General features: G+C 71.1%; 84 protein-coding genes and 4 pseudogenes (1 of these 88 only partly in view). 29 read left to right on the top strand and 59 right to left on the bottom strand.

Annotation, left to right across the window (positions count from 1 at the left end):
- Positions 1–41: 41 nt before the first annotated feature.
- The 4 genes from ACZ4U1_RS25395 to yczE all read right to left on the bottom strand — a co-directional run bounded on the left by ACZ4U1_RS25395 (position 42) and on the right by yczE (position 4326).
- Positions 42–1337 (bottom strand): hypothetical protein, encoded by a 1296-nt coding sequence (locus ACZ4U1_RS25395; protein WP_467906204.1) that lies wholly within the window; start codon positions 1335–1337, stop codon positions 42–44.
- 164 nt (positions 1338–1501) lie between these two features.
- Entirely contained in the window at positions 1502–2539 is a 1038-nt protein-coding gene (locus ACZ4U1_RS25390; protein ID WP_467906203.1) for an Inducer of phenazine A, read from the bottom strand.
- A 79-nt stretch (positions 2540–2618) separates the two neighbouring features.
- Positions 2619–3398, bottom strand: coding sequence for an SDR family oxidoreductase (locus tag ACZ4U1_RS25385; protein ID WP_467906201.1), 780 nt, complete (start codon positions 3396–3398; stop codon positions 2619–2621).
- 223 nt (positions 3399–3621) lie between these two features.
- Positions 3622–4326: a membrane protein YczE gene (yczE, locus tag ACZ4U1_RS25380; protein ID WP_467906199.1), complete on the bottom strand. Its 705-nt coding sequence runs from the start codon at positions 4324–4326 to the stop codon at positions 3622–3624.
- A gap of 128 nt (positions 4327–4454) precedes the next feature.
- On the opposite strand from yczE, the gene yczR reads away from it, so the two are divergent.
- Positions 4455–5906 (top strand): MocR-like transcription factor YczR, encoded by a 1452-nt coding sequence (gene yczR / locus ACZ4U1_RS25375; protein ID WP_467906197.1) that lies wholly within the window; start codon positions 4455–4457, stop codon positions 5904–5906.
- Positions 5907–5996: 90 nt separating this feature from the next.
- Here yczR and ACZ4U1_RS25370 read toward each other — a convergent pair whose 3' ends face one another.
- The 19 genes from ACZ4U1_RS25370 to ACZ4U1_RS25280 form a co-directional block, all read right to left on the bottom strand.
- Positions 5997–6968, bottom strand: coding sequence for a GNAT family N-acetyltransferase (locus tag ACZ4U1_RS25370; RefSeq protein WP_467906195.1), 972 nt, complete (start codon positions 6966–6968; stop codon positions 5997–5999).
- A 15-nt stretch (positions 6969–6983) separates the two neighbouring features.
- The gene (locus tag ACZ4U1_RS25365) at positions 6984–8240 is read right to left on the bottom strand and encodes an MFS transporter (RefSeq protein ID WP_467906193.1); all 1257 of its coding nucleotides are present in this window, start codon (positions 8238–8240) and stop codon (positions 6984–6986) included.
- Positions 8237–9478: an ATP-grasp domain-containing protein gene (locus ACZ4U1_RS25360; RefSeq protein WP_467906191.1), complete on the bottom strand. Its 1242-nt coding sequence runs from the start codon at positions 9476–9478 to the stop codon at positions 8237–8239. Before ACZ4U1_RS25360 ends, ACZ4U1_RS25365 begins: the two co-directional genes overlap by 4 nt.
- A complete protein-coding gene (locus ACZ4U1_RS25355) occupies positions 9475–10824 on the bottom strand; it encodes a SidA/IucD/PvdA family monooxygenase (protein ID WP_467906189.1) in 1350 nt (449 codons plus the stop codon). The genes ACZ4U1_RS25360 and ACZ4U1_RS25355 overlap by 4 nt, the downstream gene beginning before the upstream one ends.
- Entirely contained in the window at positions 10821–11267 is a 447-nt protein-coding gene (locus ACZ4U1_RS25350; RefSeq protein ID WP_467906187.1) for a GNAT family N-acetyltransferase, read from the bottom strand. Before ACZ4U1_RS25350 ends, ACZ4U1_RS25355 begins: the two co-directional genes overlap by 4 nt.
- Before the next feature lie 44 nt (positions 11268–11311).
- On the bottom strand, positions 11312–12049 hold the full coding sequence (locus ACZ4U1_RS25345; RefSeq protein WP_467906186.1) for a class I SAM-dependent methyltransferase: 738 nt from the start codon (positions 12047–12049) through the stop codon (positions 11312–11314).
- Positions 12046–13503: an NAD(P)/FAD-dependent oxidoreductase gene (locus ACZ4U1_RS25340; protein WP_467906184.1), complete on the bottom strand. Its 1458-nt coding sequence runs from the start codon at positions 13501–13503 to the stop codon at positions 12046–12048. The genes ACZ4U1_RS25345 and ACZ4U1_RS25340 overlap by 4 nt, the downstream gene beginning before the upstream one ends.
- Positions 13500–13784, bottom strand: a complete 285-nt coding sequence (locus ACZ4U1_RS25335; RefSeq protein WP_467906183.1) for a cupin domain-containing protein — start codon at positions 13782–13784, stop codon at positions 13500–13502. The genes ACZ4U1_RS25340 and ACZ4U1_RS25335 overlap by 4 nt, the downstream gene beginning before the upstream one ends.
- Positions 13785–13798: 14 nt before the next feature.
- A complete protein-coding gene (locus tag ACZ4U1_RS25330) occupies positions 13799–15454 on the bottom strand; it encodes a class I tRNA ligase family protein (protein ID WP_467906181.1) in 1656 nt (551 codons plus the stop codon).
- Positions 15455–15485: 31 nt separating this feature from the next.
- Positions 15486–16163, bottom strand: a complete 678-nt coding sequence (locus tag ACZ4U1_RS25325; RefSeq protein ID WP_467906179.1) for a VOC family protein — start codon at positions 16161–16163, stop codon at positions 15486–15488.
- A gap of 60 nt (positions 16164–16223) precedes the next feature.
- On the bottom strand, positions 16224–17546 hold the full coding sequence (locus tag ACZ4U1_RS25320) for a cation:proton antiporter (RefSeq protein ID WP_467906177.1): 1323 nt from the start codon (positions 17544–17546) through the stop codon (positions 16224–16226).
- A gap of 23 nt (positions 17547–17569) precedes the next feature.
- Positions 17570–18805, bottom strand: a complete 1236-nt coding sequence (locus ACZ4U1_RS25315) for a hypothetical protein (protein ID WP_467906175.1) — start codon at positions 18803–18805, stop codon at positions 17570–17572.
- 26 nt (positions 18806–18831) lie between these two features.
- A complete protein-coding gene (locus tag ACZ4U1_RS25310) occupies positions 18832–20247 on the bottom strand; it encodes a hypothetical protein (protein WP_467906173.1) in 1416 nt (471 codons plus the stop codon).
- Between the two features lie 109 nt (positions 20248–20356).
- Positions 20357–21619: an MFS transporter gene (locus tag ACZ4U1_RS25305; RefSeq protein WP_467906171.1), complete on the bottom strand. Its 1263-nt coding sequence runs from the start codon at positions 21617–21619 to the stop codon at positions 20357–20359.
- A gap of 92 nt (positions 21620–21711) precedes the next feature.
- Complete coding sequence (gene argE / locus ACZ4U1_RS25300; protein ID WP_467906169.1) at positions 21712–22908, bottom strand: acetylornithine deacetylase; 1197 nt, start codon at positions 22906–22908, stop codon at positions 21712–21714.
- 127 nt (positions 22909–23035) lie between these two features.
- Positions 23036–23962 carry a TauD/TfdA dioxygenase family protein gene (locus ACZ4U1_RS25295; protein WP_467906168.1) on the bottom strand — a complete coding sequence of 309 codons (927 nt, stop codon included), beginning with the start codon at positions 23960–23962 and terminating at the stop codon, positions 23036–23038.
- A 59-nt stretch (positions 23963–24021) separates the two neighbouring features.
- Positions 24022–24495, bottom strand: coding sequence for a GNAT family N-acetyltransferase (locus ACZ4U1_RS25290; protein ID WP_467906166.1), 474 nt, complete (start codon positions 24493–24495; stop codon positions 24022–24024).
- A gap of 46 nt (positions 24496–24541) precedes the next feature.
- Positions 24542–25474, bottom strand: a complete 933-nt coding sequence (locus tag ACZ4U1_RS25285) for a phytanoyl-CoA dioxygenase family protein (RefSeq protein WP_467906165.1) — start codon at positions 25472–25474, stop codon at positions 24542–24544.
- 92 nt (positions 25475–25566) lie between these two features.
- Entirely contained in the window at positions 25567–26538 is a 972-nt protein-coding gene (locus ACZ4U1_RS25280) for a ParB/RepB/Spo0J family partition protein (protein ID WP_467906163.1), read from the bottom strand.
- A 708-nt stretch (positions 26539–27246) separates the two neighbouring features.
- Here ACZ4U1_RS25280 and ACZ4U1_RS25275 point away from each other — a divergent pair.
- On the top strand, positions 27247–27693 hold the full coding sequence (locus ACZ4U1_RS25275) for an SPW repeat protein (RefSeq protein WP_467906161.1): 447 nt from the start codon (positions 27247–27249) through the stop codon (positions 27691–27693).
- 278 nt (positions 27694–27971) lie between these two features.
- On the opposite strand, the gene ACZ4U1_RS25270 is transcribed toward ACZ4U1_RS25275, so the two are convergent.
- The 5 genes from ACZ4U1_RS25270 to ACZ4U1_RS25250 all read right to left on the bottom strand — a co-directional run bounded on the left by ACZ4U1_RS25270 (position 27972) and on the right by ACZ4U1_RS25250 (position 32486).
- Positions 27972–28586 (bottom strand): hemerythrin domain-containing protein, encoded by a 615-nt coding sequence (locus ACZ4U1_RS25270; RefSeq protein WP_467906159.1) that lies wholly within the window; start codon positions 28584–28586, stop codon positions 27972–27974.
- A gap of 182 nt (positions 28587–28768) precedes the next feature.
- A complete protein-coding gene (locus ACZ4U1_RS25265; RefSeq protein ID WP_467906157.1) occupies positions 28769–29341 on the bottom strand; it encodes a DUF488 domain-containing protein in 573 nt (190 codons plus the stop codon).
- A complete protein-coding gene (locus ACZ4U1_RS25260; protein ID WP_467906155.1) occupies positions 29284–30300 on the bottom strand; it encodes a GNAT family N-acetyltransferase in 1017 nt (338 codons plus the stop codon). The genes ACZ4U1_RS25265 and ACZ4U1_RS25260 overlap by 58 nt, the downstream gene beginning before the upstream one ends.
- Positions 30301–30859: 559 nt before the next feature.
- A complete protein-coding gene (locus ACZ4U1_RS25255) occupies positions 30860–31489 on the bottom strand; it encodes a hypothetical protein (protein ID WP_467906153.1) in 630 nt (209 codons plus the stop codon).
- Between the two features lie 40 nt (positions 31490–31529).
- On the bottom strand, positions 31530–32486 hold the full coding sequence (locus ACZ4U1_RS25250; protein ID WP_467906151.1) for a WD40 repeat domain-containing protein: 957 nt from the start codon (positions 32484–32486) through the stop codon (positions 31530–31532).
- A 339-nt stretch (positions 32487–32825) separates the two neighbouring features.
- Here ACZ4U1_RS25250 and ACZ4U1_RS25245 point away from each other — a divergent pair.
- A pseudogene (locus ACZ4U1_RS25245) lies at positions 32826–33057 on the top strand (hypothetical protein); the annotation flags it as partial.
- A 60-nt stretch (positions 33058–33117) separates the two neighbouring features.
- Here the strand turns inward: ACZ4U1_RS25245 and ACZ4U1_RS25240 are convergent.
- From ACZ4U1_RS25240 to ACZ4U1_RS25230, 3 genes are all read right to left on the bottom strand, one after another.
- Positions 33118–33627 carry a hypothetical protein gene (locus ACZ4U1_RS25240; RefSeq protein WP_467906149.1) on the bottom strand — a complete coding sequence of 170 codons (510 nt, stop codon included), beginning with the start codon at positions 33625–33627 and terminating at the stop codon, positions 33118–33120.
- A gap of 531 nt (positions 33628–34158) precedes the next feature.
- Positions 34159–34569, bottom strand: a complete 411-nt coding sequence (locus tag ACZ4U1_RS25235; protein ID WP_467906148.1) for a preprotein translocase subunit TatB — start codon at positions 34567–34569, stop codon at positions 34159–34161.
- A gap of 547 nt (positions 34570–35116) precedes the next feature.
- The gene (locus ACZ4U1_RS25230) at positions 35117–36106 is read right to left on the bottom strand and encodes a magnesium and cobalt transport protein CorA (protein WP_467906146.1); all 990 of its coding nucleotides are present in this window, start codon (positions 36104–36106) and stop codon (positions 35117–35119) included.
- Between the two features lie 436 nt (positions 36107–36542).
- On the opposite strand from ACZ4U1_RS25230, the gene ACZ4U1_RS25225 reads away from it, so the two are divergent.
- From ACZ4U1_RS25225 to ACZ4U1_RS25210, 4 genes are all read left to right on the top strand, one after another.
- Positions 36543–37604 carry a YihY/virulence factor BrkB family protein gene (locus ACZ4U1_RS25225; RefSeq protein WP_467906145.1) on the top strand — a complete coding sequence of 354 codons (1062 nt, stop codon included), beginning with the start codon at positions 36543–36545 and terminating at the stop codon, positions 37602–37604.
- A 56-nt stretch (positions 37605–37660) separates the two neighbouring features.
- Positions 37661–38206 carry a phosphatase PAP2 family protein gene (locus tag ACZ4U1_RS25220; protein WP_467906144.1) on the top strand — a complete coding sequence of 182 codons (546 nt, stop codon included), beginning with the start codon at positions 37661–37663 and terminating at the stop codon, positions 38204–38206.
- Between the two features lie 245 nt (positions 38207–38451).
- Positions 38452–38709: a hypothetical protein gene (locus ACZ4U1_RS25215; RefSeq protein ID WP_467906143.1), complete on the top strand. Its 258-nt coding sequence runs from the start codon at positions 38452–38454 to the stop codon at positions 38707–38709.
- A gap of 418 nt (positions 38710–39127) precedes the next feature.
- A complete protein-coding gene (locus tag ACZ4U1_RS25210) occupies positions 39128–39769 on the top strand; it encodes a hypothetical protein (protein WP_467906141.1) in 642 nt (213 codons plus the stop codon).
- Positions 39770–39801: 32 nt separating this feature from the next.
- On the opposite strand, the gene ACZ4U1_RS25205 is transcribed toward ACZ4U1_RS25210, so the two are convergent.
- Entirely contained in the window at positions 39802–40233 is a 432-nt protein-coding gene (locus tag ACZ4U1_RS25205; RefSeq protein ID WP_467906139.1) for a protein kinase domain-containing protein, read from the bottom strand.
- 127 nt (positions 40234–40360) lie between these two features.
- Here ACZ4U1_RS25205 and ACZ4U1_RS25200 point away from each other — a divergent pair, with 127 nt between their 5' ends.
- Complete coding sequence (locus ACZ4U1_RS25200) at positions 40361–41335, top strand: RNA polymerase sigma factor (RefSeq protein ID WP_467906138.1); 975 nt, start codon at positions 40361–40363, stop codon at positions 41333–41335.
- Positions 41336–41356: 21 nt separating this feature from the next.
- Here ACZ4U1_RS25200 and ACZ4U1_RS25195 read toward each other — a convergent pair whose 3' ends face one another.
- From ACZ4U1_RS25195 to ACZ4U1_RS25155, 9 genes are all read right to left on the bottom strand, one after another.
- Positions 41357–42136: a PucR family transcriptional regulator gene (locus ACZ4U1_RS25195; protein WP_467906136.1), complete on the bottom strand. Its 780-nt coding sequence runs from the start codon at positions 42134–42136 to the stop codon at positions 41357–41359.
- Positions 42137–42375: 239 nt separating this feature from the next.
- Positions 42376–42933 (bottom strand): hypothetical protein, encoded by a 558-nt coding sequence (locus ACZ4U1_RS25190; RefSeq protein ID WP_467906134.1) that lies wholly within the window; start codon positions 42931–42933, stop codon positions 42376–42378.
- Entirely contained in the window at positions 42930–44075 is a 1146-nt protein-coding gene (locus ACZ4U1_RS25185; RefSeq protein ID WP_467906133.1) for an RNA polymerase sigma factor, read from the bottom strand. The genes ACZ4U1_RS25190 and ACZ4U1_RS25185 overlap by 4 nt, the downstream gene beginning before the upstream one ends.
- Before the next feature lie 380 nt (positions 44076–44455).
- A protein-coding gene (locus ACZ4U1_RS25180) for an IS5 family transposase (protein ID WP_467906233.1) occupies positions 44456–45225 on the bottom strand; the annotation gives its coding sequence in 2 pieces (ribosomal slippage) (positions 44456–44917 and positions 44920–45225; 768 coding nt in all).
- 1269 nt (positions 45226–46494) lie between these two features.
- On the bottom strand, positions 46495–46989 hold the full coding sequence (locus ACZ4U1_RS25175; RefSeq protein ID WP_467906131.1) for an SPW repeat protein: 495 nt from the start codon (positions 46987–46989) through the stop codon (positions 46495–46497).
- Between the two features lie 172 nt (positions 46990–47161).
- On the bottom strand, positions 47162–47530 hold the full coding sequence (locus ACZ4U1_RS25170) for a hypothetical protein (RefSeq protein ID WP_467906129.1): 369 nt from the start codon (positions 47528–47530) through the stop codon (positions 47162–47164).
- On the bottom strand, positions 47527–48246 hold the full coding sequence (locus tag ACZ4U1_RS25165; RefSeq protein WP_467906127.1) for a YqjF family protein: 720 nt from the start codon (positions 48244–48246) through the stop codon (positions 47527–47529). The genes ACZ4U1_RS25170 and ACZ4U1_RS25165 overlap by 4 nt, the downstream gene beginning before the upstream one ends.
- Positions 48247–48299: 53 nt before the next feature.
- Positions 48300–48911, bottom strand: a complete 612-nt coding sequence (locus ACZ4U1_RS25160) for a hemerythrin domain-containing protein (protein WP_467906126.1) — start codon at positions 48909–48911, stop codon at positions 48300–48302.
- 22 nt (positions 48912–48933) lie between these two features.
- Positions 48934–49530, bottom strand: a complete 597-nt coding sequence (locus ACZ4U1_RS25155) for a hemerythrin domain-containing protein (RefSeq protein WP_467906124.1) — start codon at positions 49528–49530, stop codon at positions 48934–48936.
- A gap of 257 nt (positions 49531–49787) precedes the next feature.
- Between ACZ4U1_RS25155 and ACZ4U1_RS25150 the strand changes: the two genes are divergently transcribed.
- Together ACZ4U1_RS25150 and ACZ4U1_RS25145 are read left to right on the top strand one after the other, a co-directional pair.
- Entirely contained in the window at positions 49788–50432 is a 645-nt protein-coding gene (locus ACZ4U1_RS25150) for a HemK2/MTQ2 family protein methyltransferase (protein WP_467906231.1), read from the top strand.
- A 290-nt stretch (positions 50433–50722) separates the two neighbouring features.
- Entirely contained in the window at positions 50723–51451 is a 729-nt protein-coding gene (locus ACZ4U1_RS25145) for a phosphodiesterase (protein WP_467906123.1), read from the top strand.
- 151 nt (positions 51452–51602) lie between these two features.
- On the opposite strand, the pseudogene ACZ4U1_RS25140 reads toward ACZ4U1_RS25145, so the two are convergent.
- Positions 51603–51941, bottom strand: a pseudogene (locus ACZ4U1_RS25140) (STAS domain-containing protein); the annotation flags it as partial.
- Between the two features lie 110 nt (positions 51942–52051).
- On the opposite strand from ACZ4U1_RS25140, the gene ACZ4U1_RS25135 reads away from it, so the two are divergent.
- Complete coding sequence (locus ACZ4U1_RS25135; RefSeq protein ID WP_467906121.1) at positions 52052–52531, top strand: ATP-binding protein; 480 nt, start codon at positions 52052–52054, stop codon at positions 52529–52531.
- Positions 52532–52797: 266 nt separating this feature from the next.
- On the opposite strand, the gene ACZ4U1_RS25130 is transcribed toward ACZ4U1_RS25135, so the two are convergent.
- The 3 genes from ACZ4U1_RS25130 to ACZ4U1_RS25120 all read right to left on the bottom strand — a co-directional run bounded on the left by ACZ4U1_RS25130 (position 52798) and on the right by ACZ4U1_RS25120 (position 55199).
- The gene (locus ACZ4U1_RS25130) at positions 52798–53640 is read right to left on the bottom strand and encodes a hypothetical protein (protein ID WP_467906229.1); all 843 of its coding nucleotides are present in this window, start codon (positions 53638–53640) and stop codon (positions 52798–52800) included.
- A 247-nt stretch (positions 53641–53887) separates the two neighbouring features.
- Positions 53888–54397 (bottom strand): DUF6069 family protein, encoded by a 510-nt coding sequence (locus tag ACZ4U1_RS25125; protein WP_467906119.1) that lies wholly within the window; start codon positions 54395–54397, stop codon positions 53888–53890.
- Positions 54398–54641: 244 nt separating this feature from the next.
- Entirely contained in the window at positions 54642–55199 is a 558-nt protein-coding gene (locus ACZ4U1_RS25120) for an HdeD family acid-resistance protein (RefSeq protein ID WP_467906118.1), read from the bottom strand.
- Between the two features lie 476 nt (positions 55200–55675).
- On the opposite strand from ACZ4U1_RS25120, the pseudogene ACZ4U1_RS25115 reads away from it, so the two are divergent.
- Positions 55676–56023: pseudogene (locus ACZ4U1_RS25115) on the top strand (YihY/virulence factor BrkB family protein); the annotation flags it as partial.
- A gap of 9 nt (positions 56024–56032) precedes the next feature.
- Here ACZ4U1_RS25115 and ACZ4U1_RS25110 read toward each other — a convergent pair.
- Positions 56033–56578 (bottom strand): hypothetical protein, encoded by a 546-nt coding sequence (locus tag ACZ4U1_RS25110; RefSeq protein WP_467906116.1) that lies wholly within the window; start codon positions 56576–56578, stop codon positions 56033–56035.
- Between the two features lie 75 nt (positions 56579–56653).
- On the bottom strand, positions 56654–56923 hold the full coding sequence (locus ACZ4U1_RS25105; protein ID WP_467906115.1) for a hypothetical protein: 270 nt from the start codon (positions 56921–56923) through the stop codon (positions 56654–56656).
- Between the two features lie 360 nt (positions 56924–57283).
- On the opposite strand from ACZ4U1_RS25105, the gene ACZ4U1_RS25100 reads away from it, so the two are divergent.
- The gene (locus ACZ4U1_RS25100; RefSeq protein WP_467906113.1) at positions 57284–57532 is read left to right on the top strand and encodes a hypothetical protein; all 249 of its coding nucleotides are present in this window, start codon (positions 57284–57286) and stop codon (positions 57530–57532) included.
- Here the strand turns inward: ACZ4U1_RS25100 and ACZ4U1_RS25095 are convergent.
- The 5 genes and pseudogenes from ACZ4U1_RS25095 to ACZ4U1_RS25075 form a co-directional block, all read right to left on the bottom strand.
- On the bottom strand, positions 57526–58065 hold the full coding sequence (locus ACZ4U1_RS25095; RefSeq protein WP_467906111.1) for a phosphatase PAP2 family protein: 540 nt from the start codon (positions 58063–58065) through the stop codon (positions 57526–57528). The genes ACZ4U1_RS25100 and ACZ4U1_RS25095 overlap by 7 nt on opposite strands.
- 50 nt (positions 58066–58115) lie before the next feature.
- Positions 58116–58829 (bottom strand): annotated as a pseudogene (locus tag ACZ4U1_RS25090) (YihY/virulence factor BrkB family protein); the annotation flags it as partial.
- Between the two features lie 29 nt (positions 58830–58858).
- Positions 58859–59890: a cytochrome d ubiquinol oxidase subunit II gene (locus ACZ4U1_RS25085; RefSeq protein WP_467906110.1), complete on the bottom strand. Its 1032-nt coding sequence runs from the start codon at positions 59888–59890 to the stop codon at positions 58859–58861.
- Positions 59891–59990: 100 nt separating this feature from the next.
- A complete protein-coding gene (locus ACZ4U1_RS25080; protein ID WP_467906108.1) occupies positions 59991–61409 on the bottom strand; it encodes a cytochrome ubiquinol oxidase subunit I in 1419 nt (472 codons plus the stop codon).
- Between the two features lie 334 nt (positions 61410–61743).
- Complete coding sequence (locus ACZ4U1_RS25075) at positions 61744–61914, bottom strand: hypothetical protein (RefSeq protein ID WP_467906107.1); 171 nt, start codon at positions 61912–61914, stop codon at positions 61744–61746.
- Positions 61915–62229: 315 nt separating this feature from the next.
- Between ACZ4U1_RS25075 and ACZ4U1_RS25070 the strand changes: the two genes are divergently transcribed.
- The 6 genes from ACZ4U1_RS25070 to ACZ4U1_RS25045 all read left to right on the top strand — a co-directional run bounded on the left by ACZ4U1_RS25070 (position 62230) and on the right by ACZ4U1_RS25045 (position 67007).
- Positions 62230–62829, top strand: coding sequence for a hypothetical protein (locus tag ACZ4U1_RS25070; RefSeq protein ID WP_467906106.1), 600 nt, complete (start codon positions 62230–62232; stop codon positions 62827–62829).
- A gap of 185 nt (positions 62830–63014) precedes the next feature.
- The gene (locus ACZ4U1_RS25065; RefSeq protein WP_467906104.1) at positions 63015–63488 is read left to right on the top strand and encodes a hypothetical protein; all 474 of its coding nucleotides are present in this window, start codon (positions 63015–63017) and stop codon (positions 63486–63488) included.
- Positions 63485–64660 (top strand): zinc-dependent alcohol dehydrogenase, encoded by a 1176-nt coding sequence (locus tag ACZ4U1_RS25060; RefSeq protein WP_467906103.1) that lies wholly within the window; start codon positions 63485–63487, stop codon positions 64658–64660. Before ACZ4U1_RS25065 ends, ACZ4U1_RS25060 begins: the two co-directional genes overlap by 4 nt.
- A gap of 42 nt (positions 64661–64702) precedes the next feature.
- Complete coding sequence (locus ACZ4U1_RS25055; protein ID WP_467906101.1) at positions 64703–65671, top strand: Rieske (2Fe-2S) protein; 969 nt, start codon at positions 64703–64705, stop codon at positions 65669–65671.
- Positions 65655–66197 (top strand): DUF1360 domain-containing protein, encoded by a 543-nt coding sequence (locus ACZ4U1_RS25050; RefSeq protein WP_467906099.1) that lies wholly within the window; start codon positions 65655–65657, stop codon positions 66195–66197. The genes ACZ4U1_RS25055 and ACZ4U1_RS25050 overlap by 17 nt, the downstream gene beginning before the upstream one ends.
- Before the next feature lie 264 nt (positions 66198–66461).
- Positions 66462–67007: a hypothetical protein gene (locus ACZ4U1_RS25045; RefSeq protein ID WP_467906098.1), complete on the top strand. Its 546-nt coding sequence runs from the start codon at positions 66462–66464 to the stop codon at positions 67005–67007.
- 64 nt (positions 67008–67071) lie between these two features.
- Here the strand turns inward: ACZ4U1_RS25045 and ACZ4U1_RS25040 are convergent, their stop codons facing one another.
- The 3 genes from ACZ4U1_RS25040 to ACZ4U1_RS25030 all read right to left on the bottom strand — a co-directional run bounded on the left by ACZ4U1_RS25040 (position 67072) and on the right by ACZ4U1_RS25030 (position 70313).
- Entirely contained in the window at positions 67072–68163 is a 1092-nt protein-coding gene (locus ACZ4U1_RS25040) for a carboxylate-amine ligase (RefSeq protein ID WP_467906096.1), read from the bottom strand.
- Between the two features lie 348 nt (positions 68164–68511).
- Entirely contained in the window at positions 68512–69102 is a 591-nt protein-coding gene (locus ACZ4U1_RS25035) for a hemerythrin domain-containing protein (protein WP_467906094.1), read from the bottom strand.
- 11 nt (positions 69103–69113) lie between these two features.
- Positions 69114–70313 carry a hypothetical protein gene (locus ACZ4U1_RS25030; protein ID WP_467906092.1) on the bottom strand — a complete coding sequence of 400 codons (1200 nt, stop codon included), beginning with the start codon at positions 70311–70313 and terminating at the stop codon, positions 69114–69116.
- A gap of 721 nt (positions 70314–71034) precedes the next feature.
- Here ACZ4U1_RS25030 and ACZ4U1_RS25025 point away from each other — a divergent pair.
- The 9 genes from ACZ4U1_RS25025 (at position 71035) to ACZ4U1_RS24985 (ending at position 78751) form a co-directional block, all read left to right on the top strand.
- Positions 71035–72135 (top strand): IS110 family RNA-guided transposase, encoded by a 1101-nt coding sequence (locus ACZ4U1_RS25025; protein WP_467906091.1) that lies wholly within the window; start codon positions 71035–71037, stop codon positions 72133–72135.
- 32 nt (positions 72136–72167) lie between these two features.
- Positions 72168–73457: a bifunctional 3-oxoadipate enol-lactonase/4-carboxymuconolactone decarboxylase PcaDC gene (gene pcaDC / locus ACZ4U1_RS25020; RefSeq protein WP_467906089.1), complete on the top strand. Its 1290-nt coding sequence runs from the start codon at positions 72168–72170 to the stop codon at positions 73455–73457.
- 38 nt (positions 73458–73495) lie between these two features.
- Positions 73496–74131 (top strand): MBL fold metallo-hydrolase, encoded by a 636-nt coding sequence (locus ACZ4U1_RS25015; protein WP_467906087.1) that lies wholly within the window; start codon positions 73496–73498, stop codon positions 74129–74131.
- Between the two features lie 35 nt (positions 74132–74166).
- A complete protein-coding gene (locus ACZ4U1_RS25010) occupies positions 74167–74946 on the top strand; it encodes an exodeoxyribonuclease III (protein ID WP_467906085.1) in 780 nt (259 codons plus the stop codon).
- 15 nt (positions 74947–74961) lie between these two features.
- On the top strand, positions 74962–75402 hold the full coding sequence (locus ACZ4U1_RS25005) for a DUF6278 family protein (RefSeq protein WP_467906083.1): 441 nt from the start codon (positions 74962–74964) through the stop codon (positions 75400–75402).
- Between the two features lie 146 nt (positions 75403–75548).
- Positions 75549–76292 carry an amino acid ABC transporter ATP-binding protein gene (locus tag ACZ4U1_RS25000; RefSeq protein WP_467906082.1) on the top strand — a complete coding sequence of 248 codons (744 nt, stop codon included), beginning with the start codon at positions 75549–75551 and terminating at the stop codon, positions 76290–76292.
- Positions 76293–76354: 62 nt separating this feature from the next.
- Positions 76355–77221, top strand: coding sequence for a glutamate ABC transporter substrate-binding protein (locus ACZ4U1_RS24995; protein ID WP_467906227.1), 867 nt, complete (start codon positions 76355–76357; stop codon positions 77219–77221).
- A gap of 10 nt (positions 77222–77231) precedes the next feature.
- Entirely contained in the window at positions 77232–77876 is a 645-nt protein-coding gene (locus tag ACZ4U1_RS24990) for an amino acid ABC transporter permease (protein ID WP_467906080.1), read from the top strand.
- Positions 77873–78751, top strand: coding sequence for an amino acid ABC transporter permease (locus ACZ4U1_RS24985; RefSeq protein WP_467906078.1), 879 nt, complete (start codon positions 77873–77875; stop codon positions 78749–78751). The genes ACZ4U1_RS24990 and ACZ4U1_RS24985 overlap by 4 nt, the downstream gene beginning before the upstream one ends.
- A gap of 49 nt (positions 78752–78800) precedes the next feature.
- Here ACZ4U1_RS24985 and ACZ4U1_RS24980 read toward each other — a convergent pair whose 3' ends face one another.
- Together ACZ4U1_RS24980 and ACZ4U1_RS24975 are read right to left on the bottom strand one after the other, a co-directional pair.
- Positions 78801–80366 (bottom strand): CocE/NonD family hydrolase, encoded by a 1566-nt coding sequence (locus tag ACZ4U1_RS24980; protein WP_467906077.1) that lies wholly within the window; start codon positions 80364–80366, stop codon positions 78801–78803.
- Positions 80367–80474: 108 nt separating this feature from the next.
- Positions 80475–81218: a hypothetical protein gene (locus tag ACZ4U1_RS24975; protein WP_467906076.1), complete on the bottom strand. Its 744-nt coding sequence runs from the start codon at positions 81216–81218 to the stop codon at positions 80475–80477.
- 108 nt (positions 81219–81326) lie between these two features.
- Between ACZ4U1_RS24975 and ggt the strand changes: the two genes are divergently transcribed.
- Positions 81327–83129, top strand: a complete 1803-nt coding sequence (ggt, locus tag ACZ4U1_RS24970) for a gamma-glutamyltransferase (protein ID WP_467906074.1) — start codon at positions 81327–81329, stop codon at positions 83127–83129.
- Between the two features lie 3 nt (positions 83130–83132).
- Here ggt and ACZ4U1_RS24965 read toward each other — a convergent pair whose 3' ends face one another.
- Both ACZ4U1_RS24965 and map read right to left on the bottom strand, forming a co-directional pair.
- A complete protein-coding gene (locus ACZ4U1_RS24965) occupies positions 83133–85670 on the bottom strand; it encodes an ATP-dependent Clp protease ATP-binding subunit (RefSeq protein ID WP_467906072.1) in 2538 nt (845 codons plus the stop codon).
- A gap of 111 nt (positions 85671–85781) precedes the next feature.
- A protein-coding gene (gene map, locus ACZ4U1_RS24960) for a type I methionyl aminopeptidase (protein WP_467906070.1) crosses the window boundary here: on the bottom strand, positions 85782–85808 show its 3' end. 750 nt of this gene lie beyond the right edge of the window; only the last 27 of its 777 coding nucleotides appear in the window; its start codon lies off the right edge, out of view; the stop codon is at positions 85782–85784.

Genomic DNA, 85808 nt, shown 5'->3' with positions numbered 1-85808 from the left:
ACCCTTGTACCTGAACCCGCACGGTGCGGGGGGTGGTACAGCTACCTACGGATGTGGTGTTTCGCCACGGGAGGGAGTGGTGGTTCTTGGGTGCCCCGCCGGACCGGACCGGCCGCCCCGCCCCCCGCGGCCGGGGCGGCCGGCCTGACCGGCGTACCGGTCCGGCCCTCGGCGGGCTTCTCCGCCGGGGGTGTCGCCGGCAGGGAGTCGATCCACCGGCGGATGACGTTCAGGTCCTCCGGTGAGAACACCCGGAACATCGGCCCGCGTTCGCCGACCAGCCCCCTCACCAGCGCGCTGGCGGAGGACCGCCCGGGCTTGACGAGCTTGCTGCGGGCCAGGGCGTCCAGCAGCGGACCCGCGTCGGTACGGCACTCGGCGAGCCAGCGGGCGAGGGGCTTGCCCTCCAGCTGGAACTGGTGGTGGTAGACGGCGCCCTCGCGGGAGCGCTGCCGCATCAGCTCCGCCATGTCGAAGGCCGGGTCACCGGCCGCGACCAGCTCCGCGTACAGCGCCTCGGACCACTCGCCGAGCGCGCCCAGCGTCCCGGCGAAGCCCCGCCGCACCGCCTCGGCGGCCCGGTCGCCCTCCTCCGCGACCAGCTCGTCGACCAGGGCCCGGCACTGCCGGTCCGGCCGCTCCGCCCCGGCCTGCCGAGGCGCCGACGGATCCACCGCGTCCCAGTCGCACTCGGCCGGCCGGGCCCGCCTGACCATCGTCAGCGCGGGCAGCAGGCCGACCGTGCGCAGACACAGGTCGGCGCCGAGCAGCTCGCCGCGGAACTCGTCCGGCCGCCTGCTCATCGCCAGCAGCAGGCCGGGCAGGACGAACGCGGACTCGGGCACCCGCTGGTCGCCGGTGAGCCGGACCGCCGGGACCGCGTGCTCGGCGAGCCGCAGCCGGCGCAGCAGCTCCAGGAAGGCGCTGCCCCGGGAGGCATGCGGATGACCGGCGCCCACGTCGTCGGCGTACAGCGCGAGGATCCGCAGCACCACCGGGACCTCGAAGTCGCCCGGGGCGCTCAGCCACTGCAGCCAGGCACCGGAGACGAGGGCGAGCGGGGCGCAGCCGAGCACCGCCCGGCGCACCAGCACCTCCTCGTGCCCGGCGGGCCGGCCCTCCCGGTGCCCGGCGTCGAGCAGGCCCGTGAACCGCTTGCCCTCGGCCGCCGCCCAGTCGGCGGCCCGCACCACGAGGTCGTCGAGCGGGCCGTCCGCGACGGCCGGCCGGCGCAGCGCGGCGCGGGCCTCCTCGACGAATCCGCCGTCCGGCACCGAGGCCTCGGGGTCGGCGGCGTACGCGTACACGGCCCGGGCGGGGCCGATATCGTCGTACATCCTTCTCCTTTCGAAAGACCTGTCTGCCGGGGAATTCGCTCAGAACATCGGGTAGATGGACGCGTCGTTCTTGCGGTTGGCGCGCTTCTTGCGCCGGAACAAAAGATCTGCGAGCTTGCGCAGCAAAGACATGTTCAATCGCCTTCTTTCACGGGAAAAGGGGGTCAGGAAAGGCCGAGGGTTTCGGCGAGAATGCGGGCCACCAGGTCATAGCCGTGGTCGGTGTAGTGCGCCCGGTCCACGTAGACCCAGTCCCGCTCGGTGACCGCCTCGGCGACGACCGGGTTGAGGTCGACGTAGCGGATGCCGAGCTTCTCGCAGCCGGCCTGGAGCTTGTCGGAGAAGGCGCGGGCGACCTCCCTGCGGGAGATGTCGCCGTACAGGGCCTCCCAGGTGCCCAGCCTGGAGATGCGGTCGATCTCGTCGAAGAGCAGCTGCTCCTGCGGCGCGTGCCGGTCCCGCATCCACAGCGCCATCGGCTGCAGCACGTACGTCAGCCGTGCCGACGGTCCGGCGAGCCGGCGCCAGCTGTCCAGGTGGCGCAGGGTCAGCTCGGCGGCGGAGTCGATGACGGCGGGGATGTCGCGGCGGACGTCGTCGTGGGTGGAGATGGTGCGGCGGCGCTCCGCGCGGCGGCCCAGGAGCTTGCCACCGGAGGCCTTGCGGTTGTTCTCGCGCAGTTCCTCCATCGCGTCGAAGTACTCACCGCAGAACCAGAACGCGCCGTGGTCGCCCTGCTGCCACTCGGGCAGCCTGCCGACGGTGAGGTCGTTGAGCCCGGAGAAGACGACGATCTCCTCGATCTCGGGCAGCAGATGGCGGTAGAGGGTGAACAGCAGCAGTTCCTGCGTGGAGTTGTAGCAGCGGCCGCCGAAGTTGAGCCACGGCGCGGACGGCGCGTGCTTGCGCCACAGCTGCGAGGCGAGCGTGGTGGCGTCGCTGGTGGCGCCGATACCGAGCACGGTGGAGCTGCCGGAGATCAGCCGCACCGGTCCGGCGGGCACGTGTCCGGCCGCGGAGGCCGTCTCCCCGTTCGGGCCGTGCGAGATCCGGAAGCCCGCCCGGTCGGTGTTGATGACGGGGGACCGGTAGCCGGCGCGGTGGAAGTACATCAGGTAGGGCAGGTAGCGGGCCTCGCCGCGGTCGTCGAACCGCGCGTACTCCTGCATCTGCGGGGTCAGTTCGTCACGGTGGAGCTTCACGTTCGGGGCACTCCTCGGCTTTCGCGGATGCTTTCGCGGATGAGGGAGGGTGAGGGAGGTGAGGGAGACGGCAGAGGGCTCAGGGGCGCAGCAGGGGGCCCCGGTGCAGCTTGTGCTGGGCCGCCTGGGCCAGCGGGCGGACCACGAGGCGGTCCACGTTGACGTGCTGGGGCAGCCCGACGGCCAGCGCGACGCACTCGGCGACGTCGTCCGCGGTGAGCGGGTGGTCGACGTTCTCGTAGACCGCCGCGGCCCGTTCCGCGTCGCCGCGCATCCGGTTGAGGGCGAACTCCTCGGTCCTGACCATCCCGGGTGCCACCTCGATCACCCGGACGGGCTCGCCGCACAGCTCCAGCCGGAGCGTCTCGCTGAGCGCGCGCTCGGCGTACTTGGCCGCGCAGTAGCCGCCGCCCCCCTCGTACGCGGCGAAGGCCGCGGTGGAGGTCACGGTGACGACGGTGCCGCCCCGGCCGGCCCGCAGCAACGGCAGCAGGGCCTGGGTCACGCGCAGGGTGCCCAGCACGTTCACGGAGTACATCCGCTCCCAGTCCGCCGGGTCCGCCTCGGCCACGGACTCGGCGCCCAGGGCGCCGCCCGCGTTGTTCACCAGGACGTCGCAGGAGTCGAGTCCGGCGGCGAAGCGGCGTACGGCCTCGTCGTCGGTCACGTCGAGCGCGTACGGTCGGGCACCGGTCTCCTCGGCGAGTCGCCGCAGCCGCTCGGCGCGCCGGGCGACGGCCACGACCTCGAAACCGTCCTTCGCCAGCCGCCGCGCGGTCGCCGCGCCTATTCCGCTGCTCGCTCCGGTCACCACGGCCTTTCCGGCCACCGGCGCCACCGCCTTTCTCTCGTCCCGCATTCGATGCGGCCGAGGATTCCCCGGCTTTTCCGGAGATCGCCCTCGGTCGTTTTCCTCGTGCGGTCAAAGCTTTGCCGCTCGGCGACGCCTGTTGAACCCCGCTCATTGTTCGGGAATCTGCAATGCGGGAACCTGCAGGGCGGACAAAAGAACGGCCCGGGTGCGGGACCCGGGCCGTCGAAGGGGCGGAGCGCGGCGGCTCCTGGGAGGGGCGGCGCGCTCCTCAGTCCTGCCGCACCGGCGCGGGTTCCCCCGCGCCCCGGTAGGCGAACCAGGGCAGGAAGAACTGGGTGACCGGTCCGACCAGCAGGGCGTACAGCAGGGTGCCGGCACCGACGGTGCCGCCGAGGAACCAGCCCGCGGCGAGCACGGCGGCCTCCAGCAGGGTGCGGACCATCCGGATGGAGCCCCCGGTCAGCGAGGAGGTACCGGTCATCAGCCCGTCCCGCGGACCCGGACCGAGACGCGCACCGACATAGACGGCGACGGCGAACCCGTTGAGCAGGATGCCCGCGGCCAGCAGGCAGATCCGCCCCGGCAGGCCCAGGTCCGCCGGAATGAGGAAGAGGCCGAGGTCCGAGGCACAGGCGAGCACGAGCACGTTGGCGAACGTGCCCAGGGTCGGCTTCTGCCGCAGCGGGATCCAGGTCAGCAGGACCAGGACGCCCACCAGGGCGCTGAGGGTGCCGAAGCTCAGCGACGTACGGCGTTGCAGGCCCTCGTACAGCACGCTCCACGGGTTGACGCCCAGCGCCGCCCGGACCAGCACGGACATGCTCAGCCCGTACAGCGCCAGCCCGGCCAGGAGCTGGGCCAGCCGACGGGCCGGACGCTCGGTCAGCGGCAGATAGGTGAGGGGCGGCACGGTGCGCGCCGTCCCCGCCCCGGCGCGCTCCCGGGAGATGAGTGCTGTGCTCGCGTGTCCCATGTCCGCCCCTCCGGCATCACGGCGTTCCTTGCCACCGGGGCGATTCTGTGAGGTCATTGCCCGGAACTCGATGACCAATTCCAGGAGAGTGGTATGCCTGCAGCCCTGCGGTCCTGGCCGGTGGCCCGGTGAGCCATGTGGAACGGAGCGTCAGCGGCCGGCAACTGGCCGGCCTGCTCCCGGACCTGACGGGGCTGCGCCCCGCGTACCGCCATCTGTCCGAGGCCATCAGCGCCCTGATCCTCGACGGCCGGGTGGCCCTGCACGCCCGGCTGCCCGCCGAGCGGGAACTGGCCACCGCGCTCGGTGTCAGCAGACCCACCGTCACCTCGGCGTACGACCTGCTGCGCGTCCACGGCTTCGCGCACAGCCGGCAGGGCTCCGGCACCTGGACGGCCCTGCCCAAGGAGACCGTGCCCAGCAGGGTCACCCGGGCCCTGCCCGCCCCCGACACGGCCATCGACCTCGCCCGGGCGGCCCCCGGCCTGCCACCCCACGTCCTGGACGACGCCCTCGCCCGAGTGGCACCCTCGCTGGCCCGGCACAGCCGGAGCCCGGGATACGATCCGTTCGGGCTGCCGGAGCTGCGGGCGACGATCGCCGAGCGGTACACCCGGCGGGGACTGCCGACCCTCCCCGAGCAGATCCTGGTCACCTCGGGCGCCCAGCACGCGCTCACCCTGGTCCTGGGCCTCCTGGCCGCCCCCGGCGACCGGGTGATGGTGGAGAACCCGTCCTATCCGAACGCCCTGGACGCCATCCGCCGGACCCGCCTGCGCACCGTGGCCGTCCCGGTCTCGGACGACGGCTGGGACGTGGAGATCATCGAGTCCGCGCTGCGCCAGGCGGTGCCCCACCTGGCCTTCCTCATCCCGGACTTCCACAACCCGACCGGCCTGCTCATGCCCGACGAGGCACGCGGCCGGGTGCTGACCGCCGCGCACCGCGCGGGCACCTGGCTCGTCGTCGACGAGACGCTCACCGACCTCGCCCTCGACGTCCCCGTACCCGCGCCGTTCGCCCGCCGGGCCACGCCCGACGCGGCGAGCAAGGTGATCACCGTAGGCTCGATGAGCAAGAGCCACTGGGGCGGCCTGCGCATCGGCTGGCTGCGCGCCACCTCACAGCTCGTGACGGAACTCGCCGCGCAACGCATCGCCACCGACCTCGGCGGTTCCGTGCTGGACCAACTGCTCGCCCAGGTGCTGCTCGAACGCGCCGCGGAGCTGCTCCCCACGCAGCTGGAGCAGCTGCGGGCACAGCGCACGGCACTGGCCGAGGCGCTGACGGAGCACTTCCCCCGCTGGACCTGGCGGCTGCCGCCCGGCGGTCTCTCCCTCTGGGTCGATTTGGGGGAGCCCGTGGCGGCCGAACTGGCCGAGCGCACCCTCGCCTACGGCGTGCGCATCGAGGGCGGCGGACTCTTCGCCGCCGACCCCGGCGTCTTCGCCAACCGGCTCCGCATCCCGTACACCCTGACGGCCGAGGTCCTGCGCGAGGCGGTGCAGCGGATGGCCTCCGCGGTGGCCGACGGGCTGACCCCGGCCCCGGCCCGCCGCCGCACGCGATGGATCGCCTGAGGCCCCGCCGACGCTCCGCGGAGGCCGCCGGAACGGGCTCGCCCCGCATCGCGGTCGCTCGCAGGGCGTGTGCCCGGATGTCCGTTCGCGCTACGCGGAGGCCGCTGGAAGGGGTTCGTCCCGCACCGCGTCCGGCCGGAGGACGTGCACCCGGATGCCACCGCCGTACGACCCGGTGTACCGGCTCGCCTCCGGGTCGTCCGTCGCGGAGAACAGCTCCAGCCGGAGCGGGGCCGCCGGGCCGTTCGCGTCGGCGGTCTCCGGATACGACAGCAGGAGGGCCGGATCGGCCAGGAGCGGTCCGCCGAGGACGAGATCGGCGCTGTCGTCGCCCCGGTGCGGGTGGACCGTCTGGGACGGCACCGGCCGGAAGCCCAGCCGGGTCTTGAAGGCGAACAGCCCGGTTTCCACCACATGCCCGTACAGATTGGGGTCGTTGCCGAGGCTGACCCGCCCGAAGCCCAGTTCGCGGGCGTGCCCGATCGCCGCCGTGTAGAGGACCCGGGCCAGGCTGTGCGACCGGGACTGCTCGTCCACCGCCGAGAACCGCAGCCGTACCAGGTCCGCCTCGGGCAGCCGCTGGCTCAGACAGGCACCGACCAGTGTGCCCGCCTGCCGCGCGCAGACGGCGAAGAGGCCGGCGGAGGCCTCCCTCAGCTGGTCGCGCTGCTGCACGGCGACGGGCATCGCCTGGCGCATGCGCGCCATCTGCCGCTCGTACAGGCCGAGGAACTCCTCCAGCAGCGGCTCCGTCAGCGGCAGCACCTCGACCCGCAGGTCCGACGCGGCGGCGTGGCGGCGGGCCGCCTGGATGCTCTGCCGCTCCTTGCGGTGCAGGCCGCGCAGGAACTCCTCCTCGGTGTCCCCGGTGTCGGCGATCCAGGTCAGCCAGCTGGGCTTGGGCAGGAACCCGGCCTCGCGCAGAGCCGGCCGGTCCGCCACGGGCGGGTTGCCGACGCGGACGACCGCGACCCGCCCCCGCCAGGTCTCCCAGTCGGTCCGCAGTGCCTCCTGGACGCTGACGACGGCCACGGGGAGACCGTGGGTGTCTTCGATCTGCATGGTGGGGCCTCCGGATCAGTCGGCGGAGCCGTCGGGCGCGGCCGCGAGCGTGCGGTGGCCGAGCAGGCGCCCGCGCGAGAGGACGAGGAGCACGGTCAGGTAGAAGGCCTCCACCCCCGCGCAGAAGGCCAGGGCCGTACCCACCCCGTCCTTCAGCAGGTAGGACGCGCCGGCCAGCGTCGGCGCGGCGAGCCCCGAGGCCACGAAGAGCCGCAGCGAGGCCACCCGGCCCAGGACATGGGCGGGGGAGCGGAGTTGCAGAGCCGTCATGAGCAGGGTCTGGGACGAACCCGCCGCGAAACCCACCGCCACCACGCAGCCCACGGTCGCGACCACGCCGACGTCCCGGGTCAGCAGCAGGAACGCGGCCAGCAGCACACCCATGGACAGCACCACCAGGCGCAGCGTCCGTTCCGTGGACTGGGAGCGCCAGGGCAGCAGGCCGGAGAGCATGACACCGGCCGGCAGCGCCGAGTTGACCACGGCGAGGGTGAGTGTGCTGCCGCCGAAGCGGTCGTCGACCAGCGGGACGATGATCAGGGTGAACAGGTACACGGCGACGTAGTCACCGGAGCACAGCAGGATGTGCGTGATGAGCCCGCGCTGCGCCCGCAGTTCGCGCAGCACCCCCGTCCGGCCCCGGGCCGCCGCGCCGCCCCCGGCGCCCCGCGCCGACAGATCCGGCAGGGTGCCCAGGATGAGCGCCGCCGCCCCGAAGGACACCGCGAGCACGCAGAAGCCCCAGACCGGCTCCAGGTACAGCAGCAGGGTGCCGGCCGGCGTGCCGAGCAGCGTGCCGGCCTGGAACGCCGCGTTGATCCTGGCGTTCAGCGCGGCGAGCCGTTCCTTCCCGGCCAGCTGCGGTGCCAGGGTGAACATGGCCGCCCGGTAGAAGGCCTGTACGACGCTGACCAGCGCCGCCCCGCAGATCAGCGGGACCACGGGGGAGTCCAGCCGGGACACGGCCGCCTCCAGGCCGATGGCGGCGCAGGCCGCGGCCTCGCTGAGCACGGCGAGCCTGCGCGCGCCGAGCCGGTCCACCACGTACCCCGCCACCAGCTGCACGACGGCGGCGATGGCGAAGTTCGAGACGAGGACCAGGGCGAAGTTCGACGCGCTGCCCGTGAGCCGGTACAGCACCGCGGCGACCAGGGCGTTGTTGCCGGCCAGGGCGATGTTGACGCAGAGCACCGCCGTCGGCACCTTCACCATGACGGTGCGCGGTCCCGGCAGGGCGCGGTCCGCGTCGGCCCGGACGCTCGTGCCGCTCATCCGGTCACCTCCACGACCACGCCACGGGCGGCCGCGAGAGCCGCGTTGAGGGCGAGGTTCGCGGACCCGGCACGGGTGCGGATCTGGCCGACGGCACCGCGGTAGTCCCCGGCGGCGCGGACCTCGTCCCCCGGGGCCGCGCTGCGGACCACCTGGACGACGTACGGGCCATCGCCGGCCTCCGCGAGCCCGTGGACCCGGCGCAGCCGGCCGGCCGTGGGGGCGTACACGGTGACCGTGCTGGAGCAGGTCCCGTTGTGGGCGGGGTCGGCGACGGGCCGTCCGAGGGCGGCCGAGCACAGCAGCTCCGGGACCGGCACCGTCAGGCAGTCGTTCATCATCAGGGAGAGCAGCCCCCCGCCCGTGCGGGCGTTGACCTCCACGACGACGGCCTCGTCACCGTCGGTGAGGATGAACTCGGTGTGCAGCATGCCCTGGGCGATCCCGGTGGTGGCCACCAGCGTCTCGACCGCCGCCCGCATCCGGGCCTCCGCCCGCTCGGGAACCCGTACCGGGAAGGTGTACGACACCTCGCAGAAGGCCGGACGCGGGCCCAACTGCCGGTCGGTGACGCCCAGATGACGACACCGCCCGTCCGTGACCAGCGTCTCCAGGCTGTAGAGCGGCCCGCTGACGTATTCCTCGGCCATCAGCTCGCCCCCCAGGTAGAGGTCCCCGGCCGTCAGGGTGTCGTACGCCGCCACGGCCTCCTCCGGCGTCCGGCACAGCAGCACGTCGAGGCTGCCGGTGCCGCGCGAGTTCTTGAGGACGACCGGACCGCCGATGTCCTCGGTGAACGCCCGGAGTTCGTCCGCCGTGCACGCCTCGGCCCAGCGCGGTGAGGGGATGCCCAGCTTGTCGTACAGCTCGCGGGCGCGCCGCTTGTCCCGGAAGGTGCGGACCGCCTCGACCGGGGCGAAGGGCGCGCCGACCGCCTCGGCCAGCGCGGCGGCGAAGAGCAGATGACGGTCGGTCGCGCAGACCACGCCGGGCCGGCCGGACCCGGCGTGCTCCCGGGCCGCGTCGAGGAGTTCGGCGGGGACCGCCTCGCCCTCGGTCGTCGGTACGACGTACAGCCGGCCACGCACGGCGAGCCCGGGCAGTACGTCCGCGCCCACCGCCCCCTGGTACTTGGCCGGGTCGGTGGTGACCAGGGCGGCGTCGATGCCCTGGGCCACCGCCCAGGCGAGGGCGCTCAGCCCGCTGCCGGTGAGCGGCGCTTCCACAAAGAAGATCATTCGGCGGTTCCTCGGCCTGACGCGGTGACGGTCCCGGTGGACCGTGCGGGAAGGGGGGTCGAGTGCTCGTAGGCGCCCAGCACCCGGTCGCTCAGCAGCCCGAGCGAGCTGAGATTGGCGAAGCCCGGGCCCTGGGCCAGGCCCGCGAGGCCCGGTACGTGCAGCCGGGGCCGCAGTCCGCGCAGGGCCAGGGACGCGTCCACCTCCCGGGCCAGGGCCGCCTCGTCCCGGAGCGAGATACCGAGGCAGGACTCCACCTCGCCGGCGGAGGCGTCGTCCAGCAGGGAGGTCAGCCGGTACAGGGGAGAGCCGCCGGTGCAGTTGACCACGAGATCGTAGTCGCGGCGCAGCACCTCACCCGGCTGGTCGACGGTCACCCGGATCCGGCCCGACGCCCCCGGACCCACGTACCGGATCCGGCCCAGCACGAAGGAGACCCCCCGGGCCCGGGACAGCTCCTCCAGCGCCCGCGGGGAGATCACCCCGCGGTCGGTGCGGGAGATGAAGTCCCGCCGGTCCTGCTCCGGAAGCTGCGGCCAGGCGGCCGTCTGCGGATCGGAGTAGACCCGGTCCTCCACGTACGACTCGGCCCGGGAGCGCGGCAGGTACGGGGAGACGATGGACACCGAGACGTCCTCGCCGAAGGTGTCCGCGACGTACAGCGCGTACGACGCCGCGCTCTCCCCGGCGCCGACCACGCAGATCCGGCTGCCGGGGCGCAGCGAGAAGGCGTGCAGGAGGTCGCGGGGGCCGGCCGGGGTCAGCAGCCGGTCGGTCACCTGCGGGTGGTGCGGCAGGGTGCCGGGTACGGCGTGACCGGTGAGGACGAGCCCGTCGAACGGCGTCTCGCGGCGCGTCTCGCCCTGGGCCCGGTGTTCCAGCACCCAGCCGTCCGGCCGGTACCCGAGGCCGGTCACCTCCGCGCGCCGGATGCGTACCCCGGTCACCGCCCTGGTCAGCACCCACTTGAGGTAGTCGGCGAACTGCCGGTGGGTGGGGGACGGCAGACCGGCGTCGATCCACTGCTGGTAGGACCCGGTGTCGATCAGATGGCTCTGCCAGGAGAACGCCTGCATCCGGGCGTCGACCTCCTTGCCGTCCGCCCCGAACCGGGCCGTACTGCGGTAGGGGAAGCCGACGTCCTTCTCGGCGCGGGTGCCCAGCCGCTCGGTGCCGCTGGTCCAGCCGGCCCGTCCGGTCCAGTGGGCGGCGATCTCGTTCCGCTCGAAGATCCGCAACTCCACGGAGGCCAGGCCGAGTTCATTCAGGACATGGGCCTTGGCGGCGAGGGCGGCGGCCTTCGGGCCGGCTCCCACGACCGCGACGCGTGCGCGGGGCGCGGTCACGCCGGGTCCTCCGCGCCGAGCGACAGGGCGAGGTGGTGGCAGTCGAAGTGGAAGCCGTTGCGCAGATACGCCTTGTGCGCGGCGTGCCGCTGGTGGCCGGTGTCGAGGTGGAACTCCTCGCAGCCCTCCTCGCGCGCGATGTCCTTCAGGGCACCGAGCAGAAGGCTGCCGACGCCGGTGCCCCGGGCCCCCTCGTCCACGATCAGGTCGTCCAGGTAGAGGATCCGGCCCCAGGCCATCGTGTGCAGCACACGGAACCCGGCGGCGCCGAGCACCGTGCCGGCGTGCTCCGCGTACACGATCCGGTAACCCTCCGGGCGCTGCCTCGCCCACCGCGCGAGGAACTCCTCCTCACCGGTGAGGTGCGGGCGCAACTGGACGAAGAGGGGCCAGCACCGGCGGACGGACTCCTCGTCGGTCGCGAAGCGGACATCGGCGGGCATGGACACACTCCTGATCGGCAGAGAAGAATCGGTTGGGGCGACGGTCAGTTCAGGCAGACCGTCAGGCAGAGGCCGATGCTGTTCATGGCCTCGCCGAGCACGGTGATGCCGCACTCGGCGCAGAGGCCGGCCAGCGCCTGCCGGGTGAAGGACTGGGACTGGAAGGCGTCCCCCGAGCGGAAGACGACACCCCCGTAGCGGCCGGGGCGTTCCTCCAACGGGCTGATACCGCACGCGGTGTAGTAGTCCCGGCGCAGCTCCGTGGCCGCGTCGAAGGCGTGGAACACGGACAGCACCGCGATCCCGCCGGCCTGTCGCAGACCCGTGAGCAGCGCCTCGGGGGACGGGAAGTTGCCCAGGAGGTTGAACGGGAGCAGCAGCAGCGGCCGGCCGCCGTCCAGCTCGCCGAGCCAGTCGGCGCACCGCATGGCGTCCCCCACCACGGCCCGGGCCCGGTCGTGCAGCCCCTCCTCCGCGATCCGGCGGCGCACCCGCTCCACCGCGGCCGCGTTGACGTCGATGCCCAGGTAGTCGATGCCCGCCGCCCGGGCCACTTCGAGGGACCGGCCGTCGTAGCAGCCGAGTTCCACGAGGGTCGCGCAGCCGTACCGCGAGGCCGCCTGGTGCACCGTCAGGCTCTCCATCTGCAGGAACGCCAGGAGCCCGTCGGGGAAGTGCGCGGCCCGCATGATGGCGGACGCCCCGTGCTGCTGGTAGAACACCACGTTGCCCGGCCCGGTTCCGGCTTCGTCGCCCAGCGCCTCGAGGCTCGCAGAGGTCACGCCACGCCTCCCTGTCGGCAGGTGAGGAGCGCCTGGGCCGCGTGCGTGGCCATTCCCGCCGCGAGGCGTACGCCGGATCCGTGCAGCCCGGTCACCGCGAACACGCCGTCCGCGGGGGAGAGCCGCAGCAGACGCGGGGTGGCGTCCGGGGTGTAGGTGTCGGCGAAGACCCTGGCGCGGGTCACCTCCCAGACGCCCGGTCCGACGACCGCGTCGAGGAAGGCGGCGGCCCGGCCGAGGACGTCCGCGGGCAGCGGCTGCTCCTCGGGCGGCACGTCCCACACGTCGTGCTTCACACTCATCGCGTACTCGCCGCCGGACACCGGGAAGAGGAAGATGCCGTCCTCGGCCGAGCCGACGCCGCACCGGACGGCGGCCGCCCCCGAGAGAGCGACCCGCAGCCCGTACACCCGCTTGGTACGCACCTCGGCACCGGCCCCGACCGCTTCACCCACGGCCCCGAGCACGGACCCAGGGACGGACCCCAGCGGGGACTCGGGGGCGGAGCCAAGCGGGGACTCGGGCGGGGTCCCGGGGGCCGACCGGGGCGTGAAGCCCGGCTGGGATCCGGGGGTGGACATGGGTGTGGCGCCCGGCAGGGATCCGGGGGTGGACTCCAGCGGGGAGCCGGAGGTGGACCCGGGCGTGGTCCCCAGCAGGGATCCGGGGGTGGACTCCAGCGGGGAGCCGGAGGTGGACCCGGGCGCGGTCCCCAGCAGGGACCCGGGGGTGGACTCCAGCGGGGACCCAGGGGTGGACCGCAGCGGGGAACCGGGGGCGGGCCCGGGTGTGGCGCCCGGCAGGGACCTGGGGGCGGAGCCCAGTGGGGTGACGGGTGTGGATCGCAGAGGGGATCCCGGTAGCCAGGGGCCGAGGGTCAGCACGCACTGGCGCGCACGCCACTTCGCACCGTCCGCGGTGACCGCCCGTACGCCGCCGTCGGCGGCCGGCGTCAGGTCCGTCACGCGCCGGCCCTCGGCCAGGCGCACGGACGGCCGCGCGGCCAGCCGCTCCACCAGCGCGGCGGTCAGCAGCCCCGGGTCGATGACATGGGCCTCCCCGGCGAACGCGGTCGTCCCGGCCGGCAGCCGCCACGCCCCGCCGGCCGGCCCGTCCACCGGGCGGGCCGGGGTGACCAGCGTCTCGGCCAGATGGGCGGCGGCCTCCGGGCTGCGCACCAGCCAGGCGAAGGGCAGCGGGGTGCGCGGGCGGTGGGCCGGCGCACCGCCCTCGAACTCCTTCCACCACTGCCGGCCGGCCTCGACCAGCTCCCGGTGGAACGGCGTGTGGGCGTACGGAATGTCGATGGCGCCCGCGTATCCGGTCGCGCCGCTTCCCCAGCCGTGCTGTTCCAGCACGGTGACGCGCAGCCCCGGGTCGTGCCGGGTCAGCACCTCCGCCAGGGTCAGGCCGACCACGCCCCCGCCGACCACCAGGACGTCCTCGTCGTTCACAGTTTCTTCCACCACATGCTGAGCACCACGAGGTCCTCGGAACCCTCGTTGGTGAGGGTGTGCTCCGAGTGCGGCGGCGCGACCACACGGGAGCCCGGGATCAGCCCGATGCGCTCGCCGTCGACCACGCAGTACCCCGCGCCCGACTGCACCGCCCAGGTCTCCTCGCTGGCGTGCCGGTGCGGCACGGTGGTGGTCCCGGGCGCCACCTTGAACACCATGGCCCCGTAGGCCAGGCCGTCCTGTTCGGTCTCGATCTCTCCGGAAATCACGACGTCCACGGGTCGCTGTCCTTTCACTTGTGCAGGGAGGCCGGCAGACACGCGTTGAGCTGGCTGCGCGTCAGGGTGCGCAGCCGGGGCATCCCGCCCCGCGGTGTCACGCGCGGCGGACCGTCCGTCAGCGCCGCCACATTGGGGCTGCCGGACTGCCCGGCCGCTTCCCACACCCGCTGTGCCGTCGCGGGCATCGCCGGTGCCGCGAGCAGGGCGAAGCCGAGCAGCCAGGCGGCCGCCGCCTCGGGGGTGGCGGTGAGGGCCGGCGCGCAGTCGAGCCACTGCTCCACGCAGGACCAGGCGGCCAACAGGTGGAAGGTGTCCGGGTCGAGCATCCCGGTCTGGTGACGGAGGGTGCGGGTCAGCGCCTCCAGGACCTCCGGGGAGGGCGCGGTGGCGCCGTCCGCCGGGAGGCGTTCGGCCGCCGCGGCGAGCGCGTCGCCCATCCGGGCCCCGACCTCGTTGTGGAAGGACAGGAACTCGTCGGCCTGGAACGCGGACCGGGTGAACTCCGGGTTGCGGAAGCACAGGTAGGCGCGGGTGAGGTCGGACTCCGCCTGCCCGAGGGAGACGATGTCGCCGCCCCAGATGACATGCCCGCGGCTGGTGGAGAACTTGCTGCCCTCCAGATCGTAGAAGTAGTTCACCAGCAGCGAGTCGACCGGCTTGTACGTCTTCTGGCCCAGGCCGCAGCCGACCGCGCCGACCATGAACGGGATCGCGTTGTCGATGCCGAAGGAGATGACCGTACGCACCTGCGAGTCCCGCTGGAACGGGTTCAGTCCGGAGCCGGTGATCTCCTTGTACCGTTCGCCGGCCACCAGGTGGCAGCCGATCAGCAGCGCCGAGTAGGAGAAGATCACCTGCCCGGGGGAGACGCCGTCCTCCTCCCACGGGATGCCCCACCGGCTGGGCACGGTGAGCCGGATGGAGGCGCCGTTCGCCGCCATGTACCGGTCGGCGATCGCCAGGAAGTCCGGCCGCTTGCAGACGGCGGCGAGCGCCTCCCGCAGCCGCTCCGGGCCGCCGGGCAGGTCGAGGTAGAGGGAGGCGATGTCGTCGAAGCGCAGCTCCCCGTCGAAGTGCGCGGTCGCCGGGTCGATCATCTGGGACGGCGAGAAGTGGCCGCCGCAGGACTCGCAGAAGAAACCGACCAGCGGCTGCGCGCAGTGCGGGCACCTGCCCTTCAGCCAGCCGCTCACCACGGCCTCGTCCACCCGGGGCCGCAGCGAGGTGGCGTGCGCGCCGGCCGCCTCCGAGTCGAGCACCGGCATGGGCTCGGTGCGCACCGCCGTGCTGCCCGACTCCACGATCTCGGTGAGGAAGTCCCGGTTCACCTCGGCGTACCGCTGCGCCCAGGTCTCGTCCAGCGGGTTGAGCAGGTCGTCGTAGGCGATGTCGAGGGCTGCCAGGTCGGCCCGGATGAGGCGGTGGTTGCGGTTCGCGACCTCGTCCGGGGTGACGCCGTCCTGGTGCGCGCGGACCAGGACGTGCGACTCGTGCGCGTCACTGACGGAGATCATGGTCGCCCGGCCGCCGCCGCGCAGGATGTGCCGGCGCAGCACGTCCATTTTCAGCAGCGGCCCCGCGATGTGTCCGAGGTGTGCCCGCCCGTTGGGCACGAGGCACACCGGTGTCAGGAAGAATTCTTGGCCTTCGAGAGAGAGGGGACCCATAGTCGGCTGCCTCGATGTCATGTCGGAGGTTTCAGAGGATGGACGTCGTACACAGGGACCGGTCGGACTCGGCGCGGTCGCGTGGCGGCCTGGCCCGCAGCACGAAGGCCGCGCGGCCCGACGCGCTGTACAGGACCGGTCCGTCGTCCGCCCGGTCCGCGGGGGCGACGCCCCCGGGAGCCCGGCGGGTGAGCCCGAACACGCCCTCGCAGAAGGCCGCGTAGGGACCGAGGAGTTCCGCCGGCATGCCGAGCGCGACCTGGTGGAGTCGCTCCGGGTGCGCGGCGGAGGATCCCGTCGCCGGGTGCGGGATCCAGGTACGGCCGGCGGGCAGCGCGTGGGCCCCGGGGGCGGGTTCGGGCAGCAGCGTGTGGACGAGGTCGCCGGGCCCGGAGACCACGGGCGCCCCCTGCGGTCCGTGCGTGACCGTCGCGCCGTACGCCCGCGCCGCCTCCACGGTCGCGGCGACGTCACCGCAGGTGACGGCGACGTCGGCGACACCCTCGCCGTTGCGGGCCAGGAATCCGCGCGTCGCCCAGCCGGAGGTGATCACCAACTGGGCGTCGCCGCGGCGCAGCAGCGCCGAACTCCGGTCGACCTCCACGCAGTCCGCGACCTGGTCGAAGCCACGCGTGGCGACGTAGTGCCGGACCGCGGAGATCTTGTCCCGGGTGTACAGCTCGACGTGCGCTATGTCTCGCACCGTCATGGGGTGTTGACTCCTTGTGAGGGTGAACCGTGGGGAGGGGCGCCGCGCTGCGGCCGTCGGCTACGACGCGACGGGCTGGGCGGCGTACTCCCGTTCGCGTTTCAGCTCGCCGGAGGTCTGGGCCATGCGGCCCACGGTCCGGCGCAGGATCGGCGGTGCCATGACCGAGGTGACCACGGCCACCAGCACCACGATGGTGTAGGAGGCGGAGTTGAGGACCTTGATGTTCAGGCCGACCGACGCCAGGACGATCTCCACGACGCCCCGGGCGTTGAGCCCGGCCCCGATGGCCAGGGCCTCGTCGTGGGCGAGCCGGCCCATCCGGGCCCCCAGGTATCCGCCGGCCAGCTTCGCCCCGACGGCGACCAGCAGCGTGATCAGCGCGGCGCCGAGGACCGCGGGGCGCCTCAGCGCGGTCAGGTCGACCTGGAGCCCCGCCGTCGCCAGGAACAGCGGTGCCAGGACGCCCATCACGAAGGGCCGCGCCGGCTCCAGGAAGCGCCGGCTCTCCGCGCCGAGGGACCCGACGATGGTGCCGCACAGGAAGGCACCGAGCATCGGCTCCATCTTCAGGGCGTGGGTCCCGGCCGCGGCCAGTACGAGCAGCACCACGACCACCGAGATGCCGAGGTCGGAGCCGTTCGCGGACCGCTCGGCCATGCGCATCACCCGGACCACCAGCGGCCGGGCCAGGAACACGGTCGCCGCCAGCACGAGCAGCAGGCAGCCCACCGACTCGGCCACCACCCCGGCCCGGAAGCCCACCGTCGCCGTGGCCGACACGATCGACAGCAGCAGCCAGCCCAGGATGTCGCTGACGGCCGCCGCGCCGATGATGACCTGGCCGACGTTCCGGTGCATCAGCTTCATGTCCAGCAGGGTCTTCGCGATCACGGGGAGCGCGCTGACCGCGACGGCCACACCGATGAAGAGCGCGAACACCGGACGGTGCCCGTTCTCGCCCATCACCGACGCGGGCAGCAGGAAGCCCAGGCCGATGCCGAGCGCCAGGGGCAGCAGCACGCTGCCCACGCTGACCCACCCGATGGCCACGCGCCGGCGGCGCAGCAGGCCGAGGTCGATGTGGGCCCCGGTGATGCCCACCAGCAGCAGCACGCCCAGCTGGGCCACCGCGCCGAGCAGGTGCATCTGCTCGGCGTCGTGGGGGAGCAGCCGGTCCGACACCGCGGGGGCGACGGTCCCGAGCACGGAGGGGCCCACGAGGATGCCGGCGGCGAGTTCGCCGACCACCGCCGGCAGGTTCAGCCGGGCCGCCAGCCGCCCGAGGGCGGTGGCGACGGTCAGCAGGACACCGATCTGCATCAGGAAGACGAGCATCGCGTCGTGGCTGATCCCGGGTACGGGTCCGACGGCGAAAGCCATCTCGGTTCCTTTCGGTCCAGCGGTCAGCTGGTGTAGAGGCCTTCTTCTTCCATCGCCCGCAGGGCCCGGTAGTCCCGCTCGATGTCCCGCGGGTCCTCCGCGGCCAGGTAGACGTAACCCGGCGAGCTGATCAGGTCGACCGTCTCCCCGAGGTACTCGCCCGCGGTGACGCCGTGCGTGAGGAACACCAGGGTCGGCAGCGCCTCCAGGCGGGCCGTCCAGTCCAGCGAACGCACCAGCCCGGCCGAGGAGTTGATCAGCGCCACGTTGCGTACGGCACCACGCCAGGTGACCGCCGTGTCCTCGAAGTCCCGCAGCCGGCCGGGGGCCACCAGCAGGTCGGCCAGCAGACCGGTCTGGGAGGTGCCCGAGTACCGTTCGACCACGTCCGGTGCCGTCCCGCCGCCGAGCCGGGCACCCGACTCGATGAGCACGGGGCCGCGCTCGGTCAGCATCACCTCGGTGTGCGCCGCGCCCCACCGCACGCCCAGCGCGTCCAGGGTCGCGCCGACGAAGCGGCACAGCGGTCCGGCCTCCGCCGAGCCGACCGGCACCGGTTCCTCGAAGTCGTAGACCGGGTAGCCGGCGCTGCCGGTCCGCTTGGTGTACCGCCACAGCTCGGCCACCCGGTGCTCCCCGTCGCAGGAGACGGTGTTGGCGTAGTACTCGACCCCGTGCAGCCGCTCCTGGACCAGGACCACCGGGTTGGGCTGGCCGAAGAAGTTGTCGACGGCGAGCACCGTCTTGCACGCGGCGTGCACCTCGTCGGCGGTCCGGCAGAACCGCACGTTGTCGGTTCCGGCGCTGCTCGGCGGCTTGACCACGGCCTCGCTCAGGCCGCCCGAGACGAACCAGTCCACGGCCTCGTCCGCGTCGGCGAACGCCCCGCCGTGCGGCACGGCCACGCCGGCCGCGGCGGCGGTCTCGCCCATGAGCTGCTTGTCGCGCCGTGCCGCGAGCGTCTCGTACCGGTTGCCCGGCAGCCCCATGAGGTGGGTGAGGGTGTCGGCGAGGATCACCCCCGACTCGGTGCCGGCCACGACCCGGTCCACGCCCAGTGCGGCGAGCCGCCCGGCCAGGTGCGCCGGTTCGGCCGTCCCGTCGAGCAGCGCCTCGAAGTCCTCGGGGCGGAAGCTGCGGGTGTAGTAGGCGGGCGGCGTGGGGGAACTCTGCACATGGACCAGGGCGGTGCCGCGCTCGCGGAGGGCGCGGACGAGGGCGCGTCCGGTCGAGAAGCCGTCGACCACTGCGATCTTCATGATGTCTCTTCCGGGGCTCTCGTGGGTCAGGCCGGCGCGTCGGTCGCGTCGCCGTCGGTCTCGTAGAAGGAGCAGGCGACCCGGGCCCCGCCCGACATGCTCACCACGCCGACCTCGGGGTCGGTGCTGCCGCGGACCAGGCAGCCGTTGTAGCCGTCACCCCCGGTGATCCGCGGATCGGTGAGGAACACGCCCCAGTTGAGGAAGAGTTCCTGGGTGCCCTGGCCCTCGTCCGCCGGGAAGACCTCGGGGACCGGCCGGATGCGTTCCTGCACCACGTACGGCCCGTCGAGCGCCTCCGTGAGCCGGTCCCGCCACTCCTCCGGACCGACCGTCCAGCCGGGCACGATGCCGCTGCCGCCGTGCAGCAGGGTGGGCTTGAGGATCAGGTCCGCCTGGTGGGCCCGGGCGTGGGCGAGGAGGTCGATCCGCTCGCCCGCGGCGTCCGTCGCCGTCCGGCGCACATGCCGGGTCCACGGCAGGAACCGGTCGATGCAGGCGCGTTCGGCCGCCGAGAACGCCGAGCGGTTGCGGTCGTCGGAGAGCATGGCGAGGGCGCCCTTGTTGCCGTACAGCTCGGCGTCCAGGCGGCTGAACATGCCCACCCGGCCCTCTTCGAAGGCGCGCAGCAGCGGCTCGACCAGCGCGAGGTCGGCGGGGGTGGCGATCTCCTCCACGAGGAAGAAGCGGTACACCACGTCGATGACCCGCCCGTGCGCCTCCAGCCGGCCGCCGCGCTCGGTGACCTGGCCCACGTGGCAGGGCACCGCGTCGATGCCGACGGAGTCGAAGAGCGCCGCCATGACCTTCAGCCGGGGCTCGTACGTCTTGAAGCTCTCCGGCCAGTCCACGAGGGCCACCACCGGACGGCGGCCGGAGTCCATGTGCGCGGCGCACTCCGCGTACAGCGTGTCGACGATGCCCTGGAAGGTGTCGACGTAGCCGAGGCCGTGCTCGGCCACGAAGGAGGCCAGCACCGGGTGCCGGAGCATGGCCCGGTTGATGCCGGTGTTCTCGAAGCCGCCGAGGGCGCTGGTGATGTTCAGCTCCAGCAGCTTGAAGCCGTCGGCGCCCCGGTAGAGGTCCGAACGGGCCAGCGCCATCAGGGGCGGCCCCGCCTTCGCGGCCCGCTGCACCACGTCGGCCTGGGTGTCGGTCATGCCGACCTCCCGGGCCAGGGCACCGGTGTCGCCGCCGAAGAGCCGGTCCGGGAGCTGGGTGAGCAGCTGGTGGGTCTGGTACAGGTCGGCGGCGACGGAGCGGCGCTCGGCGGCGGACAGGAAGACCGGCGAGGCGAGGAAACGGCCCTGGTAGGCGACCGTGACGAGGTCGTCGGCCACCACCTGGCGGGTCAGCTCGACCGGGTCGACGCCCTGCCGGGCCAGCAGCTCCAGGTACTGCGTGCCGAGACCCGACCGGGGGGCGTGCGGGAGCTGGGTCATGGGTGGTTCTCTTTCGGTCGGTGCGGATGTGTTCGGGGCCGGTCCGGTACGGCGCTGCCGCCGGGAGCGGCTGGAGCGCCCTTTCGAAGGGCCTGGAGGGTGCCGGGGCCTAGACGGCTTCGAGCCGCTTGCGGACGCCGAAGGCCAGGAGGAGCGCGACGAGAGCCATGACGCCGACGCCGAGCGCGTACACCGCCGGCGTCCCGTGACTCTTGGAGACCACTCCGGCCAGCGCCGCCCCGAGGGGCAGGGCGCCCCAGGCGAAGAGCCGGTAGATGCTGTTGACCCGGCCCTGGAGGTCCTTCGGGACCAGCGTCTGGCGCAGGACCACGGTCACGACGTTCCAGGTGACGGTGGCACAGGCGCCGAGGGCCAGCGCCAGCCCGACGGCCCATGCCGAGGGCACCAGCCAGATGACCAGGTTGCTGCAGCCGATCGCGGAGACGACGCAGACCAGCGCCCATCCCTTGCCGATCCGCTCCACCAGCGGGGACGACAGCCGGGCGGCGGTGATCGCGCCGACGGCCTGGCAGGCCACCAGCACGCCGTACCCGAAGTCGGAGAGGCCGAGCTTTTCGTGGGCGTGGACGACGAGCACCGCCAGCGCGCCGGTGTACACGATGTTGATGGCGCCGGCGGTCAGGGACAGGCTGCGCAGCAGCCGGTGCCGGAACAGCCAGCGCAGCCCGGTGGCCATGTCGGTGAGCAGCCGCGGGCGTTCCTTCGCCGCCGGGGTGCCCTCCGCCTCGCCCGGGAGCGTCCGCAGCCGGCTCAGCAGGGTCGCGGAGGTGAAGAAGGTGGCCGCGTTCACCGCGAACGGGACCGCGGGGGCGAGCACGAACAGCGACGACCCGATGAGCGGCCCGACGAACTGGCTGCCCACCGTCTCCGAGCTCATGATGCGCCCGTTCGCCACGACGAGGTGCTCCTCGGGGACGACGGACGGCACCAGGATCTGGGCGGCGTTGCGGAAGAAGGTCTCGCAGGTGCCGATCAGGAAGAAGCACAGGTACAGCGCCCACAGGTTGCCCAGTCCGAGGGCGACCGACAGGACGAACAGGGTGACCAGGGAACCCCGGAACAGGTCGATGTACGTCATCGTCCGGCGCCGGTCGGCCCGGTCGACCAGGACCCCCGCCGGGATCCCGAACAGGGCGTACGGCAGGGTCAGCGCCACGCTCACGCCCGCGATGAGCCGGGGGTCGTCCGTCAGGGTGCTCGCCAGCAGGGGCGCGGCGGCCAGGGACACCCCCTCGCCGATGGCCGAGGCGGCCGAGGCGCCCCACAGTCGGGTGAACTGCCAGCCCAGCCCGGGGCGCGGGGGAGCGGCGCTGACCCCGGGCTCCGTGCTCAGCGATGCGTCGCTCGTCACGTGCTCTCCTTCTGAACCGGGCTGTCCCGCGTTCGTTCGTGCTGGTCGAAGCGATGGCCGGCGCCCGCGAACCGTGTCCCGGCGCCGGTCCCTCAGGCGAGGGGCAGCGACTTCAGGCGGTCCAGGCAGGTGCGCAGCTGGTCCAGGGAGACGAACTCGTCCGCCGTGTGCGCCTCGGTGATGAAGCCGGGACCGCAGACGACGGTGGGGATGCCCGCGTGCTCCCAGATGAGGCCGGCCTCCGTGCCGAACGGGACGTACCGGGGCTCCTCGGCCGTGCCGAAGGCCTTGCGGACGAAGGTGACGAACTCGTGGTCCGGCTCGATGGCGAAGGACGGGGTGTCGGACAGCTGCTCGACGGTGACCTCCGCGACGTCCGACAGGGCCCGCATGCCGCCGAGCAGTGCGCCGGTCGCGTGGCCGTGCAGGTCCGCGGCGATGCCGTCGCAGCCGTGCTCGGGGATGTTGCGGATCTCCAGCTCGACCACACAGCTCTCGGGGACGATGTTGGGCTTCACCCCGCCGTCGATCCGGCCGATGTTGATCCACGAGTGACCGATGTCGAACCGCTCGTCGTGGGGGCCCTCGGTGCGGAACTCCTCGTTGCGGGACTGGGCGTGGCCGGCCAGCGCGGCGGCGGCCACGATCGGGTTCGGCAGCTGCGGGGCGAGCGCGGCGTGCTTGGGCTCGCCGGTGAAGGTGACGCGGTGGTTCTGCTTGCCCTTGTGGCCCACCACGACGTCCAGCCCGGTCGGCTCGCCGACGATGCAGCCGGTCACACGCCCGCGCCAGGTGCGCATCTCCTCGACCAGCCGACGGGCGCCGACACAGCCGATCTCCTCCTCATAGGTGAGCATGAGGGTGACGGGCGTGGTGAGGCGCGCGTGGTCCGCCTGGGAGAGGATGGCGAGGCAGCAGGCGATGAAGCCCTTCATGTCCGCGGTGCCGCGGCCGATCGCCGCGTCCTCGGTCAGCCGCAGCGTGAAGGGGTCCGCCGACCACGACTGGCCGTCCACCGGGACCACGTCCGTGTGTCCCGACCAGACGACACCGCGCTCGCCGCCCCCGCCGGGGCCCGCGGTCGCCACCAGGTTGGCCTTGGTCCGCGCCTCGTTCCGGTGCAGTTCGCTGTCGATGCCGTTACCGGCCAGCAACTCCCGGACGTACTCGATCAGTTCGAGGTTGGACTTGTGGCTGGTGGTGTCGAAGCCCACCAGGCGCTCGAGGATGTCGAGCATGTGGGCGTACAGCTCGCTGTCGGAGCAGCGTACGGGGATACCAGAGGACATGATGGCTCGCTGACGGTTCGGGGTGGGCGGTCGGCCGAGGGGACGCGAGCGCCCGGCCGGGGGTGGTTTCCGGGCGCTCGCGAGTGAGGAGACCGGCCGCTTGTGTCTCCGGCGGCCGGGCGTGGGCTCAGGGAGCCGAGGTGGCGGACAGCCTGCTGTGCCCGACCTCCGGGAGCGACGGCGTCACCGGCTGACCGGCCGTGGTCAGGCGGAGGAGCCGGCGCACGTACCGCTCGTCCAGGTCCTTCGTCGTCGCGGAGTGCAGGACGCAGCGGTTGTCCCAGACCACGACGTCGAGCGGGCTCCACTTGTGGCGGTAGACGAAGCGGTCGCTGGTGATGTGCGCGATCAGCTCCTCGATCAGCGCCGTGCTCTCGTCCTCGGGCATGCCCTCGATGCCGATGACGCTGCCGATGACGCGTGGCTGGACGAACAGCGTCTCGCGGCCGGTGTCCGGGTGCCGGCGCACGAGCGGGTGGGTGATCTCCGGGGTCTGCTTGCGCTCCTCGGGGCCGATGTACTTCCAGCGGGCCCACGGGTCCTCACGGTCCGGCGACCAGCGGTACTGGTGGCGCACGCGCAGGGTGCGCAGGTAGGCCTTGCGCTCCTCGGGCAGCGCGGCGAAGGCGGCCTCGGCGTCGGCGAACAGGGTGTCGCCGCCGGAGTCCGGGATCTCGATGCCGTGCAGCATCGTCGCGCTGCCGGGGACGAGCTTGTAGGAGTAGTCGGAGTGCCAGCCCTGGCCGGAGGTCTTCATCTCCTTGTTGCGGCCCGGCTCGTTCTGGTTCGAGAGGTACGTCAGGGTCGGCTCGTCGGGGTGCCGCAGCTTGAGGACGTGGTGCTCCTCGGGGCGGCCGAAGATGGTGCCGAATTTGGCGAACGTACCGGCGGATATGTCCTGGGCACGGAAGACAAGAACCTTGTGGTCCAGGTAGGTCTCGAAGATCGCGCGACCCTGTTCGGCAATCACCTCAGGGGTGAGCGCGAGGTCTTTCACCTCGGCGGCGAAGGTCTCGGCGAGGCGGTCCGCGACGACCGCAGAATCAGCAGCCACTCTATTTCCTTTTCAGTCCAGCATTCATCGATCAGAGGCTGTGTGTGCCTGCTGCGCGCTCAGCGGAAATCCCGGCAGAAGAAGACACGGTGCGATCGCTCGTTCTTCTCGGAATGAGTCAGTTCGTACTGGAGAGCCTGGTAGAAGGCGATGTTGTCGGTCATTTCTGCCCGGGTCCACAGCCGTACGCCCTTCAGGCCGGCCGACCGCGCCATTGTTTCCACCAGTGCGACCAGCGTCTTCCCTGTTCCCTGGCCCTGGCAGGAAGGCCTGACCGCCAGATTGCGCAGGATCAGATAGGGGCCGTCCGGTTCCACCGTCACCATGCCGAGGATCCGGCCGTCGGCGACGGCGACGTGGGTGCGACCGGAGGCGGCCACCTGGTCGTAGTCGAGCAGCAGGGGCGCCGGCGGTTCGTCCACCAGGTCGAGGTACTTCCCGTAGGCCTCGCGGGCGATCTCCGCCAGCTCCGAGCTGTCGGCCGCCACGGCCGGGCGCGTCCGTGGCCGGGCGCCCTTCGCGTTACTCGCCATGTGTGTCCCGTTCTGGTTCCCCGCGGGGAGCCGTCCGGCCTTCGGGTCAGGCGTCCTGCGCGGTGCGGCCGAGGCCCAGCGTCCGGGCTTCGCGGCTGCCCTCGAAGTAGGAGCTGGCGTAGACCTGCTCGCCGTCCTCGGACGCGACCTTCTCGTTGAAGTCGCTGCCGACGTTGTAGTCGAACGTGACCCGGGGGAAGGCCAGCGCCTCGACGCGCTCCTTGTCGTACTGGGCGTCGACCGAGGAGAAGCGCAGCGCGTAGGCGAGCCGGGAGGGGAGCGGGCCCTCGCCGAGCTGGACGCTGCGGTGCAGGACGTACTTGTCGAAGATGAGCGCGTCGCCCGGCTCGAAGGAGTCCTCCACGGCGAAGTGGTCCAGCAGGCCCTTCATCTCCGGCGAGTTCAGCAGGCTGTTCTTCAGGACGCTGAAGTCGTCGTAGGTCAGCTCCTGGCCGGCGGCGATCCGGTCCTTCATGTAGCCCGGCAGCAGGTTGATGTGCTGGTACACGAACTCGCCGGACAGCAGCTTCTTGGAGACGTACTTCATGCCGCCGCGCTGGCCGCCGGCGTCGACGGGGGTCAGCGGCGTCCAGATGGTGTAGCCCGAGTCCGCACGGCGCTGGAAGCCGAAGCTCTGGGTGCCGACGTGCCACGGGAAGCCGGTGCTCTTGTTCTTCTCCAGCTCGAATCCCAGGCCCTGGGTGAAGAACAGCCGCTCCCCGGTGAGCTTCGCCATGGCGGCCCCGAATTCCGGGTCGCCCATGGCGGAGAGGATCGTCGCGTCGTCGTTGCCGATGTCGTACTTCAGCTTGCTGAAGCCGGAGCCGTAGTTGTCGGCGGGCGGGGCGATCTGCGCGGTGCTGAGCTTCTTCATGTGCTCGACGAGATCGTCGGAGAAGATTTTGTTGAGCTTCAGGAAGCCGTGCTCCCGGAAGTTCGCTACGTCCTCGTCGGTGAGAGAGAATTCAGGGTTGATCATTGCTTCTTCCAGGATCCGATCTACACGCCGAAAATTCGCCATGACGGTAGCAATGATCTTGCTGTGGGGGAAGCGTTCAAGGGCGCGGGGCATCAACCGGTCCTGCGCGGCGCGGACGTGATGCCGCGCTTCTCCAAATCCTGGGCGAATTCCAGCCACTGCGCCGCATACTGCCGCGCGAGCCGGCCCACCAGCGGTTCGCAATGCCGGGGCACCACGGCACTCAAATCCGACCATTCGGCGAGCGCGTTGTATTGCAGAAGGCGCAGCAGACCGCGCCCCTCCTCGCGCAGCCGCAGAGCGGGGTCCTTGCTCAGCTTCCCCAGCAGCGACTCCGGGCGGGTGTGCTCCGCGAAGTCACGGACGGGGCCGGTCTGTCCCGGTGCCGTCTCCTGGGCGCCGGGCGGGTTCTCGACGGCGGCCAGCCGGGCCGCCTCCGGTGCGGCGGCACGGGGCGCGGCCGTCCGCGCCGGCATGGCCACGGGCGGTTCACCCGCGAGGATGCGTTTTCGTACGTCGCTGGCCGTGGCGGGGGAGATGCCCGCGAGACGCGCGATCTCGCGCAGGGACGCGTTCGGGTTCTCGGCCATCACCCTGGCCGCCCGCCAGCGGCCCTCCATCACGTTCACCGGCCGCGCCCGGCCGTCCTGGCCGACGCGCTTGTCCAACTGCTGCTCGGCATCGGTTGAACAGCGGCGGACGGCCGCCACGGCCTTCGCGCTCAGCCCCGAGGCGCGGGCGATGGCCCGGGTGGACAGATGCGGGTGCGAGGCGATGATGCGGGCGGCGGCGGCGCGCCGGTCGGCGAGCGACAGGGGCCGGCCGTGCGTCACGTTGACCTCGACCGCCCGGAGGAAGGCGTCGGCGTCGTTGCCCTCGAAGAACTCGACCTCGATGCACTCGTCGCCGCGCAGCAGTGCGGCCAGGAGGCGGTGCCGGCCGTCGATCACGGTCATGTCGCAGCGGCGGACCAGGATCGGGGGCAGCGGGGTCTCCAGGGCGGCCAGCCGGGCGGCGTACTCCTCGTCCACGCCGTCGAGCCGCGGGGACTCACCGGGCAACAACGCGCGGACCGGAACAGACGCTCCGTCCGCTCCGACAGCTGTGCGTGTGTCTGCCTCCGCGCTGGCGGAGGCGGCAGACGTGCTCCCGGGCCTCTTGGCGTCCGCTTGCTGCATGATTCCCCATTTTTCCCATACTCGTCCGGCCATGGGAGTGACAGCCTTTTCGTTCGTTGGGTGCCGTTCTGGGCCATCACTCCGGCGCGGGACTTCATGGGACCCGCACGCCGCGAAATCGCCTCGGCTGCAGCCGAGATGACGTCATGATCAAGGTTCGATAGCGATCCTGTCGAGGGAACCGGTGATGAACACCAGGGATACGCGTCACCTGTGCCAAAGCTGTGACCAGGACAAATTGACCGCGCACGGAACTCGGCGTAGTCGACCGTCGGCCGATTATGGAAACTCTGAGTGAACTGGCCTGCTCAGCTGCTTAGTTGGCTGGTCTTATCCGAAACGGAGAGTGACGAAAACGGCTGACCGTGGTCACTTGCCATTGTCGGCCGGGGCGCCTGCCAGTGCCTGCCCGCTTCATGGTCACGGCCGTGGAGGGGTGCGCCGCCACCGTGGCCGTGCGTCGCCGGCGCGGCATCCAGGCGTGGGCGCGGCAGGTCGGTTCGGTGACCGGGGCACGGGGGTACTCGTGGGCCGGCACGTATCCCGACGGAATTGTGGGAGGTGAGGGGAGTGACAACCTCTCCCAGGTCGCCGATGGAAACCCATCCCGACATCATCGCCATGCGCAACCGCCACGAGATGGCGGAACGGGCCACCAGTACGCCCAGGGCGCAAGCCATCGAGACGCTGGCTCTGCTCACCGGGGTGTATCTGGCCGCCTCCCCGTGGATAGCGGGATTCAGCAACCTGTCGACGTTGGCGGTCACGAACCTGATCGTCGGCATCACCTATGCCCTGCTGATGAGCGGTGGATTCGGCCGCGCGTACGAACGTACGCACAGCATGGCCTGGGCGGCCTGCGCGCTGGGCCTGTGGACCGTCATCGCGCCCTGGGTCGTCGCCGGGGACGTCAGCACGACCAGGACCGTGGTGAACAACGTCATCGTCGGAGTCCTCGGCCTGCTGCTGGGCCTGGCCGCGAGCTCCGTCGCCGGTGAACGGCGGCCGTCGCGGGCCGAAGGCCGTATGACCGCCTCATAGGAGGAGGCGTCGTCCATGGACCGCCGCGGACGCCGGCACGGCGCAGGCGCCGACCCGTCGGACCCGTCGGACCCGTCGGCGGGGACATCCCGGTGATCGCCGCCGACGGGGACATCCCGGTGATCGCCGTCGGCGGGACATCCCGGTGATGGTGATCGCCGTCGGCGGGTGATCTACGGTGGCCCGGCGCCGGGGGCCGGCCGGAAGCCCGCCACCGGCCGGGAGCGCGCCATGGCCGCTGACCCCTCGCGTGCCATGGCCGCTGACCCCTCGTGCGCTCAGCCGCCGGTGCCGCCCTCGGCGCGGTGGACCTCCTCGGCCAGCTCTTCCTTCTTCATCGAGGAACGCCCCTCGACACCCAGTTCCCGGGCCTTCTCGTACAGTTCCTCCCGGGTCTCCCCACCGGCCCCCCGCTGCCCGCCGGAGCCGGCCTCGGCGCCGCCGGCCCCGACACGCCGGCCCGCCAGTGCCTGGGACCGGCGCTGCGCGAAGGCCAGCCCGAGTTCCTGCAGCCGCGCGGGCTCCAGAGCCTCCCTCAGCGCGGGCAGGATGCTGTTCTCCTCTTCCTCGACATGGTGCAGGACGGCGCTCGTCCACTGCTCCAGGGCCCGGTCGAACTCCTCGCTCTCCACATCCATGCCGAGCAGCCGCTTACCGAGGCTCTCGGCCTCGTGGTGCTCCTCGGCGGCGTGCTCGGCCTCCTGCTTCTGGCCGGCCTCACGGGCCAGAACCGGGTAGACCTGCTCCTCCTCCGCCTCGCTGTGGGCCTCCAGCATGGCAACCGCAAGGGGCAGCGCCAGCGGACGGGAGCTTCTGTCCTTGGTCATCATGTCGAACAGGCGCTGCAGCTCGCGGTGGTCGGTGGTCAGCATGCTGATGACGTCGTCAGCCATGTCGGGCCCTTTCGCCTCTGGGTGCGGGTCTCTTTCGATCACGGGTTTCCCGCGCGGATATGCCCGAATCCTCCGGCATTCCTGATGCGTCCAGAAGGGCGCCGCGCTGCGTGGCACGGCTACTGGCGCGGGCCGTCGTACCGACGGGGGTGCCTCCCGGGCGGGTGACCTCACCGGGCTGCTCAGGGGCCGGCGTCGTAGACCAGGAGGCCGTCACCGCGAAGGCGCACACCTGGCGTGGGGGCGTGCGCCGTGAGGCGTCCGTCGTGCATCAGGTGCAGAACGAGCGCGCCGTGGGCCAGGACGGCGAAGTCGGCGATCAAGCGCCGGTGGCATCGCCACCACACCGCCTCACTGCACATCACCGCAGTACGCCCCTCACCTGCCTGCCGCATCAGGACACCCATCGCGGTGACGAACTCCGAGCTGCGTGTGTGGGCGGCGTAGCCACGGAAGGAGTCGTTGCGCCACACGGTGTCGGGTGAGTCCGGCGACGGCTTGCGCCACCCGCCCAGCCGCCGCTCCCACCGGTAGGCGATGTCCTCCTCGGGCATCCACTGGGCCAGCCGCTGACGTGACAGGTCCGGATCACGGCGACTGCCCGGCGCGGTCCTGACGTCCACGACGGCCGTGACGCCGGCTTCCCGCAGCAGCTCGGCCAGCGTGGTCCGGCCGGCCGTGCCGTGACCGAACGTGATCAGCTCCAGGCGCGGCGGGGACGTGCCGCCCGCGGGCCCGTTCCGGACATGGCCCATACACCGAGTGCACCACGCGCCGGCCGACGCGCCATTCGGCTGGTCCCTCCGCCGCCTCGTCCATGCGCCGGCCTCCCCCGGGCCGGTGCCTGCGGCCTTCGAAGGCCGGGATGCTCGACGTCGCCGAGGTCCTGCCCGCGGCTTGGAGAGGGATGACGGATCGGGCTGTGGATCTCGTCGTACGGATCAGGTGGCCGGCATGTCGAGCTGGAGTTCGCGGGTGCGGCGGAGGAGCGGAAGCCCAGGGCGCGGTTGACCGCGAGCATGTGGACGTTGTCCTCGGCGTTGTCCGTCTCGATCTCGACGACACCGGGATGCTCGGCGCGCAGCCGGCCCACCATGGCGGCCTTGACCCACAGGCCGAGCCCGTGGCCGCGGTGCGCGGGCACGACCGCGGTGTCGTACTGCTGGGCACGCGGCCCGGAGCCCCGGGGGAGCAGGATCTCGGTGTAGTCGGCCATGGTGCCGTCGACGTGGACGGCGGCGATGGTCAGCAGTGTGTCTCCGCGGCCGGCGATCACCTCGGCCATGGCGCGGACGCGGTCGGCGTCCCACGCGACGCTGCCGTAGTCCAGGTCGCCGACGGGCATGTCGTTCATCGCGTTCTTGGCCTCGGCGAAGGCGTCGGCGAGGTCGTCGGGGACCGTTCCCGTCCAGTCGGTCAGACGGTAGCCGGGGTGCTCGGCATCGGCGATCCGCGGCAGGTCGGCCGCGGTCGGCCCGTCGAGGCGCAGGATGAGGTGGTCCAGGGTGAGTGCCCGGCGGAAGCCGTGGCGTTCGCTGAACGCCTCGCCCGGGCCGTCGGCCGCGACCGCGGCGATCAGGCTGCGCCGGTTCTCGGTCCGGCAGGCCGCCACGACCGCCGACAGCAGGCGGGAGCCGGTTCCCAGGCGGCGGTGTGCGGGGTCGACGTGGAGTTCCAGTTCGGCCAGGTGCTCCTGGCCCGGGGAGGTGAACACCCGCAGGCGGACAGCCCGGCGAGCTGCCGAGGAACTGCTCCGGGGCGGCCACGAAGTCGCCAAAGACAGGCCGTGCAGACAGAGCACTCCACCGCGCCCCGGGCAGCCTCAACGCCAGCCTCGACACCTACAGCGTGCAGCGCCTGCACACCCGCGAGCCGCTCGCCGCCCTCATCCTCACCGGCGGCGGCCACACCTGCTGGATCCGCACCCAGGACGGCACCCTCTGGCTCGCGCCCTAGAGGGAAGGCTGTCGGCTACTCGGGCAACGGCTGCCACGCCCTCGCCCGCCTCGTTGACGTCCTCCTCGACGACATCTCCGCCCCCGCCGCCCGCCCGAATGACCCGGCAGCACCGCGCGGCCTGGTCGAACTGCTATGGGACACCCCCGACGACCGTACGACCACCTACACCCGGGCTCAGTTGCTCGCCGTCCGGGCCGGCTGACTGCGCGCTGGTGGCAGCACAGGCAGCACGGTCGGCCTTCCTCTGAGCGCGGGTCGAACCGGAGGACCAGCGGAGCCCTCGGGCACGCCGTCCCGATGAGCCCGCCTGGCGATCAGAGCAGGGCGTGCGTGAGACACCCCGCGTGCGGGAACGGCTTGCGGTTGCCGGTCATCGGGAGGATCTCGGCTCGCCGGCGGCGGCCACCTGTGGAGGCACGGGTCAGCACGACCATGGCGTTGACGCCGTGGGAGCGCTCGCCGCGGTACCGCTCGACAGCGCGCTCCGCATCCTCACCGACGGCGGTGAGGATCTCCTCGACGAAACAGAAGGGGCAGCCGCGCTCCAGCCGCGCGGCCATGACGGGAAGGCGTTCCCCTCGCGTCCGGACAGCGACGAATCCGGTGCTCGAGACCCCCACCGTGGTCGACTCGGGGCCGTCCGGTCCGCACACCGCGAGCACGCGCTGCCGCAGCTGCTGCTCCTCGACCACCGGGATGGAGGGGACCACGGTCTGCAGGACGGTGGCCACGACCGCACCCAGCACGCAGAACCCGGCAATCACCCAGGCGACGACCGCCATCCAGCCCGGGGTCCAGCGCTCGGCGGCGAACGTGCCGACCCCGGCCCACACCCCCAGGCTCAGCCGGTCCCGCCAGCGGGGCGGGTCGTGTCGCAAGATGCGCAGCAGGTCCCACAGCGCCAACGCCAGGGACACCAGCACGGCGCCGTAAGCGGCGTTCACTGCCACCTGACCCGGCTCTGCCCCAGGGGCCCCGGTGCCGTCATGAGAGCTCCTTCGCCACGTCCCAGACCCGCGGGGCGTCGTCGTAGCCCGCGGTGACGACCAGTGGCGGCCCGTCGAAGGGCCGTACCTGGCAGGCCGCCCGGGCCCAGCCGTGTCCGCTGAGCAGCCCGGCGAGGTCCGTGCCCAGGGCGCCGAGGTGCTCGCCCGTGGAAGGGTCCCGCACGGCGGTCCCGGGGCCGTCGCCGCCGACCACGAGCAGCCGGCGCTCACCGACGTCCGCCTGGCAGAGGGCGTACACCGATCCGCTGCCTCCCGTCAGCGCCCGCGCTTCCTGGCGTTCCTCCAGGTCCCACAGCCGCACGATCCCGTCCCGGCCGCCCGAGGCCAGCAGGGTGCGGTCGCCGTCGGAGACCTCGCAGAGCGTCCACACGAATCCGCGGTGCCCGGTCAGCTCCGCATGGCGCTGCCCCGACTCGGGGTGCCAGACGGTCACGGAGCCGAGGCCGTGCCCGGCCGCGATCAGCGTCCGGCCGCCCGTCCGTACCGTGGACAGGGCGAAGATCCACCCTCTTCCGGAACCGGTGTCGATCGCGCGCACCAGGCTGCCGTCACTGGGATCCCACAGGCGTACGACGCGGTCGGCGCCCGCCGACGCCAGCAGCTCCTGCCCGGAAACGCACACGGTGCACAGAGCGTTCACCCAGCCGCGATGACCCTTCAGCCGGACCGGGGGTTCGCTCGGCGCGCCGGGGTTCCACAGACAGAGGACGCCGCGCCGGCCGCCGGACGCCAGCCGCGTCCCGCCGTCCACGGGGACCTCGCACAGTGCACGGATCCATGCGCGCGAGCTGGAGATCACCGCGATGTCCTCGCGGGCCGACGGGTCGGCGAGCCGGATCACTTTGCGGTGCCCTGAGTAAGCCACCAGGCGGCGGTCGCCGACCGTCACCTCGCACACCGCCTCGTAACTGGGCCGGAACCGGAATCTGCCCAACCTGCCCTCCCACGCACCGACGCCCTGTGTTGTTGTGCTGCCCTGATCCTTCGGGGCGTGCGCAGTCATGACAACCGCCTTGCTGCGTAGATCGGTTACGCATTTTGCGGACCGCATGTGCGTGCCGGACCGCTACCGGTTCGGCCGTCGCGCTGATGTACCGGTGGCCGGGCTGTCGAGGTGGGCGGCCGACCACAGCGTCGGATTGGAGATCCTCGACGGAGGAGCTGCCGTACGGTGACGCCTTCTTCCTCGCGAGCCCTGAACTCTGGACACGGCGTGCGCCCGTGCGGTCTGGCGGTGCCGCGCACGGCTGATGGGGTGGCGGACCTTGGAGTCCTGGAACTAGTGCGCCTTGCGGCCCCGCGTGCTGGCGTTCACCACGACGTCGCGATCATCGACAACAGCGGCAAGCTGCTGGCCAAGTGCCGTATCGAGACGACCGGGACGGTTACCAGTTCCTGCTGACCTCCTGGCCGACCACGGTGACAGTGCCGAGTCGCCGATCCCGGTGGCCATCGAAACCGCGTGCTCGGCCAGCTCCACCACTGCCTCGAGAACCGTGTTGTCTTCGACGAGTCGATCGCCTTCCCCGCAGGGCAGGAAGCCGCTGCAGGGTGATCAGGGGGCGCTACTCCTCTGACAGAGCCATGGCGAGACCGGAGCTGACGGGACGCTCGTCGTTGACAAGAATGAGCCGGTTTCCGGCCCAGGTATCGAGCCGGTCGCAGGCCCAAGCGGGGTCATACGCTGCCGTGGGCAGCTGGGGTACGCGCTTTCGACCGGTGTCGTCGAGCCGGTAGGGAACCTCGAAGGCCGTGTTCCAGCCGTCCAGGTCCGAGGCAAAGCGCTCTTCCGCTTCCGCTGGACCGATGCCCAGGTACTGGGCGATCTCCGTCCAGGAGCTGCCTCGCTCGCGTTCGTAGATCACGGCCGAGACCAGGGCGCGCTCCGCGAGTTCGAGGAGCTGGAACGCCTGGCTGACCCGGCCCCCGGGACCGGTGTCACGGTCGTTCTCGGTGGCGACCAGGCCAGCGGCGCCATCGGCGACGTCCACGGCGTGATCGCAGAGGACCAGGCGTGCCAGCGCCTGGCGGGTGAATCGGGCACGGTCGGCGTCATGAGGGGTCGTCTCAGTCATCCGCACAGCCTCCCAGGCTGTGTCCGCATCGAGTACGCGATTTCCGTCGTGGACAGCGCTCCGCTTGACGGCTTGACCGGATGAGGTGTCTTCCCACGCGACAGCTGGGGAGGCCGCCGCGGAATGCCGACTGTGGCCAGGTCGAGGGTGGTCACAGCCATTCCCCAGTCGACGCTCCCCGCCACCCACGGTGGATGCCACGCTGACCTCCCGCATGCCCGGTAGGCATCCCGTGAAGCACTCGCGCCATCTGCAACCTCAACAGGCCCGAATCCGGACGGACGGCGCAATGGTCTGCCCCGGCCGGATCCGTGCGGGGCAGACCATTCGAACGGTGAAACGAGCTCTTCCTGAACACACCTCGGCGGGCGCTGGCCTCTTCCTGTGAGGTCAGGATCCGGAACGGTCCGGTTTTACGCGCGGAACCGGCAACGAGGTGCCGCGGGGCCGACCAATCCCCGTGAGAGGACGTTCGGCTGCTGCGGAGCAGGGCGTGTTCTCACAGGCGCGACTCCTGGCCGCTCGCGTGGATCAGACGCAGATGCTCAGGGCGCAGACGCCGACGTTGACCGGCAGAACCGTGATGCCGAATTTCGTCAGGTAGGTGTTGACGACGGCCGTCTCCAGCGCGGTGAGCTGGACGGTGACAGGGGCGTTGACGTTGTTGTCGGCGACGTTGGCCAGGGCGACCTGGAGGTCGTTGAGCTGGGTGCCGTTGAGGACGTTGATGTCGCCGATGTTCACCGTCGTGTTGTTCAGCACGTTGTTGACGGTGATCAGGCCGGAGCAGTTCACCGTGTGGTCGGGGCCGCCGCCCTGGTTCGAGCAGGTGTACGGGTGGTTGCTGGTGGAGCTGTGCTGCTGCGCCGCGGCGGGTGCGACTGCCGCTCCCGTCAGGGCTGCGGCGGTGGCGACGGCGGCGGCGAAACGAGCAAGCTTCACGATCGTCTCCTTCATCCAGGCCACCGGCCTGTGCCGGTGGCATGTGTGGTGCGGGACGAGGGAAGTCTCTGCCCGAGACCACGCCGGTCCAAGAGAGATTTCGGTACGCCGCAGCCGTCGCGCAAAGACGACGCGCGGGAGCAGAAGGCTGCTGGTGGGGGACCTGAACGCCACCGCGGGCCGCTCTGATAGCTGTACGCTGCTTCTCGGTCGGGCGTAGGCACCCGCGTGCAAAGTCACAGCTTGCGCGGAGACCCCCCGACGGCTCTGCGCCACGCTTGCACGGTCAATCACGACTGGAAACAGCGAAGCCGGCGGTTCGTTCGCACGAGTGCGGTCGGAGAAGGCAACGTGTCCGACTCGGACCATCTTGCTTCTGAGGCTGGGCGCAACCTGAGCAGTCTCCGTCCCCGCTGTCCAGCAGATCAGGATGGCGAGGCCCTCCGGATCAACCGGTCCGGCGGCCTGGGCCGTGCCGGCACTGCGGGGGTCAGCCGCTCAGGGTGCGACCGCGGGCAGACACCCGGCTCGGTGCAGTTCTTCACGGTTACAGCCAGCCGTTGCGGCGGAAGGCCCGGTACAGCAGTCCTGCGCCGAGTGCCATCACGGCGAGTGCGCATGGGTAGCCGTAGCGCCAGTCGAGTGCGGGCATGTGGGCGAAGTTCATGCCGTAGATTCCAGCGACCATGGTCGGGATGGCGAAGATGGCGGCCCAGGCGCTGATGCGGCGCATGTCGTCGTTCTGCCATGTCCCGACCTTCGCCATATGGGCGTCGAGGACGGAGGAGAGCAGGTCGTCCAGGGCGCGGACTTCGGTGTCGGTGCGTGTGAGGTGGTCGGTGACGTCACGGAAGTACGGCAGGACCTGGCGCGGCCAGCCGTCCCGCGTGGTGGTGAAGGGCTGCATGACGGGGACGAGCGGCCCGATGGCGTCGCGGAACTCCACGACCCCGCGTTTGAGCGAGTAGATCTCCTCGGTCAGATCGTCACGGGCAGGTGAGAAGACGCACCGCTCCAGCTCGGTCAGGTCCGTGCGGATCTGCGCCGCGGCCTCGGTGTAGGCGTCGACGATCACATCGCTCACCGCGTGCAGGACGGCGATGGGCCCGAGCCGGGCCATGTCCGGCTGCTGTGCGAGCCGGCGCGCGGCCTCGGCCGCGGGGTCGTGCGCCCCGTGCCGTACGGTGAGGGCGAAGGACGGGCCGAGGAAGATCATCACTTCGCCGGTCTCCACGTCCGCGGTCTGCTCGACGAACCACAGGGTCTTCACCGCGACCGCCAGCACGTCGCCGTAGCGTTCCTGCTTGGGCCGCTGATGGGCCTGGACCGCGTCCTCGACGGCCAGGGGGTGCAGCTTGAGGTAGTCGCCGAGCCGCTGCAGTTCCTCCGGGCGGGGCTCGTCCACGCGGATCCAGGCGAACTCGTCCGGTTTCAGGGCAGCCAGACGGTCCAGAGTGACCTGGCATCCGGCGTCCGCCTGCCGGCAGTCGATCTGCTCGCACTGACCCGTCCGCTCCTGATAGATCACGCACTCCATGTGCTTTCGGATGCTTCCGCCACCGCATTCCATGCCTGACAGCACGGTTCCGCCGCCCCAAGCCGCCCCCGCGGCGATGGTCACCAGACCTTCACAGGTGTCGGCCGCCGGCCGGGGAGCTGGTGGAAACACAGGGAGTGTTGCCGGCTGGAGGGATCTGCCACCGTGATCGCCGTCGCTGTGTTGCTGCTACCTGTGATGGGCCTGCTGTTGTACGGAACGGACCGCATCGAGGACCGGCTGCCGGGCCGGCCGAGGACGGCCCGGCACGCCCGAGGGCGTCACCTGCGTCTGGTCCACAGCACGAGCCGACCGCCGAGCACCGATCGGTCACCGCAGTACCGCGACGCGGCCTGATCACGTCCGGTCGGAGCTTGTGATACGAGCGGATGCCCTTCGTGGCGTAGGACGGGCCCGGCGGGGTTATCCGACGTGCATGGCGAAGCTGCATCTTTCCGGACGTGAGCCGCACCCGAGTGAGGAGGCGCAGGCGCACCAGGGACCGACATCTGACGAGGTCGGTCCGGGCACCGAGGTGGAGCAGCGGGCCCCGGACACGCCGGGGAAGCTGCCCACGGGCGCCTGGCGCGGCGTACTCAAAGGCGCGGTGCGGGAGTTCAAGGACGACGAGCTGACCGACCGCGCGGCGGCGCTGACGTACTACGGGGTGCTGTCGCTGTTTCCGGCACTGCTGGTGCTGGTGTCGCTGCTGGGCATCACCGGCAAGTCGGCGACCGACGCGGTGCTGGGCAACATCAGGAAACTGGCGCCCGGGGCGGCCAGGGACATCATCACCCGGGCCGTGGAGCAACTGCAGGACAACGCCGGCATCGGCTCGATCATGGCGGTCGTCGGCATCGTGCTGGCGGTGTGGTCGGCCTCCGGTTATGTAGCCGCGTTCATCCGTGCGGCGAACGCCGTCTACGACATGCCGGAGGGCCGGCCGCTGTGGAAGATCCTTCCCATCCGGTTGGGCGTGACCGTCGCGTTGATGGTGCTGGCAGTGGCCAGTGCGCTGATCGTGGTGTTCACCGGGGGCCTGGCCCGCCGGGCCGGTACCGTACTGGGGATCGGTGACACCGTGTTGACGGCATGGTCGATCGCGAAGTGGCCAGTGCTGGTGGTCCTGGTCACCATCATGATTGCGATCCTGTATTGGGCGAGCCCGAACGCGAAGGTGAAGGGGTTCCGGTGGATCACGCCGGGCAGCTTCCTCGCCCTGATGCTGTGGATGATCGCCTCGGCCGGGTTCGCCTTCTACGTCGCCAATTTCGCCTCCTACAACAAGACGTACGGCACGATGGCCGGTGTCATCGTCTTCCTCATCTGGCTGTGGATCTCGAACCTGGCGATCCTGCTGGGCCTGGAGTTCGACGCGGAGACCGTGCGCCAGCGGGCCATCGCCGGGGGTCTGCCGCCGGATGCCGAGCCGTACACCCAGCCCCGCGACACACGGCAGTGGGACGAGGAGGACCGGCGCCGCCTGGGCGAGACGTGATCAGCTGCGGGCTGATCTTGGAGTGTGGGCGGGTGCGCGGCGGATATCCGCTTGGCATGAGGTTTCTGGCAGGACTGCGCGACGCTGATCGGTCGCTGAGCAAGGCGGCTTCCCGTATCCCGCCGGGCGTGGGCAAGGTGCTCTCTGCGGTCGAGGAGACGGCGGAGAGCACGAAGCTGTGGTGCGGCGCCGCTGCCGCGATGGCCTGGCGGGGCGGATGGCGGGGCCGCAAGGCGGCAGTGCATGGTCTGGCCGCCCTCACCGTTGCCCAGCTGATCTCGAACGGGTTGTGCAAGCAGCTGGCAGACCGGCCACGGCCGCCGAAGGAGTGGTTTCCGCACGACGAGGTCGAGGACCGTCCCGACTCCTCCTCCTTCCCCTCCGGGCACACCGCCGCCGCGGTCGCCTTCACCGCCGCGGTGGCCCCGGCGTGGCCGCTGGCCGGCGTGCTGTGCACGGTGCCGGCAGCCATGGTGGCCGCGGAACGCGTGCAAAGCGGCGCCCACTACACCAGCGATGTCGCCGCCGGTGCTGTCATCGGCCTGGCCGGCGCCTGGCTCACCCACCGCGCCCCGCGCCTGATCCTGCGCCACTGGCTCTAGCCGATCGACGCCAGGAGCGTGAGCAGGGACCGGCGCGGCCGGTTGCGGGTCCGGCCGCTCCTGCACGCGCCTGACGCGTGTGCGAACCCGTGGCCCGGGGCGGTGTCCTGATCTGCTCCGTTCGGGGTACTCCCTGACCGGAACCTGGCCCGGCTGACACAGACGGAGGAGGCCGGAGGGGCGCCATGACGCGGATACTGGCCCCTCCCACCGATGACGACCCGCAACGAAGGACGCTGACAGCCATGACCGACCAGCACGCGGCTGCCGCGCTGACCGCCGCAGCAGTCGTCGCCACGATCCTGGTCGCCCGGGCCGCGGTCATCCACCAAGGCGGCCGAGTACAGCGCGCCCGCGCCGTTCACCCGCCGCGTCGCCGCAGCGACCAGACCACACCGTCTCCGACCGCACATGCAGACGACGGCTTTACTGTGCGGGAGGCTGAGCAGCACGTCCACCGCTGCTGGCAGCAAATCCGAACGCGGGCGGACCCGCAGGAGTGACCTGGGCGGGCGAGGCGAGATCGACGACCGCGTGTCGTGGCAGCCGCGCGGGCGTGCGGCGTTTTCCAGGATGGACAGGCCGTGAACGAACTTGTCAGCAGGGTGGGGTGGGCAGGCGTACGGCCAGGAGGGCGACGTTGTCGGCGTGGTCGGAGGCCAGTCCGGTCAAGAGCTCGTCGCGGACGGTGTCCGGGGCTGGCGGGCGAGGACGGCGGTGCGCTGTGGCAGGCGGGTCGTACCCCTTGTCGAAGCCTTCGCTGCGGCGTCGATGAGACCGTCGGTGCGCAGGAGCACGGTGGAGCGGGCGGGCAGGGTCTCGATGACGTGGTTGCGGGCCGCGTGTCGGTGAACGGTTCTGCGACGGTGATGTGCCACCACGGCCGACGGCGTGTCGGTGGGACAGTCGACAATGCCGGTCATGGCAGATCGCAGTCCGGTGCTCCGGATCATTACCTCGGCGGCTCGGGAGTCCCTGAAGCCGCTTGGCCTGGCCCAGCGCGGGCGGTCGCGGCTATGGATTGACGATCACGGCTGGTGGCTCGGGGTTGTGGAGTTCACCCCGTCGCGGATTGCCGGCAGCGGTCTGTACGTCGGTGCGATGTGGTTGTGGCACGACGTGGACCACTTGGCCTTCCACGCGGATGCAGTCCGGGTCGGCTCCGAGCTGTTTCGCACCGAGGACCAGTTCAAGCGGCTGGCACTCGAACTCAGTCGGCAGGCGGCCGCGAACGTGACCGCCCTGAGGGAGAAGTTTCCGGCTCTGCCGGACGTCGCCCGATACCTGACGTCCAGACCGGTGCGGCGGGGATTCTTCTGGGACAGCTTTGACTCTGGGATCGCAGCCGCCCTGGTCGGGGACCCGGACGCGGCCCGCGATCACTTCGAACGAGTCCTTCGGGAGGATGCGCTGGCCCCATGGATGGTCGAAGCGCAGGAGAAGGCGCGTGAGCTTCATGCGATCGCGGCAGATCGTGACGCCATGACCGCCTGGGTCACGCGGGCCGTCGGCTCATGCCGGAGAAAGCTGGGCCTGGATCCCGTGCCGCTCGCGATCAGCTGAACGGACCCGCTCGTTGAGCGACAGAGCTGCGGTCAGGCAAGGAGCACTCGCTTCCGCAGCAGGTTGAAACCGGGCCCGGCCGTACGCAGGGTGCCGGTGAGGCCGGTGAGGCCGGTGAGGCCGGTGAGGCCGGTGAGGCCGGCGAGCCCAGGGGGCTCGGTCAGCACCCGATGGTGGATCCCGAAGACGTCCTCGCCCGGGAACGGCGGCGTGCCGGAGGCCGCGTACGCCATCACGCACCCCCACGCGAAGAGGTCCGCGGCCGCGGTGACCGGCCCGCCGCGCAGGACCTCCGGGGCGATGCAGCCGGGCGTCCCGGACAGCTGTGTCGGCTGCACCGAGGCGCCCGGCCCGTCCAGGGCGCGGGTGATCCCGAAGTCGATCACCCTTGGGCCCACCGCCGACAGCAGCACGTTGGACGGTTTCAGGTCTCGGTGGACTCGCCGCGTCGTGAACTCGGACACCGCACCCATGCCGCGCGGCCGATCTTTGTCTGTTTGTGACTAACCGGTCGCCGCCCGTGGCGGCCGCTGCCCATGATGGCCGAGGTTCGGGTCGGTGACCCGCCCAGACTCTCGGGAAGGTGGTTGCGTGTTCCTGGCCTCAGGCCTACGTCGCTGCGAACTGTCGGATGTGGAGCTGCTGCTCGCCGCTGGTGAGGGAGCCACGCAGGCCATGCGTGTGCTGGAGGAACGGCACGGGGCGGCGGTCCGGGCCTACGCCCGCACGTGTGTGGTCCGCGCCGACGACGCCGCGGAGCTGACGGCGTACGCGTTCACCGGTCTGCGTCTGCGGGCCGCCCGGACGTCTTCCGACGCGGTGGGGTGTGTGCGCGTCGCCCTGTTCGACAGCGTCCGCAGCACCGCCGTGCGGTGGGCCAGGCCGGAGCAGTCGGTGCTCACGCGGCCGTTCGGGACGTGGGTCGCCTCGGGAGCGGTGTGGTCCCTGGACGAGGACGGTGAACTCCTCGCCGCCTTCCGCGGTCTCACACCGCAGCAGCAGAGCGTGCTGTGGCACGCGTCGGTCGAGCGCGACCCGTCGGACCTGATCGCCCGCGTGGCGGGGCTGCCGGAGAGTGAGGTGTGGCGAGCAGTCGTGGACACCGGGCGGGTGTTCCGCCGCCGCTGCTCCGAGTTGTACGCGCAGCGGGTGGAGCAGACCGCGTGCCTGCGCTTCGTGAACAGTGTGCTGCTGGGCTCCGGGGAATCGTGGAGTGGCCCGTACGACACCGGCCATCTGCGGCTGTGCGCCGACTGCCGTGAGCTCTTCCGTGAGATGCGCGCTCTGCAGGCCCGGCTGCCCGTGCACCTGCCGCGCAGGCTCCTCGGCTGGTGGCCGACCGGTGCCTATCACACGGCCAAGGACGCGGCCTTGCGTTCCCGCGCGGAGGCGTCGTGGCCGGCCCCGGCAAGCGGGGGCCGGCAGCGGGTCCCGGGCCCGGGTGTCGCACACAGCAGGCGCACGCGGCGGGGACGGCGGCCCCACGGGCGCGCTGTCCCCGTCTGGCTCCTGGCGGCGGCCGTGGGGGTCCTGCTGGTGTCGCTGGCCTCGGGCCTGTGGTCGTGAACTGCCGCCTCCGGTCGGCTGTCAGGGGCCGGCCGGGGCAGGTGCGTCACGCGCTGCGCGGTGGCCGCGGCTGCGGCGCAGGGCCGCTGCCGCGCGGCTCCGGCGGGCCTGCGCCGTCAGCCGCAGCCCGTTGAGCGCCAGGACGAACTCCAGCCGGTGGCGGGGTGCCTTGAGTTCGGGTCCGAGGATCCGCTCGGCCTGGCGTATGCGGTACCGGACGGTCTGGGGATGCACGTGCAGCACACGTGCCGTCTGTGCCGCACTGCCGGACTCGAACCACGCCAGCAGGGTCTCGGCCAGCCGTTCCGCCTGCGCGGGCGGGAGGGCGGACAGGGGGCCGAGGCGCTTTCTGACCAGCTGGAGCAGCAGTGTCTCGTCCTGCGCCAGCAGCAGAGCGGGCAGGTGGTCCTCCACGTACACCGTCCGGCGCCGCTGGGCGGGGTCGGACGCGAGGGCGAGCAGGGTGCGGGCCCACCGCAGGGAGGTCCCGGCCTGCTCCCTGGCAAGAGCCGGCCCGATGACCACGGGACGGTCTGCGAGCAGCCGGGTCAACAGTCCGGCCGGTTCGGGCCCGGGCTGAGCGATGAGGACGTACGGCTGTTCGGCGCTCCAGTCGGCCAGCCAGCCCGGCCCCCAGTGGGGAAGCCCGGTGGGGGCGGGCGGCGCGGTGGCCACGGCGCGCAGCCGCGGCGGCAGGCGCCACCCGGCCCGGAGTGCCAGTTCCTGCAGGGCCGCCTCGCTCTGGGCCGGTTCGCACGTGAGGGCGGCGGCGAGCAGTGGCTGCCAACGGCCCCGCGTCAAAGTCCCTTGGTGCTCCCCGGGCGCATGGCCAAACGTTTCTTCCTCTTCGGCCGGTACCCTGCCGTGCCCGAGTGTCCTGTCCCCCGCAGACCAGTCGGTCAACGTCTGCCCCTTTCCTCTGCTGCTGTCCGGAGAGCCGTGCGCTGCCGTCGTCCGCGGCGGCCCCGCGAGCGACCCCGACACAGAGAGGAGCCTCCACGCCTCCCGTCCCGCTGCTTTGCCGAACCATTACCGAATGCTCAGGAGAGGCGTACGTCGTCCAGGGCCCAGTACCAGTCGTTGCGGGCGTCCCTCAGGCGGAACTTCACGGTGACCGTCCGGGCTCCCCGGGGCACGGTGACGGCCAGGCTCTCCCGGCTGTCGAACCGGTCGGCGGCGTAGGTCTTGAGCAGGCGGTCCGGGCCGGAGTCGAAGGACACCAGGACCTCTCCGCGCTGGGCTCCCAGCTGCCAGTAGTGGGTCACGTAGCTGAGCGTGAACCGGCCGTCGGGCGGGGTGGAGCAGGCCGGCGAGACGAGGGTCGAATCGAACGTGCTGGTCTGAGAAGGATTGCCGAGGTCGTTCCACTCGTCCGGGTCCGCGACGGCGATCACCCCCTGCCCGAGCGAGAAATCCTCACGGTGCTGGTCCGTGGCGGCTCGCTCCCAGAAGGCCCGGGTGGTCAGGGTCCAGCCGCGCCATTCCGTGACATCGTTGTCGGGCATGCGGGAGTTGTCCACGCGCCAGCCGCCGGGGAAGCTGTGCGTCCAGCCCAGCACGGACCGGGGAATGTCGTACTCGTCGGCGGCGGGCTTCAAGTCGCCGTCGTCCGCCGCGAAGCCCGCACAGGCGGCCAGGGGGGGGCGCCGGCCGGCGCGGCGGAGGGCCGCGCCGTGGTGGGCACCGGGCTCGGCGGAGCGGAGGCCGACGGTGTGGGAGTCGGCGCGGTGGGGGCCGGCGCAAAGGTGTGCGGCGCGGTGGACGAGGGCCAGGCACGCACGGGCCGGTTCTCCTCGGCGTCCGGGCCCCCGGGCAGCACGGACACGACGGCCAGGACGCCGACCGCCAAGGCCGCCGCGCCCGCCGTGAGGGTCGCGGGGCGGGTGAGCCGTCCGCCCTTCGCACCGCCCGCGGCGGGGTCCGCTTCGGCCGACGCGGCGAGCGAAGCGGACGCAGACCGGGTGGCCAGGTAGGCGGGCCCGGCCCACAGAAGGACGCCGGTGGCGAGGTAGGCGCCGAAGCGGTCGTTCAGGTAGGTGAGTTCGTCCACCGCTCCCCGGCAGCGGGCGCAGCTTGCCAGGTGACGCTGCAACGCTGGGCCCGCCTTGTGCTCTCCGCGCCGCACGTACGCGCCGAGCAGCGCGCTGAAATGCCGGCACTCCTCGCTGGCGAGGGTGTCCTGGGCGTGGGCGGCCAGATAGGCCTCGCGCAGTCCCTCCCGGGCCCGGGACGCCAACGACGCCACCCCGCTCGGCGTCAGACCCAGAAGCCGCGCGGCCACCCCGGCCGGCTCCTGCTCGACGGCCGTGTACCACAGGACCGACTGCCAGCGCTCGTTCAGCGACAGGAAGGCGCGGCGCACGAGACTGCGCTCCTCCTGGCGCATGACCCACGCCTCGACGTCGTCCACGGCCGGGTCACGCCCGTCGAGCCACTGCTCGAAGTCCAGCGCCAGTCGGTGGCGCCGCTCGGTGGCGAACCAGCGAGCGGCGGTTCGTCGCACCGCGGTCAGCAGGTACGGGCGCCATGCGCCGTGCGGGCCGTGACCCGAGCGCACCGCTTCCAGAGCGCCGGTGAACGCCTCGGACGCCAGGTCCTCGGCGGTGTGCTCGTCCCGGGAGCACAACCGGGCGTAGCGCACAAGCGCCTGGTGATGACGCCGGTGCAGCTCCTCGGCCGCCTCCGGGGAGCCCGACCCACGCAGTAGTGCCGTGAGTTCACTGTCAGTCAGTTCCTGCATCTGTCTCATTTCGCGGCCAAAGCACTCGCCCGTCGGTGGAGGGAGACGTCCTGTACGTCCCTGGGACTCGGCTCCGTTGCCCGCCCACTGCGATGCTGCCGTAATCAGCCAAGTGGCGCGGAGTCACCCTGGGCGATTGTGACCGCTCGGTGATCAACTCCCCTGAACCAGGCCTTATTGACACATATTCGATCATGATCGGATGCGATTGAACAGGTGGGGTCGGGGAAACGCACATGACCCTCTACCGCTGGCCGGCGAGGTGCTCCCCGGCCCAGGCGGTGCGTCTCATGCGGCTGCTCGTCGGAGAGGCGCTCCAAGTGGGCGCCCACGGGCTTCCTCCCCGCCGCATGCCGGACTCAGCGGGCGTAGAAGCCGTCTCATGTGGTAAGTCTGCGGTAGCAGATGAGGGCGCAGGCGATGCTCGCGAAGGCTAGGAAGTGCTCGGCTTTGCGCTCGTAGCGGCGGTGCAGTCGGCGGCATCCGGCAAGCCAGGACATCGTGCGTTCTATGGTCCGGCGGTGGCGGCCCAGGCGGGTCGAGGACTCGATGCCCTTGCGGGCTATGCGGCGTCGGATGCCGCGCCCGCGTGACCATCGGCGCAGGTGGTCGTCGGCGTAGCCTTTGTCGGCGTGGAGCTTTCCCGGTCTGCGCCGCCGCCGTCCGCGTCGGGAGCGGATCGGTGGTATGCCCTTCACCAGCGGGATCAGCGCCTGGCTGTCGTGCAGGTTCGCCCCCGAGATTCCGGCGGACAGGGGCAGGCCGGTCCGCTCTGTGATCAGGTGGATCTCCTGGCCGTACTTGTCCCGGTCGACAGGATGCGGGTCCGTCGGGTCCCCCTTTTCAGGGCCCGCATGTTGACCGAGTCGATCGCGCAGCGGGACCGGTCCAGCTCGCCGCGGGCGCCGAGTTCGTCGAGGACCAGGCGGTGGAGCTTGGCCCACACCCTGGCCTTCGACCACTCGGCGAAACGCCGGTGGGCAGTCGCTCCCGACGGACCAAACGAAGCGGATGGCAACTGCTGCCATGTGCAACCCGACGTGGCCACGAACACGATCGCAGCCGGCACCTCACGGTCACCATGCCGGCGTCGGCCGCCGCCCTGAGGCCGGGACGACGGCACCACACGCTTTGCTGCAAACCAGACCACCTGGAAGCCGAGCTGAAGAAGGAAGCTCTGCGGCGCAAAGACTGGGAGGGTGCGCCAGCCAGGAGGACGCACTGTCCCAACGGCCACGCGTCCGCGCCGGAGAACCCGTACCTGGATCCCCGAGGGTTCCGGCAGCGCCGGACGTGTCGCGCCGCGGGGGTCAAGAGCCGCCGGGTTCCCCCAGCCGTGTGAGATTTCGTGAGACGTGAGAGGGTCTGGGGCGTGAGTGAGACACCCCCGAACACCCTGCAATACCGCTTTGACGGGCCAGAAGACGCTCCGGTCCTGATCCTGGGTCCCTCACTGGGTACCACATGGCACAGGTTGTAGAGACCGTCTTCGGGCGTCCACGTCAGTCCAGGGCGGGTGCGTATTAGCAGGTCAGGGCCTCGCGGTCCCGGGGAGTCGGCGTAGTTGGTGACAGACGTGTGACAGCACCCGTGACAGGGCCGGTGATAGAGCGAGGCCCCGCCAGAGGGCATCCGGCGGGGCTTCTTCCATGAGCCCATGAGACGAAGGTCCACCGGAGTGCTCCGGTGGACCTTCGTCTTGACCCCAAACTGTGCTTGCACGCATGAGACGTCGGGCTCCTCATTCAGTTCGCGGTCCTCGATGCTCTGGGGGACGCCGGATTTGCGATCGCAGCCGCCAAGACGGATCCACGAGGCGACAAGGCCCCGCGGGAAGCTGGGCGGGTTGTGTCGTGGGGTGGTTGACGCGGTGCGCGCTGCTCCGGCGGTCCAGTGGTATGCCGCCTGCCCGGGGATATGTGGCGTCGTGGCCACCGTTGCTGCGAACCTGCGACGCACGGCGGACTTGGTCATACCTGCCGGACGCTCTGCGGTGACAGGGCACACGATCCAATTGCGGAGACCTCGGTGCGGCTGATCCTCAAGCGACGCTGAGCGCGCATATTGAGTACGACGGTTCGACACGTCAACGAGGGATTCGAAGACATGTGCGGGGGTGGGTCGACTGTGTTCCTGCCATGTGGCTTGCCGCCCCAGGTGCAGGACGGGCCCAGCGGTGCAGGGAAGGTTGTCGGGGCCTGCGAGCGGAAGGCAGCATTGTCATGAATGTGGGAGATCTGGCGACCGGCCCGAACGGTGGATGGATCACAGTCGACGAGTACCTCAAGCTGGTGGCGCACGCTCTCGCGGAACGCGGGTACTGCGCTATGCCGGAACTGCCTGATCTCCTGTCGGTACACACGTCGCTGCATGAAATGCACGCGACTCCGGGAAGCAGCCGAGCTGGAGAGGGAATGGCTCAGCTGCGGCCAGAGGTGTCGGTGTAGGGCGTCGACATACCGCGGCGCGCGTGGGACGACTCCGCTGCTCGGACCGCTGCGCTGGCGGCCATGGCCAGCAGGAGGGCCAGTGCGCCGGTGATGACGTTGTTCACGATCGTCTTCGTCGTGTCGACGTTACCGGCGACCACCCAGGGGGCAATGATGGCCCACACACCCAGGGCGCAGCATGCCCACGCCATGCTGTGCGTGCGTTCGTAGGCGCGTCCGAATCCTCCGCTCATCAGGAGAGCGTAGGCGATGCCGGTGAGCAGGTTGCTGACGGCCAGTGTCGACAGAGCGTTGAAGCCCGTGATCCAGGGAGATGCCGCCAGGTACAGGCCGGTGAGCAGTGCCATGGTTTCGATGGCCTGCCCCCTGGGTGTGCTTGTGGTGCGCTCGGCCATCTCGTGCCTGAGTTGCATGTCGACGATGTCCGGGTGCGTTTCCATCGACGGCCGGGGAGAAGTGGTCATTTTCTTCACCTTCAAAAAGGAGGTGCGTTCGGACTTCTGCGAGTACCCACAAGGGGAATCGCAACCGGCCGCCCGGTCTCAGGACTGTCGAACGGAATGCAGCTTTCGCGACGCGTCAAGATCTGGCCGTTCTGCCCGTCGCTGGTTCGTCCAGGCCGCGCAGGGGAGACGCTCATGCGCTCGGGGGCCCTGCCAGTCGGCCGCAGCGAAGCCATGCCGTCAGCCATCCGGCCTGCATGGCCGCGTCCAGCAGGTAGGTCGGGCGGATCCGGCGCCGGGGTACATACAACAGGTCGATCGCGAGCAGGGTTACCGCGGTCCCCACGCCGGTACGGCGCGCCTGCCGGAGCCCTTCGGGGGTGCCCGGGCTGAGCAGCATGCTGCAGCCTGCCGTGGCGAGCAGCCCGGCGGTCGTCTGCTGCAGCCATTCCTCAGCTTTGGGGCCGAAGACCCACTCGAAGCTGCGCAGGTGCAGCAATGGCCAGCCGCCGCCGACCAGGTTGAACAGCCCTTGTGATCGGGCGACCCAGACCGGGTTCATCCCTGCCTCCTCGGCTGCTGCCGCACCGGCCGCGAGACGCCGAGGCGGACCTTGTGTACCCCGTCGGAAAAGTGCACCAGCGGCTCCTCGGCGGGCGCCGGAAGCCCGGCCGCACGGGTCATGCTCTCGGCGAGGTCGTCGAGACGCGCCGCGCGCAGCGGCCAGGGCTCGTGCTCGACGGGCGTCTCCCACAGAGCCCCCGCGCGGTGCGTGAACGCCCGCCATCGGGACGCCAGCCACACATCCCGGGGCGAAGGGCGGATCGGCGGGCCCGGACGTACGGTCAGGCGGTAGGCCGACGCACCGCACCGCCTTGATCCGGCGTACGTCACACTTTCACCGCTGCGCGCCAGCCGAAGCCGGCCTAGGTGGTACGGAGCCCCGATGGCGCGAGCCGCCAGCATCACCGGGGAGGCCACCTCGATCGACAAGAACCACAAGCCTTCCCGGCCGCCCGGTCCAAGCACGTAGGTGCGCAGATTGGTCTCCGGGAAGGCGGCCAGCGCCACGGGGGAGCCGGGAGGGCGCACGTCGGCCATGACGAACGGTGTCAGACCCACCCAGGCATGCCCGTCATAGGTGTCCACTGTCAGTCCGTCGGGCAGCAGGCGTTGGATGGCGTCCGGAGCGTAGGCCCAGTGCAGAAAGCTCTGGGTCAGCCAGCCGGCCCGCAGCGCCGGCATGCGCACGCGATGTTCCGGCCCGTATGTCACCACCTGCCTCGCCTCCCTTGAATGACCGTGTCCGAACTGTGTATCGATCGCTCACGTCACCGGCTGGATCGACTGCCGCGCTGGAGGGAGCCCGTTGTGAACGCATCGCGTATCCGGTCGTAGAGGCTCAGCGGTACGCCCAGCATCGCGTTGGCCGGTGGCCGCCGGGGGACGACGGGGTGAGGATGGGTCGGCGCGGTTCGCCGTACCGCCTCCCATGCGATGCCCAGGCGCTGGAGCTGCGCGGTGTCCGTCGCGTCCTGCAGTTTCGGCAGCAGGAGGTCTTCCTCGTCCCTGATGTCCTGCTGGACCAGGGCGAACGCCCGCTGCACCTTGTCCTCGCGTTCCGTATCGCCGGAAGGGAGGCGTTCGATGTCGGACACGAGATCGTTGATCTGCTGGTGTTCCTCCTCGACCCGGGCGGTGAGTTCCTCCCCGTCCGGTACGAAGCGCCGGACAGCCGGCCAGAGCACGGTTTCCTCGGCGAAAGCGTGGCTGAAGACCAGCTGGATGACGTCTTTCAACGCTTGCTGGCGTTCTTGGCCGATACCGGTGCGGTAACGGTCCATGAGGCGGTCGATCTCTGCGTGATCACGGCGCTGCCGCGCCAGTACGCTGCCTTGGCCGCCCAGCTGCTCGAGTGTCTGGTCCTTGATGCTCGTCGGCATGGTCGCTCCTCGACCGAATTGATCATGGACGCGAGCTGAACGCGTCGCGGGCCCGGTCCAGCAATGAGGCGAAAGGGCCCAGCGCCCACTGCAGCACGGGCGAGCCGGCGGCGGTGGGGTGCGGATGCGTCGGAGCCGCCCTTTCGGCCGTCACCAAGCGCCTGCCCATGGTCTGCCGCTGCTCCGGGGTGCAGCCGGCTTCCAGCGCCGGGAACTCCATCGCCTCCTCGCGTCCGGCGTGGGCGAGCACATCCTGCTGGAACTGCGCGAACTGAACGTCGAACTCCTCACTCGAGAGATCCATCTTCTCCAGCTCGGCGAGCACCTTGTTGGCCTTCAGTTCCTCCGCATTCCGGGCGTGGGCCTCATCCTCACCCGCGGTGTCCTTCGCGACAGGGCGCACGATCATCTCTTCGGCCGTCTCATGGACGGCCAGCAGTCCCCGCAGCTCGTTGAAGGCATCGTGCTTGCGGGCTCCCTCGGCCCCTCGCACCTCTCCGAACAAGACCTTGATGCGGGCGTGCTGCCGCAGGAGAATCGCGACGACGTCGTCATCGGGCCGCCCCGCCGCCTTCTCACGTCGAGGTTCCTCATCTATCTCGGGGAACTGGGCGCTCATCGCATGTCCTTTCCGCCGGTGACAGCCACCGGGTCACCCACCTCCGCGGCGACAAACGACTCACCGGTCCCACAGCACACCCGGCAGCCAGGCCGTCGTGCGGTGTGAGTGATCAAGCCCGGAGCTCGCTTCCGCCGCGCCGCCCACGGCTGACGGAGCCGAGTGCCAGCTGGCAGCCTCCACGCGTGCGCGGCACCGGTACCGTCCGCAGGTTCCATAGATCGTGACAACTGGGGTACGCGAGGTCCGTGGATCACGTGGTGATACCGGGCGTCTACGCCCCCCAGGAGGACACGGCCCTGCTGGCTGTAGCTCTGTCCGAGGAGCCGCTCCCGCCGGGCGCGGCCGTCCTCGACGTGGGCACCGGTACCGGCGCTCTGGCCCTTGCGGCGGCGCGCCGGGGCGGCCGGGTGACCGCAGTGGATGTGTCGCGGCGCGCTGTGTGTAACGCCCGGCTCAACGCCGCGTGGGCTGGGCTGCGGGTCCGGGTACGGCGTGGCAATCTCTTCGATCCGGTGCGCGGTGAGTCGTTTGATCTGATCCTGGCGAATCCGCCGTACGTGCCCGCACCGGGTGGGACCTGTCCTCCGCGTGGTGCAGCCCGGGCCTGGGATGCCGGCTACGACGGCCGCATGGTCCTGGACCGGATCTGCGAGGAGGTGCCCCACCTACTGCGGCCCGCGGGGGTACTGCTCCTGGTGCAATCTGCGTTCAGCGATTCGGAGCGGACCGTGACGCGTCTGCGGGCGCACGGCCTGAAGGCCGCGGTGACCCGGAGAGAGCGGATCGCGTTCGGGCCCGTGGTGCGCGGCCGTGCTCCCTGGCTGAGGCAGCGGGGTCTGCTGTCCCTGACCGAGAATGAGGAAGATCTGGTGGTCGTCCGTGCCGAACTTCCCCTCTGACAGCCCTCGGCGCCGTCACCGTTCAGGGTCACGGACCGATGCTGGTGGAGGAAAGCCGGGTCGAGGTGGAACTGGGGGACGGGGGAGTGTCCTCGTGTCGTCTGCGACTCGCCTGCACCTGCCGGCGCGGCGACGCCAGCACCCCGCTGTCCTGCCCCTGGGTCGTTGGGGACGCAAACGTCTGTCGGCTGGGGTCACTTGCCAGGCCCTTGCGGCATACGACCCGTTCAAGCTCAAAACCGACGGCCGGGAGCGCGCGGTCATCCCAGAGAACCGAGAAGGGCCTGACCATGCTCGAACGACTCGCCCACCGCGCCGCCGGCCGGCTGGCCCGGTGCCGTGCGGCACCGGCACTGCACCCGCACGGGGTGCTGTGCTCGGGCATCCTGGATGTGCCGGGTAGCGGGCAGTGGGGCGTGCCATGGCTGGACCGGCCCGGCTCCTACGGGGTGACCGTGCGCTGGTCCCGGGCACTCGGCCTGCCCCGGCGACTACCGGACGGGCTGGGCCTGGCCGTGCGAGTCACGGACGCCGACGGCCCGGGCGCCACGCTCGACATGCTGTTCACCTCCAGCGGCACCGGTCGCCTCGGCCGCCATCTGCCGCTGCCGAGGGCACGAGCGCTGGAAGGTCCGTACTCCACCCTGCTCTCCTACCAGGTGGGCGGTCGCGAACGCGTGCTAGGGGCCTTCCCCGTCCAGGACAACGGCACACCGGAACGTCCTTTGCCGACGCTGTGGCAAGAACTCTCGCGGCGGCCCCTCCGTTTCGACCTGCGCGCGGCCGCGGCCGACGAGAACTGGCGTACCTTCGCCACGCTGACGTTGCAAGCGGTACTCACTGCTCCCCCCAGCGACACGGTGTCCTACGACCCGTACGCTCACAACGTGCCCGGGCTCCGTCCCACCGGGCGCCTGGAACGTCTGCGCACCGCGGCCTATGCCGGGTCCCGTCGTGGACGGAGCGCCGACGAATGTGTCGAACGGCCCGAAGAGAACCCGGCGTCGACCGCAGGGTAGCCACATCGGGCGTGAGGAACGACGGCCGGCACGCCCCGGCACCCCGCACGAGAGCAGATGGAGCGGTCAGTCGGTGAGGGCCTGGCGGAGAGTCTCGGCAGTCGATGACGGCGTCGATGCCGACGATGCTCAGGGTGCGCATCACGGATTCGCCGGGTGCGGCCAGGCGCAGCCAGCCGCCGGACTCGCTGAGGGCAGGGCGGGCGGCGATGAAGACGTTGATGCCGCTGGAGTCCATGAAAGTGACCTGGCGCAGGTCGACCACGACGCGGGGGCGGGGGGTGTCGGAGGCATCCAGGGCTTGACGGAGTGTGTCACCGGTGTGGTGATCGATCTCTCCGGACAGAGTCAGCACGCGAATGCCGTCGGTTGCGGTGGTCACGACCGACAGCTGAACAGGCTGCTCAGCGTGTGCGGGGCCTTTCTTCTGCCTCAGCCATGCGTTGAATCCTGGCACACTCGAATCCTCGTGCGCAGTGCCGCCCAGCATCATTTGAGCAATGCGGACAGGTGGCCGGGCCAACAGACAAGGCAAGGCGTGCTTCGCGGCGGCGCGGGTACACGCTGGGAGTTGTGAACGGGGAGTGAATGGTGGCCGTGATGGAGCCAGAACCGGTGCCAGGGGGCGGTGGGGCGCCGGACGGGCCGGTCATCGCGACCAGTGTGGCCCTGGAAGGCGATGGCACGGACATCGCCCGGGCCCGCCACCTGGCCGCCGGCTTCCTCACCCGGGTCCAGGCCGACCACGCGCTGCGCGTCTCGCAGCGCGCCATGGATCTCACTCAGCTGGTGGTCAGCGAACTGGTCACCAACGCCCGCAAGTACGCCCCCGGCCCGGTGCTGCTGGACCTGCACATCACCGGTGACATGGTCGAGGTCGTCGTGTGGGACTCCGACCCGGTGCTGCCGATCGCCCGGGCCGCGGACGCCGGCCGGGTCGGCCAGCACGGCCTGGAGATCGTCATGGCCGTCGCCCAGGGCTTCGAAGCGCAACGCGAGCCGGTCGGAAAACGCATCACCGCCCGCATCGCCCTGGCAGACGACCCAGGCGGCGCCATCGCCGGGCGCCGACCCCTGTAAAAGCGACCGGAGCCCACGCTTCAGACGGCACCCGAGTCGACGGCGTGCCGGGCCGGGGCCGTGTTCATGGTGCCCTTGCCAGGTGGCGTAGCTGTCCGTTTCCAGCGGCCGAGGCGGATCGGACCTTCGCACTCGCGGTCGTACGTGTAGGGACGTGCGCGTATGGCGCCTGCTCCGTTCAGCGGCTGCAACGGGATGGGTCAGGGCGCGGGCTACGTGGCGCCGCGCCGGTACCACGATCTTCGCGCCTGGCGTGGCGGCGCTGGTCAGGTCGCGATGGTGGCCAGACCGGCGATGCCGATGAGGTAGATGACGATCGCCGTGATGCTGTCGACGCCCATCCGTGCGTACTGGCGCCGGGGGCGGAAGATCAGCCCGGTCATGTAGACGACGGTGAGGATGATGCCGAGTGCGGTGAGGTAGATGTCGGTGTCGTGGGCTGCGGGCAGGACGGGCTTGCCCGAGATGACGGTGGCCAGGAGGAAGAGCACGGGCAGGAAGGCGTTGCCGCCGAAGATGTCGCTGACGGCGAGCTGGTAGTCGCCCAGCTTCGTGGAGGTCAGGCCGGTGCTGATCTCGGGCAGGGAGGTGGCCGCAGCCAGGACGGTGGCTCCGAACAGCACGCCGCTCAGGCCCTGACGGGCGAAGAACTCCTCGCCGCTGCGCTCGATGACCACGCCGGCGATCAGGGTGGCCAGGGCCGCCGCGGCGAAGACGAGCGCGGCGCGGCGGGTGCCGACGCCCTGGTCCGTGGCGGCCTTCTCCTTCTTGCCACGGGAGTGGCCGCGGGGCTCGGGCTGGCTGTCGGGGGCGTCGCCGCCCTCCCGCCACGGCAGTCCCCGCCCGGCCCGGTTGAGCAGCACCAGACCGATCAGCCACAGTGCGGCGATCGCCAGGGAGGCGGGAGCCAGGCGGGCGGCGTGCAGGCCGGGTGAGAGCTGGGCCCCCATCACGACCACGGCGAGGATGACCACGACCAACGCGCCCTCCAGGACGAGCTGCAGGCTGGCGGCCAGGCGGGTCAGCGGGGCGCGCGGTCGTACGCCGGCGGCATCCAGGACGGCCAGAACGACGGTCTGGATGGCGATGCCGCCGAGGATGTTGCCCACAGGCAAGCACGCGCAGGGCGCCGCCCTGCCCGAGACGGTCCTGGCCGAAATCCACGGTGCCCTCGCCCGCCAGAGGTGACCGACGCGCCAGAAGGAGCGTTGATCTCGCCGAGGGCGGATCCACGAGCTGCCGCCGAGGAAGACGCCACGTGCGGCCCGGAGACGACGACTTCACGCCGCTGTCCCCGCGCAGCCGCCTGGACGGACCGGCGGGTGACCGTGCCCCCAGGCTTCTGCCCCTCTCCGTTCAGTTCTCGTAGGACCGGTTGGGGGCGACGCTGGTGGCCGCGGCGGACAGCAGGCCGGTGATGGTGGCCCCTATGACGAGGAAGACGACGGCGCTGGCCAGCTGCGTGGCCGTGTGCAGGTCGGTGGTGAAGGGAAGCAAGATCATCGCAACGGTCACCAGGCAGGCGATCCAGGTGAAGAAGGCGCGGGGGCGTGCGACGGTGACCAGCAGCAGGTGCAGCAGCCCTGTGGCCACCAGGGCGGCAACGGCGGCCCAGGCGGCGAGGTAACCGGTGGTGGCATCGCCCCAGACGCCGGCCCGGCGCGGGGCGAAGACCGGCACGTCCAGCACGCCGCGCATCAAGAGGGTGGCCACGACGGCAGCCAGGGCCGCCACGACGGCCGTAGCGGCCCCGGTCGCCCACAACCGGCCCGCTGCCACACCCGGCGATGTCGCCGGCGTCCGGTGGTCCTGGTAGGTGGCCCGGCCGTAGGCCGGGTAGTCCTCGTACGGGGCGGGACCAGACACGAGATCACCTCACTGCAGACGCGTCACTTCGTGCCCGTCCGGGTGCCCCTCGCCGACCATGTGATGTAACCCCGACCACCCGCATGGCTGATACGGGTCCTCAGATGGTGTGTCAGGAGGCGCCTTCGGCTGCCCCGGCCGGATCGACGGTATGGGAGGGGAGGGGTAGCAGATCCAGCCTGCCCGTCCACCGCGTCGACGCGGACCGGGCCGGCTCCGTGAGAGCAAGGTGGCGCACCGCTGGCTAGGCGTGCCGGGCGTGGTGGGCCGCATGCGCTGTGGTGGTGCTGTTCAGCCGCCAGGCGGTACCCAGTACCAGCGCGCCCGAGACCAGCGCGTAGAGGCCGATGACCTGGGCGACGGTGATCGCCCCCACGTCGGGCCGGGCCCAGATCAGCACTCCGGCGATCACGGATGCGGCGCCGGCCAGGAACAGCAGCCACTCATGGTGCAGCTCCCGGCGGAAGTGCACAGCTGCCCAGATCTCCACGATGCCGGTGATCACGGCCCACGTGCCGACCAGGGTGACCAGCGCCAGCGCGGTTACGCCGGGCCAGGCGATGGTGATCACGCCAGCCGCGATGCCCAGGACGCCGCCGACCGCGTGGGCCAGCCGGTGTCCGTTGTCGCCTTCTTTGCGGAAGGCGCTCGCCAGCAGCGCCAGGCCGTCGACGAGTGCGTACGCGCCGAACAACAGCGCCAGCGCCAGTACCGTCACCCCCGGCCACACCAGTGCCGCGATCCCGAACAACAACGCCGCGGTACCCCGGAGTACCAGCATCCAGAGCAGCTGCCTACGCACTCGTTCGTCCCTTCGCTCGACCGACTGGTCTGTCACGCGTACCCAAGTTCCCTGCCTTACAGCCACGGTGGCGAGGCCGCGGGAAGTGCGGATACCCAACTCGGTGCGCATCGTTCGCAGGATGGGGCTTGACGGCGGCTTGGACACCCGGCGGGTCTGTGGCATCCCTACGGACCATGCGGCCCTGATCGCGGACCTCACCTCGGGACCTCGAGGCTGCTGCTGTGGTTGGTGACGTCAACGTCACCTTGCACGCGACCCGAATCTGCCGACCGCAACACCGCCGACGCCGTCGACGACGGCTGGCTGTGCCGGGTGGGCCCGACCGAGTCCGTGCTGCGCACGTGGCAACTCGCCGGCCTCGACGAGATCATCGACGGCTGTACGCCCTTGAGGGACCCCTTGGCCGCGTGAGGCTGCGCGCAGGTAGCGCCTGTGATGGCGTGAGCGGGGCCGCGAGGGGTTACCCGACGCCTATGGCGAAGTTGCATCTTCCAGGGCGGAAAGACCACGACAGTGGCGACGAGCCGCAGGCTCGCCGGGCGGTGCCCGAGGAGGCCGGGCCCGGGCCCGAGGTCGAGCGCCGCGCACCCGATACGCCGACCAAGCTGCCGAAGGGGGCCTGGCGCGGTGTGCTCAAGGGGGCGCTGAGGGAGTTCAAAGACGACGAGCTGACCGACCGCGCCGCCGCCTTGACGTACTACGGGGTGCTGTCGCTGTTCCCGGCACTGCTGGTGCTGGTGTCGCTGCTGGGCATCACCGGCAAGTCAGCGACCGACGCGGTGCTGGCCAACATCAGGAAACTGGCTCCCGGTTCGGCCAGACCCGGAAGCTCAGTCGGCTGTGGTGGCCAGGGCCTCCTCGGCCTGGCGGACGCGCCACTCCTCGATCCTCTCCTGCTGCTGCCGGGCTCGTTCGAGCAGGGTGTCGAGCCGGGCAGGGTCCAGACGCTGGTCGGTTACGCTGAGCCGGCGCAGGGTCTGCCAGCCGGCCGCCTTTCCCTCGACCCCCAGCCGCAGGGCTTCCAGATCCAGTACGGTGCCGAGCGGGGAGGGGCCTACCAGGTGGCCGTTGGGCTTCAGCCGTCCCAGCTTCTCCCCTGCCCAGCCCACGCACACCTTGTAACGGCGAACGGGGATGCCGAGGTCTCGCATGATGTCCAGCAGCGCCGTCCGGTCCTGGGCGATCTCGGCCGCCACGGGCTCGATCGCGCGGCCGAGCGCGGAACCCCGGGCGGTACGCGCCAGGCGGGTGGCGCGTTCGGTGCCGGCGGTGGCGCCCGCGAGGTGGTCGTTGAGATAGATGCCGAGCAGCTTCGTGTTGGCGCTTCGTCCGGTGGGGCGGCGCTGGGTCGCGCCGGAAGACGGAAGGGCGTTCATCTGCAGCCTCCTTCGTTGCCGGGGGATTCCCCGCGTGCGATCGACGCACAGCGCGGAGCCCGGCGTCAGCGTGCTTTAGTCCGGGCCGCGGGGGAGGTAGTAGGTCTGTCTGAGGAACGCGGCCATGTCCTGAAGGGCCTGGGTGTATCCGGCTTTGTGGTGTGTGTCGACATCGGTCCGGCCGCCCTCGGCCTCCGCCCAGGAATCGAGGTGCAGAGCGATGCGCAGGTGGTTGCGGTACAAGGTGCCGTACCTTCCGCCGAGGGCGGCTCGCGCACGCTGCTCGTCCCAGTCCTCCAGGTCACTGGTCTCGAAGGCGAGCAGTTCATCGTCGGTCTGCGGCACCGTTTCCCTCCTCGGGTCGGTCTCCGCCGTCACGGGTACCGCGGTAGCTTCCCGGAAACGTCGTGCGGCATTGTGCGGGGCTACCTCCGGGTACCCGGGCGCGCGCGGAGATCCGAGTGACGCCGGAAAGCGCCACGCCCGTCTTCCAGCGCACGCACGTGCGAGCGACCATGTCGAAGACCATCAGGACCAGGCCGTCGAGCAGCTCGGTGGAAGCAGCAGCACCCTGGCGCGGCAACGCCGTGAGCGCGAGGAGCTGGACCTGCTGTTGGAACCAGTACCTGCCCCTCGACGACCTCCACCAGCGGGAACGCGTGCCGGAGCAAATCGCCCATATGGTCTTCAGTCAGGCTTTCGCGAATGACGGGGTTGTGGCCCGTCGTACGAGCCTCAGTCGAGGAAGAACATCAGCAGATCAACGATCTCGTCGCGGACATCGAACGCCTTGCCGCCGGTGATCCGGGGCGGGAGGAAGAGGTGCAGCGGACCTCAGCGCTGGTACGGCAGGACATCTGGGACGAGGAAATCTCCTCCTTCTCTGACGGTGCGGCGGCGGACCCTGCCCAGCTCCGCGAGCCACAGCCGGCCACTGGCCGCTCGGTTCAGTGACGCAGGATCAGGCGGGGTGCATGTCGGATGAGCCAGGCGCTGCTCAGGCCGATCGCGGCGCCGGTGGCGACGTCGCTTGGGTAGTGCGCGCCGCTTTGCACCCGCTCGAGGGCCACCATGGTTGCCGGCACCGCGCATACCGCACCGGCGGCCGGCCATGTGGGGGCGATGGCCGCGGTGAAAGCCACCGCGGCGGCTGTATGCCCGGAGGGGAAGGAAGAGGAGTCGGGGCGGTCGTCGACCTCGTCGTGCGGGAACCACTCCTTGGGCGGCCTGGGCCGGTCAGCCAGCTGCTTGCACAGGCCGTTCGAGACCAGCTGCGCGACGACCAGGGCGGCCAGACCGGTGGCCGCCGCCCTGTGGCCGCGCCACCCGCCCCGCCACGCCATCGCGGCCGCGGCACCGCACCACAGTTTCGTGCTCTCCGCCATTTCCTCCACCACCGACAGCATCCGGCCGACGCCTGGTGGCATGTGGGCCGCCTGCTTGGTCAGCGCCCGGTCGACGTCGCGCAATTGCGCCAGAAGCCTCATAAGGGCGGATATCCCGCAGGTCAAGGACCTATTCCCGAGATCGCCAAGGGTCACCCGCCGTCCAGGCGCCGTCGGTCGTCCTCGTCCCACTTACGGGTGTCGCGGGGCTGGGTGTAGGGCTCGGTGTCAGGCGGCAGGCCACCCGCTATGGCCCGCTGGCGTACGGTCTCGGCGTCGAACTCCAGGCCCAGCAGGATGGCGAGGTTGGTGATCCACAGCCAGACGAGGAAGACGATGACGCCGGCCATGGTGCCGTACGTCTTGTTGTAGGAGGCGAAGTTCGCGACGTAGAACGCGAACCCGGCCGAGGCGATCATCCAGATGACCAGGGCGAGGAAGCTGCCCGGCGTGATCCATTTGAAGCCCTTCACCTTCGCGTTCGGGCTCGCCCAGTACAGGATGGCGATCATGACGGTGACCAGAACGATCAGGACGGGCCACTTGGCGATCGACCACACCGTCAGCGCCATGTCACCGATACCCAGCGCGGCCCCTGCGTGGCGCGCCAGGCCGCCGGTGAACACTACGATCAGCGCACTGGCCACCGCCAGCACCATCAGGACGACGGTCACCCCCAGGCGTACGGGAAGGATCTTCCACACCGGCCTACCCTCGGGCATGTCGTAGACGGCGTTCGCCGCGCGAATGAACGCGGCCACATAGCCGGAGGCCGACCACACCGCCAGCAGGATGCCGACAGCCGCCATGACGGAACCGACCCCGGCGTTGCTCTGCAACTGCTCCACGGCCCGGGTGATGATGTCGTCAGGAAGTCACAGCCCACGCAGCGAGATCATCGTGGGGATGTGTGGCCCTGCGTGTTCGAAGCGTCACCAGTGTGTGCCCGCTGGAAGGTCCCGTACAGGAGCCACAGGGACGGAATCAGCAGCGCTGCGCCGCAGGCCAGGGCGATGAGACAGGCGGAGAGCACGGCTGCCTGGGAAGCGGCCTGGTCCACGGTGAGGCTGCCGACCAGCATGGCCGGGTACTGGGCCGCGCCCCACGCCCACAGGATCGCGGCGACGGCCAGCGCCGCCGCCCCCCGGGCCGCGACGTATCGCCGTCGCGTCAGCAGGCCGAGGCCCAGGGCACCGCTGATCGCGCTGAGGACGACCAGCGGCAGCGCCCGGTGGGTGAGTCCGTAGAACAGCTGGGAAGCGTCGGCGTGCAGTACGGCGATGCCGGCCAAGGCGACGGCGCCGCTCGCCAGTCCGCTGACGATGGCACGGCGGGCGAAGGCCCGCGCCAGTTCGGCGTCGCCCTCGCGGTCGGCGTCCGCGCAGAGGTAGACGGCGGCGAGATGCGCGCAGGTCAGGACGGCCAGGACACCGCCGAGCGCGGAGGTGGGGTTGAGCCAGCTGGTGATGACGTCACCCGTAGCGAGGCCGGTCGGCACCCGTCCGGAGGCGACTGCGCCGGCGACGGCGCCGAGGAAGAAGGGGGTGACCAGTGACGAGATGGCGAAGCAGGCGCCGAAGAGCCGGCGCTGCCACAGTTCGGTGCTGGCCTTGCGGAAGGCGAAGGCGGCGCCGCGGGCGATGATGCCGAGGGCGGCGAGGGTCAGCGGCAGGTAGAGCGTGGACATCACGGCGGCGAAGACGGGTGAGAAACCGGACCAGAGCAGCACGATCACGAAGATGAGCCAGACGTGGTTAGCCTCCCAGATCGGGCCGATGCTGTGCTCGATGAGCCGTCGCTGTGCATCGCCCCGGCGTGCGCCCCCGGCGAGCAGATCCCACACACCGGCACCGAAGTCGGCGCCTCCGAACAGGGCGTAACACGTCAGTCCGAGCCACATGACGGCGAGGGCGGTGTCGGCGAGCACGGTGCCTCCAAGGACGGCTACGGTTCGCTGGGCGGTGGCGGTGGGATCGAGGTGAGGGGGTCGAGGGATCATCGGCCCGGCGAGTCATCACGCTGCTCCGTCAGACCACGGGATACCCCCGCACGTCCGCTTCCTGCGGTGCGGCCGGCACGGCCGTCGCACGTGCCAGGCGGCGCAGCACGTACACCGTGGCGACGGTCATGGCGGCGTACACCACCAGCACCAGCCACAGGCCCGCCATCAGGCCGGGTGCGGGGTTCACGGCGTCCCGTACGCTCATCACCCCCCACACGATCCACGGTTGCCGGCCCAGCTCGGTGACGCTCCAGCCGCTCTCCAGCGCCACCACGGACGCCGGCCCGGCGAGCGCGACGAGCACCAGGAGCAGGCGGCTACCGCGCCGGTCGAGGAGTTCACCGCCCGAGCGCCGGGTCCGCCACCACGCCAGGAGCAGCCACAGGCCGAGGGCCAGCAGGAAGAAACCGACGGCGACCATGAGGTCGAAGGCCCAGTGGACGCCGGTGACGGCGGGCCACTGGCTGCGGGGCACCGTGTTCAGTCCCTTGACGACCGTGTCCGTGCGGTATCCGACCAGCAGGGAGAGACCGTCGGGGATCTCCAGGCCGTACTTGAGTCCGTCCTGCCCGGCGACGCCGCCGATGGTCAGCGGGACGTGGGAGCCGGTGCGGTACACGCCCTCGATGGCCGCCAGTTTGACCGGCTGGTAGTCGGCCAGGAAGCGGGCGGCCCAGTCGCCCACCACGATCTGGAAGGGGGCGACCACCGCGCCGACGGTGAAGGGGATGGCGAAGCCCGCCTTGTGGTAGGCGTCGCGTCGGCCGCGCAGCAGGGCGACGGCGTACACGGCGGCGGTCAGGAACGAGGACACCATGAACGCGGCGAGGATCATGTGCACCGTCTGCGGCGGGCTCGCCGGGTTAAGCATCGCCGCCCAGGGGTCCACGTGGACGACCTTGCCGTCGCGCAACGTGAAGCCGCGGGGCTGGTTCATCCAGGCGTTCGCGCAGACGACGAAGAACGCCGAGGCGGTGCCCGCGATCACGATGGGAATGCCCATGAGCAGGTGCCTGCGGGGCGCCAGCCGGTCCCAGGCGTAGAGGTAGATGCCCAGGAAGATCGCCTCGATGAAGAACGCAATGCCCTCCAGCGCGAAGGGCAGCCCGATGACCTGGCCGAAGCGTCCCATCAGCCCGGGCCACAGCAGCCCCATCTCGAAGCTGAGAATCGTCCCGGACACCGCCCCCACGGCGAACAGCACACCCATGGCCCGCGCCCAGCGCCGCGCCAGCAACTGCAACGCCGGATCGTTCCTGCGGATGCCCAGCCACTCCGTGAGAAGGGTCAGCGCCGGCAGGCCGACTCCGAGGCAGGCGACCACGATGTGCCAGGCCAGCGAGAAGCCCATCTGCGCCCGCGCCGCCGACAGGTCCCCCTCCGTCGCGGCGCGCGCCAGAACCAGGACGGGATGCGAGCCAGGGGAAACCGCGACGTCGTTCACAACCACTCTCCCGCCGAAGACCGTCACCGCAGGCTTCCCTGTTCACCTGGCATCAGCCCGCGGCCACCTCGGGGTAACCCACCCGTGTCATCGCAAACCGCATGAGCGGCTCGCGGCCGGGAACGCGGGTCCCGAGCCGGACCACGGGCATGGGCCGCGGTCCCCGGAGTTTCCTACGCTCGCACCGAGCCCGGAGGCCCGCCAGCGGAGGCACACCACATCCCCGTCGCCAGGACTGCTCTCGCGCCGATGCCAAGTCGGCGACTCGGACAGGTCGAGCGGCGGACAGCGGGACTCTCGCGCCGACGGGCGATGACTGCTTTTCCCCGCGGTGTCAGCCGGGGCCCTCCTCAGATTCTGCTCGTTCTTTCAAGGTCTCCTCTGTGGCCTCGCCGGACGTGTCGGGCTCGGGGTGCCCTTCCTCCTCCGGGTGTACGTCTCGCTCGTCCGTCTCCTGCTCCAAAGGCGACGCGTCTTCGCGCTCTTCTTCTCCGGAACTGCTCATGGCTGCCTCCCTCAGGGCGCCGCTGGGACGTACCGGGTTCCCCGGACCATGGCGTAAAACGAGGCTCAGCGAGGCTGAGCTGAAGCTCCCACGGTGGTTCTTCAGCAGGGGAATCGTCCGACGTGCCCTGCGGTCGAACGCCAGATGATGCCCGCGGTGGCGTGGCAGGCGACGCCTGGTCTTGGGTACTCGTGGCGGCAGTGGCCGGGTGACGAGTCGGGCGACGCTCGTCCTCATGGTCGGTCACGTTCGCGGGCGAGAGTCGGCGTGCGCGCCCACCCTCGGGAAGGGAAGGCCCGGAGGTGAGCAGGGGTGGTGGATCGGACGGTAGGCCGGCAGCGGCCTTTGACCAGGGTCACCACGGCTGCCACGGCCGGACACGTCTTCTTCGAACTGGCCGCGGGGGTGGGAATGCCGCTGGCGTCCGTGCTGGGACCGTTCACCGCGGCGACCGCGTGGGCCGCCGGTACGTGGGCCGCCTGGCGTGCGGCGGCCACCCGCCCCGCCCGCGATGATCCGCTGTTCGCCGTGCTCGACAGCGTGAGCCTTGCCGCGGTGATCGCCCACCTGGCGGGCTGGCCGAACAGGCCCACGCGGCTGGGAATCCCGTGGCTCACGGACTGTGAAGGACTCGGCCCGCGTCTCATGCCCTACTACAACCCGATCCTGTACGTCTCCGGTGCTGCCGCCGCGGCGGCCGTGCTGTTGGAGAACCGCTCTGCTCCCCGGCGCCTGCCTCTGCTGTCCCTGCCCCTCGTTCCTCTTCTCGTTGTAGCCCAGCGCGCGGAACACCGTCGGCTGAAGACGATCGCGGAAGCACATCCCGCCTGGTGGAACCGCCGCCTCATGGCGACAGCACGGTCTGAAAGCGAACGGCGCGTCCGGCACCCCCGAGTGATCGAGGCCACTAGGTGACGGCTCACGGCCGACGAATTCTTCACAGATCCGCAGTACTGCGCGGCGACTCTCCGGCGAGCCACGCCCGGACACCGGGCAGATAGCGGAAAGGAGTTGGGGTACTCGCCGCGCACAGGCGCTCGCCATCCCCCGTGGTGCGCGCTCACTCGTACGACTTCCGCCTCTCGAGGATGTGACCGCGCATGAGTGCCGCTGGGAAATCGCTGACGGTGGCCGCCGCAGGGCTGGCCGCCGGGGCTTTCGTCGTCATGCGGCGAGCGAAGGCACGGCCGCCCCGCGCAGTCGCCGGGGAGCGCTGGCTGACGGTGACGGTCAACTGCGCGCCGCACGACGTGCAGGCCGACAAGCTGCCGTCGCCGCTGCAGGAGTACGCCCACCGTATCGAGACTCGCATCCGTCCGGCGCCCGGTGACCGGGGCACGGAGCTGGCGGTGCGCCTGAGGGAAACCGAGCCGGACGCCGCGTACTCGGTGCCCGCGCGGCTCGCCGGCGCCGACCCGCGCCAGGATCTGCGCCGTGCCCTGCGCGCAGCGAAGGCGCTGCTGGAGGCGGGAGAAGTGCTGCAGCCCGACGCACCGCCCACCACGCACGACACCCCGGGCGGCAAGCTCGTGGGTCTGCTCAGCCGCCGCGCCGGTGGGGAGGGAGTGCTGTGAAGGCCCTGTGCTGGGAAGGCGTCAACAAGCTGTCCGTCGAGCAGGTGCCGGATCCTGTCCTGCGCAACGACCAGGACGTGATCGTACGGCTGATCGCGGGCACCACCTGCGGCTCGGATCTCCATCTCATCGGCGGCTACATCCCGTTCATGCGCGCCGGGGACGTCATCGGGCATGAATTCCTCGGCGAGGTCGTCGAGGTCGGTTCGGCCGTGCGCCGGCACAAGGTGGGCGACCGGGTGGTGGTCTGCTCGTTCGTCGGCTGCGGCCGCTGCTGGTACTGCACCCACGACCTGTGGTCCCTGTGCGACAACACCAACACCAATCCCGGCATCGGTCAGGCCCTCTTCGGCGCCGACACCGGCGGCATCTTCGGTTACTCCCACGCCATGGGCGGGCTTCGCGGCAGTCACGCCGAGTACGTGCGCGTTCCTTTCGCCGACTACGGGGCGTTCCCCGTCCCCGAGGGGGTCGACGACACCAGCGCCCTGTTCGTGTCCGACTCGGTGCCCACCGGATGGATGGGCGCCGACCTGGCAGGGGTGAAGCCCGGCGACGTGGTCGCCGTTTGGGGCTGCGGGGCCGTCGGGCAGATGGCGGCGCGCGCCGCGATCCTGCTGGGCGCGGAACGCGTGATCTCCATCGACAGGATCCCCGAGCGTCTGGAGATGACTGAGCGGCGCATCGGCAGTGAGGTCATCGACTACACGAGTACCGACGTCGGGGTGGAACTGCGCGAGCGCACCGGCGGGCGCGGCCCCGACGTGTGCATCGAGGCGGTCGGCATGGAAGCGCACAGCGACAGCCCCGTGCACCTCTACGACCAGGTCAAGCAGCAGCTCCGGCTCCAGACCGACCGTCCCACGGCCGTGCGGCAGGCCATTCACGCCTGCCGCAAGGGCGGCACAGTCTTCGTCCTCGGCGTGTTCGCCGGCGCCGTCGACAAGTTCCCCCTCGGCGCGGTGATCAACAAGGGGCTGACCGTGCGGGGCGCCCAGCAGCACGGCCAGCGCTACATCCCCATGCTGTTGGACCGGCTGGCGGCCGGAGAGCTGAGCACGGCCCACCTGGCGACCCACACCGTGCCACTGGAGGAGGCGCCGCGGGCCTACGAGATGTTCAAGGAGAAGAAGGACGGTTGCGTACGGGCGGTGATCCGGCCGGGCGACTGACCGCTCCGTTTGCCGTCCGCGCAGGTGGGGACCCGGCCGACCATGAGCACTACGCCACGCCGTCGCCCCCGGATGCGGCAGAGCCGCCTCCTGTGGCTGCTGGACCGCTTGGAGCGGGAGCCCAGGGCCGACGCGGTGATCGACGCGGTTCGCAAGAGGGTGCAGACCCTGCCCCTCGGTGACGGGCGGGACCTTCTGCACGGCAGGTGGCTGGGGCACCCGGTGCATCCACTGATGGTGCAGGTACCGATCGGCAGCTGGCTGTCGGCGGCGGTACTGGACCTGTACCCCGGCCGCTCCCGCGAGGCGGGCCTGCTGGTCGGCGTCGGCCTGGCCTCCGCCGCGCCCGCGGCCCTGGCGGGCTGGGTCGACTGGGCGGAGCTGCACCGCCAGCAGCAGCGCGTCGGGCTGGTGCACGCCCTGGCCAACTCCACGGCTGTCGGCCTGTACGCCGCCTCGCTCACTTGCCGCGCCAGGGGACGGGACGCCACGGCCCGGGTCTATGGCTTCCTCGGCCTGACGGCCGTCGCGCTCGGTGGCATGCTGGGCGGCCACCTGGCCTACCGCCAGGCATCCGGCGCCAACCACGCCGAAGAGGTCCCGTACGTCGTCACCCAGGGCTGGCACCGGATCGGAGCCGTGGCGGACTTCCCGGTCGACCGGCCGGTGCGGCGCAGCGTGGACGACGTCCCGGTCCTGGTCGTCCGGGAAACCGGAGGGGCGATCCACGCCCTGGCCGAACGGTGCAGCCACCTCGCCGGGCCGCTCTCCGAAGGCAAGGTCAGCGACGGATGCGTCCAGTGCCCCTGGCATGGCAGCGTCTTCCGGCTCTCGGACGGCTGGAACGTCCGCGGTCCGGCCACCGCGCCCCAGCCGGCTTTCGACACCCGGATCACCGACGGCCACGTCGAGATACGCCTGCGCCAACAGGATCCGGACGGGCAGGCGCCGGGCGAGGCGGGCGAGGAACAACGGCGTACGGAGACGGGAACCCATGAACACCGCAGCTGACGGCCGCCTCGCAGGACGTATGCACGCGCTGCTGCAGCGGACCGGAAGGCAGTACGCGGCAGGGCACGACCGGCCGCTGGGCGGCTACCTCGCAGCTATGACGGGCTTCGCCGCGTACACGACGGCCTGGGCCACCGCCGTACGGCTCCGCGGGCGGCCGCTGCCCGAGCGGCCGGAGCCGTGGGACGTGGTCCTGACCTCGGTCGCCACGTTCCGGCTCAGCCGACTGCTGACCAAGGCATCGGTCACCAGCCCGCTGCGCGCGCCCTTCACCCGGTACGTCGCCCCGCAGCGCCCGGCGGAACTGCACGAGGAAGCACAGTCCGAGGACGCCAAGCACACCGTCGGAGAACTGGCGACCTGTCCCTTCTGCATGAGCGTCTGGGTGGCCTCCACCCTGACCGCAGGCCAACTGCTCTGGCCGCGCGCGACACGCACCGCCATGGGCGCGCTCGCCGCTCTGGCCGGCGCGGACACGCTGCAAGTGGCCTACAGCGCGTTCATCGAGAAGACAACCGGCGAGTGACCCGGCAGCGGGCCGCGGTGGGTCTGCACTCCTCGGCCCGGAGCTGGGCCGAGGACTGACATGCGGGAGCGGCAGGTGTGCCCGTTCGCTGCGGGCCGCATGGACGGCCGGCGCCACACCGACGAGAGGCAGATCGGAGCGTGGGCGGAATCCCCCGGGCAGAGGCGGTCTGCGACCGCGACCGATTGGTTTTTCCGGGCGTCCGCTTGGTGCGGGGCACCGACCACCCGGGTGAAGGCGGTCGTAGCGGGTACTCGCCGGGGCATGCTCAAGCGCGCACTGTGGCAGGGACTGCTCGCCGGCACCGCCGGGGGAGTCGTGATGACCTTCGGTGAGAAGATCGAGCAGGCCGTCACCGGCCGCCCCGACTCCCATGTGCCCGCACGGGTTCTCCAGCGGCTGACCGGCCTGCCTGAACGTTCCGGCAGACAGCCGCTGCCGGTCAACTGGGCCATGCACTACGGCCAGGCGGCCCTTCTCGGAGTGCTGCGGTCGGTCATGGCGCAGACCGGACTGCGCGGACCGATCGCCTCCGCCAAGTTCACCGTCGTCCGCATCACCAACGACCAGATCCTGGAAAACGCGACCGGCGTCGGCGCTCCACCGGCCACCTGGCCCCGCCAGGAGCTCGCCGTGGACCTTCTCCACAAGGCCGTCTACGCCTTCGCCACCGGCGCCGTCGCCGACGCCCTCGCCGCCCGCAGTGGGCCCGGCCCCGGGCAGCGCCACGCTGCCGCCCGCCCCGGCCGCCACGCTGGCTTCGGCCCCCTGCCCCGCGGACACGCCTACGGAGCAGACGGCGGAAAGTGAGTGGGCGTCGAGTGGTTCCACCGTGCCCGAGCAGTACTGCCTGACGCCAGGGGGCCGCGGCAGGTCAGGGCATGCTCATGGCGGTGATCAGAGCGGTGACGGCGGGAAGGCCGCCTTGGGCCAAGGCGGCGCGTTGCCGGTCGGCGCCGGTGCCGCCCTGCAGGAGCCGGTGGACGAGGGCCGTCACCTGCCGGTCGTCGCCGGACGCGTCCAGCGCGGGAGCGACGTGGCGCAGCAGCTCGTACAGCATTTCGCCGGCCCGGCGCTGTCGGCCTCCGGGATCGATCAGGGTGCTGCTCAGTCCGTGGCGGGCGGCGTGCCACATGCTGGCCTGCAGCAGTTCCTGGTCGCAGTCGAGCGCTGGAGCGCCGGCGGCGGCTTCCGCCAGCGCGGTCTCCACGAGGGCCCGGACCAGGCCCGTGAGCATCACCGCCTCGTCGGCGCGCAGCTGCACGTCCAGGCACCGCACCTCGATGGTGGGATACCGCGCCGAGAGCCGCGCCTGCCAGTACAGCTGACCGGTGTCCGAGATCAGACCGCCATCCAGTAGCTGCTGAACGCGCCGGTCGTGGTCGGCGATGTCGGCGAAGTGCGGGGGCATGCCGCTGACCGGCCAGCGGCTGAAGATCACGGTGCGCCAGCTGGCGAAGCCGGTGTCGTGGCCGTCCCACAGCGGAGAGTTCGCCGACAAGGCTGTGAGGGTCGGCAGCCACACCCGGATCCGGTTCAGGACCTGCACGCCGGTCTCCCTGCTGGGCACGCCGACGTGCACATGCATGCCGTTGACCAGCTGCTCCGCCACCAGCTGGGGCGCCTGGGCGAGCATGGCCCGGTAACGGGCCTGGTCGGTGACCGCCACGGGATGGCCGTGGCGCAGCGGGGGTGTGGCGCAGGCAGCGATCCGGCAGCCGTGCGCCTCGGCAGCCGCTCCGACGGCGTGCCGCAGCCGCAGCAGGTGCCCGCCGACCTCCTCAAGCGTGCCGCATACCGGGGCGGCCACCTCCACCTGCGCCTGCAGCAGCTCGCAGTGCACCTCCTGGTCGGCCACGAGGCGCCCTAGGCCGGCTGCGGCTCGCACCTTGTCCGCCATGGGTACCGGCAGACCCGTGACTGGGTCGAGCAGCAGGTACTCCTCTTCCACACCGATCGTCGTCATCGATCGCCTTCTGTTCCGCCCGGCCGTGCTGCCGGACTGGCTCCCGATGCTCCCGGCAGGTGCATCGCACCGGCGAGGACTCACCGGAGAAGTCACTCGGCGGCGCCCGAGTGACCGCACCCACTTCCCTGTAAACCGTCACCCGTCGCCGACAAGCCCGGCGGGATCCCGCCCGGATGCCCATGCGTCGATCGCTCGGTGGTGGCCCGGAGACTCACTTCTGAGCGCCGGCCCGTTGCAGCCCTGTCTCGTGGCGCGGCTGGCTGTCGCGTTCGGCGCATACCGGCTGGCAGTCCTCGAGCGCCCCTTGGCATTCTTGAGGCGGCCCGACTTCACGGCTCCGGTATGTCAGCTCTGCCCCATGGCCTTGCGGACGGCGTCTTTCGTGCGGTCCATGAGTGCGGCCACCGGACCGAGGGCCACGTTGGCGGTGGCCGACTGGACACCGGGGTGGGGCCGGGTGGGAGCCATCGCCTCGGCGGCTTTGACGGCCTTGGCCATGGCGGCGAGGTTCGTGACATCGGTGCTGCGGCGGATGTGCGAGAACTCGTAGCGTTCCTCCGCCCTGGCGTGCTCCTGCACCTCGGTGCGCAGTTGCATGAGCCGGGGCATGAACTTGGGGTCGTCGGTGTCCATGTCGTCCAGGGCGGCGAGGGTCTCCTTGGCCGACTTCTCCTCCGCGAGACGGTCCTTGACGACTTGGTCGCCGCCCTCGACTGCCCTGCGGACGAAGGGGTGGACGACCTCTTCTTCGGCGGTCTCGTGCACGGCCAGCAGGCGTACGAGGCGATGGAAGGCGTCCCGGCGTTCCTCGCCCTGGCTCTGCTCGACCTCGTCGAAGAGGTTGCGGATGTCGCCGTGCTGACGCATCAGCAGAGCAACCACGTCGATGTCGGGTGCCCGGTCGTCGCCGGCCTGGGGCGTCTGAAGCTCGGACATGTGCGGCGGCCTCACTTCTCGCGCTGGGCGGGGTCGGGGTGCTCGCCCTCGGTCTGCACGCGGTACTCGCGACCGAACATCGCGTCGTGCTCCGTCATGACCCGGTCGCTCGGCGGGGCCTCGCCGCCGTGGATCTGCTCCTGCATCTTCTCGAACCGTTCGTGGGCCTCGCGCACGTAGCCGGCGCCGAGGGTGGTGAGGTCCATCTGGGTGTCCAGCAGTTCGCGCAGGTACTGCTTGTTCGGCTCGAAGGTGAGCACGTTCGGCAGCTCCGGCGCCAGGACCTCCTGCGGCTCGCGCCCGTCGTGCCGGCGCATCAGGTCACAGGCGGTGTGCAGGTGCTCCAGCTCCATGTTCAGGTGCAGCTCCCAGATCGACTTCACCCTGGGGTCGCTCTCCTGCTCCATGAAGGAGTAGTACAGGTAGCACTCGTTGTACTCGTGGTTGACCAGTTGCTCCCACCACGTCTCGCCCGGGTCGACGAGGGACTCGTAGTGCGTGACGTGCTCTTCCTCGATGAGCCCGATCTCCTGGTAGAGCTGGCGGGCGATCGGCTCCATGTAGGTGGGGCCGGTGTTCATGTAGAAGTTCATGGTCTGCTGCTCCGCCGACAGGATCGTCAACGCGTGCAGCTTCGACAGCGGGTTCGTGGCGTCCTTGTCGTACGGGTCGCGGACGTTGTCGACGGGGTCGCGGTGGTGGAACCGGGTGGGCCGGCCCGGCATGACCTCGGTCAGGTTGTCGACGATCGACTCCGCCTTGCGGTGCTCGATCATCTCGTACAGGTTGGCGTACCGGTACAGGTGGTCGAAGTCCTCCAGCACGCCGAACTGGTACGCCTGCTTCAGATAGGGGTCGGGCTCCATGCGCGCGACCCACGCCGTGAGGTCCACGGCGACCTGCTCGTAGGCGATGGTCGTCTCGAGCACCGAGGAGACGCCCGGCAGCAGCCAGTTGACGACCTTCTGCTGCTGCGCCTCGATGTAGCGGGTGCGGGCCAGCTGCCGCTTGATCTCCGGGTCGGCCGTGTTGCGGGCGAGCTGGTGGCTGAAGAGGATGGCCTCCACCTCGATCCCGTTCATCGTGATGATCCGGCACCGGGTGTACGGGTCGCACCGGTCGGGGTCGATCGGCTGCACGTCCAGCTCCCGCCAGCTGCGCAGCTGACGGTCCAGCGGGATGCCCCGCTGTTCCAAGGGATTGAAGGTCATGGGGGTGCCTCCTGATGCAGGGCGACTCGTGCGCCGGCGGGTACCCCGCCGCGGACGACGAGCACAGGTCCACCTGCGAGTCTCACCGTCATCGCTGGCTTTCAGCCACCGCTCGCGCCCGGGGGCCGTGCGATTCCCCCTACTGGATCAGCCGGGGTGACAGTGCCGGAGCGCTATGGCATGACCAGATCGGTGCGCACCGGGGCCGTCGTCCGCGCCGGACGGTTGCCGGACGTGAGGCCGGCCGCCGTCTGCCGACCGCCGTATACGTGTGTCCGAAACCACCTCGGGCACAGTGGGTAGGGCACCCGGTTTCCACCCACTGCAATATCGAGAGCCGCCGCTCGTTGACCCGCGGTTCCAATGGTCCGCCTTCGACTCGCAGTGACGCACGACGGCGGCATCTTGGCAGTCCTGCTCGTCGGCGACGGGCGGTTCGAGTCAATTCATCCGAACGAGCGGGCTGACGTGGCTGCAAGCCGGTCAGACGGAGAACAGTAGGTGGGCGCTGTCCTGCGGCGGGTCTGACTCCTGAGATCTCTGACCGAGGTGTCCTGATCACACTGTGTCGACCGCTGGCCAGGAGACAGCGCACTGTTGGTCTCGGGCTGATGGACGTGTCTCGATAGGGGCTTGCCGGAAAGGCGTCATCACGATTCTGACCGTCCGCACGGCCCGGTGCCGGCTACGCGATAAGCCGTCGGCCTAAGAGGTAACGAGCATGACCGGCACGTCCACCGCTTCGCGTCCTCGTCGGCGTCGGCCAGCGAGGGAGGTGGTCCTGGGAGTAGACACGCACCGGGATGCCCATGTGGCCGCCGTGCTCTCCCTGGTGGGGGAAGTAATCGGCACCCAGGAGTTCCCGGCCAGCGCGGCCGGCTACCGCAACCTGCTGGGGTGGGCCAGGGCGTCGGGTGCGGTGCGCCGCGCCGGAGTGGAAGGTACCGGTTCCTTCGGGGCGGCCCTGTCCCGCTACCTGCTGGCCCAGGGCGTCGACGTTTTCGATGTCAATCGGTTCGACCGGGCCGACCGCCGTCGGCGCGGCAAGTCGGACCCACTCGATGCCGAGAACGCGGCCCGGGCGGTGCTGAGCGGGCGGGCGCGCGCCCAGGCCAAGGCGGGCGATGGGCCGGTGGAGATCGCCCGGATGTACAAGCTGGCCAAGGACTCGGCGGTCAAGGCCCGTACCCAGGCGATCAACCAGCTCAAGGCCGTCCTCATCCGTGCCGATCCGCAGCTGAGGGAGGAACTGGCCGGGCTGGGCAACGCAGAGCTCATCCGCACCTGCGCAGGGCTCCTCGACGACAGCCAGAACCACGAGGCCGGCGAAGGGGCGGTGCTTCACGCCACCCACGTCACCCTGGGTCTCCTGGCCCGGCGCATCAGGCAGCTCAGCGAAGAGATCCAGGATCTGGAAGGCCGCCTGACCCGGCTGGTGGAGCGCCACGCTCCGCAGCTGCTCGAGGTAGTGGGCATCGGTCCGGACACGGCCGTCACTTTGCTGATCACGATCGGGGACAACCCGGAACGCCTGGGTAGTGAGGCGTCCTTCGCGGCGCTGTGCGGGGTCAGCCCCGTCGAGCGTTCCTCGGGCAGTCGGCAGTACCGGCGTCTCAACCGCGGCGGCGACCGGCAAGCGAACGCGGCCCTGCACCGGATCGTGCAGACCCGCCTGCGCGTCGACCCGCGCACCCAGGAGTACTACGAACGCCGCAGCAAGGAGGGCAAGACCCGGCGCGAGATAGTCCGCAGCCTCAAGCGCTACGCGGCCCGGGAGGTCTTCCACCTGGTCAGACCTGTGCAACCGCAACCTCCGTTATAGGGGCAGTCGTGAGACGTGAGAGGGTCTGGGGCGTGAGTGAGACACCACCGAACACCCTGCAATACCGCTTTGACGGGCCAGAAGACGCTCCGGTCCTGATCCTGGGTCCCTCACTGGGTACCACATGGCACATGTGGGACCGCCAGGTGCCGGAGCTGGCCGAGCAGTGGCGGGTCTTCCGTTTCGACCTGCCCGGTCACGGCGGCGCCCCGGCCCACCCGGCCGGCTCGGTCGCCGAGCTGACCGCCCGGCTGCTGGCCACGCTGGACGCGCTCGGCGTGCAGCGGTTCGGCTACGCGGGCTGTGCGCTGGGCGGCGCGATCGGCATCGAACTGGCCCTGCGCCACCCCGAGCGGCTCGCCTCGCTCGCGCTGGTCGCCGCCTCGCCCCGGTTCGGCACCGCGGACGAGTTCCGGCAGCGCGGGGTGGTCGTGCGCACCAACGGACTCGACCCGATCGCCCGGACCTCGCCCGACCGCTGGTTCACCGGCGGGTTCGCCGCCGCGCAGCCCGCGATCACCGAGTGGGCCGTACAGATGGTCCGCACCACCGACCCGGGCTGCTACATCGCCGCCTGCGAGGCCCTCGCCTCCTTCGACGTACGGCCCGAGCTGGGCCGGGTCGGGGTGCCGACCCTGGTGCTGGTGGGCTCCGACGACCAGGTCACCGGCCCCGCCGAGGCCCGCACCCTGGTCGCCGGCATCCCGGACGCCCGGCTCGCGGTCGTCCCCGGCGCCTCGCACCTGGTGCCGGTCGAGCAGCCCGCCGCCGTCACCGACCTGCTGGTCCACCACTTCTCCACCGCCTGGCAGCAGCCCTTCGACACCGGCCAGACCGCCCTGCCGGGCATGCCGGCCGTCCCGGTCCCGGCCGCGCCGCCGCAGCCCGCGCCGGTCGCCGAGATCGCCCCGGCGCCCGTGCCGGCCCAGCCCGCCGGGCCGCCGGACCGGTACCAGACCGGGCTGAAGATCCGCCGCGAGGTGCTCGGCGACGCGCACGTGGACCGGGTGCTGGCGCAGGCCGACGGGTTCTCCGGGGACTTCCAGGACTTCGTCACCCGCTACGCCTGGGGCGAGATCTGGGACCGGCCGGGCCTGGACCGCCGTACCCGCAGCTGCATCACGCTCACCGCGCTGGTCGCGGGCGGGCATCTGGAGGAGCTGGCCTTCCACACCCGGGCGGCCCTGCGCAACGGGCTCACCCCGGACGAGATCAAGGAGGTGCTGCTCCAGGCGGCCGTCTACTGCGGGGTGCCGGCCGCGAACAGCGCGTTCCGGGTGGCCCAGCAGGTGATCCGGGAGGAGACCACGCCCGCCGGGTAGCGCCCGGGAGGCGGCCGCAGGCGGCAGGATGGGGAGACATGAAGCTGACGAAGAAGTCCCACGCCTGTGTCCGCCTCGACAAGGAGGGGCAGACCCTCGTCATCGATCCGGGCGGGTTCTCCGAGGAGGACGCCGCACTCGGTGCGGACGCGATCCTGATCACGCACGAGCACCCGGACCACTTCGACGAGTTCCGGCTGCGGGCCGCCATGGAGAACAACCCGGCCGCCGAGATCTGGACGCTGAAGTCCGTCGCCGACCGGATCACGGCGGCCTTCCCGGGCCGCGTGCACACCGTCGGCCACGGCGACGCCTTCACCGCCGCCGGCTTCGACGTCCAGGTCCACGGCGAGCTGCACGCGGTGATCCACCCGGACATCCCGCGCGTCACCAATGTCGGCTACCTGATCGACGGCGGGAGGGTCTTCCACCCCGGCGACGCCCTCACCGTCCCCGGCGAGGCGGTGGAGACGCTGCTGGTGCCGGTGATGGCCCCCTGGAACAAGATCTCCGAGGTGATCGACTACGTCCGCGAGGTGGGCCCGCAGCGCGCGTACGACGTCCACGACGCCCTGCTCACCGACCTCGCCCTGCCGATCTACGAGGGTCACCTCGGCCGCCTGGGCGGCACGGAACACCAGCGGCTCCACCCGGGGTCCTGGACCGAGCTCTGAGCCCGTTGTCAGTGGCTCCGGGTAGGTTGTGAGGCATGCGCATCGCCACCTGGAACGTGAACTCGATCACCGCCCGCCTTCCCCGGCTGCTGGCCTGGCTGGAGAGCAGCGGCACCGACGTGCTCTGCCTCCAGGAAGCCAAGATCGCCGAGGACCTGTTCCCCTTCGACCAGCTGCGCGAGCTGGGGTACGAGGCCGCGGTGCACGCCACCGGCCGGTGGAACGGCGTGGCGGTGCTCTCCCGCGTCGGCATCGAGGACGTGGTCAAGGGCCTGCCCGGCGACCCGGGCTTCGACGGTGTGACCGAGCCGCGCGCCATCTCGGCGACCTGCGGCCCGGTCCGCGTCTGGTCGGTGTACGTGCCGAACGGCCGCGAGGTCGGCCACCCGCACTACGCGTACAAGCTCCAGTGGTTCGAGGCCCTGAAGGCGGCCGTGTACGGCGACGCGCAGGGCAGCCGCCCGTTCGCCGTCCTGGGCGACTACAACGTGGCGCCGACGGACGACGACGTCTACGACCCGGCGGCCTTCGAGGGCTCCACCCACGTCACCCCGGCCGAGCGCGCCGCCCTGGCCGCCCTGCGCGAGGCGGGCCTCGGCGACGTCGTGCCGCGTCCGCTGAAGTACGAGCACCCGTTCACGTACTGGGACTACCGCCAGCTCTGCTTCCCGAAGAACCGCGGCATGCGCATCGACCTGGTCTACGGCAACCAGCCGTTCGCGAAGGCCGTCAAGGACGCCTACGTCGACCGCGAGGAGCGCAAGGGCAAGGGCGCCTCCGACCACGCGCCGGTGGTGGTCGACCTGGACGTGTGATGCCACGCTGGGGCCATGCACCTTCCGTTCCTGGGCCCCCGGCACAAGAAGAACGGTGACGCGGCCCTCACCGCAGGCTCCGCGGCGCTCTCCTCCGACCCCGAGGCGCTCGCCGCGCTGCTGTCCGAGTGCGAGCTGCTGCGCTCGCAGGCGGAGCGGGCCGGTGTCCGTCTGGACGGGACCCCGGCCTCCCTGGAGGCCCTGGACCAGATGGCCCCGCGCTGGCGGGACGACCCCGAGACCCTGCCCGGGCTCGGCCACGACGCCGGGCTGTACCTGGGCACCGTCGTGGTGCGCACCGTACCCGGCGCCACCTGGCGGATCCGGCCCGACGGCGAACCCGTCGTACGGCTCGCCTCCGGCCGTGCGGTGGAGGTGGTGCCGGCCGGGCAGGAGTGGGCGGCCGGCGGGGTCCCCGAGCTGTCCCAGCTGTACGCGGAGATCGCCGAGTCCTGACCCCCGCGGACTCCCTGAGCCCCCCTGATACCCCTGTCGGCGTAAATACGGCTATTGCCCGGAAGGTGCGTGTCGCCCGTCAACTCCGCTGTCGTCTGGATAGGTTGCGGCAACCACGACACAGCTGAGAGTGAGTAGGGCTGCGGATGGCCGTCGATCCGTTGATCGAACTGCGGAACGTCAACAAGTACTACGGGGAGCTGCATGTCCTGAGGGACATCGACCTGACCGTCGGCAAGGGAGAGGTGGTCGTGGTCATCGGCCCCTCCGGGTCGGGCAAGTCGACGCTGTGCCGGACGATCAACCGGCTGGAGACCATCGAGTCCGGCACCATCACGCTCGACGGGCAGCCGCTGCCCGCGGAGGGCAAGGCCCTCGCCCGGCTCCGCGCCGAGGTCGGCATGGTCTTCCAGTCCTTCAACCTCTTCGCCCACAAGACGGTCCTGCAGAACGTCTCGCTCGCCCAGGTCAAGGTCCGGGGGCGCAAGAGGGACGACGCCGACCGCCGCTCCCGGGAACTCCTGGACCGCGTCGGCCTGCTCAACCAGGCCGACAAGTACCCGGCCCAGCTCTCCGGCGGCCAGCAGCAGCGCGTCGCCATCGCCCGCGCGCTCGCCATGGAACCCAAGGTGATGCTCTTCGACGAGCCCACCTCCGCCCTCGACCCCGAGATGATCAACGAGGTGCTGGAGGTCATGCGCCGGCTCGCCCGGGACGGCATGACCATGGTCGTCGTCACCCACGAGATGGGCTTCGCCCGCGCCTCCGCCAACCGGGTCGTCTTCATGGCCGACGGCCGGATCGTCGAGGACCGCAGCCCGGAGGAGTTCTTCACGAACCCGAGCAGCGACCGCGCCAAGGACTTCCTCTCCAAGATCCTCAAGCACTGACCGGGGGAGTGCGACCCGTGTTCCGTACCACCCGTGCGCCGCGCGCCCTGTGCGCCGTCCTGATGCTGCTGGCCGCCGCCTGCGGCCGGGAGGGCAGCCCGCCCAGCAAGGGGCCGGCGGCCGAGAAGCTCCCGCACTACCAGGTGGCCGAGGGCTACCGGCTGCCCGCCTCCCGGACCTGGACCCGGGCGAAGAGGCGCGGCCACTTCGTCGTCGGCGTCAAGGAGGACCAGCCCTACCTCGGCGAGAAGGACCCGGCCACCGGCACCTACTCCGGCTTCGACATCGAGATCGCCAGGATGATGTCCGCCTCCCTCGGCTTCCCGCCGAAGAGCATCCGCTTCCGCACCATCGCCTCCGCCAACCGAGAGACGGCCCTCCAGAACGGCCAGATCGACTACTACGTCGGCACCTACACCATCAACGCGAACCGCAAGAAGCTCGTGGGCTTCGCCGGCCCCTACTACATGGCCGGGCAGTCGCTCCTGGTCCGCACCGACGAGCACGACATCCACGGCCCCCAGGACCTCGCCGGCAAACGCGTCTGCTCCGCGGCCGGTTCCACGCCGTACCAGCGCATCAAGGCCGACTACCCGAGGGCGGTCCTGGTCGCCTACGACACCTACTCGGTCTGTGTCGACAACCTCCTCACCTACCAGGTCGACGCCGTCACCACCGACGACGCCATCCTGATCGGCTACGCGGCCAAGGCCCCCGACGAACTAGAGGTCGTCGGCAGGCCGTTCTCGAAGGAGCCCTACGGCATCGGCGTCCCGCACGGCGACAACGCCCTGCGCTTCGCACTGGACGACGCCCTGGCGGCCCGCGAGAGGAACGGCGACTGGAGGAAGGCGTACGACGCCACGCTCGGCCTCTCCGGCGTGCCCGCGCCCCACCCGCCCGCCATCGACCGCTACCCGGCGAGCTGACGAGGACCGTATGAACGTACTGACGGACAACTTCTCGACCTACGGCGACGGTTTCCTCGGCACCCTCGAACTGACCGTCTACGCCTCCCTGCTGGCCCTCGCGCTCGGCTTCCTGATGGCGTCCTTCCGGGTCGCGCCCGTCGGCTCGCTCAGGGTCTTCGGCACCGTGTGGGTCACCGTGCTGCGCAACACCCCGCTCACCCTGCTGTTCTTCGCGGTGCTGCTCGGACTGCCCCGGTTCGGACTGGTGCTGCCCTTCAAGGTGTTCGCGGTCCTCGCCCTCGGTTGTTACACCTCGGCGTTCATCTGCGAGGCGCTGCGCTCGGGCATCAACACCGTGCCCAAGGGGCAGGGCGAGGCGGCCCGCAGCCTCGGGATGACCTTCGGGCAGACCCTGTCCCTGGTGGTGCTGCCGCAGGCGTTCCGGTCGGTGATCCCGCCCGTCGGCTCCACGCTCATCGCGCTCGCCAAGAACTCGGCGATCGCGGGCGCGTTCAGCGTGACCGAACTGCTCGGCACGTACAAGACGATCAACGAACTCGGCTACAACATCATCTGGACGTTCGTCTGGATCGCCGTCGGCTACCTGGTCGTCACGCTCGCCATCAGCGCCGTGTTCCACCTGCTGGAGCGGACCTGGGGGGTCCCCCGATGACCGAGGCCACCGCGCTCTACGACGTCCCGGGCCCGCGCGCCCGCCGGCGGCACGCCCTCTACGGCGCCCTGTCCGCCGTCGTCCTCCTCGCGCTGCTCGCCTGGATCCTGTACCTCCTCTTCGACACCGGCCAGTTCACCCGCACCAAGTGGATGCCCTTCGAGTACCAGGGCATCCAGGAGCTGCTGCTGCGCGGCCTCGGCAACACCCTGAAGGCGTTCGCCGTCGCGGCCGTCCTCTCGCTCGCGCTGGGCGGGGTGCTGGCCACCGGCCGGCTGTCGGACCACCGGCCGGTGCGCTGGCTCGCCACGCTCGTCGTGGAGTTCTTCCGCGCGATGCCCGTACTGGTGATGATCTTCTTCATCTTCGTGGCGCTGAAGGTGCAGCCGCTGCCCGCGCTGGTCGCCGGACTCACCCTCTACAACGGCTCGGTGCTCGCCGAGGTCTTCCGCTCGGGCGTGAACGCCGTCGAACGCGGCCAGCACGAGGCCGCGTTCGCGCTCGGCATGCGCAAGACGCAGGTCATGGTGCACGTCCTGGTCCCGCAGGCGGTGCGCGCCATGCTGCCCGCCATCATCAGCCAGCTGGTGGTCGCGCTGAAGGACACCTCACTCGGCTTTCTCATCACCTACGAGGAGTTCCTCCATGCCGGGAAACTCATCGCCTCCGATCTCGACTACGATTTGCCGTTCATCCCTGTGGTGATGGTGATCTCGCCGATCTACATCGGGATGTGCATGCTGCTCTCGTGGTTCGCCGACTGGGTGTCCCGGCGTGAGCGGCGCAGCCCCAAGACCAAGGGGGTGGCGGTCGCCACACCCGGGCCGGGGGCGCTGCTGCCGGGTGGGGTGCCCCCCACGGCCCCGAGACCGTAAGGGGGGCGGCAGTTCACGCGGGCCATGCTCGTCCGGCGGCAGCCGGAGATCACTGCTCGCCGAGCGGGACGGACACGTACGACGGGTCGTCCCCGGGCGAGGAGAAGGTCAGCTGCGCGCCGGACGGGTTGTGCTCGGCGTAGAGCGGGTCGACCGTGTCGACCACCAGTGCGAGGCGGTGCCCGGCGGGGACGTCGTAGGCCGTGGAGAACAGCTCCAGGTCGACGGCGAACGGATCGCCGGGCGTCCGCCCGTGCCAGCTGTACGGCGCGTGCGTGACCAGCTTGCCGATGCCCAGCGGGCCCACGTCGTACAGGTAGGCGACGAGCGTGCCGCTCTCCTTCGTCGGGGTGAGCGTGGTGTGCAGGGTGGTGGTGCCGCGCACCCGCTGTGCGCTGCCGTAGCGCTCCGACTGCCACACGGCCGCCCAGCGGCGCGGCAGCAGCGGCATCGACGCGACGGGCGGGAGCTGGGCGACCTGGTCCAGGATGCTGGAGAGGAAGACGATCCCGCCGTCCGCGCCGGAGTCGACGTTCGCGTGGATGGTGGTGGAGCCCGCCAGCGCGATCTTCTTCCGGGTCGCGGTGACCGACTTCCAGTCCGGGTAGCCCTCGTACCCCCCCGCGCTACGGGACTTCAGCCGGACCGGCTGCTCGCGGTCGACGCCGTTGTCGGCGCCCCGGAGGTAGTGGTCGAACCAGCGCCGGGTGTCCGTCCACACGTCGTTGGGCAGCCCGAACAGACCGGTCAGTTCGGGCGTCGCGTGGTCGCCGGGCCGCAGTTCGAGCCGCTTCGGGACGGTCAGCTTCTCGTAGAAGGAGGCGTACTGGTTCGCCGGGAAGACCGTGTCGCCCCAGGCGTTGGCCAGCATGACGGCGGCGCCGTTCTTGTTGAGCTGGTCGACGTAGGTCGTGGCGGAACGTTTTTGCCCCCAGTCGATCATCTCCTGTTCCTTCGACAGGTTCGAGGAGTACAGGTTGTCGAAGATGGCCCGCAGTTCGGGGCTCTCGCGGCCGGTGAGGGTGGCCGCGCCGTCCAGCACGGCCGCCGCCTGGAGGTGCTGGGTGCGCCCCGAGTAGATCGAGTCGATCAGGTCGGCCCAGCCGCTGAGCGCGGCCACGGCCTTGACCCGCTTGTCGTGGGCGGCGGTGAGCAGGCTGATCCCGGCGCCGTACGACACCCCCGCCATGCCGATGTGCTCCGGGTCGGCCGGGGTGTGGTCGAGGGCCCAGTCGATGACCTTCGAGGCGTCCGCTATGTCGGGCGGACCGGCCACTTCTATCCGGCCGCCGGACTGCCAGAAGCCGCGCACGTTGTAGGCGAGCACCACGTAGCCGGCGTCGGCGAGCGCCTGCGCCTGGGCCAGGTACTCGACCTGGGGCAGTCCCCAGCTCGTGGGCAGCACGATGAGCGGATAGCGGTGCGTGCCGTCGGCGCCCTCGGGCGTGAGGACGTTGGCCTTCAGTACGGTGCCGCCGTCGCCGGCGATGTCCACGAAGCGGATGGCCGGGGCGGCCTCGGCGGCCGGTGCCAGACCGACGACGGTGCCGGCGAGCAGTGCCGCGGACACGGCTGCGGCGGCGGAGGCGCGCAGCCCGGTGCGACGTTGTCCCATGGGTCACTCCTTCACTCGTGTCAGTGCAAAGTGACCCGACGGTAACCTTGTCCCCTTACCGCAAGTAACCCGTCGGTAAGTTACGTACGGGTAAAGATTGTTGAAGTCTCACTCGGTGCCGGCGGCGGGCTCCGGCAGGGGCGTTTGCGCCGCCCGCGTCACGTCCGCCACCAGCTCCACCACATCGGGGCCGTACGCATCGGAGTTGACCACCTTCAGCAGCAGCACGAAGGAGCCGCCGCCGTACTTGCGGGCCAGCCGCTCGTGCTCGCGGGCGAGATAGCGGGTCGCGGCCTGGTTGGTGATCGCGAGCTGGCCGCAGAAGAGGAACACCGGGCGGGTGTCCGGCCGCCCGTCCGCGGTGAGCCGGGCGAGCAGCACGTACTCGCTCCGGCCGCGCTCCCAGCGGTACTCCTCCGGGCCGATCCGCAACACGCCCAGCTCCGGACCGGTCCCGGCCTCGACGTTCATCCGCACACCCGGCAACAGCGAGGAGAGGTGGGCCGCCATCCGGCGATTCGAGTAGGGACCGCCGACGCAGAACTCCGTCCGCTCGCCGAAGCCCTGCTGGGTGGCGTCGTGCGCCACGATCTGGACGCGCGCGTTGCAGTCCTTGATGAGCGCGGAGAGTTCCAGCAGGGCGAACACGTCGTACCGCATCACCGACAGCTCCGGGCCGTCCGCCTTGCGGTTGACCACCAGCAGCGACTCGGAGTGGTCCGGCAGCCCGAAGAAGGCCTGCTTGCGCCGCAGTCGGCGCCGCCAGAGATACGTACGGGCGAGCCAGCCCAGCGAGGCGGATATGCCCGCCGCCACGACCCCCAGGACGATGTTGCGCACGTCGTCGTTCATGGCCGCGCATGGTAGCGGGCCCGGGCGACGACCCCGGGCCACAGGCATACTGTCGGTACTACCGGCAATCCGGTTACGCTGCGCGGACTGTCCCGACGGGAGGTTCGGATGGGTCGTCCTGGTACGCGGAAACTGGCGGTCCTGGCGGTCTCGGCCGCCGTGGTGTCGGTGGGGGCGGCGGCGCCACCCGCCGCGACGACGGGGAGGACGGCCGACAAGGTCCCCGTCGCCGTCGGCTACGGCGGTGCCGTGGCCAGCGTGGACGCGGACGCCTCCGCCGCCGGCATCGAGGTGCTCAAGCACGGCGGCAACGCCGTGGACGCGGCCGTCGCCACCGCCGCCGCGCTCGGTGTCACCGAGCCCTACTCCGCCGGCATCGGCGGAGGCGGCTACTTCGTCTACTACGACGCCAAGACCCGTACGGTGCACACCATCGACGGACGCGAGACCGCGCCGCTCAGCGCGGACGCCGACCTGTTCACGGAGAACGGCAAACCGCTCGCCTTCGCCGACGCCGTCAGCAGCGGCCTCGCCGTCGGCACCCCGGGCGCGCCCGCCACCTGGCAGAAGGCGCTGGACGAGTGGGGCAGCACCAAGCTGCGCACCCTGCTGAAACCCGCCGAGCGGCTCGCCCGCGGCGGCTTCACGGTGGACGGCACCTTCCGCGCGCAGACCGCGGCCAACGAGACCCGGTTCCGCTACTTCCCCGACACCGCCAAGCTGTTCCTGCCGGGCGGACGGCTGCCCGCCGTCGGCTCCACGTTCAAGAACCCCGAACTGGCCCGCACCTACGAACAGCTGGGCCGGCAGGGCGTCGACGCGCTCTACCGCGGGGACATCGGCGACGACATCGTCCAGACGGTCGAACACCCGCCCGTCGACCCCGCCTCCGGCTGGAAGGCCCGCCCCGGCAAGCTGGCCGAGAAGGACCTGGCCGTGTACCGCGCCAAGCTGCAGGCGCCCACCAGGACGTCGTACCGCGGCCTGAACGTGTACTCCATCGCGCCCTCCTCCTCCGGCGGCACCACCGTCGGCGAGGCGCTCAACATCCTGGAGGGCACGGACCTCTCCAAGGCGAGCGAGGTGCGGTACCTGCACCGCTACATCGAGGCCAGCCGGATCGCCTTCGCCGACCGCGGGCGCTGGGTCGGCGACCCCGCCTTCGAGGACGTACCGGCCGAGCAGCTGCTCTCGCAGCGGTACGCCGACTCGCGGGCCTGCCTGATCAAGGACGACGCGGTGCTCGGCAGCCCGCTCGCACCCGGCGACCCGCGCCACCCCGCGCCCTGCGGCCAGGGCGGTACGGCCGCCCCGACGACCTACGAGGGCGAGAACACCACCCACCTCACCGTCGCCGACAAGTGGGGCAACGTCGTCGCCTACACGCTCACCATCGAGCAGACCGGCGGCAGCGGCATCACCGTCCCGGGCCGGGGCTTCCTGCTCAACAACGAGCTGACCGACTTCTCCTTCGCCCCGGCCAACCCGGCCGTGCACGACCCGAACCTGCCCGGCCCGGGCAAGCGGCCGCGTTCCTCGATCTCCCCGACGATCGTCCTGGACCGGCACGGCAAGCCGGTGGTGGCGGTCGGTTCGCCGGGCGGCGCGACCATCATCACGACCGTGCTCCAGACCCTCACCAGGTTCCTGGACCGGCACCTGCCGCTGGTCGACGCGATCGCCGCACCGCGCGCCAGCCAGCGCAACGCGGCCCAGACCGAGCTGGAACCAGGGCTGTACGACAGCGACCTGAGGAAGCAGCTGGAGGCCGTCGGGCACAGCTTCAAGCTGAACCCGGAGATCGGCGCGGCCACCGGGGTGCAGCGGCTGCCCGGCGGGAAATGGCTGGCCGCCGCCGAGAAGACGCGGCGCGGCGGCGGCTCGGCGATGGTGGTGAACCCGGCGCCGTAGCCCTCACAACTCCGGTGCGGGCGGCTGTTCCTCCCCGGTGCGGAAGGCCAGCCGCCCGTCCGCCGCGTCCACCGTCACCCGGCTGCCCCCGGTGATGGTGCCGTCCAGCAGCAGCCGGGACAGCTGGTTGTCCACCTCCCGCTGGATGGTGCGGCGCAGCGGCCGGGCGCCGTACTCCGGCTGGTAGCCGCGCTCGGCCAGCCAGTCGACGGCCGCGCCGGTGAACTCCACCGACACGCCCTGCCCGTCCAGCAGCCGCCGGGTGCCCTCCAGCAGCAGCTCGGTGATCCGCCGCAGCTGGTCGCTCGTCAGCTGCCGGAACACCACGATCTCGTCGATCCGGTTGAGGAACTCCGGCCGGAAGTGCTCGCGCAACGGCCGCAGGACCTGCTCGCGCCGCGCCTCCTCGTCGGCGTCCGCACCGCCCGGCCCGAAGCCGATCGACCCACCGCGCCGGATGATCACCTCGGAGCCCAGGTTGCTGGTCATCACGATGACCGTGTTGGTGAAGTCCACCGTGCGGCCCTGGGAGTCGGTCAGCCGGCCGTCGTCCAGCACCTGGAGCAGGATGTTGAAGACGTCCGGGTGCGCCTTCTCCACCTCGTCCAGCAGGAGCAGCGAGTACGGGTGCCGGCGCACCACCTCGGTGAGCTGCCCGGCCTCCTCGTGGCCCACGTACCCGGGCGGCGCACCGACCAGCCGGGAGACGGTGTGCCGCTCCTGGTACTCGCTCATGTCCAGCCGGACCATGCGGTCCTCGCTGCCGAACAGCGCCTCCGCCAGCGCCCGGGCCAGCTCGGTCTTGCCGACGCCGGTCGGGCCGAGGAAGAGGAAGCTGCCGATCGGCCGGTGGGGGCTGGCGAGCCCGGCACGGGAGCGCAGCACCGCCTCGGACACCACGGCGACCGCCTCCTCCTGGCCGACCACCCGCTGGTGCAGGTGCTCCTCCAGGCCGAGCAGCCGCTCCTTCTCCTCCTGGGTCAGCCGGCTGACCGGGATGCCGGTCTGCCGGGACACCACCTCGGCGATGGCCTCCGCCGTCACCTCCAGGTCCTGGCCCTCGTCGGCCCTGTCGCCGCCGGACGCCTCGGCGATCCGCTGCTTCAGCTCGGCGATCCGGTCACGCAGCTGTTTGGCCTGCTCGTAGTCCTCGTCCGCCACCGCCTGGTCCTTGTCCCGGACCAGCTGTTCGGTCTCGCGCTCCATCGCGCGCACGTCCGTGCCCTTCGTCCGGGCACCGATCCGGACCCGCGCGCCCGCCTGGTCGATCAGGTCGATCGCCTTGTCCGGCAGCCGCCGGTCGGTGAGATACCGGTCCGACAGCTCGACGGCGGCGACCAGCGCCTCGTCGCTGTAGCGGACCTGGTGGTGGGCCTCGTACCGGTCGCGCAGGCCGCGCAGGATCTCGATGGTGTCCTCGGCCGTCGGCTCGGGCACCAGGATCGGCTGGAACCGGCGGGCCAGCGCCGCGTCCTTCTCGATCCGGCGGAACTCCTCCAGCGTGGTCGCGCCGACGATGTGCAGCTCGCCCCGGGCGAGGGCGGGCTTGAGGATGTTCCCGGCGTCCATCGCGCCGCCCTCGCCGCCGGAGCCGGCGCCGACGACGGTGTGCAGCTCGTCGATGAACACGATCAGCCGGTCGGAGTGGGCGCGGATCTCCTCCACGATGTTGTTCAGGCGCTCCTCGAAGTCGCCCCGGTAGCGGGTGCCGGCCACGACTCCGGTGAGGTCCATGGCCACGACCCGGCGTCCCGCCAGGACGTCCGGGACGTCCCCGTCCGCGATCCGCTGGGCCAGGCCCTCCACGATGGCCGTCTTGCCGACGCCCGCGTCACCGATCAGCACCGGGTTGTTCTTGCCGCGCCGCGACAGCACCTCGATGGTCTGCTCGATCTCCGTGTCCCGGCCGATCACCGGGTCGATCCGGCCCTGCCGGGCCAGGTCGGTCAGATCACGGCCGTACTTGTCCAGTGTCGGCGTGCCGGTGGGCTGCCGCTGCCGCTCCGGGCGGGGCTGCGTGGTCTCCGGGGCCTCGGGCGGCAGGCCGCCCGCCGAGAACCGGGCCGCGTGCAGGATGTGCCCGGCCGCCGAGTCCGGGTTGGCGGCCAGCGCGCTCAGCACGTGCTCCGGTCCGATGTACCCGGCGCCGCTCGCCCGCGCCATGTCGTGCGCGTCCAGCAGGGCCCGCTTGACCGCCGGGGTCAGGGACAGCGAGGTCGGCGGCGGTGCCTCGCCCGGCGGGTGCTGCACCGGGCCCGCCCGGTCGTCGATCTCGTGCGCGAGCGAGTCCGGGTCCGCGCCCGCCCGGCTGAGCAGGCTCCGGGTGGGCTCGGTCGACACGGCCGCCCGCAGCAGGTGCTGGGTGTCCAGATCCCGGCTGCCGTGCTCGGCGGCGTACTGGGCCGCTCCTCTGACCAGCTCCCGGGCCGGCTGACTGAGCAGACGGCCGATGTCGATGTGACGTGGCGCTCCGCTGGGGGCTCCGCCGAAGAAGCGGGCCAGGAATTCGCCGAACGGGTCAGGAGGGTAGCCGTTGGTCATGGCGTGGGTTCCTTCGCTGACGACTGGCTCCGCCGGGTAACCCGGGTGGGTCCTGTTCATGCCCACGATGACACGATCCGTGGGGGTGGGCATGTTCGCCCACGGGGTCCTTCAGGGGGCTTCCCGCGCCGTCAGGAT

This window comes from Streptomyces sp. NPDC028928 (assembly GCF_055564915.1).
This window is presented reverse-complemented; position numbering and strand designations above follow the sequence as displayed.

Excerpts from the sequence above, each read along its gene's own strand:
- ACZ4U1_RS25395 (WP_467906204.1), bottom strand. The coding sequence starts at position 1,337 with ATGTACGACGATATCGGCCCCGCCCGGGCCGTGTACGCGTACGCCGCC.
- ACZ4U1_RS25385 (WP_467906201.1), bottom strand. The coding sequence starts at position 3,398 with ATGCGGGACGAGAGAAAGGCGGTGGCGCCGGTGGCCGGAAAGGCCGTG.
- yczE (WP_467906199.1), bottom strand. The coding sequence starts at position 4,326 with ATGGGACACGCGAGCACAGCACTCATCTCCCGGGAGCGCGCCGGGGCG.
- ACZ4U1_RS25370 (WP_467906195.1), bottom strand. The coding sequence starts at position 6,968 with ATGCAGATCGAAGACACCCACGGTCTCCCCGTGGCCGTCGTCAGCGTC.
- ACZ4U1_RS25365 (WP_467906193.1), bottom strand. The coding sequence starts at position 8,240 with ATGAGCGGCACGAGCGTCCGGGCCGACGCGGACCGCGCCCTGCCGGGA.
- ACZ4U1_RS25360 (WP_467906191.1), bottom strand. The coding sequence starts at position 9,478 with ATGATCTTCTTTGTGGAAGCGCCGCTCACCGGCAGCGGGCTGAGCGCC.
- ACZ4U1_RS25350 (WP_467906187.1), bottom strand. The coding sequence starts at position 11,267 with ATGCCCGCCGATGTCCGCTTCGCGACCGACGAGGAGTCCGTCCGCCGG.
- ACZ4U1_RS25330 (WP_467906181.1), bottom strand. The coding sequence starts at position 15,454 with ATGGGTCCCCTCTCTCTCGAAGGCCAAGAATTCTTCCTGACACCGGTG.
- ACZ4U1_RS25325 (WP_467906179.1), bottom strand. The coding sequence starts at position 16,163 with ATGACGGTGCGAGACATAGCGCACGTCGAGCTGTACACCCGGGACAAG.
- ACZ4U1_RS25320 (WP_467906177.1), bottom strand. The coding sequence starts at position 17,546 with ATGGCTTTCGCCGTCGGACCCGTACCCGGGATCAGCCACGACGCGATG.
- ACZ4U1_RS25315 (WP_467906175.1), bottom strand. The coding sequence starts at position 18,805 with ATGAAGATCGCAGTGGTCGACGGCTTCTCGACCGGACGCGCCCTCGTC.
- ACZ4U1_RS25310 (WP_467906173.1), bottom strand. The coding sequence starts at position 20,247 with ATGACCCAGCTCCCGCACGCCCCCCGGTCGGGTCTCGGCACGCAGTAC.
- argE (WP_467906169.1), bottom strand. The coding sequence starts at position 22,908 with ATGTCCTCTGGTATCCCCGTACGCTGCTCCGACAGCGAGCTGTACGCC.
- ACZ4U1_RS25290 (WP_467906166.1), bottom strand. The coding sequence starts at position 24,495 with ATGGCGAGTAACGCGAAGGGCGCCCGGCCACGGACGCGCCCGGCCGTG.
- ACZ4U1_RS25285 (WP_467906165.1), bottom strand. The coding sequence starts at position 25,474 with ATGATCAACCCTGAATTCTCTCTCACCGACGAGGACGTAGCGAACTTC.
- ACZ4U1_RS25275 (WP_467906161.1), top strand. The coding sequence starts at position 27,247 with ATGGAAACCCATCCCGACATCATCGCCATGCGCAACCGCCACGAGATG.
- ACZ4U1_RS25270 (WP_467906159.1), bottom strand. The coding sequence starts at position 28,586 with ATGGCTGACGACGTCATCAGCATGCTGACCACCGACCACCGCGAGCTG.
- ACZ4U1_RS25265 (WP_467906157.1), bottom strand. The coding sequence starts at position 29,341 with ATGGGCCATGTCCGGAACGGGCCCGCGGGCGGCACGTCCCCGCCGCGC.
- ACZ4U1_RS25240 (WP_467906149.1), bottom strand. The coding sequence starts at position 33,627 with ATGACTGAGACGACCCCTCATGACGCCGACCGTGCCCGATTCACCCGC.
- ACZ4U1_RS25230 (WP_467906146.1), bottom strand. The coding sequence starts at position 36,106 with ATGGAGTGCGTGATCTATCAGGAGCGGACGGGTCAGTGCGAGCAGATC.
- ACZ4U1_RS25225 (WP_467906145.1), top strand. The coding sequence starts at position 36,543 with ATGGCGAAGCTGCATCTTTCCGGACGTGAGCCGCACCCGAGTGAGGAG.
- ACZ4U1_RS25220 (WP_467906144.1), top strand. The coding sequence starts at position 37,661 with ATGAGGTTTCTGGCAGGACTGCGCGACGCTGATCGGTCGCTGAGCAAG.
- ACZ4U1_RS25215 (WP_467906143.1), top strand. The coding sequence starts at position 38,452 with ATGACCGACCAGCACGCGGCTGCCGCGCTGACCGCCGCAGCAGTCGTC.
- ACZ4U1_RS25210 (WP_467906141.1), top strand. The coding sequence starts at position 39,128 with ATGGCAGATCGCAGTCCGGTGCTCCGGATCATTACCTCGGCGGCTCGG.
- ACZ4U1_RS25185 (WP_467906133.1), bottom strand. The coding sequence starts at position 44,075 with ATGCAGGAACTGACTGACAGTGAACTCACGGCACTACTGCGTGGGTCG.
- ACZ4U1_RS25175 (WP_467906131.1), bottom strand. The coding sequence starts at position 46,989 with ATGACCACTTCTCCCCGGCCGTCGATGGAAACGCACCCGGACATCGTC.
- ACZ4U1_RS25170 (WP_467906129.1), bottom strand. The coding sequence starts at position 47,530 with ATGAACCCGGTCTGGGTCGCCCGATCACAAGGGCTGTTCAACCTGGTC.
- ACZ4U1_RS25160 (WP_467906126.1), bottom strand. The coding sequence starts at position 48,911 with ATGCCGACGAGCATCAAGGACCAGACACTCGAGCAGCTGGGCGGCCAA.
- ACZ4U1_RS25155 (WP_467906124.1), bottom strand. The coding sequence starts at position 49,530 with ATGAGCGCCCAGTTCCCCGAGATAGATGAGGAACCTCGACGTGAGAAG.
- ACZ4U1_RS25145 (WP_467906123.1), top strand. The coding sequence starts at position 50,723 with ATGCTCGAACGACTCGCCCACCGCGCCGCCGGCCGGCTGGCCCGGTGC.
- ACZ4U1_RS25135 (WP_467906121.1), top strand. The coding sequence starts at position 52,052 with ATGGAGCCAGAACCGGTGCCAGGGGGCGGTGGGGCGCCGGACGGGCCG.
- ACZ4U1_RS25110 (WP_467906116.1), bottom strand. The coding sequence starts at position 56,578 with ATGAACGCCCTTCCGTCTTCCGGCGCGACCCAGCGCCGCCCCACCGGA.
- ACZ4U1_RS25100 (WP_467906113.1), top strand. The coding sequence starts at position 57,284 with ATGACGGGGTTGTGGCCCGTCGTACGAGCCTCAGTCGAGGAAGAACAT.
- ACZ4U1_RS25095 (WP_467906111.1), bottom strand. The coding sequence starts at position 58,065 with ATGAGGCTTCTGGCGCAATTGCGCGACGTCGACCGGGCGCTGACCAAG.
- ACZ4U1_RS25075 (WP_467906107.1), bottom strand. The coding sequence starts at position 61,914 with ATGAGCAGTTCCGGAGAAGAAGAGCGCGAAGACGCGTCGCCTTTGGAG.
- ACZ4U1_RS25065 (WP_467906104.1), top strand. The coding sequence starts at position 63,015 with ATGAGTGCCGCTGGGAAATCGCTGACGGTGGCCGCCGCAGGGCTGGCC.
- ACZ4U1_RS25055 (WP_467906101.1), top strand. The coding sequence starts at position 64,703 with ATGAGCACTACGCCACGCCGTCGCCCCCGGATGCGGCAGAGCCGCCTC.
- ACZ4U1_RS25050 (WP_467906099.1), top strand. The coding sequence starts at position 65,655 with ATGAACACCGCAGCTGACGGCCGCCTCGCAGGACGTATGCACGCGCTG.
- ACZ4U1_RS25045 (WP_467906098.1), top strand. The coding sequence starts at position 66,462 with ATGCTCAAGCGCGCACTGTGGCAGGGACTGCTCGCCGGCACCGCCGGG.
- ACZ4U1_RS25040 (WP_467906096.1), bottom strand. The coding sequence starts at position 68,163 with ATGACGACGATCGGTGTGGAAGAGGAGTACCTGCTGCTCGACCCAGTC.
- ACZ4U1_RS25035 (WP_467906094.1), bottom strand. The coding sequence starts at position 69,102 with ATGTCCGAGCTTCAGACGCCCCAGGCCGGCGACGACCGGGCACCCGAC.
- ACZ4U1_RS25030 (WP_467906092.1), bottom strand. The coding sequence starts at position 70,313 with ATGACCTTCAATCCCTTGGAACAGCGGGGCATCCCGCTGGACCGTCAG.
- ACZ4U1_RS25025 (WP_467906091.1), top strand. The coding sequence starts at position 71,035 with ATGACCGGCACGTCCACCGCTTCGCGTCCTCGTCGGCGTCGGCCAGCG.
- ACZ4U1_RS25015 (WP_467906087.1), top strand. The coding sequence starts at position 73,496 with ATGAAGCTGACGAAGAAGTCCCACGCCTGTGTCCGCCTCGACAAGGAG.
- ACZ4U1_RS25010 (WP_467906085.1), top strand. The coding sequence starts at position 74,167 with ATGCGCATCGCCACCTGGAACGTGAACTCGATCACCGCCCGCCTTCCC.
- ACZ4U1_RS25005 (WP_467906083.1), top strand. The coding sequence starts at position 74,962 with ATGCACCTTCCGTTCCTGGGCCCCCGGCACAAGAAGAACGGTGACGCG.
- ACZ4U1_RS25000 (WP_467906082.1), top strand. The coding sequence starts at position 75,549 with ATGGCCGTCGATCCGTTGATCGAACTGCGGAACGTCAACAAGTACTAC.
- ACZ4U1_RS24995 (WP_467906227.1), top strand. The coding sequence starts at position 76,355 with ATGCTGCTGGCCGCCGCCTGCGGCCGGGAGGGCAGCCCGCCCAGCAAG.
- ACZ4U1_RS24990 (WP_467906080.1), top strand. The coding sequence starts at position 77,232 with ATGAACGTACTGACGGACAACTTCTCGACCTACGGCGACGGTTTCCTC.
- ACZ4U1_RS24985 (WP_467906078.1), top strand. The coding sequence starts at position 77,873 with ATGACCGAGGCCACCGCGCTCTACGACGTCCCGGGCCCGCGCGCCCGC.
- ACZ4U1_RS24980 (WP_467906077.1), bottom strand. The coding sequence starts at position 80,366 with ATGGGACAACGTCGCACCGGGCTGCGCGCCTCCGCCGCCGCAGCCGTG.
- ACZ4U1_RS24975 (WP_467906076.1), bottom strand. The coding sequence starts at position 81,218 with ATGAACGACGACGTGCGCAACATCGTCCTGGGGGTCGTGGCGGCGGGC.
- ggt (WP_467906074.1), top strand. The coding sequence starts at position 81,327 with ATGGGTCGTCCTGGTACGCGGAAACTGGCGGTCCTGGCGGTCTCGGCC.
- ACZ4U1_RS24965 (WP_467906072.1), bottom strand. The coding sequence starts at position 85,670 with ATGACCAACGGCTACCCTCCTGACCCGTTCGGCGAATTCCTGGCCCGC.